At 58.9% G+C, this 92359-nt stretch carries 80 protein-coding genes and 5 pseudogenes; 38 read left to right on the top strand and 47 right to left on the bottom strand.

Going from position 1 to position 92359, the window contains the following annotated elements:
• The 4 genes from K9B37_RS20970 to hmgA all read right to left on the bottom strand — a co-directional run.
• Nucleotides 1-127 (bottom strand): CoA-transferase (locus K9B37_RS20970; RefSeq protein WP_305072164.1); only part of this gene is annotated, 127 nt, incomplete at its 3' end.
• Between the two features lie 82 nt (nucleotides 128-209).
• Nucleotides 210-845, bottom strand: coding sequence for a maleylacetoacetate isomerase (gene maiA, locus K9B37_RS20965; protein WP_224315479.1), 636 nt, complete (start codon nucleotides 843-845; stop codon nucleotides 210-212).
• A 10-nt stretch (nucleotides 846-855) separates the two neighbouring features.
• Nucleotides 856-2163, bottom strand: a complete 1308-nt coding sequence (gene fahA, locus K9B37_RS20960) for a fumarylacetoacetase (RefSeq protein ID WP_224315489.1) — start codon at nucleotides 2161-2163, stop codon at nucleotides 856-858.
• 8 nt (nucleotides 2164-2171) lie between these two features.
• Nucleotides 2172-3530: a homogentisate 1,2-dioxygenase gene (hmgA, locus tag K9B37_RS20955; RefSeq protein ID WP_224315478.1), complete on the bottom strand. Its 1359-nt coding sequence runs from the start codon at nucleotides 3528-3530 to the stop codon at nucleotides 2172-2174.
• Nucleotides 3531-3588: 58 nt separating this feature from the next.
• Between hmgA and K9B37_RS20950 the strand changes: the two genes are divergently transcribed.
• Nucleotides 3589-4023 (top strand): MarR family winged helix-turn-helix transcriptional regulator, encoded by a 435-nt coding sequence (locus K9B37_RS20950; RefSeq protein WP_224315477.1) that lies wholly within the window; start codon nucleotides 3589-3591, stop codon nucleotides 4021-4023.
• Nucleotides 4024-4344: 321 nt separating this feature from the next.
• Here K9B37_RS20950 and K9B37_RS20945 read toward each other — a convergent pair whose 3' ends face one another.
• From K9B37_RS20945 to K9B37_RS20925, 5 genes are all read right to left on the bottom strand, one after another.
• Complete coding sequence (locus K9B37_RS20945; RefSeq protein WP_224315476.1) at nucleotides 4345-5199, bottom strand: IclR family transcriptional regulator; 855 nt, start codon at nucleotides 5197-5199, stop codon at nucleotides 4345-4347.
• A gap of 549 nt (nucleotides 5200-5748) precedes the next feature.
• Complete coding sequence (locus tag K9B37_RS20940; RefSeq protein ID WP_369414385.1) at nucleotides 5749-6990, bottom strand: NADH:flavin oxidoreductase/NADH oxidase; 1242 nt, start codon at nucleotides 6988-6990, stop codon at nucleotides 5749-5751.
• Nucleotides 6991-7324: 334 nt separating this feature from the next.
• Complete coding sequence (locus K9B37_RS20935; RefSeq protein ID WP_224315475.1) at nucleotides 7325-7621, bottom strand: YciI family protein; 297 nt, start codon at nucleotides 7619-7621, stop codon at nucleotides 7325-7327.
• 149 nt (nucleotides 7622-7770) lie between these two features.
• The gene (locus tag K9B37_RS20930; protein WP_224315474.1) at nucleotides 7771-9525 is read right to left on the bottom strand and encodes an FAD-dependent oxidoreductase; all 1755 of its coding nucleotides are present in this window, start codon (nucleotides 9523-9525) and stop codon (nucleotides 7771-7773) included.
• Nucleotides 9526-9530: 5 nt separating this feature from the next.
• A complete protein-coding gene (locus K9B37_RS20925) occupies nucleotides 9531-10304 on the bottom strand; it encodes an SDR family NAD(P)-dependent oxidoreductase (protein WP_224315473.1) in 774 nt (257 codons plus the stop codon).
• Between the two features lie 460 nt (nucleotides 10305-10764).
• Between K9B37_RS20925 and K9B37_RS20920 the strand changes: the two genes are divergently transcribed.
• Nucleotides 10765-11295 (top strand): hypothetical protein, encoded by a 531-nt coding sequence (locus tag K9B37_RS20920; protein ID WP_224315472.1) that lies wholly within the window; start codon nucleotides 10765-10767, stop codon nucleotides 11293-11295.
• A 235-nt stretch (nucleotides 11296-11530) separates the two neighbouring features.
• Here the strand turns inward: K9B37_RS20920 and K9B37_RS20915 are convergent, their stop codons facing one another.
• The 3 genes from K9B37_RS20915 to K9B37_RS20905 all read right to left on the bottom strand — a co-directional run bounded on the left by K9B37_RS20915 (nucleotide 11531) and on the right by K9B37_RS20905 (nucleotide 14075).
• Nucleotides 11531-12250 carry an SDR family NAD(P)-dependent oxidoreductase gene (locus K9B37_RS20915; protein ID WP_224315471.1) on the bottom strand — a complete coding sequence of 240 codons (720 nt, stop codon included), beginning with the start codon at nucleotides 12248-12250 and terminating at the stop codon, nucleotides 11531-11533.
• Between the two features lie 159 nt (nucleotides 12251-12409).
• The gene (locus tag K9B37_RS20910; protein WP_224315470.1) at nucleotides 12410-13183 is read right to left on the bottom strand and encodes an SDR family NAD(P)-dependent oxidoreductase; all 774 of its coding nucleotides are present in this window, start codon (nucleotides 13181-13183) and stop codon (nucleotides 12410-12412) included.
• A 76-nt stretch (nucleotides 13184-13259) separates the two neighbouring features.
• Nucleotides 13260-14075: an SDR family NAD(P)-dependent oxidoreductase gene (locus tag K9B37_RS20905; RefSeq protein WP_224315469.1), complete on the bottom strand. Its 816-nt coding sequence runs from the start codon at nucleotides 14073-14075 to the stop codon at nucleotides 13260-13262.
• 550 nt (nucleotides 14076-14625) lie between these two features.
• Between K9B37_RS20905 and K9B37_RS20900 the strand changes: the two genes are divergently transcribed.
• The 7 genes from K9B37_RS20900 (at nucleotide 14626) to K9B37_RS20870 (ending at nucleotide 21459) form a co-directional block, all read left to right on the top strand.
• Complete coding sequence (locus tag K9B37_RS20900; RefSeq protein WP_224315468.1) at nucleotides 14626-15864, top strand: ABC transporter substrate-binding protein; 1239 nt, start codon at nucleotides 14626-14628, stop codon at nucleotides 15862-15864.
• Between the two features lie 76 nt (nucleotides 15865-15940).
• Nucleotides 15941-16882 (top strand): branched-chain amino acid ABC transporter permease, encoded by a 942-nt coding sequence (locus K9B37_RS20895; RefSeq protein ID WP_224315467.1) that lies wholly within the window; start codon nucleotides 15941-15943, stop codon nucleotides 16880-16882.
• A 3-nt stretch (nucleotides 16883-16885) separates the two neighbouring features.
• Nucleotides 16886-18139 carry a branched-chain amino acid ABC transporter permease gene (locus K9B37_RS20890; protein WP_224315466.1) on the top strand — a complete coding sequence of 418 codons (1254 nt, stop codon included), beginning with the start codon at nucleotides 16886-16888 and terminating at the stop codon, nucleotides 18137-18139.
• On the top strand, nucleotides 18136-18888 hold the full coding sequence (locus tag K9B37_RS20885) for an ABC transporter ATP-binding protein (protein ID WP_224315465.1): 753 nt from the start codon (nucleotides 18136-18138) through the stop codon (nucleotides 18886-18888). The genes K9B37_RS20890 and K9B37_RS20885 overlap by 4 nt, the downstream gene beginning before the upstream one ends.
• Nucleotides 18885-19595: an ABC transporter ATP-binding protein gene (locus tag K9B37_RS20880; protein WP_224315464.1), complete on the top strand. Its 711-nt coding sequence runs from the start codon at nucleotides 18885-18887 to the stop codon at nucleotides 19593-19595. Before K9B37_RS20885 ends, K9B37_RS20880 begins: the two co-directional genes overlap by 4 nt.
• A gap of 258 nt (nucleotides 19596-19853) precedes the next feature.
• The gene (locus K9B37_RS20875; RefSeq protein ID WP_224315463.1) at nucleotides 19854-20540 is read left to right on the top strand and encodes an EthD domain-containing protein; all 687 of its coding nucleotides are present in this window, start codon (nucleotides 19854-19856) and stop codon (nucleotides 20538-20540) included.
• 121 nt (nucleotides 20541-20661) lie between these two features.
• Nucleotides 20662-21459: an IclR family transcriptional regulator gene (locus tag K9B37_RS20870; RefSeq protein ID WP_224315462.1), complete on the top strand. Its 798-nt coding sequence runs from the start codon at nucleotides 20662-20664 to the stop codon at nucleotides 21457-21459.
• Between the two features lie 201 nt (nucleotides 21460-21660).
• On the opposite strand, the gene K9B37_RS20865 is transcribed toward K9B37_RS20870, so the two are convergent.
• The 7 genes from K9B37_RS20865 to K9B37_RS20835 all read right to left on the bottom strand — a co-directional run bounded on the left by K9B37_RS20865 (nucleotide 21661) and on the right by K9B37_RS20835 (nucleotide 29006).
• Entirely contained in the window at nucleotides 21661-22929 is a 1269-nt protein-coding gene (locus tag K9B37_RS20865; RefSeq protein WP_224315461.1) for an extracellular catalytic domain type 1 short-chain-length polyhydroxyalkanoate depolymerase, read from the bottom strand.
• A 105-nt stretch (nucleotides 22930-23034) separates the two neighbouring features.
• On the bottom strand, nucleotides 23035-23454 hold the full coding sequence (locus K9B37_RS20860) for a ribbon-helix-helix domain-containing protein (protein ID WP_224315460.1): 420 nt from the start codon (nucleotides 23452-23454) through the stop codon (nucleotides 23035-23037).
• A 500-nt stretch (nucleotides 23455-23954) separates the two neighbouring features.
• Nucleotides 23955-25202, bottom strand: coding sequence for an ABC transporter substrate-binding protein (locus K9B37_RS20855; protein WP_224315488.1), 1248 nt, complete (start codon nucleotides 25200-25202; stop codon nucleotides 23955-23957).
• Nucleotides 25203-25266: 64 nt separating this feature from the next.
• Nucleotides 25267-26103, bottom strand: a complete 837-nt coding sequence (locus K9B37_RS20850) for a carbohydrate ABC transporter permease (RefSeq protein WP_224315459.1) — start codon at nucleotides 26101-26103, stop codon at nucleotides 25267-25269.
• Complete coding sequence (locus tag K9B37_RS20845) at nucleotides 26100-27035, bottom strand: carbohydrate ABC transporter permease (protein WP_439651772.1); 936 nt, start codon at nucleotides 27033-27035, stop codon at nucleotides 26100-26102. Before K9B37_RS20845 ends, K9B37_RS20850 begins: the two co-directional genes overlap by 4 nt.
• Nucleotides 27028-28182: an ABC transporter ATP-binding protein gene (locus tag K9B37_RS20840; RefSeq protein ID WP_224315458.1), complete on the bottom strand. Its 1155-nt coding sequence runs from the start codon at nucleotides 28180-28182 to the stop codon at nucleotides 27028-27030. Before K9B37_RS20840 ends, K9B37_RS20845 begins: the two co-directional genes overlap by 8 nt.
• Nucleotides 28179-29006: a metallophosphoesterase family protein gene (locus K9B37_RS20835; protein ID WP_224315457.1), complete on the bottom strand. Its 828-nt coding sequence runs from the start codon at nucleotides 29004-29006 to the stop codon at nucleotides 28179-28181. Before K9B37_RS20835 ends, K9B37_RS20840 begins: the two co-directional genes overlap by 4 nt.
• Nucleotides 29007-29514: 508 nt before the next feature.
• Here K9B37_RS20835 and K9B37_RS20830 point away from each other — a divergent pair.
• Nucleotides 29515-30465: a LysR family transcriptional regulator gene (locus K9B37_RS20830; protein WP_224315456.1), complete on the top strand. Its 951-nt coding sequence runs from the start codon at nucleotides 29515-29517 to the stop codon at nucleotides 30463-30465.
• Here the strand turns inward: K9B37_RS20830 and K9B37_RS20825 are convergent.
• The 14 genes and pseudogenes from K9B37_RS20825 to K9B37_RS20760 form a co-directional block, all read right to left on the bottom strand.
• Complete coding sequence (locus K9B37_RS20825) at nucleotides 30414-31814, bottom strand: MmgE/PrpD family protein (protein WP_224315455.1); 1401 nt, start codon at nucleotides 31812-31814, stop codon at nucleotides 30414-30416. The genes K9B37_RS20830 and K9B37_RS20825 overlap by 52 nt on opposite strands.
• Nucleotides 31802-32854 carry a serine hydrolase domain-containing protein gene (locus K9B37_RS20820; protein ID WP_224315454.1) on the bottom strand — a complete coding sequence of 351 codons (1053 nt, stop codon included), beginning with the start codon at nucleotides 32852-32854 and terminating at the stop codon, nucleotides 31802-31804. The genes K9B37_RS20825 and K9B37_RS20820 overlap by 13 nt, the downstream gene beginning before the upstream one ends.
• Nucleotides 32851-33645, bottom strand: a complete 795-nt coding sequence (locus K9B37_RS20815) for an ABC transporter ATP-binding protein (RefSeq protein WP_224315453.1) — start codon at nucleotides 33643-33645, stop codon at nucleotides 32851-32853. The genes K9B37_RS20820 and K9B37_RS20815 overlap by 4 nt, the downstream gene beginning before the upstream one ends.
• Nucleotides 33645-34511, bottom strand: coding sequence for an ABC transporter ATP-binding protein (locus K9B37_RS20810; protein ID WP_224315452.1), 867 nt, complete (start codon nucleotides 34509-34511; stop codon nucleotides 33645-33647). The genes K9B37_RS20815 and K9B37_RS20810 overlap by 1 nt, the downstream gene beginning before the upstream one ends.
• The gene (gene nikC, locus K9B37_RS20805) at nucleotides 34504-35430 is read right to left on the bottom strand and encodes a nickel transporter permease (RefSeq protein ID WP_224315451.1); all 927 of its coding nucleotides are present in this window, start codon (nucleotides 35428-35430) and stop codon (nucleotides 34504-34506) included. Before nikC ends, K9B37_RS20810 begins: the two co-directional genes overlap by 8 nt.
• 9 nt (nucleotides 35431-35439) lie before the next feature.
• Nucleotides 35440-36510: an ABC transporter permease gene (locus tag K9B37_RS20800; protein WP_224315450.1), complete on the bottom strand. Its 1071-nt coding sequence runs from the start codon at nucleotides 36508-36510 to the stop codon at nucleotides 35440-35442.
• A gap of 10 nt (nucleotides 36511-36520) precedes the next feature.
• Nucleotides 36521-38155 (bottom strand): ABC transporter substrate-binding protein, encoded by a 1635-nt coding sequence (locus tag K9B37_RS20795; protein WP_224315449.1) that lies wholly within the window; start codon nucleotides 38153-38155, stop codon nucleotides 36521-36523.
• 76 nt (nucleotides 38156-38231) lie between these two features.
• On the bottom strand, nucleotides 38232-39662 hold the full coding sequence (locus K9B37_RS20790) for a M20 family metallopeptidase (protein ID WP_224315448.1): 1431 nt from the start codon (nucleotides 39660-39662) through the stop codon (nucleotides 38232-38234).
• A 26-nt stretch (nucleotides 39663-39688) separates the two neighbouring features.
• A complete protein-coding gene (locus tag K9B37_RS20785) occupies nucleotides 39689-41509 on the bottom strand; it encodes a S9 family peptidase (RefSeq protein WP_224315447.1) in 1821 nt (606 codons plus the stop codon).
• A gap of 9 nt (nucleotides 41510-41518) precedes the next feature.
• Nucleotides 41519-42469, bottom strand: a complete 951-nt coding sequence (gene pip / locus K9B37_RS20780; protein ID WP_224315446.1) for a prolyl aminopeptidase — start codon at nucleotides 42467-42469, stop codon at nucleotides 41519-41521.
• A gap of 540 nt (nucleotides 42470-43009) precedes the next feature.
• Nucleotides 43010-43228 carry a cold-shock protein gene (locus K9B37_RS24990; RefSeq protein WP_224315486.1) on the bottom strand — a complete coding sequence of 73 codons (219 nt, stop codon included), beginning with the start codon at nucleotides 43226-43228 and terminating at the stop codon, nucleotides 43010-43012.
• A 141-nt stretch (nucleotides 43229-43369) separates the two neighbouring features.
• A pseudogene (locus tag K9B37_RS24985) lies at nucleotides 43370-43690 on the bottom strand (cold-shock protein); the annotation flags it as partial.
• Nucleotides 43691-44372: 682 nt separating this feature from the next.
• Nucleotides 44373-45293: a PfkB family carbohydrate kinase gene (locus tag K9B37_RS20765; protein ID WP_224315445.1), complete on the bottom strand. Its 921-nt coding sequence runs from the start codon at nucleotides 45291-45293 to the stop codon at nucleotides 44373-44375.
• On the bottom strand, nucleotides 45286-46383 hold the full coding sequence (locus K9B37_RS20760) for an ABC transporter ATP-binding protein (protein WP_369414383.1): 1098 nt from the start codon (nucleotides 46381-46383) through the stop codon (nucleotides 45286-45288). The genes K9B37_RS20765 and K9B37_RS20760 overlap by 8 nt, the downstream gene beginning before the upstream one ends.
• Before the next feature lie 122 nt (nucleotides 46384-46505).
• On the opposite strand from K9B37_RS20760, the gene K9B37_RS20755 reads away from it, so the two are divergent.
• Genes K9B37_RS20755 through K9B37_RS20725 form a run of 7 tightly spaced genes read left to right on the top strand, consistent with a single transcriptional unit; the run spans nucleotide 46506 to nucleotide 55260 of the window.
• Nucleotides 46506-47654, top strand: coding sequence for an ROK family protein (locus K9B37_RS20755; RefSeq protein ID WP_224315443.1), 1149 nt, complete (start codon nucleotides 46506-46508; stop codon nucleotides 47652-47654).
• Nucleotides 47655-49010: a hypothetical protein gene (locus K9B37_RS20750; RefSeq protein WP_224315442.1), complete on the top strand. Its 1356-nt coding sequence runs from the start codon at nucleotides 47655-47657 to the stop codon at nucleotides 49008-49010. It begins immediately after the preceding gene.
• On the top strand, nucleotides 49003-50997 hold the full coding sequence (locus K9B37_RS20745) for a TIM-barrel domain-containing protein (RefSeq protein ID WP_224315441.1): 1995 nt from the start codon (nucleotides 49003-49005) through the stop codon (nucleotides 50995-50997). The genes K9B37_RS20750 and K9B37_RS20745 overlap by 8 nt, the downstream gene beginning before the upstream one ends.
• A 39-nt stretch (nucleotides 50998-51036) precedes the next feature.
• The gene (locus K9B37_RS20740; RefSeq protein ID WP_224315440.1) at nucleotides 51037-52266 is read left to right on the top strand and encodes an ABC transporter substrate-binding protein; all 1230 of its coding nucleotides are present in this window, start codon (nucleotides 51037-51039) and stop codon (nucleotides 52264-52266) included.
• Between the two features lies 1 nt (nucleotide 52267).
• On the top strand, nucleotides 52268-53215 hold the full coding sequence (locus K9B37_RS20735; RefSeq protein ID WP_224315439.1) for a carbohydrate ABC transporter permease: 948 nt from the start codon (nucleotides 52268-52270) through the stop codon (nucleotides 53213-53215).
• On the top strand, nucleotides 53215-54111 hold the full coding sequence (locus K9B37_RS20730; RefSeq protein WP_224315438.1) for a carbohydrate ABC transporter permease: 897 nt from the start codon (nucleotides 53215-53217) through the stop codon (nucleotides 54109-54111). Before K9B37_RS20735 ends, K9B37_RS20730 begins: the two co-directional genes overlap by 1 nt.
• Before the next feature lie 18 nt (nucleotides 54112-54129).
• On the top strand, nucleotides 54130-55260 hold the full coding sequence (locus K9B37_RS20725; protein WP_224315437.1) for a mandelate racemase/muconate lactonizing enzyme family protein: 1131 nt from the start codon (nucleotides 54130-54132) through the stop codon (nucleotides 55258-55260).
• An 18-nt stretch (nucleotides 55261-55278) separates the two neighbouring features.
• Here K9B37_RS20725 and K9B37_RS20720 read toward each other — a convergent pair whose 3' ends face one another.
• On the bottom strand, nucleotides 55279-55668 hold the full coding sequence (locus tag K9B37_RS20720; protein WP_224315436.1) for a RidA family protein: 390 nt from the start codon (nucleotides 55666-55668) through the stop codon (nucleotides 55279-55281).
• A 248-nt stretch (nucleotides 55669-55916) separates the two neighbouring features.
• Between K9B37_RS20720 and K9B37_RS20715 the strand changes: the two genes are divergently transcribed.
• From K9B37_RS20715 to K9B37_RS20695, 5 genes are all read left to right on the top strand, one after another.
• Nucleotides 55917-56732, top strand: coding sequence for a creatininase family protein (locus K9B37_RS20715; protein WP_224315435.1), 816 nt, complete (start codon nucleotides 55917-55919; stop codon nucleotides 56730-56732).
• Complete coding sequence (locus K9B37_RS20710) at nucleotides 56732-58153, top strand: FAD-binding oxidoreductase (RefSeq protein WP_224315485.1); 1422 nt, start codon at nucleotides 56732-56734, stop codon at nucleotides 58151-58153. Before K9B37_RS20715 ends, K9B37_RS20710 begins: the two co-directional genes overlap by 1 nt.
• Complete coding sequence (locus K9B37_RS20705; protein WP_224315434.1) at nucleotides 58150-59394, top strand: NAD(P)/FAD-dependent oxidoreductase; 1245 nt, start codon at nucleotides 58150-58152, stop codon at nucleotides 59392-59394. The genes K9B37_RS20710 and K9B37_RS20705 overlap by 4 nt, the downstream gene beginning before the upstream one ends.
• Complete coding sequence (locus K9B37_RS20700) at nucleotides 59395-60621, top strand: amidohydrolase family protein (protein WP_224315433.1); 1227 nt, start codon at nucleotides 59395-59397, stop codon at nucleotides 60619-60621. It abuts the gene before it with no gap.
• A 259-nt stretch (nucleotides 60622-60880) separates the two neighbouring features.
• Complete coding sequence (locus K9B37_RS20695; protein WP_224315432.1) at nucleotides 60881-62332, top strand: NAD-dependent succinate-semialdehyde dehydrogenase; 1452 nt, start codon at nucleotides 60881-60883, stop codon at nucleotides 62330-62332.
• A gap of 226 nt (nucleotides 62333-62558) precedes the next feature.
• Here the strand turns inward: K9B37_RS20695 and K9B37_RS20690 are convergent, their stop codons facing one another.
• The 7 genes from K9B37_RS20690 to K9B37_RS20660 all read right to left on the bottom strand — a co-directional run bounded on the left by K9B37_RS20690 (nucleotide 62559) and on the right by K9B37_RS20660 (nucleotide 69501).
• Entirely contained in the window at nucleotides 62559-63452 is an 894-nt protein-coding gene (locus K9B37_RS20690; protein WP_224315431.1) for an ABC transporter permease, read from the bottom strand.
• Nucleotides 63449-64384 (bottom strand): ABC transporter permease, encoded by a 936-nt coding sequence (locus tag K9B37_RS20685; RefSeq protein ID WP_224315430.1) that lies wholly within the window; start codon nucleotides 64382-64384, stop codon nucleotides 63449-63451. The genes K9B37_RS20690 and K9B37_RS20685 overlap by 4 nt, the downstream gene beginning before the upstream one ends.
• A gap of 3 nt (nucleotides 64385-64387) precedes the next feature.
• Nucleotides 64388-65113: a glycerophosphodiester phosphodiesterase gene (locus K9B37_RS20680; RefSeq protein ID WP_224315429.1), complete on the bottom strand. Its 726-nt coding sequence runs from the start codon at nucleotides 65111-65113 to the stop codon at nucleotides 64388-64390.
• 11 nt (nucleotides 65114-65124) lie between these two features.
• Nucleotides 65125-66111, bottom strand: coding sequence for an ABC transporter ATP-binding protein (locus K9B37_RS20675; RefSeq protein WP_224315484.1), 987 nt, complete (start codon nucleotides 66109-66111; stop codon nucleotides 65125-65127).
• Complete coding sequence (locus K9B37_RS20670) at nucleotides 66111-66944, bottom strand: ATP-binding cassette domain-containing protein (protein WP_224315428.1); 834 nt, start codon at nucleotides 66942-66944, stop codon at nucleotides 66111-66113. Before K9B37_RS20670 ends, K9B37_RS20675 begins: the two co-directional genes overlap by 1 nt.
• Nucleotide 66945: 1 nt before the next feature.
• On the bottom strand, nucleotides 66946-68565 hold the full coding sequence (locus K9B37_RS20665) for an ABC transporter substrate-binding protein (RefSeq protein WP_224315427.1): 1620 nt from the start codon (nucleotides 68563-68565) through the stop codon (nucleotides 66946-66948).
• 81 nt (nucleotides 68566-68646) lie between these two features.
• Complete coding sequence (locus tag K9B37_RS20660) at nucleotides 68647-69501, bottom strand: MurR/RpiR family transcriptional regulator (RefSeq protein ID WP_224315426.1); 855 nt, start codon at nucleotides 69499-69501, stop codon at nucleotides 68647-68649.
• A gap of 117 nt (nucleotides 69502-69618) precedes the next feature.
• Here K9B37_RS20660 and K9B37_RS20655 point away from each other — a divergent pair, with 117 nt between their 5' ends.
• The 6 genes from K9B37_RS20655 (at nucleotide 69619) to K9B37_RS20630 (ending at nucleotide 75400) form a co-directional block, all read left to right on the top strand.
• A complete protein-coding gene (locus K9B37_RS20655) occupies nucleotides 69619-70386 on the top strand; it encodes a glycerophosphodiester phosphodiesterase (RefSeq protein WP_224315425.1) in 768 nt (255 codons plus the stop codon).
• A gap of 532 nt (nucleotides 70387-70918) precedes the next feature.
• Nucleotides 70919-71767: an autotransporter outer membrane beta-barrel domain-containing protein gene (locus K9B37_RS20650; protein ID WP_369414387.1), complete on the top strand. Its 849-nt coding sequence runs from the start codon at nucleotides 70919-70921 to the stop codon at nucleotides 71765-71767.
• Between the two features lie 2 nt (nucleotides 71768-71769).
• The gene (locus tag K9B37_RS20645) at nucleotides 71770-72150 is read left to right on the top strand and encodes an autotransporter outer membrane beta-barrel domain-containing protein (protein ID WP_255616700.1); all 381 of its coding nucleotides are present in this window, start codon (nucleotides 71770-71772) and stop codon (nucleotides 72148-72150) included.
• Nucleotides 72151-73155: 1005 nt separating this feature from the next.
• Entirely contained in the window at nucleotides 73156-73587 is a 432-nt protein-coding gene (locus K9B37_RS20640; protein WP_224315424.1) for a MarR family winged helix-turn-helix transcriptional regulator, read from the top strand.
• 15 nt (nucleotides 73588-73602) lie between these two features.
• Complete coding sequence (locus tag K9B37_RS20635) at nucleotides 73603-74160, top strand: isochorismatase family protein (RefSeq protein ID WP_224315423.1); 558 nt, start codon at nucleotides 73603-73605, stop codon at nucleotides 74158-74160.
• Between the two features lie 34 nt (nucleotides 74161-74194).
• Entirely contained in the window at nucleotides 74195-75400 is a 1206-nt protein-coding gene (locus tag K9B37_RS20630; protein WP_224315422.1) for an MFS transporter, read from the top strand.
• A gap of 1032 nt (nucleotides 75401-76432) precedes the next feature.
• On the opposite strand, the pseudogene K9B37_RS20625 reads toward K9B37_RS20630, so the two are convergent.
• A pseudogene (locus K9B37_RS20625) lies at nucleotides 76433-77030 on the bottom strand (DDE-type integrase/transposase/recombinase); the annotation flags it as partial.
• Between the two features lie 171 nt (nucleotides 77031-77201).
• Here K9B37_RS20625 and K9B37_RS20620 point away from each other — a divergent pair.
• Both K9B37_RS20620 and K9B37_RS20615 read left to right on the top strand, forming a co-directional pair.
• Nucleotides 77202-78272 carry a patatin-like phospholipase family protein gene (locus K9B37_RS20620; RefSeq protein WP_439651771.1) on the top strand — a complete coding sequence of 357 codons (1071 nt, stop codon included), beginning with the start codon at nucleotides 77202-77204 and terminating at the stop codon, nucleotides 78270-78272.
• Nucleotides 78273-78340: 68 nt separating this feature from the next.
• Nucleotides 78341-79387, top strand: coding sequence for an AI-2E family transporter (locus K9B37_RS20615; RefSeq protein WP_224315421.1), 1047 nt, complete (start codon nucleotides 78341-78343; stop codon nucleotides 79385-79387).
• A gap of 92 nt (nucleotides 79388-79479) precedes the next feature.
• Here the strand turns inward: K9B37_RS20615 and K9B37_RS25100 are convergent.
• Nucleotides 79480-79677, bottom strand: a pseudogene (locus tag K9B37_RS25100) (DUF8744 domain-containing protein); the annotation flags it as partial.
• 414 nt (nucleotides 79678-80091) lie between these two features.
• Between K9B37_RS25100 and K9B37_RS20610 the strand changes: the two are divergent.
• The 7 genes and pseudogenes from K9B37_RS20610 to K9B37_RS20580 form a co-directional block, all read left to right on the top strand.
• Nucleotides 80092-80772 carry a c-type cytochrome gene (locus tag K9B37_RS20610; protein ID WP_439651773.1) on the top strand — a complete coding sequence of 227 codons (681 nt, stop codon included), beginning with the start codon at nucleotides 80092-80094 and terminating at the stop codon, nucleotides 80770-80772.
• Between the two features lie 9 nt (nucleotides 80773-80781).
• Nucleotides 80782-82050 carry a cytochrome c gene (locus K9B37_RS20605; protein WP_224315420.1) on the top strand — a complete coding sequence of 423 codons (1269 nt, stop codon included), beginning with the start codon at nucleotides 80782-80784 and terminating at the stop codon, nucleotides 82048-82050.
• Between the two features lie 7 nt (nucleotides 82051-82057).
• Nucleotides 82058-82240 (top strand): hypothetical protein, encoded by a 183-nt coding sequence (locus K9B37_RS20600; protein WP_224315419.1) that lies wholly within the window; start codon nucleotides 82058-82060, stop codon nucleotides 82238-82240.
• A 13-nt stretch (nucleotides 82241-82253) separates the two neighbouring features.
• Complete coding sequence (locus K9B37_RS20595) at nucleotides 82254-82820, top strand: cupredoxin domain-containing protein (protein WP_224315418.1); 567 nt, start codon at nucleotides 82254-82256, stop codon at nucleotides 82818-82820.
• Complete coding sequence (locus tag K9B37_RS20590; RefSeq protein WP_224315417.1) at nucleotides 82810-84435, top strand: b(o/a)3-type cytochrome-c oxidase subunit 1; 1626 nt, start codon at nucleotides 82810-82812, stop codon at nucleotides 84433-84435. The genes K9B37_RS20595 and K9B37_RS20590 overlap by 11 nt, the downstream gene beginning before the upstream one ends.
• Nucleotides 84432-85250 carry a c-type cytochrome gene (locus K9B37_RS20585; protein WP_224315416.1) on the top strand — a complete coding sequence of 273 codons (819 nt, stop codon included), beginning with the start codon at nucleotides 84432-84434 and terminating at the stop codon, nucleotides 85248-85250. Before K9B37_RS20590 ends, K9B37_RS20585 begins: the two co-directional genes overlap by 4 nt.
• 325 nt (nucleotides 85251-85575) lie before the next feature.
• Nucleotides 85576-85749 (top strand): annotated as a pseudogene (locus K9B37_RS20580) (plasmid stabilization protein); the annotation flags it as partial.
• 233 nt (nucleotides 85750-85982) lie between these two features.
• Here the strand turns inward: K9B37_RS20580 and K9B37_RS20575 are convergent.
• The 3 genes from K9B37_RS20575 to repA all read right to left on the bottom strand — a co-directional run bounded on the left by K9B37_RS20575 (nucleotide 85983) and on the right by repA (nucleotide 89789).
• Nucleotides 85983-87125, bottom strand: coding sequence for an RHE_PE00001 family protein (locus tag K9B37_RS20575; protein ID WP_224315415.1), 1143 nt, complete (start codon nucleotides 87123-87125; stop codon nucleotides 85983-85985).
• Nucleotides 87126-87555: 430 nt separating this feature from the next.
• The gene (gene repB / locus K9B37_RS20570) at nucleotides 87556-88575 is read right to left on the bottom strand and encodes a plasmid partitioning protein RepB (protein WP_224315414.1); all 1020 of its coding nucleotides are present in this window, start codon (nucleotides 88573-88575) and stop codon (nucleotides 87556-87558) included.
• Between the two features lie 2 nt (nucleotides 88576-88577).
• Nucleotides 88578-89789: a plasmid partitioning protein RepA gene (repA, locus tag K9B37_RS20565; protein WP_224315413.1), complete on the bottom strand. Its 1212-nt coding sequence runs from the start codon at nucleotides 89787-89789 to the stop codon at nucleotides 88578-88580.
• Between the two features lie 2104 nt (nucleotides 89790-91893).
• Here repA and K9B37_RS24705 point away from each other — a divergent pair.
• Nucleotides 91894-92025 (top strand): hypothetical protein, encoded by a 132-nt coding sequence (locus K9B37_RS24705; RefSeq protein ID WP_255616699.1) that lies wholly within the window; start codon nucleotides 91894-91896, stop codon nucleotides 92023-92025.
• Between the two features lie 216 nt (nucleotides 92026-92241).
• Here K9B37_RS24705 and K9B37_RS20560 read toward each other — a convergent pair.
• A pseudogene (locus tag K9B37_RS20560) lies at nucleotides 92242-92359 on the bottom strand (IS5/IS1182 family transposase); the annotation flags it as partial.

Below are 92359 nucleotides of genomic sequence, written 5' to 3'. Positions count from 1 at the left end.
ATTCCCGGATGGCCTCGATCAGGGCTTCGGGAATGCCGCACAGGCCGAATCCCCCGGCCATGATGGTCATGCCATCCTTCACAAGCCCAGCCAGCGCCAAGCTCGCATCCTTGTAAACCTTATCCATTGCGTTTCCATGCGTGTTGATGGTTGGAAACCAGATGCCTGCCCGCCTTGGAAGCCAACACTGGAGAGGCAATCAGCGAGTTCTATTCAGCGTCCGGCTGCGCCGACGGATGAGCGCTCTTGAAAGCCCGGTGCTCGCCAGCAAGCCGCTCGACCCGGAGTATTCGCGGGAGGTTCTCTAGCGGCACGTTAAACCGGCGCGCCGCATAGAGTTGGGGCACAAGATAAACATCGGCCAAGCTTGGCTCTGGTCCGAAGCAAAACCCCTCGTCCTCGATCAAGCCTTCGACGGCAGCCAATCCTTGCCCGATCCAGGTAGCGATCCAGCCTGAGATCTCCGGCTCCGAGTGCCCGAACGTCTTCCGCAGGTAGTTCAGAGGGCCGACATTGTGCAGAGGATGGATGTCGCAGCCGATGATCGCTGCCGCGGCCCGCACCCTTGCGCGCTGGATCGGATCGGACGGTAGAAGCGCTGGCATCGGGGAGATTTCCTCCAGATACTCAAGAATGGCTGGTGATTGAGTAATGACGCCGCAACCGTCGATCTCAAGGACGGGTACGCGGCCCTGCGGATTTAGAGCCCGAAAGGTTGGCGCATTCTGTTCTCCGCTGTTGCGGACGAGATGAACAAAAGCCCGCTCCACCTCCAGGCCCTTCAGAGCCAGGGCAATGCGCACCCGATAGGAGGAGGTCGACCTCCAGTACGTATGCAACTTCATCAGCGACATCTCAGCGGGCTGGCTGGATCGTGGCCCGGCACTCGCCGAAGCCGATGGGAGCGAAGCCCTCGCGGCGACCACGTGCCCGCAGGATCACTTCATCACCGTCTTCCAGGAAGCGTCGCTGCTCGCTCGATGCGAGGACGACCGGGTTCTTCCCACCCAACGTTGTCTCGAGAATGCTGCCACAGCTCGACTGATCTGGCCCGGAAATCGTGCCCGTACCCAGCAGATCGCCTGGCTGAAGATTGCAGCCGTTGCTGGTGTGGTGTGTGATTATCTGGGCCACGGTCCAGTACATGTGCCGGGCATTGGACATGGACAGCCGATGGGCCGGAAGTCCTTTCTCCCGAAGGCCCGGTGTAAGAAGAAGAACCTCGAGCTCCAGGTTCAATCCGCCCTCGCGCTGATCGGCCTCATCGAGCAGATACGGCAGCGGTGCGGGGTCGCCATCCGGTCGCTTGGGCTGGGGAATGCGGAATGGAGCCAGTGCTTCGGGCGTGACAATCCAAGTCGAGACCGTGCTACCGAAATTCTTGGACAGGAACGGCCCCAGCGGCTGATACTCCCAGGCCTGGATGTCGCGCGCGGACCAGTCGTTGAGCAGGCAGAAGCCTCCCACCTGACCAGCTGCCTCGCCGATGCGGACAGGTTCGCCAAGAGTATTGCCAGGACCAATCCAGACCCCAAGCTCCAGCTCATAATCGAGTCGTTGGCACGGTCCGAAGCTGGGCTCCGTGGCATCTGGCGGCTTGGTCTGCCCACGTGGTCGTCGCATGGGCTCGCCGGAGGGACGAATCGATGATGCCCGGCCATGATAGCCGATCGGCACGTATTTATAATTCGGCAGCAACGGATTATCGGGCCGGAATTGCTTGCCGACGTTGGTGGCATGATGAATGCCGACATAGAAGTCGGTGTAGTCACCGACGTGGGCAGGGAGATACAACGTGCAATCGGCGGCATCGTGCAGGCACGTCTCTACCCTACCCTTCTCTGGGCTCCCCTGAGACAGCAATTCAGACAAGCGTGCGCGCAAAGCCTGCCGCGGACCTGCCCCGAGCGCCAGGAAAGGGTTGAGAACCGGGCCAAGAGCCGCTTCGGCAGCCTTGACGGCCTCACCTGCGAAGAGACCGGCGGCCAGAGCCGCCGGCAGGTCGAGGATCTGGTCCCCAATGGCTACGCCTCCGCGCGGAGAGCCACCGTTGGGGCTAAAGACACCGAGCGGCAGGTTCTGAATTGGGAAGTCAGAGTGACCGTTCGCGGATAGCACCCAGCTCTCCAACTTCGGGTCATGGGTTTGATCGAGTTGAGCCATCATCTCGCCTACCGTTGGTTCGGGTTGAAGTGTTTTTTGATCTTATGTCCGTACGCGCCGTAGTCCTTCTGAAAGGCTTCCGTATTCGCGGCAAATGCTGTGACCTTCTGCGGGAAGCGCGTCTCGAACATGAAGGCCAACGTTCCCTCCAGCTTATGCGGCTTGAGTTCGACATTGCTCGCCCGTTCGAACGCATCCACATCAGGCCCGTGCGGCAGCATGGTGTTGTGCAGCGACATGCCACCCGGTACGAATCCGCCGCCTGTCTTGGCGTCATAGACGCCGTAGATCAGTCCCATGAACTCGCTCATGATGTTCATGTGATACCACGGCGGCCGGAAGGTGTTCTCCGCTACCAGCCAACGGTCTGGGAAGATCACAAAATCGATGTTGGCGGTACCAGGTGTTTCGGAGGGCGAAGTCAAGACCGTGAAAATCGAAGGATCGGCATGATCGTACAGAATCGGCCCGACCGGCGAGTAGTGACGCAAATCATACTTGTAAGGCGCGTAATTGCCGTGCCAAGCTACGACGTCGAGAGGCGAGTGATCGAGGTCAGTGACCCAGAGCGAGCCACCCCACTTCACATACATCTTTGAAGGAGCATCCCTGTCCTCATAAGCCGCGACAGGCGTGAGGAAGTCGCGGGGGTTAGCCAGGCAATTGGCTCCAATCGGCCCGCGCTCCGGCAGCGTGAATGCTCCGCCGTAGTTTTCACAGATGTAGCCGCGGGCGGGTCCATCGGTCAATTCAACCCGGAACTTCACGCCACGCGGGATGACGGCAATTTCACCCGGCTCGATATCGATGATGCCGAACTCGGTCCACAAACGAAGCGCGCCTAGCTGCGCCACGAAGAGCATTTCCCCATCGGCATTGTAGAAGTACTCGTCGCTCATCGAGCGAGTGATGATATAGACATGCGAACCCATGCCCGCCTGCGAACCGGCATCACCTGCGGTCGTGATGGTGCGAATGCCTTCCAGGAAGGAGACCCCCTCTTCTGGCAGCGGAATGGGATCCCAGCGCATGGGCGCAATTGGCATCTCGACTTCCGGCGCCGGAGCTGTGCGCCATAGGCCGATATCGGCTTTCCGAAATTGCCCCCAGTGCGTCACCGTTGGACGGATGCGGTAGAGCCAGGAGCGCTCGTTGGTGGTGCGGGGCGCCGTAAAGGGCGAGCCGGAGAGCTGCTCGGCATAGAGGCCATAGGAGCACTTTTGTGGCGAGTTGCGCCCAATGGGCAGAGCACCGGGAAGGGCTTCGGTCTCGAAGCCGTTGCTGAAGCCGGACATGTAGCCGGGCTGGATGGCGCTCTCAAGCCTCTCAGCAGCGCGGGTGCGCAGAGATGGCGTCTGGACATTCATGAGGGTTACCTCCTAGTTTGTTACGGATGTAACCATCTATTTTGTAACTATCAACGCGATGACCAAACTCCAGCTTGAAGCTTTCCTGCCCTACCGACTGAACCGGATCAGTGCGGCGATCTCACACGAATTCAGGGCCGTCTATGGTCGGCATCACGACCTAACGGTTCCCGAGTGGCGGGTGCTTGCGACACTGGGGCAATTTGAGGAGATGGGCGCGAAAGCCATCGGACATCACTCCTCAATGCACAAGACTAAGGTCAGCCGGGCCGTCCGAGCATTGGAGGAACGGCGCTGGCTCAAGCGCCGCGAGTGTGAGGACGATCGTCGCGAAGAGATTCTGTCTTTAACCGCGCTTGGACGCAAAACTTACACGGATATCGTCCCTCGTGCCGTCGCTTTCGAGCGGCGTATCATGACGGCACTTGGCCCAGAGGCCCCATTCCTACTTCCCATTTTGGACCAGCTCGAGGAGATATTCAGAGTACCCTGAACCCGGAAGGTCCGGTTGCCCCTTCACGTCTTCCTATGATGCAGGGGCCGGCGATAAATATCGATGTCAAGACGAGTCGAGATGACTTTCGGTACAAGGATGTGTCTCGCCCATTGGCGGGAGAGCTGTCTCAGAGTGGCCCGATTATCTACAAGCAGGTCAGACTAAGCCGCCTTACCTTTGACAAAGTCAACACTATACCGAATCCCAGCAGTCAAGCCGGAAATTTAGCGCGTTGCCGTCGCGTTCGAACTCTGCCGAATATGTACGCACATGGCAGGGCAGCTTTGGGTAATGATCGCCTTCTATGAAATGCTGGGTTCACTCGGCTATCTCGAACCGGACACTATGAATCTCTTGCTCCGGTCGATCTTCCAACTCAGCGATGCGCAGAGTGATCACTCGTGTCATCTCTCTGACGATCTTGATCAACCTCTCCTCATCGCGAGCGAGGGGAGACGTGATGGAATAAGCAATCGAAATACTGCCTAGAACTTCTCCGTTCTCGTCGAACACCGGCGCTGCAATACCAGCGACACCCTTATCGAGCTCTTCACGGGAGATATAGTACCCCTCGCGGCGATTCCGCTGAAGGGCCGCATTGAATGACGTCCAATCGGCTCCGATCTTGTTTCGGTCGGTGTCACCTTCGCCTGTTTCAAAGATACGGCGCAACCTGCGTCGATCGAGGTTGGCAAGGATCACGCGGGCCTGTGCACCGCGGAAGAGCGGCATTCTGCGACCGGGTGAGTAGTTCAGTGCAGGCAAATGATTCGGGCGGCTGTAATAGACGTTCACCAAACGGTTGCCGTAGAGACGCCCAAGCAGCATGTGACAGCCAAGATGTGCCGACGATTCCTCCATGAGTTCTCTGGAGGCGGCTATCACTGGATCAAACTTGGAAATGATGTATTCAAGTTCCATAATCTTCGGACCTGGCGCATATCGCCCGGAGGTGCGCGACAGGAGTCCGATCTCATGCAGGTCGTGGACGTAACGGTACGCGCTCGCCTGGCTCACGCCGAGGGCATCTTCGACATCTGCCAATGTAATTGTCGGACGGCTCTCGGAAAATAGGTTCAGGATCTCCGAGACCCTCTTAAGAACCGATGTCTCATTTTTGGACTGCTCTCTGGACATGAGACCTTTACGGCGTTTTACGGCTGAATCGAGCACGTGACACTAGGGGTCCTCGCAATCTCCCATCCGATTCGGAGAGGTGTACCCATCGCGTCGAAGCATGAATTCGCCAGGTCATTGGGCGGCCTTTACGTATACAAAGTGAATTGACGACCGCGAAAGGGCCGATGTCCGGCAAAAAAGCGATGCTCCGCGTCGAAAATCATGCGCTCGTGTCGTATGCTTTTATGATCGATATGCAGCACCACTATACTGTACGCGCCATCCGCCAAGTTTCAAGGAACCAAATCTCAATATTTCTACCATGGCAGCATGTATTTTCAAGGTCGTTGTACGTTCCGAGAAGGTTGTTCACACCGACTGCGTGTCTGAAGGTCATCATTGCTGCAGGATCGGCTGAGGGACCTGGGGGATGAAAAACGCGCATCAGAATGGACGCACGACGGCCTAGGTTCGCCAGCGAACGTGCGCCATGGAGGCTCCGCCCATTTCAAGACTCGCGCTGAGGTGGATCTGAGAAACATCCTTTTGTTGAAAGGCTCAAAACGTTTCACGGTGAGGCGTCGACGGACATTTGCATTTCGATCATGGCTGAGTTTGGGGGCAAGCTGCCTGCCGGAAGCGCGAGCCGACGCTTCGCGCAAACCGCATTGCATCACCTGTGCCGCGATTAGCAACGTGTCTGTGGCCACGGCGTTTTCCGGTTGGAACATTGGCTGCGCCGGACAGGAAAGCCTGTTTCTGGTTACGCGCCCTTGTCCGCATCGACCAATAGGGCATCCAACACGCCCTGCCGCCGTTCGAGCCACCAGCCATACTGTTCCGGCCATGCCTCGAAGCCTGCGGCCGGCAACCCGAGCCGTTGCCGCGCATGCAATGCCCAGAAGGGATTTTGGAGCGCCTCGCGCCGATAGCGATGAGATCAGCCCGGCCATCGACAATGATCGCATTCGCCTGCAAGGCGTCGATGATCAACCCAACAGCCATAGTTGCGATACTCGATCCCTTCCGCACTTGTTCCGCGAAGAAAACCTGGAAGCCGAGCGCGCGCGGAACGCGCTGTAAGGTCGCGGCTCCGCCCAAACCTCCAGACGAGCAGTCGATCAGATCGATGCCTTGGGCCTTCAAGGCATCGGAGAAGACTAGCGAATCTTCCAAAGACCAGCCTCCATCAAGCCCGTCGACGGCCGAGATGCGCACGAAGACTGGCAACTCTCTCGGCCAAACCTCGCGCACTGCGTGCGTGACGAGCAATGGCAATCGCATCCTGTTCTCAAGGCTACCACCAAAGCGGTCCCTCCGTTGATTGGAAAGAGGAGAGAGGAATTGGTGGAGCAGGTAGCCATGGGCGGCATGGACCTCGATGATCTGAAATCCTGCAGCCATAGCGCGAATGGCCGCGTCTCGGAACGATTGGATGAGCCGCTCGATGTCGCTGGCTTGGAGTTCGCACGGCACTGGCCAGCCCGGCGCCATTGCCAGCAGGCTTGCCGAGACTGTTCGCCAAGGGACATCGCCATAGCTGCGATCGGCCTCCGTCAGTGGACCGTTTCCGCGCCAAGGCCGCTGCGAACTGGCATTGCGCCCGGCATGCCCGATCTGGATGGCGGGAATGGAGCCGTGAGCCTTGAGGAAATCCGTGATGCGTCGAAGCGGCTCGATCTGGTCATCGTGCCATAATCCGAGATCCCCCGGCGAAATACGACCATCGCGTTCAACGGCCGTCGCCTCCACGATGATCATTCCAGCTCCGCCAAGGGCGAATTTTGCGAGATGCGCGAAATGCCAATCGTTGGCCTCGCCTTCGATCGCGGAATATTGGCACATCGGTGAGATCGCGATCCGGTTCGGGATCGTCAAGTTTCGGATGGACAGAGGTGAAAATAGGTTCGGCTGCGTCGAAGTAGCTTCTGCGGCCTCGACGTGAGAGGATTCGGTCAAGCCGGAGTGATTTGCGTTGCGTATCATCGCGCTTCCATGCCGGGCTGGCGTTCAGGACAAAAGTCGGGTTTCGACGGGCTGATGTCCCCGCAATGTTACCCGGCCAGCTTCGGTTGGTGCATAGGCTCAGGCTTCCGACATCGCGGCGCGAACAGTTAGGCTCAACGGCGCTGGAGTGGCGCACCCTGGAGCAGGTCCACTGAGATGGGCAGACATCTATCTAGATGTATGCCTTGCCATCATAGAAAGCTTTGCGCCATCGCCTGACCACGGGCTTCCTGTAAAGACCGCCTGTGAAAAACGGATCGGCATTGATGAACGCCTCAACCTCTTCCCGACTGTCCGTATCAAGCACGATCAAGCCGCCAGTGCCCACTTGGCCAGCATCGTCGAGCAATCCACCACTCGCGAGCACGCGGTGCAGGTTTCCTCGCATATAGTCGAGATGCGCTTCGCGCAGCTCAAGGCGCAGCTGCTCAGTCCCGGGCTCATCATCCCACATGATGGCATATGGCATATCAAAAATCTCCCTAACCTTAGATTATCAACCTTGTTCGAACTGCAGCTCTGGCGCAGAATTCGCTGGCAGCGTGGTCAAGAGAAGCCCTCAGCTGAGAAGCGGCTCATGAACTCCGACGGCTGAGGCGTTCAGCTACGGGCCTCTGTTCATTGGTCCAGACGAGTCAGTTCAGAGGCGAGATGCTTCGCCCTGAGAATAGCTCGGTAGGCAAAGACCACGGCGGGCCCGAGTGTAATTCCACCTCCGGGATAGAAGCCCCGCATTGACGAGGCGAGCTCATTTCCGCAGGCGAAGAGACCCGGAATGGGTTCCCCTGACTCGTCAACGACCTGCGCATCACCATTGGTTTTGAGGCCAATTGCCGTTCCTAAGGTAGCGGGAAGAATCGGCAGGGCCACGAAGGGCGCTCGCACGATGGGTGTCAGATTCGGATTGGGGCCAGCCTTAGGATCACCCCATACGCGATTGAATGAGGTCGAACCCTTGCCGAAATCGAGATCCACACCCGTCCGTGCGAAGTCGTTATGGCGCTCCACTGTCTCTGCCAACATCGTCGGGTCGATCCCGATCTTGCGAGCAAGGTCCTGCACGCTATTGCCGATGGTGATGTAACCCCTCCTGACGAAGGGTCGCAAGCTGGGTGTCCACGGCCACGGACGCATCGCTCCAAGACCGTTCTTGCGTACGAAGTTCGCATCGCAGATGAAATAGAACTTAGCGTTCTCGTCCAGGTGGTCTGCCGCCCTCCGCCGGAACAATGCGGATATGATGTCGTGATATGAATTCGATTCATTCACGAAGCGGCGCCCATGCGGGTCGACAGCGATAATGCCTGGACGGCCGCGATCGAGATAGCCGTAAATTACTGGCGCTTCGCGGCCATCTTCTTCCTGCAGGAGTGATGAAGGGGTCCACAGGCATGGGCTGGCAAGTTCGACATCGACCGCGGCACCGACGGACCGCGCCGCCCGATGTCCATCCCCGGTATTGCCTGTGAAAGCCATCGAGTAATTATGCGAGAATGTCGCGCCCAGCTCCTTCCGTAGCGACGGATCGTGGGGGAAACCGCCCGTCGCCAAGACGACGCCTAGACGTGCTCGCACCCTGACGCGCCGCCCCTGGCATTCGACGACTGCGCCTTCGACCCTTCCGCCGTTTCGGATCAGCTCCTTCAGTGGGGCATTGATCCAGATATCGGCTTTATAGCGGCGGAGGCTATAGAGGAGGCGCGCGACCAGCGCATTGCCATTGCTCACCTGCGCGCCGCGGCGATAGCGAAGACGATCCCTCGCATGGCGCATGAGACGACGCATTACGCGCCGGAAACTGGCGAGTGAAGAGAATGGGCGGACAAAGGCCGGGATCTCATCCGGCCCGACCATCATACCACCGCAGACCATCAATCGTGCCATCGGAGGGCGTACCAGGGCGAAATCAGCACCAAGCTCACTACCGTCGTAAGAACGGGCAATGATCGAACGTCCCTTATCTACGCCACCCGGACTATCCGGATGGTAATCAGGTGACTGCGTCAGATCAAAAGCCACGGCCGTTCCGGACTCTAGATCATCAATCGCCGGGCCGGCGCTGTTCAGAAAGCCTTCCACGAGATCGGCGCGATAATAATTGCCGAGTTCGTGGCGCAGATACTCGCGTGCGCGCTCGACGGAATCATCAATACCCGCTTCCCGTGCAAGCCGGTTGCCCGGCACCCACAGTACCCCGCCCGAGGTGGCTGTGGTACCGCCGAGCAATTCGGACTTCTCGCAAAGAAGCACCTTCATGCCGCGCTTGACCGCAAAGAGACTCGCCGCCAAGCCGCCCGCTCCACTTCCGAACACGAGGATATCAGTTTCGACATCCCAATGATCGGTGCCGGCTATTCCGCTGCCGCCCATCATCCGACTCATACCTCTGATGTTGCGATCGGCTCTGGCAGGAACTTGGTGCTCGACCAGCCGCCATCGACCGGCATCACGATTCCAGACACGAAGCTCGAAGCATCGGAGGCCAAGAACGCACAGGCTTCGGCAATCTCTTCCGGCCGCCCTGGGCGTCCCAACGGGCAATCCTCGATCATGGAGCGACGGAACCACGGATTGTTATCGATTCGCTCGCGCACCAAGGGAGTCGCGATCAGACCGGGCGCAATGGCATTCACCCGGATACCGTCCCGACCGTATTCGGCGGCAAGCTGCCGCGTGAGTCCTGCCAGCCCTGCTTTGGTCGCGGCATAAGCCGAAGCCCGTGTAACGCCCAGCACACCGAAGGCCGATGCGATGTTGATGATGGCACCGCCCCGACCTTTCATCACACGGATGGTCGCCCGGGAGAGAGCAAAGGGTGCAGCCAAGTTTACCTGCAGATACCGGTTGAGATCTTCATCGCTCGTGTCGAGAATAGGCCGCGAGTTTCCGATTCCCGCATTGTTGACCAGTACATCGATTGCGCCATGGCCCCCGATTGCTGCAGCAATAACTTGGTCGGCAGCATTCGTCGCGGTCAGATCGATCTGCAACTCCCTGAAACCAGAGGCAGTGGCGATTTCTGCGGGAGCCGACGACTGATCGACACCGAGGACCGTCGCTCCTTCGCGCAAGAATGCCTTTGTGATCGCCAGACCGATGCCGGATGAACTACCCGTCACGATGGTGGATTTGTCTTTCAAGCGTAGTGACATTCATTCCTCTCTATGAATCTGGTTCTGCTGCAAGTCATTCGGCCAATGGAGCCTGCTTGCTCGCTCGAATTCTACGTTGTGTTAATCCCCAGTCGGCGCCAGTATTATTTGGCTGCGGATCGGAGCAGACAACGTCAAACTCGTATATTTCTATTTTCTTTGTTGTCTTGATATCTCGTCGAATATTGTTGTCCCAGCACACCCGAACGTCATTTCGTTGACAACGTCTGAGATGAAATGAACGCGACCGTATTCTCGTTATATGAGAAGAACGATCGCACAACAACGTGCTTCATGCAAGGGATGAGCGGCCGCGACGCGTTACCGCCTGAACTATCTCGCACGACGGAAGCCCTCTTTGACACATAAAGAATTCGTCAAGCGCTGGCGCGAACATTTCAGGCTTGCAAGCTCCCTGAAGGAATGGAGCACGGTGTGAAGATATATCCAGAGCGAGGTGATGGGCGATGAGCTTTCCCGCATCTATGATGGCGTTGCGACAGTTGAGTATCAATCGCTGGAACAGCGGAACTCCAATCGCGCTGCGGCCGAATACCACTGCATTCTTCAAGACGACGAGCGTCGCGTATTCGACGCGCTTGTCCACAATTTCTCATTCATCGGTTCACACGATGTGCTGCAAGGTCCCGGCGTCGGCCCTGCAAAGGTCATACGCTTCCTTAGGCGCTCCCGGGATCTGTCTTCGAAGGAGTTCACGCGTACGTGGCGCGATGAATATGCGCAGAGATTGATCGGCTCGGCCGGAAACATCAGAAGCGTTGCACAAAACCTGCCGATCCCACCTGAAAGGCCTGAAGGATGGGGCCTGAAAGTGGATGGATCCGAGAAAATCTGGTTTGACACCCTCGCTGCCGCCGACGCCTTCCGGCACTCCGAGGCTGCTCGAGAAATCCGCGCTCAATTCGAGCCTCCCCTGTTCACCGTTGTGGCAGAGGTCGTAGTAGACGAGGTCATTCTACACGATACCTGACGCGATGGATGCATCTGCCGGGCAACGACAGGAAGCGATGTCAAGTAGTCGCTTCCTCTCCTGGTTGCCCCATCAATAATGTCCGCATCGCGCAGGCATTTTCCTACACGGCGACTGCTCCCGCTCGATGCACCGATCAGGCGAAACGTTTGTCGCGTCCCAGTGACCAAATCGGTCGTCTCGACCTTTCTATTCCGCGTTCCGTCTGAGCCGCGGTTCGACAGTCAGGATGGAATCACGTCGCGAGCCCGCCCAGCGAGCGCCCGCCATCGACGAGAATAACCTGTCCAGTGATAAATTCTGTCTGCGGCGAAGCAAGAAAGGAGATCATGGCAGCGATATCGTCGGGCCGGCCAAGTCGACCGACCGGCTGAACCGCGGCAAGCTTTGCGCGCTCTTCGTCGCTCCAGGCGGCCAGGATCGGGGTATCGATCACGCCAGGCGCGACCGCATTCACAAGGATTCCACGCGGAGCCAGTTCGAGCGCGAGAGCCCGCGTCAGGCCGACGACAGCGGCCTTCGAAGCCACATAATGGGCGTAGTTCACAGCGCCGAGATAGGCCCGCGATGCGAGATTGACGATCCTACCGCTTGACGTCATGCGCCGGGACGCCGCCCGAGCAAGTACGAACATGCCGACAAGGTTGATATCATACATGCGCCGAAAATCGTCGGTCGTCAGGTCGTCTGTTCTTGTGACCTCGAAGATGCCGGCATTGTTGACGACTGAGTCGATGCGAGGAAGTTCGGCAATGATGGCCTCGCAGGCGGCCTCGTCACGGACGTCGAGGTAACGGCCTTCGGCTGATCCCATATCGTCCCTTGCGATCGCAGCCGCCGCTTCATCGACGGTCTGGCGATCGATATCCGTCATGACAACATGGAATCCGTCAGCAGTCAGGCGCCTGGCGGTTGCCAGACCGATACCGCGTGCTGCACCAGTGACCAAAGCCACTCGCTTGTCTATCTGCTCTACCTTGGCCAAATCCAATTCCAACTCTGGTATCCGTCACGTGTGGAAGTTCATGATGAGCGTACTCAGCGATAGCAGGAGGCCGCGGCCGGCTCGATTGACCTCCACCATATCCTGAGAGGTCTCGCGCTCCGCGTGTCCCTAGAGGCCGAGCCTTCCGCCCGCGACGTCGAACACGGCGCCTGTCGTGAAGCTGCACGCCGGCATGGCGATCCATGCCACCGTCGCAGCAACTTCTTCGGCCTTCCCCAGGCGTTTCATGGGAATGCGCTGGGCCGATTGCTTGATGAAATCAGCCGACATCTGCAGCTGGAGATCAGTGTCGATCAAGGCTGGGGCGACGCAATTGACGGTAATGCCGTCTTCCACCACTTCCTTAGAAAGACCGATAGAGAGGCCGATGACTCCGGCTTTGGAGGCGCCATATGCCGATCCGTCGGTAAGTCCACGAATGCCTGCAACCGACGCGATGTTGATGATGCGGCCCGACTTGCGCTCGCGCATTCCGAGTACGAAGAGTTTGCAGATGCTGAAGACCGACGTTAAGTTCACAGCAATGACCCGATTCCAGGACGCCAGATCATATTGCTCGAGCGGAACGGTTGGCCCTTGGATCCCAGCGTTATTGACGAGGATATCAGGCGTTCCGATCAGCTCCTCTGTCCTCACTTTGGCTTCCTCGAGCGCAGCTTGATTCGTGACGTCGACGCGGATCCCTTCCAAGCGACCTGGGATGGTTTCGAGCGTCGAAACATCCATATCCCACACGATGACGCGGCAGCCGAGAGACAGGAACTCCCGAACAATGGCAGCTCCGATTCCTTTTGCTCCGCCGGTGACGACTGCAGTCTGTCCCTTGAGTGAGTACCGATCGAGCAGCCCATCAGCTCCCAGCTCATCGATAGTTGATGCCATTGTAATCTCCACACATTGAAATTGCCGGAGGCCCACGAAAAATTGGGCAGTTCCGATGGGTGCTGCGGCCCTATTGTTAGTTTGCGTCGTCGTAACCCGGTCGGGGAACGTGAATCATCGACGTGTGGGAGAGCCCTCCGTCGACGACGAGATTATGTCCGTTGATGTAGCCGGCATAATGACTGGCGAGAAACATGACCGAATTCGCCACGTCCTGCGTCGATCCCAGACGACGCAACGGCACCAGCTTGCTGCGCTGCTCCGTGACGCCGGGAACGGCATAGAATTCCCTGTTCAGCGGTGTCGGTGTGAAACCTGGGCTCACGGCATTGATCCGAACGCCCGTCGGCCCCCATTCCAGCGCCAGCTGGCGAGTCAGCATGACGACGGCGGCCTTGCTGACACTATAAGAGCTGCAATATGGGTGCGGCTCGGTCGCGGCAATCGATGCGACATTCACGATCGCGCCTTCACGGCGCTCACGCATGCGCTTCCCGAATCGTTGGGCGCACAGCAGGTACCCTTTCACATTGACGTCGAGTGTCTTGTCCCAGACATCCTCCGATACCGTGTCGAGCTTTCCGAACCGAAGAATGCCGGCGTTGTTGACGAGGACGTCGCAGACGCCGAATCGTTGCTCGACCAGCGCCATACCGTCGTCGATGGATGCTGGGTTCGACACATCGCAAACGACAGACATCGCCGAACCGCCTGCATCACGAATCGCTTCATCCGTCGCGGCACATCCCTCAGGAGAGTGATCGAGAATGGCAATATTCGCTCCGGCGCGAGCGAACGACATTGCGATTGCCTGCCCGATGCCACCGCCGGCGCCGGTGACGACACACACCTTGCCAGAAAAATTCAACCAGGTTTGTCCTGGGTCTTCCATTGGCTCTTTTCCTTCGATTTCGTTGACAAGACTAAACTTCGGCCTGATGGCTCACTTCAATGAACTACGTCTCGCGAGAGCATCGACCGGCGCGACCATCTGGCGCGCTCACGCGATTTCTCGGTGAATACTTTGCTCATTGAAAACTTGAGGTTCACCACGTTGACAAGCCCCCGAATGCATGCGACCGTATTCTCGTTATATAAGAAGATTGATCGCACAAGAATGTGCCTGACACAAGGGAAGAAACCATCGGAATGAAACCCGTACGCAATACTTGAACTGTGTGCTGGCCTGTTTATCCCCTGCTCCACAGTAATGTCGCTTGCAGCGCCTCATGACCCAAGTACGGCCGAACACCGGAAGTGTTAGGTCGCGTCAGGTGTAGCTGTTCAGCGCGAACTGGAGCCAACGCTCCAACTTTTCCATTCGCCTAAGTTGCTCGTTCGGGCCCGCGTCGCAGTCTGCGCATGCGGCCTGTTGGGAGCGTCGTGCCGTTCTTCCAATTTCGGCTCGAAACGTAAGAACCTATTCTAGGGAGGAGTATGTCATGAAGAAGTTCCTGCTTACCACTGCGTTGACGGCAATGGCCGCCTTCGGCAGCAGCGCTGCTCAGGCAGAGCAGCTCAAAGTTGCGATCATCGAGTCCTTCTCTGGTCCAACAGCACAGACCGCAATCCCGTTTGTTGAGGGCATGCGCTATGGTTTTAGCAAGCTTAATGCCCAGGGCGGTTTCAATGGTGAGCCGATTGCCGTCGTTGAATATGACGCTCTTAACCAGCCGGCAGCCGCCTCCGAGAAGCTGAAATCGGCCATTGCTGAAGGTGCGCGGATCGTCTTCACTTCCACGAACTCGGCAGTCGCGGCGCAGCTTTCAGAAGACATTCGGAAATACAACCTGCGCAACAAGGGCAAGGAAATCCTGCTCATGATGGCTGGTTCGGAGGCGTTTGAGCTGGTCGCCGAGAAGTGCAACTTCTGGGCCTTCAAAACGGCCAGTAATCCCTTTATCCGCATCAAGGCGCTCGTGGCCGCGATGAAAGACACCGGCAAACTCGGGAGTAAGGTGTACAGCATCAACCAGAACTACTCCTACGGTGTTGACCATGAGAGGGCTCAGGCGGCCAGTGTAGCGGCCGCGGGTTCGAAGATCGTCGGATCGACCCTGCATGATGTCAGCAAGATCCAAGACTTTTCTCCCTACATCGCGTCGATCAAGGCGTCGGGCGCCGATACGGTTCTGTCGGGGAACTGGGGCAACGACATCATCCTCTTCATGCGAGCACTCGGCGATTCCGGCATCAAGGTTAATGTCGGCAATACCAGCCTTGATACCACAGGAGCCGTCAGCGCCATGGGCGAGGCTGCCCTGGGAGCACTGCTCGTGAAACTCTACAATCTCGAAGCCGGAGGGGAAGCCGGTAAAGCTTTCGCAGAAGACTTCAAATCTGCTATCGGCCATTATCCCTATAATGAAGAGCCGACGGGTGTCTTCAGCACATTGCTCCTCGGAGCGGCTCTGAAGGCCGTTAGCAAGCCGAATGCAAAGGTTGACACCTTGCAGATCGCGCTCGCCCTCGAGGACGCATCATACGAAACTCCGGCCGGTAGCTGGTCGATCCGCAAGGACGACCATCAGGTGATCTTGCCTGTGACCGTCTCCGAAATCTCGAAGGACGCGCGCTACAAGGTCGACGGCACGGACATGGGTTTTAAACTTCTGAAGATTGTGTCGCCGGAAGACAGCGCCGTGCCCGCGGATCCCAAGTGCAAGATGCAACGTCCATAAGATCTCCCGATATCTGACGATCAAACCGGCAGCTCTGACAGACGTCAGAGCTGCCATTCTCACAAGGGTGCTCGGCATGGAATTCATAGTCGTTTCGACGCTCAACGGCTTTGTATACGGCTTGCTGCTGTTCATGGTCTCGGCAGGCTTGACGCTCATTTTCGGCATGATGGGTGTCGTCAATTTCGCCCATGCGTCACTTTACATGCTTGGAGCCTATCTCTCATTTACTATCACGCGAGCAACGAACTTCTGGGTGGGGCTGCTGATCGCTCCGCTAATCGTTGCGACCGTCGGAATTTTCATCGAGCGCTTTATGTTGCGGCGAGTGCATGGTTTCGGCCATTCGCAGCAACTTCTCTTGACTTTCGGCATCGCCTTCGTCGTCGAAGAGGTCGTAAAAGTCTTCTGGGGAAATTTTCCGATTGCCTATCGGCCGCCCGGCTTCCTCAGTGGCGCAGCTTTCACAATCTTTGGTACCAACTTTCCGTCGTACCGCGTGTTTGTCGCCGTTGTTGCGATTCTGCTCTTGGGAATGCTTTATTTGTTACTGCAGAAAACTCGGATCGGCATCATTGTGCGAGCCTCGGTGCAGCGGCCGGCGATGGTATCCGCTCTCGGACACAACGTGCCCCTGATCTTCCTCGGCGTGTTTGGCGTCGGAGCATGGATGGCTGGACTTGCCGGTGCGGTCGGTGGTGCATTGTTGACGACGAGTCCGACGATGGCCGCCGAGATGAGCGTCATCGCCTTCGTCGTGGTCGTCGTCGGCGGCCTGGGTTCGCTTCTCGGCGCATTCATCTCATCGCTTCTCATTGGCCTTCTCACTTCGTTTTCCGTCGGCTTCCAGGTCTCGCTCGCTGATCTCGCAAACGTATTCGGCTTCGGTGACGCGGCGCGCCGGATCGGCGGTCTTTTAACACTGGATGTCGCATCTCTTTCAGCATCTCTGCCCGCTCTGTTGATGCTCATCGTGCTCCTGACACGTCCCGCAGGCCTGATGGGTGATAGGAATTAGACAATGTTGCGTCTGATAACACTTGCATTGGTTGGAGCCGTTCTCATCGCGGCTCCCCTTTTTCTGGAGCCGCATTCGATTGGTGTGCTGACAACGGCGCTGATTGCTGCCCTTTTTGCAATGGCCTTCAACTTGCTGAGCGGCCGCGCGGGAATGTTGTCCTTCGGCCATGCAGCCTACTTCGCCATCGGCGGATTTGCAGTCATTCATACGATGCAGGCGGTCGAAAGCGGCGCGATCTGGCTGCCGACGCCGCTGGTGCCGCTCATGGGCGGTGTCGCGGGGCTAATCGGCGGCCTAGGTGCCGGATTCTTCGCCACCCGCCGAAGCGGCGTATACTTTTCGATGGTGACGCTCGCGCTTGCCGAAATGCTCCACGCACTCGCTCCTAATCTCGGTGGATTCTTCGGTGGCGAGGTGGGCCTGACCTCCATGCGGATGCCCTGGCTGGCTTTTGACTACGGCAGTGAGAACCAAGTTTACTTCACGGTGCTGGCGTGGACTGTTTTCGGCATCGCTCTGCTTTATGCCTACAATCAGACTCTCTTCGGCCGGCTGACCGTAGGTTTGCGCGAAAGTGAACGGCGAATTTCGTTCCTTGGCTACAACGCTCACCACACTAAGATCATCGTCTTCGGTGTGTCTGCGATGTTCTCCGGCATTGCAGGTGGACTGCTCGCCTTCGCCACCGAAAGCATGAATTATTCGATGCTTGGCATGGGCATGTCGGCATCAGTTGTTCTGCACACCTTTGTCGGCGGCTCGACCGTTTTCCTTGGGCCTGCGTTAGGCGCACTCATCTTCGCACTTTTCGGCAGTCTTGTGTCCGACCTAACGAAAAATTGGCTTCTCTATCAGGGGATCCTGTTTGTTCTGATCATGATGTTCATGGGCGATGGCCTCGCAATGCTGTGGATCCGCATCGTGAACGAATGTAGATCCCGGAATTGGGACGCGCTCAGGCAGCGAGTGCTGCTGCTCATTCCGGGGTTGCTTATAACTGTGGGCGCCATCACGATCCTAGAGGTAACTTCAAAGATTCTCGATCAGCAGCAGTATGCAACCAGTGTTGCTCGCATGAATGCTTGGCCGCCGGTATCGGTATTCGGCGTAAGCTGGGATCCGACCTCTGCGCTGACGTGGCTCCTGCCGCTTGTAGCCATACTTGTCGGTATCGGATTTGTATACTTGATCCTCGCGCGAAAAATGCAGCAGCGCACTGGGACAATCATTATGAGCAGGGAGCCGGCGCGATGACTCAAGCAGCGATCGAACTTGCCGGTTTGAAAAAGCGATTCGGCGACAACGAAATCATTCGCGGCGTTGATCTCGCCGTCAGGGAGCACGAGCGACACGCTCTGATCGGCCCCAACGGTGCAGGAAAGTCGACGCTCTTCCATCTGATCTCCGGTCTATACACACCGTCGGCAGGCGATATCCTTCTGAACGGTCGGTCGATAGGCGGACTTCCTCCTCATCTGATTACCCGCAGGGGGCTATCACGATCGTTTCAGATCACGACGATCTTCCCTCGTCTCAGTGTGCAGGAAAACCTTCGGATCGCTGCAATGTCCAAGCATGGACGGCGCTATGCCCTCTTTTCTCTCGCACGGAATGCAAAAGAAGTGAATCGCGACACCGACCAACTGATGGAACTGGTGCGCCTGTCCCACGTGCGGGACAAATTTGCAGGTGATCTTACCTATTCGGAACAGCGTGCTCTTGAGATCGGGATGGCAATGGGGCCCGGCGCGGATGTGATCCTGCTCGATGAGCCAATGGCTGGCATGTCACGCGAAGAAACGCATTATATGATCGATTTGATCCGCAACGTGACTGTCGGGAAGACGCTGCTAGTCGTCGAGCATGATATGGAGGTGGTATTTTCGCTCTGCGATCGGATCTCCGTGCTTGTCTATGGTGAATTGATCGCGACCGGACGGCCAGATGACATTCGATCAAATGCGCGTGTTCAGGAAGCCTATTTGGGAGAGGTTGTAGCATGAGTCTGCTATCCGTTCAAAACCTCCACGCCCACTATGGCAAGAGCCACATCTTGCATGGGGTGAATTTTTCTCTTGAGGCGGGGACCTCGGTCGCGCTGCTTGGCCGCAATGGTTCCGGCCGGTCGACGGCGATGAAGGCGATCATGGGCTTGGTTTCCCCAACGGGTGGTTCGATCAAGTTGAACGGTGCTGAGTTGGCCGGAGTGCCAGCCTACAAAATCAACAGGGCCGGACTCGCGTATGTTCCAGAGGAACGACTGGCTTTCGACCACCTGACCGTGGAAGAGAATCTGACGATAGGCCTTGCCCCTGCACGGCGGAACAGTAAGACTTGGACTATCGAAGACATGTACGCCTATTTCCCACGTTTGAAGGAACGGCGGAATGTTAAGGCAGGATCGATTTCGGGCGGTGAACAACAGATGCTGACGCTCTGCCGGTCTCTCCTCGGTCAGCCCTCAGTCATTCTGATCGATGAGCCGACTGAAGGTCTCGCTCCCAAGATTGTCGAGCATCTGGCGGAGGTCATACGCGACATTGCCCAGCAGGGAGTCGCCTCGATCCTCGTGGAGCAGAAAATGACCATCGCTCTCAAGCTTTGCTCCCGCTGTCTTATCATGGGGCACGGTTCCATTGTCTTCAATGGAACGCCAGATGAACTGCTCTCAACCCCATCGGTTCGCCGGGAGTGGCTGGAGGTAGCGTGACCGTCGTGGTGAGCGGTCGATAGCCAAGTCGCAGCATATCGGCGTTAGGTCCGTCGTCGGCGAATGGACTGGTGACGCGCCGATCGTCGCGGCCCCTCGCCTGTCGGGTCGCCTGCGGGTGCCACAGCGGTATGGAGCCATAGACCGGTTTTGTCTTATTGGCATCGGGCGGAGGTGAGAGAACGGCTTTGATCTCATTCGTTCAGATGCGCCCCCAGTTTCTGAGCTGGTCGAATGACAATACGAAGGTGCATCGAAATGTCGTCCTCGAAATATTTCATATATCTCGCGGGTACGGACCCGAGTTCTCAGGCTGCGTTCCAGGACTCCTATCTACGGGCAGCTCGGAAGGCTGCTGCGGATGCTCCGCATCTAGGTCGACTGGTTGTCAATCTGGTCGGCAAGACACCGGCGGAGACACCGTTTACGCCAGCGACGGACACTATCGACGCCAACGCGGTTCGCTATGACGTGATTGTCGAAGCCACGCCGCCGGCGGAGGTCACCGGCTCGGTGATTGCGTTCCTAGGGTCGTGCCTGCTCGACATCGCGGTAAAGCATGTCTACCGAGTCGAAGAAGTGATCCAGCTGGACAATCAACAGATCGTGCTTGGAGAGCGTTCGCCAGGCATCAAGTATATCGGTCGCCTGGTTTCCCATCCCGATATGCCGGACTCCGCCGCTCGCCGCAGTTGGGACACCCATGTTCCATTGGCGCTCAAGGTGCATACCGGTATGGCCAAGTATGTGCGGAACTGGATCCTTGGGGCGGCAGATGCCCCTCCTGCGTGCGGCATCGCCGAACTGCATTTTCCAACTCTCGAGAACATGATCGAGCGATACTTCGACAGCGAACGCGGCAAATTTGAGATACTTCACGACATCAAGCATTTCATTGCCGACGGCACTCGCTTCCACGTGAGTGAGTATGTTTTAAGGGGGTAAGGCGACGGCGTCAGGTGTCCAAACGGCCGTTGATCAACTGGCTGTGACCGAGGCTTAAATTGAGCTATAACGTGGCAGCCGAGACCCGCTGCCCCTTCAACTTAGGTTCTGATATCTATCAATGCCTTCAAGTAAATCTCAAACAGAAACATCTGTTCTTAAGCGGGTTTCTGATATCTTAAACCTGTTCTCAGAGGATTCGCCAACGATCACCTTAGCTGATGTCGAAGCTGTTTTGAACGTTAGCCAGGCGACAGCCTATCGCTATCTCCACGATCTTCATGAGATCGGGCTCTTGTCTCGGACCTCGGGACGCTACGCTCCCGGTCCAACGACGATGGAACTTGAGTACATCGTATCCAATTTCGATCCGATTCTTCTTGCCGCAAAAGAGCCGATGAAAGAATTGTCGGAGACTTTGGGCCTGCACGTGCTCCTCTGTCGGATGTACAAAGATCGCTTGGTGAATGTCTACTATAGCCGTCCGGAGCATTCACGCGAGATGCCTTTGCGACCAGGGCGGCGGCTGCCACTGTTTCGTGGAGCGCAGGCCCGGGTCGTTCTCGCTGAACTCGATCGTCGCAAGCAGCGCCGCATCTTCGAACGTGCGAAAGCCAATCCCGACCGGGACAAGATCGGTACCGACTGGGCATCCTTCAGCGCTACGCTTCAGAAAAATCGCCGTGATGGATACTATATGTCCTGCGGAGAAATTGACGAGGGCCTCGTCGGCATTGCAGCGCCCGTTTTCGATGAGAATGCCGAGATCATGGGGGCTATCTCACTCTCTTATCCTGTCCAAGAGCCGCCTCCTGCTAGCGAAGAGAGGTTAATCGAGCTTGCTAAGCAGACGGCCAATGAAATCACGCAGCGTGTAGCGCAATTGGCCGGAGCGAACGGGAACGCCACCGCCAGATGATCGGTGGCGGAACTGCAGCTGGGTTCGTTGGTGTGGCCGACTTGTGCCATAGGCGAACTTTCCGACATATCGCACGCTGGAATGCGGTGACCCTTGAAACAGGCGAGCCGGCCGAGACAGGTGTGCTCTAGGCCTATCCGCACAGCAGATCCCAATTATAATCCGTCCGGCTCCGCCGTGGTCTGATGGGCTCTTTGATGCTTACATGGAAGACGGGGTTCTGGGCTTCGGATGCATAAGGAAGAAGCGCATCATCTCACGGCTGGCATCAGGGCCCCGTGGCTCGGTGTAGGAACCATTCAGGCTTCCACCAGACCAGGCATGTCCTGCCCCGTGAAGGACCCAATGCTCGATCATCGGGTGTCCGCTTTCATCGCATTCGACCGTGCGGGTATAGCTGATCCCGCCAGGAGCCCGGCCACGACTGATCGTCGAGCGGAGATCCGTGCCCGACTTCGACTGAGCAATCACCTGGTCCCCATTGATGGGGTTTACGGTCGTGTCGCGATCGCCATGGAACACGATGGCTGGCACGCCCTGCCCGGCTCCGCTACGATGAGATGCTCCACCCTGCCGCATAGCGGCGAATGCCGACGGCATGTCACGGGCCGCCCCGCATGCCAATCCGGAGTGGACGCCTATGGCTGCATAGAGATCGGGGTAAGCCGCGCCCATGATCGCCGCTGCGGCCCCGCCAGCGGAGAGGCCAGCGGCATAGACATGTCCTGGCTCAACAGAGAAGTCGCGCATGATCTGACGCGTGATGCCGGCAATCAGCGCAGGCTCGCCCCGATCCCGCTGCTGATCGCTTGTGTTGAACCAGTTCCAGCACTTGGAGACGTTGGCGGACTGCGCCTGCGCTGGGTAGGCAACGAGAAACGTTTGCTCTTCAGCCAACTCGTTCATCTGCGTTCCAGCAGCAAAGTCATCCGGCGATTGCATGCAGCCGTGCAGCATCACCAAGAGGGGGAGAGGCTGTCCGCTGTAGCCGCTGGGAATGTAAAGTTTGTAGGTACGGCTTCCCACCTCGTTGGCGAAGGTTCTTTCCTCGAACCGAGCTCCCTCTGGCAGTGGGGCCGGAGCACGTACCGGAATGGGTCCGACCCTCCTATCGAGGCCGAGCGTAGAGCCGGATTGTCCGAAACGGTCGAGGAAGCTGCGTAGCGCTTCCGGCATCTGGGGAAGGCCAGAGCCTCCGGCAGGGCCATCAAAGACTTGAGGCGCAAAATGTGAGGTGTCGAATTTCGGCGGGGTCCACACCCCTCCTCCAAAGGAAGGCGGCACCATATCGATGATCCGCGCGGCACGCCCGGATGGTTTCTGGCCTGCATTTCCGCTGGTGCCGTCTGACGACGTTGACGGATGCGTATGTGAGAGATGGCCTTGAAGGATGGCCATGGCTTCTGCGAGCCGGCCTTCGCGGGTGAGGCGGGTTGCCTCAAGCATGTCGATATTTGTGGATGCGTTCATGGGGCAGTCCTGTCGTTGGGGGAATTGGGACAAAGCAGCGCCTGCCCCTTCCTGCGCGGAAGGGTTGAGCAGGCCCTAGACAGTGTGACGGGTGCTACCCGGGGGTCAGCGTATGCGGTCCTTGAGCGCCTCTTTCACCGCGGGACTGGCGTGCAGGGCGCCAAGGACATGGAGAGAGGCGATCGTCTGACGCGCCAGTTCAGGCGTGACATCGTTAGCGATACTGGCAAGGCCGAGAACCTGGATGTGCAGCACTTCGCCGGCCGTCAGCACGGTCTCGAGGTCCTGGCGGCTATAGTGACGCAGACCCAGGTCGAGCTGGTGTCGTGTGACGGACTTCGTGACGGCGTCTTTATGCCGGTCAAGCTGGTTGCGAATGGCCGTGCGAATGAAGTCGGTCCGGTTGGAGTAAAAGCCCTCCTGGACCAGAAGATCAATATGGCCGAGATCGACATAGCCAAGGTTGATCGTGATCTTCTCGCTGTCCGCCGCCTTGGGCCGGAGTTCGTAGACATTGTTCGCCATGCCTGCCATCCAATTGCCATCTATATAGATGGTAAATGGATGGCGTCATGGAAGAGTTCAAGACCCCTATCTGATTTTGCGCGAACTCAACCCGCTTCCTGACCCCTATGTCGCCGGATAACAGCCCTTAAGGGAAGTGTAGGTATTGGCATGGGCTCTGGTTGCCGTCCTGGTTCATTGTCCTTGCTCAATGTCCAAGCGACTAAAGGCTCGCTTCGGGTCACGTGAGAAGTTGCTAAATTGCCGGGAATGTCCGCTGCTCCCACCCGGACCGACATCCGGATGACTCTTGAGAAATGCCCGTTCGCTCCCGTTAGATTCCGTATCCCTAACATCGGGCCGCACTGGCCTTATTGTCAGCGTCCGTCCACCAGATAATGCCGCTGGAGGCTCTCCGAGTGCCAGCCAGGAGCGCCTGATCCGAGGATTTCGGACAATGCGGTTCTTCGCGCACCTGCTCCAAGCAAGGTCAGGTGCGCAATCGAATAATCCAGATCGCTTTATTTGCGAGGAAGCAGACGCTGGACTTCCCGCGCGGCGTCGGCGAGGGTCTCCTCGGGAGTAGCCTTCTGTTCCACCACGCGCGAGAGGTTGTCCACGATCGTCTGGGTGACCTTCACACCATTGGAGCCTGGGAAAGCATACCACGGGATCATCTTCGGCATCTGCTCGAGGCCCGCCTTAAAGAGCGGGTTCTTCTGGTAGAAGTCGCCCAGATATTCCGATGACTTCGCGGCGAGCTCGTTGTTGGGAACGTAGCCGGTACCGGGGACGACAACGGAAGCGCCGTAGGGTCCGGCAGCGAACTTGATGAGTTTCCAAGCCGCTGCCTGCTTGGCGGGATCCTTGGTCAGCATGACGGCAGCATTACCGCCCGTCGGCAGGCGCCCCTTCTCGGGCGAGAGCAGCGGGATCGGAGTCGTCCGTAGATCGAACTTCTCGCCGACATTGGTGATCACGTTGCGCAGCGCGCCGGTGGTCTGGAAAGTGAAGCCGATCTTGCCTGCCACAAAAGCCTGCTCACCGTTGCTCTTGGTGAGGACAGGCATCCCACCCTCCTTCACCATGCGATCAAGGAGCCGCATGGCCGCAAGGCCCTCGGGCCCATCGAAGGCGACCTTCTTCTCGTCCGGCGTCAGCATGGCTCCGCCGGCTCCAAAGAGGAGCGCGCTGAACATCCAGTCATCGCCCTGCCAACGGAAGTCAATGCTCTGGACGCCGTCGCCCAATGTCTTGATTTTGGACGCGATGGTGATCACTTCGTCCCAAGTCTTGGGCGGAACATCAGGGTTTGCGCCGACGCGGCGGAGGAGATCCGCGTTGTAGTACATGATTGGGTTCGAGGTCGCGAAGGCGAGCCCCGCCTGCTGGCCGCCGAACTGAGCAAGCTTCAGGATGTTGTCGCTGAAGCCCTGCTCGGCCATGTTCCCATCCTTCGCGACGAACGGCTTCAGGTCGACGGAGATCCCGCGCTCCGCCACGACCCTGAGGCGATTGAGGCCGACGAAGGTTACGTCTGGCATCTCCGCAGTGCCCGCCTGACGGAGGATTAGTTGCAGCCCGTCCTCGTAGGTAGGCGAAGGACTGACGAAGTTGATTTTGATATCGGAATTCTCCTCCATGAACTTTTTCGAGATCTTGTCCATCACGTCCTTGAAGAAGCCCGGCATCGGGTAGTGAACGTTGAGGGTCGTCTCAGCGAGCGCCCCGCTGGCGACCGAGGCGGCCAACGCTACTCCGGTAAGCATCGTCTTGATCCTGATCACGTCTTTTCTCCTTGTGCGTGGATCGTGATTTCGTGTTGTTGGGGTCTCAGCCCTTCAGCCCAGTAAGGGTAATGCCCTCGATGAAGCGCCGCTGGGCGAGCAGAAACGCGACGAGCAGCGGCATCGTGACGACCACGGTGGCGGCCATCAGGGCGCCATAGTCATCCCCGGCCTCGGCGGCGCGGAAGAAGATCAGGCCGAGCGGCGGGGGCGCCATCGCGGTCTCGGTCACTACGATCTGCGGCCAGAACAGGTCATTCCAGTGCGCCACCACGGAGAAGATCGAGAACGCGGTGATCGCAGGCCAAGCGTTCGGGACGATGACTCGCAGCACGATGCCGAGCTCCGACATACCGTCGAGCCGCGCCGCGTTGATCAGGTCGTCCGGCATCGCCCGGAAGAATTGTAGGAACAGGAAGACGCCGAAGACGGAGATCAGGAATGGGGCTGCCAGCGCGAAATAGGTATTCAGCACCCCTGCCCCGCTCAGCGCCACGTAGATCGGCAGCGCGGTCGCATGGATCGGCACGAGGAGACCGAGCATGATTGCGGCTATTAGTGCGCGGGCACCAGGGAAGCGGAGCTTCGCGAGCGCATAGGCGCATGGCAGCGCAACCAAAATCTGCACGACGAGAATGATGGTGCAGACGATGACCCCATTCATCAGGAGTTGCAGCATCGGCACCCGCGTGAAGGCCTTCGAGAAGTTCTCTACGGCAGCCCACTGGTGGGGGATCAGGGCCAGCGACGAGGAGAAGATCTCCTCGCGCGGCTTCGTGGCGGTGGATAGCATCCACACGTAGGGCGCGAGGAAGACGAGCGCACCAATCGACAGGATCACCAGGCGCAGGGCGCGGGCGGTATTCCAGGCTCGTGTTGTCATGTGTAGTGAACCCGTCGATCGAGGGCGCGGTACTGGAGCATCATGAGGGCCATGAGGATCGCCAGGAACACGACCGTCATCGCGGATGCATAGCCGACGCGCAGGTACACGAACCCTTCTTGGTAGATCGTCCAGAGCAGCACCTCGGAGGCGCGGTTCGGCCCGCCTTGCGTCAGGGTCGAGACAGTCTCGAACACCTTCACCGCGTTGATCACACTGATCGTCACGACGAACAGAGTCGTAGGTCCGAGCATTGGCCAGGTGACAAGCCAGAACCTGTCCCAGGCTGTAGCGGCCCGATCGACTTCCGCCGCTGCGTAAAGCTCTCGTGGGATCGCCGTGAGACCCGCCAGGAACAACACCATGTTGAAGCCGACCGCCTGCCAGACGCCAATGAGGGCGAGGCTCAGGAGGACAGTGTCACTGCCGCCGAGCCAATTAGGTCCGGCAATCCCGATGAAGCGCAGGAGGGCGTTCACGGGTCCAATGGTGGGATGTAACAGGTATTGCCAGACGGTTGCCATGGCCACGAGCAAGGACACCACGGGCAGGAAGTAGATCGTGCGGAACAACGCGCGCCCGCGCACCTCAGCCTCAATTAGGAGCGCTGCGCCCAGTCCTATCAGAACTGACAGCGGGGTCACGATCAGGGTGTAAGTCAGCGTGTTGCCGAGTGAGATCAAGAACGTGCGGTCCCCGAGCAGTTCGATGTAGTTGTCGAAACCGACGAACCGGATGCCGTCGTACCCCAGCTCGAAGTCGGTGAGGCTCAATGTGACCACGGCGATGGTGGGCATTAGGATGAGCAGAGCCAGAAGGGCCACGGCGGGACCGGCTAGGCGCCATCCGGCGAGGGTCTCCGAGCGGCGGGCAGCCGCAGCCGGATCGGATGCTCCTGCTCGGCCGCTCGCGGGAAGCGCGATGCTATCCATTCGCGGCCTTCCTCATGGGCAAAGAAACTGACTGGCGCATGCCTTGCGGCCCGAAGACGAGGACGTCTTCTGAGGCAGCCGCGATCGTGATCGCCTGGCCCTGGCCGAAGCCCGTCGCTGCATCAGGTGCGAGTTTCGCGACCAATGCCCCGCCACTCCCGGCAAGCTCGATGAAGACGAGAGTTTCGGAGCCGAGGAATTCGATGCGCCGGACGGAGGCGCCCAGACCTGCCTGCCCGGGACCACCCAGCTTCAGCGCCTCGGGTCGAATTCCGACTGTCACGGCTGATCCCGGAACCGCCTCGACGCCCTCGGCGAAAAGCCTGCCACCAATGCGCACCCCATGGGCGGCATCCACCTCGCCGGTAAGGAGGTTGATCTGCGGGCTGCCGATGAAGCGGGCAACCTCAATGTGCTGCGGGTTCCGGTAGACTCCCTCGGGCGTGTCGAACTGGAGAAGACGCCCACCCATCATCACTGCTACGCGGTCGGCCATGCTCAGGGCCTCCGCCTGGTCATGGGTAACGTAGAGCGTTGTGACGCCTGCCAGCCGGTGCAGCTCGACGATTTCTGCACGGGTATGGACCCGCAAGTTGGCGTCGAGATTTGAGAGTGGCTCATCCATCAGAAACGCGGCCGGGCTGCGGACCAGAGCCCGCCCGAGGGCGACACGCTGCCGTTGCCCACCCGACATCTGCCCGGGCTTGCGGCCCAGCAGGTGATCGATCTTGAGGCTGCGGGCCGTTTCCAGCACTCGGCTCTGGATGACGGTACGGGTTTTCCGCTGGCCCGGCACGAAGCTTCCGATCCCCGGCAGTCGTTGCCAAACCGTGAGGTCGCGCATCGCCAAGGGAACGGCGATGTTCTGTCCTGCTGTCAGGTGCGGGTACAGGGCGTAGGACTGGAACACCATAGCGATATCCCGTTCGGACGGAGGCATGGCTGTCATATCCCGCTCGCCGAGCCAGACGCTCCCATGATCGGGGTGGTCCAGCCCGGCGGCAATGCGCAGGAGCGTCGTCTTTCCACATCCTGAGGGGCCGACCAGCGCGACGAACTCGCCCGGCTCCGCCTCAATGGTCACGTCGCGCAGGATGTGGCTGTCGCCGTAGGCCTTGGAGATTCCACGAAGAGCCAGCCCGCTCATGACAAAGACGCTTCCGTAGGCGTTGGCGGGTAGACCTCGTTCAGCACGTCGTCGATGACAAACGGCTTCAATGTTGCCAAGGAAATGATGCTGCTCTCGACGGTCGAGCCAAGGGTATGGACAGCGGCGCCCAGAAACACATCACCGACTGGCATGGTCACCATCGGCCCAACAGTGAACCCGGAGGACGGTCCCCACACGCAACGGAAGAGAGCACCGTCGACGATCCGCGCGCGATGCAAATGGCCGCTGGCAACGAGCTCCACCCCATGCTCCGCAAATAGCGTATACAGCTGGCGCCGCGGCTCCGGGAGCATCCCCCAGTACCCGGTCTCCCCCTCCTCTGGATCCTCGACGAAGAGCGGCTTGTGCTTGAACACGAGGACCCGTCGTCCCGCGCGTGTTCGGAGGGTGTCTTCGAGCCACACGAGCTGTTCGTGCTCCTCGGAGTTTCCCGATCCGACGATCAGACTATTCAGCCCGACGAGGCGCCATTCACCGAGATCGTGCACCCAGCGATCTGGACCGATAATGCGGCGCCAACGCGACAGGCGCTCGTCGTCGACGGGTTGTCGTGTTCCCGGCATATCTCCGATGTCGTGGTTGCCCGGTACGCACAGCGTCGGGTAGCGAAGATCACGCAACATCTCGCGGCCGTGGATGAGGTCCTCCTCCATGTCGGCCCCGTCGACGGTGAGGTCGCCCGTATGGACGACCAGATCTGGCCCCATCGCGTTGACCCAGTCCACCAGAGGTTTCCAGTTCTCCTGGAAATGAGGCTTCAAATGGCTGAGATGTGTGTCGGTGATCTGGATGATCTTCACGTTTGCCTGCCTCCGGGCACCATGTCTTAGGCTTGGATGGCGATGGCTTAGGCGCCCTTCATGACGCTCGATCTAACTTTCTATGAAGATTGTGTGTCGCTGGGGGCGTCCTGCCTGATCGCGGTCAACTTGCAAGGGCAATCTGGACCTGGAAACGCCAGCACGTGGAGGAGAAGCAGCGCATCGGTTTCAACCCTATACTGCTTCTGCCGAACCGGACTGAACTTCTTCTCTGGTATGGGCGTGACGTTGGCTCCAAGTAAATTCTCTCAAACACCCGTTCCAATTCCACCCAATCAGGTCAATTTGTACTGGTTTATTGCTGGAAAGAGCGGGGATATATATTCAGTCACGGGCCCGAACATCCCTGGCCTTATTTGAAATGACATTGCAATAAAGGAGGCTAATTTGCGGGCATAAAGGGACTCTGGCATGCTCCTCGTCCGTCGGGGTCGCGAATGGCATCAGACCGGCGGTTTGGCGCCGACATGACGGGAGAATGCAACGCATGGAATTGAAATGGCTCGAGGATTTTCTCAGCCTGGCGCGCTCGTCCAATTTTTCCAGATCTGCCAGTGAACGGAACATCACTCAGTCGGCACTCAGTCGCCGGATTAAGCAGCTTGAGACTTGGCTTGGTGTAGCTCTCGTCGACAGGACGACCTATCCGGTGCGTCTGACACCGGAAGGAGACGAGGTTCTTCCTCGAATCCAGGAGGCAGTGGCTCTCCTTCAAGGGATGCGACGCGATATTCGTGAAATGCGCTCCCAAACGGCAGATGTCCTGACCTTCGCGACCCTTAACACTCTCTCGCTCACTTTCTTTCCCGGCTGGATTGCATCGCTCGAAAGTGCAGGTGATCCGATCCTGACTCGGTTCAGCGATCCTTACCCTTCCTTTCTCGGCAACATATCCACCTTGATGAACGGCGGCTGCGATTTCCTCCTGACGTACGCACACGAGTCCGTGTCCCTCATCAATGAGTTAAGTCGCTTCTCTTACATCGCGGTCGGTACCGAACAAGTTGTTCCTGTAACCGCACCGAATGCCTTGGGGGCGCCACTTCATGCGGTCGGCAAAGGCCATCGGCCAGCGCACTATCTGAGCTATGGAAACTGCTCCTTCTTCGCGCATTTGCTCGCTGACATGTTCGCAAAGAGACCGATCCCATTGATGACCGTCTATGAGAACGGGTTGTCGATGGCTCTTAAAGCCATGGCCCTCTCGGGCCGAGGTGTCGCCTGGATTCCCGAGAGTCTCGTCAGAGCCGAACTCGCATCCGGCGACCTCTTGCGCGCTGGTGATCCCAGCCTTGATCTCCTCGTCGAGATTCGCGTTTATCGTGCTCATAAGCTGCGGCGGCAGGCCGACCAGTTCTGGCAAAGGGCCCTCGACAGCCAAAAGCATCATCCCAAAGCCGCAGTAGAACGAGGCGTATGCACCTCGGGCGCCTCTTGAATGGCACGCCCAAGGAACCGAACATCACTCTCGCGCTCAAGGGATTCCAATCGCTCGAACAGATCGGCGGCATAGGATGTCCCGAGCTCACGGCAGCAGTCAAGGAACTTCGCGACGCGATCTTCGTCTGTAAATTGTTCTGAGATCGCGCCTTTGGCATAGCTGCGCTCGGCATCGAATGTTCGACAGTCTCGCAATTTGAGTGTAAGCCGATGCGGAAGACTGTCGCCCGCTAACTTTTCGGCCTCGGCCGAATATGACCGCATAGTCACGCGCTGAAGAAGACTATCACGTCCATGAGCGGACACGGCCTCAGGAGTGAAATCAGACAATTCCAGCCGCCCTTTGGCAATGGCCCTCGCGACGCAGTATTGCATGGAGAAGCGCGCCTCCATTTCATCAACAGGCTCTGGGTAGGCAAGATTCCGCTGATTGGCGATTCCGACCAGAGTCTCGACAGCCATCACGTCATCTGGCTCGAAACCGACTTCCGTTTTCAGATCGAGGATCATGTCGACGACAAGATGTGTGGAGCCACAGCAGGGATGGCGCTTCGGTATGACACCGATTGTCTCGATGACATGGTCGGTGGTGATAGAGATCTGATCAAGGTCCCACCCCTTCGGATCCGCGCCGCCGAACAGCTCGAGAAAACCTTGCTGCCTCTCCAGTATGTCGAGCCGACCGGTCATTCCCGACAAAGCAAGACTTGCCGCTTCCACAGCGTTCCGGGCGGCCAATCCGGCGTGAAGAGGCTTGATCGGAGTTCCGAACTGCCCTTTGACTCCAGCAGCCATGCTGACTGCTATGCTCAACGCTCGAGAGATACCCTCTGTGTCCAGGCCCATTAACCAGGCCACGCCTGCCGCCGTACCGATACATCCAATAGTGGAAGTTCCATGCCAACCGGCCGTATAATGGGAGGGGCCAACTCCCGCGCCAACGAAGGCCTGTACCTGCAACCCGACGAGATAGGAATCGATGAGGCGATGGCCGTCTGTCCCGGTAGCTTCAGCCACTGCAAGCAGCGCTGGGACAAGAACCGCGGATGCGTGGCTCATGCCAGGCTTGAAATTGTCGTCGAAGTCGAGTGCATGGGCGGCCGTCGCACCCACAAGCGCAGCAACCGCCGCCGTCGACCGCCCGCCAGCAGTAACGCTTGCCTCGCCGCCTGTGCCTATGCTCAAGGCAAAAGCAGACCGCACAGCCTTTGTACTGAAGTCGTCACAACCAGCGACCATACACGCGAAGGTATCGCTCACCGCCTGCTTTGCTCGCGTTCTCGCGAGATCACTAAAATCGTCGCGCTTCGCAATCCAGTGTGCGATTTCCTCGATCACGCTCGACATGGCTGATTCTCAAACTTGAGCTGAGGCGCATTGCGGCAGGCCCTCAGAATGCGCTCGACAAGCGTCCCAAACTGGAAGCGATCTACCTGGCGAAGGGGTATATCCGTGTCCACACGATGTACGACAACAAGATCCAGGTTGGGAACGACGAGGCAGTAATGCCCACCTGCTCCAATGGCACTGAAGCTTCCCTCCGGCAGGATCGTACCCGGAAATGCGACGCCCTGACGTGCGACCCACCACATGAAGCCATAACCACCGCGATCTCCAGCTTCGGAGTGCGGTAAAACGCTCATACGAGTCCACAAATGAGGGATTACCTGTCGATCTGCCCAGCGGCCCTGTCGAAGGAAGAGAAGCCCGAACCGGGCCAGATCCCGCGTCGACATTCGAAACGCATAGGCAGGATGAATCGAGCAAGGATCCTCAGCGAGCCAGCCGTCCTGCATCTCGGCATCGAACCGAAAGTCGTCCATGGCAATGGGACGTGCGACGCACTTCTCGAACCCAGCGTGGACGCTCAGACCACTGAGATTCGTGTAGATCGTTCCAAGTGCGTTGAAATCCCAGTTGTTATAGCACCAGAAGGTCCCCGGTGCATGGGAGTGCCGGGGCTCCTTGATTGAGCGCATCCAAGGCGTTTCGTAGCCGGCCGGATGATAGATTCCAGATCGGGCGGTCAAAAGATCATAAATGGTCGCTGACTTCTCCCGAATACTCAGTCCCTCGCGATCATCAATTCCTAGGGCGTCGAGGGTCAGGGACGGATCAATCGTGCCGCGCTCGACCTCCAGCCCAATGAGTGCACTGAGAAAGCTCTTGCGGATCGAGTGGCATAGAAACTTGCGCGTCAGATCGCCATAAGCGGCCACCACTTGACCGTGCTGGATGATCATCAAAGCATCAGTGGCTTGAATCTCGGCGAGTTCATAGACCGTCTCGAAGTCGCTATGGCGTTGCACGCAGGCGTCTTGGTAATTGCTCCATTTCGGTTCGGGCCAACAGTCGACGGCTTCAGCCTCGATCTTGTGCTCAATCATGATGGGAGCATCTCTTGATCGATGCGGCCTGCACGCGACCCGACACTCGCTGCAAGAAAGTCACGCGTATAGTCTTTCACGGCTCGCATTCCACGAACCTCGTCTGCGGATAATTCCTCAATAATCTTGCCGCAATGCATCATGCCGATGCGCTCGCAGATATGTGCGACGACCGCGAGGTCATGCGTCACCAGGAGGTAGGTGAGGCCCCTTTCACGTCGGAGCTTCTTCAGAAGATTGAGGATCTCAGCTTGAACAGAGACATCGAGTGCGGAGGTCGGCTCGTCGAGCAACAGAACTTGTGGCTCTATGATGAGTGCACGTGCAATTGCAACACGTTGCCGCTGACCGCCCGAAAGTTCATGTGGGTACCGGAAGCGAAAATCCCGACCAAGGCCGACGGCCTCAAGAACGTCCGAAATACGCTCCTCGTGTCGGTCGAGACCATGAATTCTCAGTGGCTCAGCGAGGACCTGATGAACGATCTTCCGCGGGTGGAGCGATGCATAGGGGTCCTGAAACACCATCTGCATCCTGCGAAAAAAGGACTTGTCGCGCCGGTGTGGAACGGTCTGGCTTTGGAAAAAAATTTCCCCATCATAATCGGGATTGAGGCCGACGATAGCTCGCAGAATGGTCGATTTTCCGCAGCCGGATTCCCCGATCAGGCCGTAGGCCTCGCCATGCCTGATGTGAAATGACACATCGTCGACCACACGATTTGTATCGGTGCTCTCGCCGAACGTTACGGAGAGACCTCTGGTTTCGATGATATTATCCGTCGTGACCATTAAACGTTTTCTCTCCGTTCGATCACTTTCTCGTGCAGCCATGCCGGGTCGCGGGAGGGAACTCTGAGTTCCTCGACAGGATGGTCAAGCCGTGGGAGGCTGTTGAGAAGTGCTCGCGTATAGGGATGCTGCGCATTGTGGAGTTCGCGAGCAGGCATGTCTTCCATGATCCGACCTGCATACATGACGAGCACGCGGTCGCAAAAATCTGCGACAAGGTTAAGATCGTGACTGATGAACATAAGCCCGGTTCCACGCCGCGTGACGAGCTCGTCCAGGATTGAAAGCACCTGGCGACGCACGGTAACATCCAGCGCTGAGGTCGGCTCGTCGGCGATGATCAGGTCGGGTTCTGGGATCAGCATCATGGCGATCATAATGCGCTGCCCCATGCCGCCCGATACTTCGTGGGGAAGCTGCATGAAGACGCGCTCGGGATCACGGATGTGCACGGCCTCCAGCATCGCCAACGCACGTCGCTTTGCCTCGGCAATGCTGACGCGGTGATGGAGCCGGTAGGCCTCCATGATCTGATTCCCGATCCTCATCAGCGGGTTAAGCGAGAACTTCGGATCCTGCAGGATCATCGAAATCCGATTCCCTCGAATGGCCCTCATCTTCCGCTCCGGCGCGGCCAGAAGATCGATGCCGTCGAAGTCCATCCGACGCGCGGTAATACGGGCGGAATTCGGCGCGAGCTTCAGAATGGCACGGCCAGTCAGAGACTTGCCGGATCCAGATTCGCCGACAATCCCGACCTTCTCTCGCCCAATGGTAAGCGAGATACCTCGCACCGCATCGATGCTTCGATGAACGCCGGGAAATCGGATCCAGAGATCCCGAATATCAATCAGCGGCTTATCCATGGCGCGGATCCAGGATGTCGCGTAGACCATCACCGAACAGGTTGAAAGCAAGGCTCGCCACAAGAATCGAGCAACCCGGAACCGCTGCGATCCACCAGTTCGTCAACATGAATTCACGTCCCGTTGAAAGCATGGCGCCCCATTCCGGACTTGGCGGTTGGGCTCCCAATCCCAGAAAGCCGAGACCCGCAGCTGTCAGAATGATTGCGGCCATGTTGAGCGTTATGCGGACGATCACTGACGGGATACACATCGGCACGATGTCCGACCAGATGATCTGCCACGATGACGCTCCTTGGAGTCGCGCAGCCGCAACATAATCGGACGTGCGGATGGTGAGGGTTTCAGCGCGAGCAAGTCTAGCGATGGGCGGCCACGAAGCCAGTGAGATTGCGATGACGGAGTTCTCAATACCTGGCCCGAGCGCTGCCACAAAGGCGAGTGCCAAGATAAGACTTGGAAAAGCCAGGAAAACATCGACAATGCGCATGAGAACAATGTCAATCCAACCGCCAAGATAGCCTGCGGCGGTTCCAACGACCAGACCGAGAGGGGCCGCGATCGCGGCCGTCAAAAGCGCGATATAAAGCGTGATACGTGATCCAAAGATAACACGGCTGAAGATATCGCGACCAAGTTCGTCGGTTCCGAAATAGTGGCTAAACGACGGACGCTGGAGGCGCGAGGCAAGATCCTGGGCATAGATGTCGTGGGTGGCGATCAAAGGCGCGAAGAACGCGACCAGCAGAAGGAGAAGGATAATGCCCAGACCGAACAGGGCCGAGATGTTGTAGCGCAGACGCCAGGCTGCTCGCCAAAATTGTTGCGCCTGCGCTTGGGCGCGGGAGGCAGGAACCGGTGCCGCGAGCCACGTTGCCAAGGCACCAGCTTGGGGCGCAGCTGTGAGTGGATCACTCATAATGGCTCCCTATCGGGTTCGAGGATCGAAAATTCGGTAGAGCACGTCGGATAGGAGGTTAATCGTGACGAAGATCGCCCCGATCAGCAGCGTGCACCCAACGACCGCATTCATATCGCCGGCCAGAAGGGCATTGGTGAGGTACCTGCCAAATCCAGGCCAAGCGAAAACCGTTTCGGTCAGAACAGCTCCTTCGAGAAGAAAGGCGTAGGAAAGGGCAACGACAGTCACGACCTGGACGGCCACGTTGCGGAAGGCATGAACCCATACTGTGCGTGCCCAGGACATCCCCTTGACGCGCGCCGTGATGACGTACTCTTGGCCCAACTGTTCAATCATAAAGCTGCGCGTCATGCGGCTGATATAGGCCAGCGCTCCGAATGACAGAATGGACGCTGGTAGGACGATGTGGCTGATGACGTTCCAGAATGCATCCCATTGACCCTGCAGAGTCGTATCGATCAAGAGAAAGCCTGTTCCTGGTTCGATGCTGAATTCGTGGACGAAGTCGATTCGCCCTGGCCCAGCGACCCAGCCGAGACTCGCATAGAATACTGTAAGGCCCATGAGCCCGAGCCAGAAAGTGGGAGTTGAGTACCCGATCAATCCGATCATGCGGACCACATGATCGATCAGGGAGTTGCGGTACATCGCCGACAACACGCCCATCGGAATACCGAGCCCGGTCCCGATGATAACCGCAACCGTTGCGAGTTCGATGGTAGCGGGAAATACGCGTCCGATATCCTCTAGAACCGGCCGACCGGATGTCAGCGCATCACCGAAGTCGAAACTGAACGCGTTCTTGAGGTAAAGACCGTATTGGACGATGAGTGGCTGATCGAGGCCCAGCTTGCGATACATCGTATTGTAGGCGTCCTGGGAGACGTTGTCCCCCAGGATCGCGATCACAGGATCGAGCGGTAGAAGACGCCCGATGAAGAAGGTTAGCGTGACGAGGCCGAGTAGCGTCGCAGCGGCCGACAGCATTGTCCGGCCGACGGTGCGCACCAAGCGCTTCCGGCCACTCTGCCTTTTCTGCACAGGGAGACGGGTGGAGGCGACGGCAGTGCCAGCCATTCGCTCGATCCTACTTGGACGCTAGATCGTAGTATGTGCGGAAACCGTTCCAAGTCCATGCCTTTAGGGACTTGCGCACGCCTGCCACATTGTACATCTGGAACATGAAGGCCTGAGGTCCCTTCTCCATCATGTCACGTTGAAGAGCATGATAGAGTTGCACGCGTTTCGCTGGATCCTTCTCGAAAAGTGCTTCGTCAACCTTTTTGTTTACGTCTTCCGAGAAATATGCGGATCGCCAGCTTGGATACATGGTTTGCTTTGCTTCGATCCGATTGTCCGGGTTGTAGATTTGTCTCGAGGCGTTGCCGTGAGCATCTGGCACGCCGGTCTGCCAACCTTGGATCGTCGTCTGGTACTCACGCCCACGAACGCGGCTAAAAAGTTGCGCATTTGACATGCGCTCGATCTTCAGCTTCACACCAACCTTTGCGGCATTCTCCTGAACGCTTTGCGCTATGGGAGACGCATATGAATGTGTTCCGATGAACAAAGTTGCCTCGAAACCGTCTGCATAACCCGCCTCAGCGAGTAGCTGCTTGGCCTTTGCGAGATCGACCTTGAAAGGTTGGCCTTCCTTTTCGTCCAGAGCTCCCACCGCGCCGATCTGTGCGAAGCTGGCACGCGGCACGCCGATATTGGCCATGACCGTTTTGGCTAGACCATCGTAGTCGATCAGATAGCGCAGTGCGAGCCGGACCTTCTCCTTTGAGAAGATTGGATCCGCATTATTGAGGTTCCAATAAAGCAACTGTGGTTTGAGAACCTTGTCGACGCTAACGCCGGCGTTCTTTTCAAGGTCGTTCAGATCCTCAGGTGTAAGGTCACGCGCGACATCGATATCGCCCTTTTCTAGCAGCAGGCGTTGGGTTCCAGCTTCAGCAACGTGACGGACGAGAACTTGCTTCAGAGCCGGCTTCTTGCCCCAATAATCCTCATTGGCCTGTAGGACGACTGCCTCACCGGCATTCCATTTGGCCAAACGATAGGGACCGACGCACTCAGTGCGCGTCGCGAGGTATTTGTTACCCATATCGCCGTTGACCTCATTCTTCATGATCGTCTGACGATCCATGAGTACGGAGACACGGTTTGCGGCGATAGCTTGGAGAACAAGCGACACTGGATAGGGCTTGTCGAGCTTCATTACCAGTGTCGTATCGTCCGGTGCGGTGAACATCTGGTCGACATTGTCCTTAGTGAACCCATATTCGGTGAGCGTTGCCGCATTTCCTAGGCCGAGTTTCACAACGCGCTGCAAGGACCATGCGAGGTCACCAGCTGTGGCCTTGTTGCCAGATGGAAACTTCATTCCGTTTTGAAGATGAAAAGTGATTTGCTTTCCGTCCTCGGAAACGTCCCAACTCTTGGCAAGGCGTGGCACAACCTTGGTCTCGTCGGTTGTGTCGAAGTCAACGAGGGGGTCGCATGTGTTCTGAATGATTTCATTCGTGACGACTTCGCCGATCTGGGCGGGGTCGAATGTACTAATCGCGTCAATATTCCAGGCCATGACGAGTGCGGTGGGCGGGGTCGCAGCGGAAGTCGCAAGGGTAGATGCACCAAGTATAAGGGCTATGGTACTCGCGCGTGTAGCGACGCGATGCGAGCGGTTATAGGCAGCATTTCGGCCGAGGATCGACATCGGAGTTCTCTCTGTTTTGTTGTGATGGAGCCGGCGGCCTGCTGATCCGTCGACTCGTTGCGCAATTGTTGTAGTTCTATGCTGCTTCTGCCGGTCGCGGCTGAAGCGGAGGGTTCACGTCGGGCGGAATAGGGCAGATATAGGGAGTGCGATCGGTGCGCTCTTTGTGGTCACGCTTTGCACGTGCGAGGAGGGTTTCGTCGGACAGAGCGTCTATCGCGGTCCCGGCCATGACCTTCGCTGCATGGATCAGTCCCTTGTGCGCGGCTGGCATCTTTCCTTGAGCAGTGATCTGCCAGGAATGGCCCGGCGTTCCAATGGCATGGGTCGCGACACGAGCCTGCACTGTCGGTACTGCCCAGCTCACATCGCCGAGGTCTGTCGATCCGATCATCGGAACGCCCTCGCTGTCCCGTGGCACGATAAAGTCGCAAAGAGGAGCGTCTGCTCTGGGTGACACTCCGACACGAAGATAGTCGTTCTCGATATCTTCTTTGCTCAGCGTGGCCTGAATCTTGGTTGCGAAAGCACGATCGGCTGCGTCGAAGGGGACAGGACCTAAACGATTCAGGTTCGCTTGCATGGCCTCCTCGAGAGGCGTGTTACCGAGTAGGTTGGAGACTGCACTCATGATGCTGGTCTCGAGCTTTGTCTCGGTCATCAAGGCCGCGCCCTCCGCGACTTTCTTGACCCTTTCGTTCAAGGCAAGCATTCCCGCAAGGTCGCGAGAGCGAATGGCGTATCTCACCTTGGCGGTTGCCTGAACGACATTGGGCGCGATGCCGCCGGCATCGAGCAACGCATAGTGAATGCGGCTATCCGATGGGACGTGCTCACGCAGATAGTTGGCGCCTACATTCATCAGCTCCACGGCATCGAGTGCGCTTCGGCCAAGGTGGGGAGCAGCAGCTGCATGCGATGCACGCCCTGTGAACTTGAAATCCATCCGTGTGTTGGCGAGCGATAGGGCCTCGTCGACACGGGTGAACGAAGCGGGATGCCACGAGATGGCAATATCGACGTCGTCGAAGGCACCAGCGCGCACCATGAAGGCCTTTGCCGCGCCACCTTCTTCAGCCGGGCAGCCATAATAGCGAACCCGACCCAGTCTGCCCGTTTCCACGAGCCAATCCTTGATCGCCGTTGCGGCGAGCAACGCGGCTGAACCCAACATGTTGTGACCACAGCCATGCCCGTGGCCGTTTCCCGGAAGCGGTCGAGGTTCGGCAACGCCGGCCTCCTGGCTGAGCCCCGGCAGCGCATCATACTCGCCGAGGATGGCGATCACGGGCCCACCCGAACCAGCTTCTCCCATCACCGCCGTTGGAATGTCGGCGAGGTTTTCGGTAATATGGAAGCCCTCGGACTTCAGAACCTTCGTATGCTCCGCGACGGAGCAGTATTCCGTGTAAGCAATCTCAGGCATTCCCCAAATGCGATCGCTGAGAGCTTCAAACGTCGCTTTTTTCGAATCCACGAGTTGCCAAATTCGGGCGGAATTCGTCACGTGACTCTCCTAATGAAAGGTCCGATTCAGAGATAGCGCTCCAGAAACCGCGCGAGGGCGCCGAAGACTGTGCGGCGGTTTTCGATGCGGGCGAAACCGTGTCCCTCATGGGGGATGCGATAATATTCGACCGTCCGCCCAAGGCCCCGCAGGCACGAATAGACCATTTCGCTTTCGCCGGGCGGAACGCGCGGATCGTCCAACCCCTGCGCAATCATCAGCGGAACCCTCACACGATCGATACGGTGGATGGGCGAGAACCGCTCAAGCGCATCCTTCAAGGTGTCAGGATCGCCGTATTCTGCTGCACGGAGGGCGCGTCGCCAGGGGCCTGTCGTTTCGAGAAGAGTCAGAAAGTTCGCGATACCGTAGAATTCGACGCCGAGTTTCCAAAGCTCCGGATATTCGGTAAGGGCGGATAGAACCATGAACCCGCCATAGGAGCGTCCGAAGAGAGCGATACGACTCTCATCGACGTCTTCGCGAGCTCCGATTGCTGTACCGACGGCCTTGAGGTCAGCTACGCTGTCCATGCGCAACTCGCGGTCGTCGAGATGCTGATAGGTCCGACCATAACCGGTGCTTCCACGAACGTTGGGCGCTACCACCATCACGCCCTGTGCAAGCAGGAACTGGATATCCGCTCTGAAGGTCGGCGTCCATTGAGCCTCAGGGCCGCCATGGACAATAATGACGACCGGGTAGCCTGCCGACGGAGGCGAAACTGTCGGCTCATAAACAAGAAAGGGGATGTCGTGTTCATCAAAGCTCTTCGTGCGCTCCACGCGCGGCTCGATGAACGCGCTAAGATCGATGCCTGCCTTCGACGACTGTGTGATCTGCTCAAAGGTGCCAGCCTCCAGGCCTACACGCCACAGATCCGATGGCGTCGCTGCCCCTTCCAGAGCACACAGAAGGGCTTGACCATCGGGGGTCCAGAGGACGGAGGCAATGACACCTGGAGGATGCCCGTTCAGGGTACGCTGTGTTCCGGCAGCCCGGTCGTAGATCACGACCTGGCTCCAGCCTTCCTGATTGAAAACGCAGGCAATCCGTGATTGATCCGGCGAGAGCGCAATGGCCTCGATATCCTGCGCCTCGGGAGTGACGAGGAACGTGAGCGACTTGTCAGAGAACTGACAGAAGGCCACTCCTTGAAACTCGCGACCTCGGTCGGTGATAACCAGGAATCCGCTTTCGTCCTTCAGCATTTTGGGCGTGAGGTAGCGAGCACGACTCTTGGATGTCAGGATCGGCAAGGTTTCTCCGGTCTGCAAGTCGAGCCGGTAGAGTTCCTGATCATTCATCGCGCGGCGGGAGTCGCGCACGAGCAGGGAGGTTCCATTCGGGAAGAAAGCCACCGCTTCGCGGAAGCCCTCACCTTGAAGCACGCAGCGTGACTTGCGAGTTGCCACGTCCATGACATGAATATCCATGTCGGTCTTGCTGCGCGCGTTCGATGCGAAGGCAATATGCTTGCCATTCGGCGCCCAGCAGCCCCACACATGGACGGTATTAGGATCGTCGGTCAGTTGGATTGGGACACCCGACGACTCGGGAATATACCAGAGCTGGTGGCGCTCATCCCCTCCGCAATCCATGGTGAACAGAAGATCGCGACTCTTGGGACTGAAGGCGATGGAACTGATAGGCTCGCCGGTCCGGCTCAGACGCCAGGGTGCTCCACCTGCTGCCGGCTTTAGCCAGATTTGGTTGAAACCGCTTTCGTCACTAAGATAGGCAATGAGTGCGCCGTCGAACGAAATTGCAGGGGACTTCGCGTTGCGGATCTCAAGATAGGCTTCGATATCGGCGGCGATAATTCGATGTTTTAGGCGCTCCAGCATTTCAACCCCTCATGCGGTCGCTTCGATAAAGGTCAGGAACAGCCGATCGGCTGCCTCGCGAAGTACTTCTGCCATCGGGCCGTGCGTGGATTGGTGGTTGGCTTCTGTCACGATCGTGAAACGCGCTTCGGGCCAGGCCCTGTGAAGTGCCCAGGCGGAGGCCATCGGGGTGACGGTGTCGTAACGAGCCTGGACGATCTCACACGGCAGATGACGGATGCGGTCGATATTCTTGAGCAATTGGCCCGGTTCGAGGAACGCGCCATTGACGCAGTAATGCGTGAAGATGCGAGAAACCGCGAGTGCGGCAGCAGGTTCGACGAGCTTGCGGACATGGCCCTCATCCGGCCGGAAGGTCTGCGTGGTTGCGGAGAACGTCCGCAATGCAATCGCAGCCTCGATGCAGCGATCTGGATCTTCGGAGGTGAGGCGCCGATAATAAGCCGAAAGCAGGTCGTGTCGCTCATCCTCAGGGATGAAGGACGAGAAAATCTCCCAGCGATCCGGAAAGATCATTCGACTTCCATTGAACCACCACTCTATGTCAGCGGCATCAGCCAAGAATATCCCATGGAGACGAAAGCCCAGGCACCGGTCCGGATGGGCCTCGCCATAGGCGAGCGCGAGGCAGCTTCCCCATGAACCGCCGGCAACGAACCAGCGCTCGATGCCAAGGGCATCGCGGATGCGCTCGAGATCCGATATCAAGGCAGACGTCGTATTCTCCTTGAGCTCTGCATGAGGCGTCGAGCGTCCGGCTCCGCGCTGATCGAACGATATGATGCGGAATTTTGCCGGATCGAACGTCAGAAGCTGTGCCGGCGATGTCCCGGCACCGGGTCCACCATGCAGGAACACGATCGGTACCCCCTGGGGATTGCCCTGTTCCTCGACGAAGAGTTCATGCAGTTCGCTGACACGAAGGCGACGCTGCGAGGCTCTCGAAACGGACTTCTGCACGTGGCCATCCCCAAGCATGTTTTCCGGGTCGCTCGGCGTCGGCCTTGAACGGTTACTTCCGTTCTCATCCTAAAGCGCCATGCAAAGGAAAACGTCTTGGCTTTGTCTCACAAAGTCTAATGCAAAATCGTTCTGAGATATACCGATCTGGAATAGTTTGTGATTGCAGGGTCAACACAAGGGCTAATCTGATATTACCTAAATCTAGGACCTATTATAATCCAGCGTAGGAGAACTAAACTATGCAGCATGGCGAGGCCCTGTCGCAGCTTTGAAACTCGCTCCGCCTGATGAGCTGCTACAGGAGGGATGAGAGGGACCGGAAGTGACGATGAGCGCAACGAGCTGCCTGGAGATCGATCTGCGGCAGGTACCGCCCGATGTGACGGCGAGATACATTATGGCCCGTGGTGCAGCTGCAGCCTCTGACTCTGACATGTCGGCTTGGCACAAGCCGTGATATCTCCGGCTTGCGCTGAATATTGCGATATATAGTTGCTATTTGGGCTAAGGTATCTACTTCTCAAGCGGGGCTTGCCGCTATGCGGGCTCGATCGCGCCAACCTCCCGCCCCTTACGGCCGTCCACAACGGAAACGAGAACGGGCTGGCCCTCCGCCAAGCTCTTGAGGCCGGCACGCTCAACGGTCGAGATGTGAAGGAAAAGATCCTTGCTCTCGCCTTCAATCGAGACGAAGCCATATCCCTTCGCTGAATTATACCACTTCACGGTTCCGGCGATTGTCGGGGAGCCGCTCACGGATCGAGCCACGGTCTCCTGAGTCCTTTGCTGCGATGCACCCTGCTCTGGACTATCGTTAGACTGTTCCGGTCTGGCCGGAGACGCGCGCCGTGGTAGTTCGGGTGTGGCCGTGCTGGCATCTACGCCAAGGACCTCGCTAACCTGCAGGCCTTTCTGCCCGGGCCCAACTTTCACCCTCAGAGTCGTGCCAGGCTCTAAAGCTATGTGGCCAGCAGCCTCGACTTGACGGATATGCAGGAAGGCTTCGCCCGAGCCATCGGTTAACGCGACGAAGCCGAAGCCTTTCTCGGGATTGAACCATTTGACCCGAGCCTCCGCCTCCCCCCCGGGCGCCGAGTCAGATCTCGGCTGGCGCGTTGGTCGCCCATATGATGGTTGAGGCGCATAGTCACCCCAGGAATCTATAGGTTGTGCGCCGAACTGACGTCGGCGATCACGATGATCGTTACCTCGGCCCATGAAGAGCGCCTTCTACAAATTTCAAAGGAATATGCGTAACGCGCTCGATATTACACCGCAAGCAGGGATTGCTGTTCGCGAACAGTACGGCTTCTCATATTGGATCTCCTCAAAGAGGTCTCTATCAAACATACCGATAGTGATGCCGCTCCTCGTGAGAAGCAGAATTCTGCGACTCTCTCCGCATTACCGGGGTAGACCTCCTAAACTTGGGGCTGTCTGGCAGCGATGAGGCGCACTGGGGCAGAGTCTTTGCCAGCGAGGTGGCAGGTGCCGTGCAGATATTCGCTCTGGCGCTCTCCAGCCTGAAGTGACTGCTCTTGGGTCATGCCGTGAACAATCCTTCGGCCGGGTGCGTACTCACCGAACTGGGCTTTACGCCTGCCAAGCATCGGCGGCGAAACCAGCCGCGGCAGCAAGAGGTCTGGCAACAGACCTACATATATGAGCCCGCGGATCAGGCATGCTCTGTTCTTTCATCTTGAGCGCTGCGCCCCTTCCGGCCCGATTCTATCGACTTAGAGGCATTGGCTCATGCGCTCGAAACGAATGGGCGGAACCACCTCCTGCCTCGGCTAGCGATCACACAGCACATCCCGGTTTCCGACGAAAGGCTCACCGTGGTCGCCGACACCAAACCATGGGTTCTCGATCATACCCCAGATCACGCGTCTGATCGGGATCACGTCTGTGCGAATGAGTGGTCGAAACGATAAAGGTCGTTCGCCGATGGCAGCCCGGCTCGCCCTCCGGGGACAGTGCACTTTAACGCTGCCACCGCGTTGGCGAAATCGATGGCGCGCTCAAGTGGCCAGCGGCGCGCGAGGGCGAGTGCTAGGGCGCCATGGAAGGCGTCTCCCGCGCCGACCGTGTCGACTACCTTCACCGCCGGTGGGCGCCGGTTGCAGAGAGTGCCGTCGCGGCGGAGCCAGTAGAATCCCGCCTCCCCATCCGTAACGCCGACGAGGACATGGGTGGGCCGCGCCGCGGCTTTGAGGCCCGCACCGATCTCCTCCGTGCCGGCAAACTGCGCAAGGCCAGGCCGCGAGAATACCACATGGTCGGCGGCCTCGATCAAGGGGGCGACGGCGTCCCGGCCGTGACGAGAAATGTCGGCGTCAAGAACGGCCGGGATGCCATCCTGCCGCGCACGCTCGAGACATCTCAAAGCCCCTTGGGGCCAGGATAAGTCACATAGAAGTGCGTCGCCGAGGTGCGGTGGGGCGAGCCAGTCGGCCGTCGTCGGTAGGGCCGGGTCTGCGTAGGCGACGATGAGGCGATCACCCGCATCGTCGACGAGAATCACGGAACTCGGCGAGTGAAAGCCAGGAAATGAGCGGTACCATGACGTGTCGACCCCCTCCCCTGCCAGCTCCGCTCGCAGAGCCACACCGACGGCATCGTCCCCCGAGCGACCAGCGAAGGCCACGCGGCCGCCAAGACGTGCGATGGCGACGCTCGCTGTGGCGGCCGGACCGCCACCGATCGTCCGCCGGTGCTTGGCATAGAGTTTGACCGGCTGAGTCGGGATAGCGTCGACGCGCAGGATCGTGTCCTCGATCGCAAGGCCAACGCAGAAGACTTCGCCCTGCGCCTCAGCCAAGGCGGCCACCCTTCTCGGGATGGAACAGGTGCAGCGCCGCTACGTCCATTTCGAAACGCCGTCCCTTGTCGCCAGTGTGGACCCCGCCCGGCTTGACCCGAGCCATGACTTCGTGATCACCGAGACGGACGACTGCGATGGAATCCGCCCCATGTTCCTCGACCAGGATCACGTCCGATAGGAAGGTAGCCTCGTCCTCCCCGCCTCCATCGGCGAGGGCAATGTGTTCGGCGCGAAGCCCGACTTCGATCTGCGCGATCGCTGCGCTGCGCAAGACAGCGGCCCGGTCCGACGGAAGCCGGATCTCCTGCCCGCGCCCAAACCCAAGGAATGCGGCCTCGCCTTCGTAACGCACGTCCGCCTTTGAAAGGCTCATGGGAGGCGAACCTATGAAGGTCCCGACGAAGCTGTTGACCGGGCGCTGATAGATCTCGATGGGGGTTCCAATCTGCTGCACCTCGCCGAGCTTCAGGACGACAATGCGGTCCGCCATCGTCATTGCTTCGATCTGGTCGTGCGTCACGTAAATGCTGGTGGTGCGCAGCGCCGCCTGAAGCTTGCGGATCTCCATCCGCATTCCGACACGCAGCTTCGCATCGAGGTTCGACAACGGCTCGTCGAAGAGGAACACCTTAGGGTCCCGGATCAGAGCCCGACCGAGGGCGACCCGCTGGCGCTGGCCACCGGACAGGGCGCGGGGCTTGCGATGCAGCAGCGCGTCAAGTTCGAGCATGGCGGCGACCTCATTCACCTTTGCCTCGATCTCGCTTGCCGCCATGTCGCGCATCTTCAGGGCAAAGCCGAGATTCTCCGCCACCGTCATGTGCGGATAGAGCGCGTAGTCCTGGAAGACCATTGCCATGTCGCGGTCTCGCGGCGCCACCGCGTTGAGGTTGCGCCCGTCCAGCAGAATTTCGCCGTCCGAAATGTCCTCGAGACCGGCGATCATCCGCAGCAACGTGCTCTTGCCGCAACCGGAGGGCCCGACAAGCACGACGAATTCACCATCGGCAACGTCGAGATCGACGGCCTTGACCGCCTGCACAGCCCCGAAGCGTTTCTCCACCGCTCGCAGTGTCAGTTCCGCCACGCGATCCCTCCCCATTGACATTTGTTTGATTGTAAGCACGATAATTACACAGTGTAAACATTGCTGGGTGCGGGATGTCGGGACGCTTTGTACCGAGGAGCAGGCGGGAGACGCGGGCGAGCGTGCTCGAGAGCCTGCTGCGCACCGGCGGTGCATTTCGGCCTGTACTGGCTCGGGAAACGAAGCTGACGGAAGCCAGCATCTCCCGCATTCTGTCAGAGCTCCGCAAGGAGCGTGTCGTTGAAGAGGTTCGTCGCTCTGCCCCCTATGTCGGCGGCCCGACGGCACTCATTACACTAAGTAAGAATGTTGCCGTGGCCGGGATCGAGCTGTCCAACAACCGCCTCTCGGTCGGGGTGGGGGATCTGACCGGCACCCTCGACTATGTCGACAGAATGCCCGTCTCCGGTCAGCTCGGCCAGGACGAGTTCGAGCACCTCTTTCAGGAAAGCGTTGCGGCCATGCAGGAATGGACCGACCAGCGCGGTCTCATCCTCAGTCAGGCCGCCGTCGCCATTCCCGGATATGGGCGCGGCGCTGCCGGGAATCCGATCTTTCCCTGGGACATGCCCCGCCTGACCCGCTTCATCGACGAGATCTTCGGCGATGTTCCGGTCGCGGTGACCAACGCGGTCGTGGCGCAGGCGGCGTTCCATCGTTATTCGCGTACTGGCATCTATCCGGTCGCGAGCGACCATCTCTTTCTCTTCGTCGGCCATGGAGTCGCCGGCGTTATCGTCGACGAGACGACCCCGGTCGATGCTTTCTCCGCCTTCGAACTCGGGCACATGGTCATTGAACGCGGTGGTCTCGCTTGCCGCTGCGGACACCGGGGCTGCGTCGAGGCCTACACGTCCTTAAGAGCAATCTCCAAGATTATCGGAGTCCCGGACAGCGACATCCTTAGCAAGGGCGACAGCTTTATCGATATGCTCGATCTCGGCGCTGGGATGCGCGAGGCGTTGCGGGAACGGCTGCTCCTCCTCGGGCTTGGTCTTGGAAATGCGCTCAACCTCCATCCTCTGTCGTCCGTGGTGATCAGTGGATGGCCATCCCTGATGCCGTCCGAAGACCGCCTCGCCATCCTCGACGGCCTGAACGAGAGCCTTCTCGGCGGCTACGACGCCAGCCGGCTCGCTTTGTCCTTCATCGCGCCCTCCATCGGCAACGATCCGCGGGCGGCGCTCTACTACGCAGCCTATTGTTTCGTTCGCAGCGGCGGGCTCGACCCGAGAACGGACCCACAGACCGCTCTCGAGGAGATTGCCTGAATGCTGACGCGAAACCGGACCGTGATCGACCGCAGCGACAGACGGGTCGGTGTTCTCTTCGTCGCCTCGCCGCTCTTCTCAGAGGCCGCAGCCCGTGATCTCCTGGTACGGACGGAAGCTTTTGCAACCGAGGGAGACTTGGCAGGCCGGCTGACGATCGCCGGCACCCTTGCATATGACAGGGCGAGTTGCGCCAAGGCGCTCGATGGCCTCGATCTCGACCATCTCGATGGGCTCGTGATCCAGCTCGCCACGTTCTGTACGGCGGATCTGCTCCACGCGCTTCTCGACACGCTCAAGGGTCGCTCGCTCCCCCTCGCTCTCTGGGCTCTCGAGGAAACGGATGCGATCGTCACGAACTCCCTGTGCGGTGCGCAGCTATGGGCTTCCACCCTCACCCGCTTCGGGCATCGCTTCTCCTTCATCCTCGGCAATCCCGAAGATCCGGCCGTGGCTCAGGAGGTCGCCGCCTTCGCCGCCGCCGCCAGGGCCCACCGAGCGATCACAGGTGCGAGAATCGCCCTCGTCGGCGCCCACGCCGACTGGTTCACGAACCTGGCAGTCGATCCGTGGGCTGTGCGCCGGGCTCTCGGGATTACCATCGAACAGACCACGCTTGTGCGTTTCATCGAAGGATGCGTTGCCGATCCTGCGGCGGAAGACGCTGCCGCGGCGCGCTGGAGCGAGGCCCGTTTCGACGCGGGCGACGCTAAGGAGAGCCAGCGGATCCTCGGCGCCACCTTCGCCCGACTGAAAGCCGGTCTCGACCGGATCTCCGCGGACGCCGTGGCCCTGCGCGATTGGCCGGAGCTTCTTTATGGCGCCGATTTCAAGGGCACCTGGGCCGCGCTTGGAGAGCTTGCCGAGCGCGAAACGCCCGTCGCGCCGGAGGGCGACGTGATGGGCGCTGTCACAGCGCTCGCGGTGCGGGCCTTCGATCCCACCTCTCTTCCGTTCCTGACGGACATCTCAGGCCTCGACCGAGCGAATAACCGCCTCGTTCTCTGGCATTACGGCGTCAGCCCGCGTCTCGCTAACGGGCCTCGCTCCCTCGATGCCGCGCTCAAACAAGAAAGCTTCCCGCTGCAGGCAGGAGCGATGACCCTCTTACGACTTTCCTTGCGTGCCGACGGCGCTCTGCGTCTCTTCGTTTCAGAGGGCGAAATCCTCACGGAGCATTCGGCGGCGAACCGGGCCGCGGGCTTCTTCAGGCCCGCACAAGTCTCCGCCGAGGCCCTCATGCGCCATTTTATCGATGCCGGCTACGAGCATCACGTGACTGCAATCTATGGCCGCTGGGCGAGTGCCGCGGCTCATCTCGGTCGGCAACTTGGAGTGACGGTGGACCATGCCTGATACGCTTGCCTCCGCACCGCTCGTATCTCCGCAGAATGCCGCGCACCGGCCTGCCCTCGTCGGCTGGCGCTCACCCGGCGGATCGTGGACCACGATGCCGTTCGACGAAAACAGTCCGGAGGTCTCCATCGAGCGTCACGAGGACGGCAATCGGATCACGATCGCTGTCCACCGCCCTGGCGCTGCCGCTGTCGAAGTCGCCTTTCCCGTTCCCACGCGGTTCCAAGCCTTCGGTGGTGGCGAGCGTTTCGAGACTCTGGATCTCAAAGGCCAATCGGTTCGCTACTACCTTGAGAATTTCGGGCTCGGGAACGGCACCTATCTGCCAAGTCCGTGGATCGCAACGACGCTCGGCTACGCCCTGCTCCTGACTGACGAGGCGCCAGCCGTATTCCATGTCGCTGCGCCTTTCGATCCCAACATGCTCAGGGTCCAGGTTGAAGGTGATCGCCTCGTAGTCGAAATTCACCGCGGCACCCTACCGGAACTCTACGACGCCCTGATCCGCCGCATTGGGCCGCCGCTCATGCCGGATGACGACTTCTTCGGTCTCTGGAAAGCTGGCGACTGGCGAATCGAGAACGCCGCGACCGTCGCTGCGGATCGCGTCGGCCATGCGGATCTCGGCCTCCCCCTCGCCGTGAAGCTGATCGACGCCTACTGGGCGAGCGAAGTCCATTCCTTCACCTTCGATGCCAAGAAATATCCTGATGCCTGGGGCATGGTCGCCGACATGGCCGATGAAGGGACAGGCATCTATTTGTGGCTCTGTCCGTGGGTGGTCGTTGGTACGCGCTCGTTCGAAGAAGCGAAGGCGAACGGCTATGTCATCGTCGACGGCGCCGGGAATCTTATCACCCGGCGTCCCGGAGCCAATCCCAACGTGGTGGCGGCGCTGATCGATTTCTCCTACGCACCAGCCCGCGAGTGGTGGTCGGGTCATCTGCGCATTCTCCTCAAGAGCGGGATCAGGGGATTCAAGGTCGATTTCGGCGAGCAACTTCCGGAACACGCAGTGCTGCGTTCCGGTGAGACTGGCGGGCGCGCCCACAACGCCTTCGTGCGCCATTACCTTGAGGCGACGATCGAAGCTTTCGACGGTACGGTTCCCGCGATCATCAGCCGCTCGGGCTCGCCGCGGGTGCGGGCGCCGATCTGGAGCGGGGATCAGACCTCGGACTTCTGCCCTAAGACCGGACTGCCGTCGGCGATCCGCGCGGCGCAGAGCGCCGCCCTGTCCGGCTGGTCTTTCGTCGGCAGCGATCTCGGCGGTTATTTCGGCACGCCGACGACACAGGTCTTCGCACGCTGGGCGCAATTCTCTTGCTTCACACCCCTGATGATGCTGCATGGGCTCGGCTGCCGCGAGCCGTGGGACATGGGACCGGATGCGCTCGCCGTCTACGGCAGCTACGCCAAGCTTCACCTCGCATTGTTGCCGGTCTTCCAGCACTATGGCCGCATCGCATCTCAAGGCGGCTTGCCGCTGCTGCGCATGATGCCCCTCGCCTTTCCGGAGATCGATTGGAGTACGATTAACGACTGGGATCAACAGTACATGCTGGGTGATGACCTTCTCGTCGCGCCTGTGGCGTTCTACGGCAATACCCGCGCAGTCTACGTGCCGCCGGGCGAATGGTATGACGTACTCGCCAAGACATGGGTGACTGGCCCAACGTGGCGCGTTCACGACGTGCCGCTCGATGCGGTTCCGATCTTCGTACGGCATGGGGCAGCGTTTCTGCTTGCGCTCGATAGTCGAAAGAAGAGTGCCGCGAAGCTCGTCTTCAGCCGGCCCGCCGGCCCGCTGACGGATACGAAAGATGCGGATTGGGACATCGCTGTCGTCGGCTGCGTAGGAACGGGACAGAGCACTGCGGCGCCGGCGCACATCGCGACTAAGGACATGGAGACCTGGTTCGGCACGGACATTGCCTGGTCCGCGCCGACCCGGAACGGAGCGGAGGACATGCCGCTCGACGCCTAGCAACGATGATCTAAGAACCGATAAGGACCGGAGGAAACAATGAAGATGCGCCGAATGCGCGGCCTGATCGCCGCGACCCTGTTGGCTGGACTGAGTGCACCTGCTCTTGCCGACAACATCGTCATGTGGGTCAACGGCCCGCTCGCCTCCAGTCCGGACGCGCCGATCTATGCGGAGCTGAAAGCGTTCGAAGCGGCGACGGGTCACACGGTCGAGGTCCAGGCCGTGCCGCACATGGAGATGGAGCGTAATCTCTTCGTGGCATTGTCGAGCGGCGCCGGCCCGGACGTGATGGCGCTCGACATCGCCTGGGTGGCAGGCCTCGCCGATGCCGGACTTCTGGCCGATATTACGGCGCAGACCGCGCCGATCGCGGCGGAGTACCAGCCTGGCCCGCTCGCCAGCGGACGTTATGACCAGAAGCAATATGCTCTGCCCCTCTACACCAACAACGTGGCTCTCTTCGTCAACGATCGCATGCTGGCGGAGGCGGGAATCAAGAAGGCACCGAGCAACTGGGCCGAGTTCCGCGACGCCGCCGTCGCAATGACGAATAAGGACAAGCAGACCTATGGGGTCAGCTTCGGCGGCAACCGGATGGGCGCCTTCCAGCTCTACAGCTTCATCTGGCAGAACGGCGGCGAGATCGTCGACGAGGCTGGCAAGGTCCGGGTCGGCGAGCCCGCGGCGGAAGAGGCGGTGGACTTCCTCGCCAAACTCTACACCCAATCTCGCGCGATGCCCGATTCCGTCCTTACAGCCGGCAATTGGGACGAGGTGCATGCGCCCTTCATCCAGGAACGGGCCGGTATGGTCGTCACCGGCGACTGGGCGCTTGCGGCATTCACCAAGGGCAATCCGAATCTGAAGTTTTCCGTCCATCCTTTGCCAGCCGGGGTGAAGTCGGCCACCGTGATCGGCGGCTACGATCTCGCGATCAAGGCCGGCAGCAAGGTCGAAAAACCGGCGTTCGAGCTGCTGCGCTGGCTCACTGGCTCGCGCAGTATCGCTCTCATGCAAAAGTACGAGCGGCTCTCGGCAACCGCGGCAGCGACGTCCCCGGAAGCGATCGCAGCACTGCCGAAGCAGCTTCAGCCGTTCATGGCGCAGGCCTCGTCGGGGCGGGCGCGTCCCGTCGTCGCCCAATGGACGCAGATTCATTCGGACGTATTCGCCAATGTGTGGGACGCGGTGATCCGCGGCAAACCTGCCAAGGACGCGATGGCCGAGGCCAATACCGCGATTACCGGCCTTCTGGAGAAGAAGTAAGATGACCATCGCGCGCGCCCCGCGTCCCTTGCGCCTGAGACCAACCTGGTCGTCTGTGTTCGAGACGGGGCTTGGCGCGCGCGTCTATCCCTATCTCATGGTCTTCCCGGCCGTGCTGCTGGTGCTCGGTGTCGTTGTCTATCCCGTGCTATCGGGCATCAGCTGGTCCTTCTACGACGTCACCTTGAGAAAGCTCAACAGTGGTAGCTTCACCTTCGTCGGCTTTAAAAATTTTGAGCGTGTCTTCGCCGATCCGGTCTTCGTCCGTGCCTCGATCAACACGCTGGTGTGGGTGATCCTGAACGTGGTCGCCCAGCTTGGCCTTGGCCTCGCTCTTGCCCTGCTCCTACATCGGCCGGTTCGCGGCATTGGTTTTTTCAGGTCGGGAATCCTCGTGCCGTGGGTAGTTCCGAGCGTCGTCGCAGTATTGACTTGGCGCTGGATGTACGATCCGAGCGTCGGAATCGTAAACGAGATGCTCGTTCGCCTCGGCATCATCGATTCCTATCGCCCATGGCTCGGCGACACCGCGACCTCGCTCTACGCTGTTACGGTAGAGAGTATCTGGAAGGGAACGCCCTTTGTCATGCTCCTCCTTCTTGCAGCGCTGCAACTCGTGCCGCGCTCCATCCTGGAAGCAGCGTCCATGGACGGTGCCTCGGGCTGGCGAAAGCTCTGGTATGTGATCCTGCCGCAGATCCGTGTCTCGTTCGCCATCGCCGCCGTCCTGACCTTCATCCTGACGGTGAACAACTTTAACGCCATCTGGCTGATGACCGAGGGCGGACCGCTTAACTCGTCGGAGATTTTGTTCACGCTCGCCTACAAGTACGGGTTCCAGCGATTTGATCTCGGCCTTGCTTCGGCGGTAGCGACGATGCTCTTCGTCGGCCTCGTTATTGCCACGACTCTCTATCTCAAGCTCATGCAGGCGCGGGAGGCCGACTGATGAGTCTATCCGTAGCCTCTTCCACGACGGCGGCAGCAACGAAGGTTTCGGCGCAGCGCAAGGTCCGGCCGAAACTGGCGCTGAAGCGCGTCCTTCTCTACGTATCTCTGTGGGTCGCCTTTGTATGGTCGGTTTTTCCATTCTACTGGATGATCGCTACCTCCCTCAGAGCCAAGGCAGATATTTTCCGACGCCCGCCGAGCATCGTTCCACAAGGGATCACCCTGCAAAACTACGTTGATCTCCTGGTCAGTGCGCATTTCTGGCGCTTCGCCATGAACAGCCTGATCCTAACGCTCAGCGTGACGCTCATCAGCGTGTTCATCTCTGTGACAGCGGGCTATGCGATGGCGCGGCATCGATTCAAAGGTTCGGTCATGCTGCCGTTGTTCATGCTCTACGGCCAGATGTTCCCACCCGTGCTGCTGCTGATTCCGTTCTATGTCCAGCTGCGCTATCTCGGCTGGCTCGATAGCCTCTACGGCCTCATTCCAGTCTACCTCAGCTACATGTTGCCGTTGTGCGTGTGGCTCATGCGCGGCTTCTTCTCGCAGGTGCCGCATTCCCTCGAAGATGCGGCGCGTATGGATGGCTGCACGCGCTGGCAGGCGTTCTGGAAGGTGATCCTGCCTATGGCTCAGCCGGGTATAGTCGCCGTGGCAACCTGGGTCATGATCCACAGCTGGAACGAGTTCCTCTATGCGAGCACCTTCATTCTCAGTGAGAAGAACCGGACCCTGCCGCTCGGTCTCAGCAAGCTGATCGGGCAATACACCACCGATTGGGGCGTCCTGATGGCTGGTGGCGTCGTGACGGCAGCGCCGATCGTTCTCGTGTTCTTCTTCCTTCAGAAACATCTCGTTGCCGGCGTTGGTGGCGGTGCAGTGAAGGGCTAAGGTCCTCCGGAGAAAGCCATGACTAAGATCAAGCGGGTCGAAGCCTTCGCCCTCTCATGCCCGACGCCGGGAGGCGCCGTCTTCGCCGTCGGACGCTCGGCCAAGCGCGACATGGTGCTTGTCCGCATCGAGACCGACGATGGAATCGTCGGCTATGGCGAGGCTCATCATGCGCAGACGCCGAGTACGATCGCCGCCTTCATCAATGACGCGCTCGGCCCATCACTGATCGGCATGGACGCTCATGAGACAGAGGTGATCTGGGATCGGTCCTATCGACGTTTCATTGCAACGCACGGGCCCGGCGCCGCTGCAGTGATCGGCTTGAGCGGGGTCGACATCGCCCTATGGGACATCAAGGGCAAGGATCTGGGGCAGCCTGTCTATCGCCTCCTCGGCGGTAGAAGACAGAAGATCCGCGCCTATGCCGGCGGTATCAGCCTCGGCTTCCAACCAGCTGACGATCTCAAGCGAGAGGTCGAGACGATGGTGAAGCAGGGCTACGATTTCCTGAAGCTGCGCGTCGGCGATACTATCGCAGCGGATCTTGAGAGGGTACGCGCTGTCCGTGAGGCGTTCGGGCCGCAGATCACTCTCGCCGCCGATGCCGGAACCCGCTATCGCACTGCCGACATTGCCAGCATCGCCGAGATCTGCGAGGCGGGACGACTTGCCTGGCTTGAGGAGCCCTTCACGCCGGACAATCTGCCCGGATACCGTCGACTGAAGGAAGTGACCGCGACGCCGCTCGCCGCTGGCGAAAACCACTTCACACGCCACGAGCTTCGTACCCTCGTAAGCGAGGAAATCATCCAGTTCGTCCAGGCGGATTGCTGTAAGACGGGTGGGATCACGGAGCTTGTGAAGATCGCTTCACTTGCCGATTCCTGGCATCTCGCGTTCGCTCCGCATACGAGCGCCTCGGTGCTGAGCACCGCGGCGTCGCTGCACGTCCTCTCAGTTGCACCGAATGCCTTCATCTACGAGGCGGATGTCTCTGCGATCAATGCCTTCCGCGACGATCTCGGAACCCCAATCCTTGTCGAGAACGGTTACATCACAGCGCCTGAGGGCCCTGGTCTCGGCGTCGCGGTCAATGAAGGGCTGATCACGAAATACCCCTTTATTCCCGGTGCTTCCTATCAATGAGAAGCCCCGATGGCGGCCCTAATCTGGCGCAGCGGCCACCACCTCGACTTCGACCACGAATTCCGGACGCGCGAAGCCGGTGACGATCATGAGAGTGGAAGCCGGCCCAGGCGAGGCAAACAGCGCGTTGCGTACGTCCATATAGGGCGCAAGGTGCTCACGTGCTGCAACGAAGGCATTGATGCGGACGATATCGGACAGAGTCATTCCCGCCTCCGCGAGAACCGCTGCGATGTTTGCGAAACAGAGGCGCGCTTGCGCTGCACATCCCTCCGGCACCGCCCTATCTGGAGCAACGCCGAGCTGTCCGGACAGAAACATCAGGCGTGTTCCTGCCGGGACGAGAGCGGCATGGCTGTAGGTGGAAAAGGGCGGCGCGATCGCCGCAGAATTGATGAAGTCCGTCATCGTACCGTCTCCTGGACGCCAACGGCGCGCACCTTGCTTTGCGTGCTTGACACCGGGCGGCATTTCGCAGAACCTTTCTATACCCCATGGCACAGGGCTGCCAAGAAACGAGCCGCAACTCAGTTTGATCGCAACGCGATCTTCAGGAGAAGCGTGATGCTCATGGGGATTTTCAGAACATCGTCGAATTTACCGATGGCCGGACAGGCTCCGTACCATGTGTGTTCTTTGCCCGGAGGTTTTACTTTATGACCCACCGCGCTGCCCGCTGGGCCGACCTCACACGCCTCGACTTCGCTACCATCGATAGCGAGCGCGCGATTGCCATTCTTCCCGTTGGCGCGACAGAGCAGCACGGGCCGCACCTGCCGGTCAGCGTCGATTTCGATCTTGCGGAGGCCGTCGCCTTGGGCAGCCTGCCCTACGTTGCAGCGGACATGACCGTCATTGTTCTGCCCACCCTCGCCTACGGCAAGAGCAACGAGCACGGTGCGGTTCTCGGTACGCTCTCCCTCTCGGCGCAGACATTGATCCAGATCATCATGGATATCGGTCGCAGCCTGTCTAGGACCTGTATCCGTCGTCTTGTTCTTCTCAATGCACATGGCGGAAACGCTGCGGTCCTGGAGATTGTCGCAAGAGACATGAAGGTCGAGTGCGCCATGCAGGTGGCGGCCTGTCATTGGTACGCCTTCAACGAGGCCAACCGGCTGACAGGGGAGACGGAGCAGGCCTACGGCATCCACGCGGGCAAGGTCGAGACAAGTGCCATGCTCGCGCTCAAACCCGATCTCGTCGCTCTCGACCGAGCCGAAAATTTCGCGAACGCGGCCGAGGAATGGCAGCGTACTTATCGTCACCTTGGACTCGCTGCAGGTCGCGGCCGGCCGGCCTGGGTCATTAGCGATCTCAACGAAAAGGGCGCCTGCGGCGATGCCTCCGCAGCAAACGCAGCCCTTGGGAAGACATTGCTCGAAACGGCGGCCCATAACTTCGCTGCTTTTCTGAAGGAATTCGCGCATTTTTGCGAGGCCGCCGACGCGAAAGACAAGAGGGAGACGTGATGTCAATTTCCGGAAAGAGCAGCATCGATTGGCCGGCGTTTCGCGCGTCACTCGGGGAGATGGAAACGCACGACGTCCCATCCATCGTGAAAAAGCGCTCGCGCGATTTCTTTTGGTACAGCCCGATCCTCAGTCGGCAGCTCGCCGGCCAGTTCGGCGATCTCGTGGCGATGCCGAAATCGCCCGAAGAGCTTGAGCGCTGCGTCAAGGCCGCCGTCGAGGCGCGTGTGCCGACGGTGCTCCGCGGCGGCGGCACCGGTAATTACGGCCAGGCCGTTCCACTCGCCGGAGGGCTGATCCTCGACATGACAGGTTTCAACCGAATCCTCTCTATCGACGACGGAACGGTGCATGTCGAAGCGGGCTGCAAGATCGGCGCGGTGAACGCGGCACTGCGGGGACAAGGCCGCGAGCTTCCGATCTTTCCCTCGACCGAGGCCATCGCTACCATCGGCGGCTTCATCGCGGGCGGCTCCGGCGGCATCGGCTCGATCCGCCACGGGATGCTGCGCGATGGTGGCAATATCGATGCGATCGGCGTTCTCTCCATGGAGGAGGAACCTCGTCGGCATGTGTTTCGCGGCGATGATATCCGGGCGATCCATCATGCATGGGGCATTAACGGCATCATCACTGATCTTGTCCTTAAGACAGTACCGTCGCCGCACTGGATCAATGTAATTGCTTCGTTCCCTTCCTATCGGCAAGCTTTCGAGGCCGGAATTGCCGTAGGCTCCGATCGATCACTTGATCTGAAACTCCTCACCTCCATCGACGGACGTATCGCTGCATCGATCAAGGCTCTCGGCACGCTCGGTGAAGACGGCCGGGACCTTCTCCTCGTGCGCGTCGCCGAGCCAGGTTTATCAGTTGTGCAGGAACATGTTCGTCAGGCAGGCGGCCAGATCGACCTGGCGGTGAATGATGGCGTCCTGCACAAGGCCAGCCTCCCACACCTCAGCGAATTCTCCTACAATCACACGACTCTTCAGGTCCTGAAGCAGGACCGGAGTGTCACCTACCTTCAGGTTACATTCCGGGCGCCGCTGGACAGCGGCAAGATCGATCCCTTGCGCTCAGTTTTTGGCGACGAGGTGTTGATGCACCACGAATTCGCCCTCCTCAACGGTCAGCTCGTCGCATTCGATCTTCCGGTTGTCCGTTACACCACGGATGATAGACTGTTTGAACTCATGAGCATCTATGATGCTCATGGCTGTCCCACCTCGAATCCGCATGTGCCATACGTCGAAGGTGGATCCATGAAGCCGGACTACAGGCATCTTGCGTGGAAGAAACGCCTCGATCCCCATGGGCTCCTCAATGTCGGGAAGTCTCGGCTATGGGACGAGGTCAAGCATCTGCCGGCGGACGAAATCGAGAAATTGCCGCAGCATCAGCCAGTCGCGAGGGCCTCGTGACGAGGGGGACAGTCATTGTCGGATCCGGTCATGCCGGATCGCTGGCAGCTGTGACCCTACGCCGGATGGGATACGACGATCCTATTACATTGATCGGGAACGAGAACGTCGTTCCTTACCACCGTCCGCCCCTGTCCAAGGGATTTCTCAAGAGGGATAATACGGATCCAACGCCCCTGCGTGCGGAAAGCGCCTATACGACTGCAGGTATCACGTGCCTCCGCGGTGTCGAAGCCGCAGCGCTTGATCTTGATGCGAAGACTGTCCGGCTTGCCGACGGAGCTTCAATTTCATTCGACAAGGCAGTCCTTGCTACCGGCGCAGTTCCGCGGCGTCCTGCCGTCAAGGGTCTCGAGCACGACGGCGTCTACACTCTTCGCTCGGCGTCCGACGCCCGCGCAGTCCGGAAGGCGTTGCAGACGGCCCGGAATGCTATCGTCGTCGGAGGGGGATTCATAGGGTTTGAGACGGCGGCGACAATAACAGCCTCAGGCTGTCCGGTAACGGTTGTCGAGATTGGCTCCCGTGTGTTGACTCGGGGGACGTCTCTAACAATCGCCGCGCACGCTCAGGCTCATCTCGAAAGGAACGGCGTTCAGTTCTACCTCGGCACTGGAATCACAGCGGTTATCGATCGACCGGGTGGTGGCACGACAATCGTGACAAGCGCAGGCGAAATGCTCCATGCCGATCTCGTGGTGCTCGGCACGGGAGTGGTCCCGGATTGCAGGCTCGCGGCGGCGGCGGGCCTCGCCTGCGATGATGGCATCCTCGTCGACGCGACTTTGCGCACGTCACATCCCGATGTCTTCGCTATCGGCGATTGCGCGCGATTCGATCATTGGCTGACGGGAGGGACCGTTCGGTTGGAATCTGTGCAGAACGCTACCGATCAGGCGCGTCACGCGGCCCGCGCGATCATCGGCAGCCAGGAGCCCTATCGTGCCGTGCCGTGGTTCTGGTCCGATATCGGCGACCTGAAGCTCCAAATGGTGGGCCTCCTGGGCACTGCTGATCGGCAGGTGCTGTCGGGCTCGATGAGCGAAGGCAACTTCTCAGTTTATCATTTTTCCGGGCCGAGATTGGTCGCCGTCGATTCCGTGAACCGGCCCAGCGATCACATGGCTGCGCGCAAGCTCATTTCTGCCGGATATTCCCCAACCGTCGAGGAGATCATTACAGGGCAACTGCCCAATCTTTTGCGCGCCGGCGATGGCGTACGCATTCCAGCGGAGGCTTAGATGTCCTTCGATGGCACTATCTCCGGCGTCAAGGTGCCGTGCGATTTGCTCTCAGACGCGCAGCGGTTTGGCGGACGGCGCGACGGGGATTGCCTAGCCGGCGACCTCATAATTCGGAACGGCCGTGTCGCCGGACTAGTGCCATCGCCAGTTGCCGCTGATCACATCGTGACGATGAAGCTCGCCGAAGCGCATTGCCATCTCGACAAATGCCACACTGCCGACCGCCTTACACCCGGAGATTCGCTGCTTCAAGCCATCGCTGCACAGGAGGCGGACAAAGATCGCTGGACCGCGGATGATCTGCGGACACGTGGGGAGCGGGGTCTCAAGGAGCTTGCAGCAACCGGGTGTAATTTCGTACGAACCCATGTGGATTGCCGCCTCGACCCGACGCGCCCGGAGGCAATGCCGCTTGCCTGGGAGGTGTTAGGTGAACTGGCGCAGGAATGGCGATCGCGACTCGTGCTTCAGCGAGCGGCCTTGTTCCCCATCGAGAGCTTCGCGGACCCGACGGCAACCGCGAGACTCGCAGTCCGGATCGCGCGGGACGGCGGTGCGCTAGGCGCCTTCGTCCTCGACCAGTCGAAACGACGCGAGGGCATTCAGGCCATGGTGCGCGCAGCGACGGAAGCGGGAATTCCTCTCGATTTCCATGTCGATGAAGGCTTCGGCGCCGGCCGCGATGGGCTAGCGATCATCGCTGAGACCGTTCGTGAGCACCGGTTCTCCTTGCCGGTTTTGTGCGGTCACGCGTCGAGCATGATCGATCTTGAGGGCGATGCTCTCACGCGTCGCCTCGACCTCGTCTCCGAAGCTGGCCTCACGCTCGTCTCGCTGCCAACGAGCAATCTCTATCTCCAAGACCGGAACGGGGGGACGCCGAACCGACGAGGGCTTTCCCGTGTCAAGGAGGCACTTGCTTACGGCATTCCCGTTGCATTCGGAAGTGATAACGTTCGCGATGCCTTCGTTCCGTTCGGCACACACGATCCCATTCGTGCGCTGTTCGTCGGCGCCTTGGCTGCACATCTCGATCCGCCTTTTGGCCGCTGGCTCGCGTGCGTGACGCGGTTCGCTCGCCTGGGAACATGTGGCGCGAGCGTGTCCATCGAGAACTGTCAGATAGACGACCTTTTACTCTGGCCCGTTGCCTCCACGAGTGAATTGGTGAGCGCCGCAACACGTCCCATTCCGATCGCGGAAATCTTGCAACCAGTGCTTTAGAGGGGCAGGCAGACCGCTCTCTTCAGAGCCGAAGATGGTATTAAGATGCAATCTATGCTCAGGATTTACGACAAAATCATTGCGCGAGCACGCCTCGCGCAGGGGCCGCACGATCTTTACCGCGATCTCCAGTACCCTCGATGCCTCGGTTGAGATGACCATCTCAACCGTTCGCGTGCCAGCCTGACAGATTCGACAACGGACTGGCGATAGCCGAGTTCGGTGTTTCCACCTGATTGCAGCATATAGGACAACGATCATGGCCGATACGACAAGCCCCTATCCCAATACTGAGCTTTTCATTGATGGCGAGTGGCGCTCCGGCACTGACGGAAGAGTGATCGACGTCGTCAATCCTGCAACCGAAGAAGTCATCGGCACAGTTGCCCATGCCACAAAGCCTGACCTTGATGCCGCGCTCGCGGCTGCAGAGAGGGGAGCCAGCGCTTGGAGTGCCATGTCGGCTTATGATCGCGCGAAGCTCATGCGCCACGCTGCCGATCTGCTGCGCTCACGTGCTCAGGACATTGCGCAGATAATGACCCTGGAACAGGGTAAACCCATCGTCGAGGCAAAGATGGAGACCCTTGCCGGCGCTGACATCATTGACTGGTTTGCCGAAGAAGCGCGGCGCACCTATGGACAGATCATTCCGGCGCGTGCGCCTGGCGTGACGCAGATGACCTTGAAGCTTCCGGTCGGACCGGTCGCGGCATTCACTCCTTGGAACTTCCCAATCAATCAGATCGTACGCAAACTGTCTGCAGCTCTTGCTGCGGGCTGCTCCATCATCGTCAAGGCGCCAGAGGAAACGCCAGCCTCGCCAGCGGAGCTGATCCGCGCCTTCGTAGATGCTGGCGTGCCAGCCGGCGTGGTCAATCTTGTCTACGGAGTACCTTCCGAAATATCGGAGTATCTCATCCCTCATCCGGTCATTCGCAAGATTTCCTTCACAGGCTCGACACCGGTCGGCAAGCACATCGCAGCATTGGCTGGGCAGCATATGAAGCTTTCCACCATGGAACTCGGTGGTCATGCGCCCGCGATCGTCTTTGCCGACGCGGATATCGAGAAGGCTGTGAAGGTGCTAGTCGCCTCGAAGTTCCGCAATGCGGGGCAAGTCTGCGTATCCCCTACCCGCTTTCTCGTTGAGGAAAGTGTCTACGAGCGCGTGGTCGATTCGTTCGTGACGGCAACGAGGGAAATCCGGGTGGGCAATGGGTGGGACGAGGGCGTTCAGATGGGTCCGCTCGCTAACCCACGACGCATCCCTGCGCTTGAGGGCCTTATCTCGGACGCTGTCCAGCGTGGATCCGAACTCAAGGTCGGAGGTCGGCGAATTGGGAACAAGGGCTATTTCTTCGAGCCCACAGTGCTTTGCAACGTACCGATCGAGGCACGCATTATGAATGAAGAGCCGTTCGGTCCCGTGGCAGCATTCCGCTCGTTCCGGACTCTGGACGAGGTGATCACAGAAGCCAATCGTCTTCCATTTGGTCTTGCCAGCTATGCGTTCACCAGCTCGAGCGAGAAGGCTCATCAGCTCGGTCTACGTATCCAGGCAGGCATGACCACCATCAACCACAATGGGCTCGCCCTGCCGGAGGTCCCATTCGGGGGGATCAAGGAATCCGGATATGGTACTGAAGGCGGATCCGAGGCTATTGGCGCCTATATGACGACGAAGTTCGTCACTCGTATGGATGGCTGAAGAGTGTAGGCATGGAACTATGGTGCGTGATGCTCACAAACCATGGAACATGCCTCTGATGAACGGCGTTGATGTGCCTTGCTAATCAAGGCACATCAAAGGGCTATATTGGGGGATTGGGATGTGGTGAGTTGGCATGGCCCTCGTTACATGACAAGGCGGCGAGACTTCTGAAACAAGAAGCTTGCGATAGTTCCGTTTATGATGAAGGCTTAATGCGTTGCGCTTACTGATTGCGCAAGGTTGGATCGAACCTGTCTCTCAGCCAATCGCCTATGATCGAGATCGACATGGTGGTGAGAAAGATCAATGAACCCGGCAGAATGGCGACCCACCAAGCGGTGGTGATATAGGCGCGGCCCGCTCCGAGCATCTGACCGAGGCTCGTAAGTGGCGGACGGATGCCGAGGCCGAGGAAGCTCAAAGACGTCTCGAGAAGAATCACTTGCGGAAAATTCAGCGTAAACTGCACGATGAGCACGCTGAGGATGTTCGGCAGGATATGGCGCCAATAGATATGACGCGGTGGCGCGCCAAGGGCCGTCATCGCCGTCGCGTAGCCCTGGCCGTTGGCTGAGAGCACGACTCCGCGCGTCAATCGCGCAAAGACCTCCCAGCCATAGATGCCCATGATCGCGGTGAACAGAAGCACGCTGCCGCCGAACGCGGCGATGAGCGCAAGGGCAATCAGCATGAAGGGTAGCGAGGCCTGAACATCGGCAAGCATCATGATTCCCTCCTCCACTGTGCCGCGATAATGGGCGGCAATGAAGCCGAGGAGCGTACCGAGGGTCGCACCCATTAGGGTCCCGGCGAGCGCAATCACGATGCTGAAGCGCGTGGCATAGAGAAGACGGCTGAATACGTCGCGGCCAAGCTCGTCGGTTCCCAGGATATGTCGCAAATCCCCCTCAAGGAAGACAGGCGATGCAAGGCGAAGCCGCAGAGACTGCGCGCGATAGTCGTACGGGGCAATCACATCTGCGAGGATTGCCACGAGGAAAATGAACGCCATAAAGACGAGGGCTGCAACGACAAGGGCCGGAAACCGCGCTTCGGCCGTGACCAGACTGCGCTCCTTCTTTCGCCAGCGGGCGACGGTGGTGATCCAGGGCTTCATGCCCGCGCCCCTTCCGATGTGCGCATGCGCGGGTCGACAATTGTATAGATGAAATCGACGGCGAGGTTTGTGAGCATCATGGTGATCGCCACCATGATCAGGATGGCCTGCACGAGAGCGAAATCACGGGAGGTGACCGCTCCGACGAGAAGGCGACCGATGCCGGGCCAGGCGAAGACGCTTTCGACGACGATCGATCCGGCGACGAGGTCGCCGAGCTTGAGACCGACGATGGTGAGGATAGGAATAGCTGCATTTGGCAATGCGTGCCAGAAGACGCGTCGGGCCTGCGGTGCACCTTTGGCCCTCGCAGCGGTCATATATTGCTTGTTCATGACTTCAAGCATGGCTGAACGCGTGAAGCGGGCGAAGGTACCGGCGAAATGAGTTCCGAGCGTGATCGCCGGCAAGATGAGGTGCCAGCCCGTGTCTGCGCCGGCGCTTGGTAGCACACGCAAGTGCAGGGCGAATAGCAGCATCAGGAGAATGCCGAGAAAGAAATTCGGCATGCTGAACCCGAACACGGCGAAACTCATGACGAAACGGTCCACCGGCCGGTTACGGTTGAGCGCGGCGACAATGCCGAGCACGACTCCGCCCGTCAGACCGCCGATAAAGGAGACGAGACCGAGCCGCAAGGTGTTGGGCAATGCCTCAGCGATCAGAGTCGTGGCGGGTTTCTGGTCGGACATGGACAGACCGAAATCACCAAGGGCAATGCTGTGGAGATAGGAAACATATTGCTCCCACAGCGGTCGGTCGAGGCCGAACTTTTCGCGGTAATGAGCCACGACCGCCGCTGGCGCCTGGTCACCGACAAGAGCCTCGATGGGATCACCCGACATATGAAGCGCGGCAAAGGTGAAGGTGACGACCAGCCAGATGGTCAACACGGACCGGATGATCTTCTTCGCGAAGTAGGAAGCCTGCATCGTTCATCCCTTGTCCGAAACGGTCGCTAAATGAAGCGACTGTCGCGCCAGAAACGGGTCGTTCATGAGAATGGCCTCCGCACCGGACGCGGCGACCGTCGCCAGCCCACCCTCATCGGTGTCGCCGACCTCTTGATTCGTCCCACGCCCACCCGTCGTAACCCAGAAGGGCCGATCCCAAGGCAAAGATTTATGCACGCCCGCCGCAAGGTCGCCCTCCCAGACGCGAAAGGCACGAGCACCGGCCACTTGGAACGCAGCCGCATCTTCGTAGCGCGGTAGAAAGGCGAGAACCGGCACCGACGGCGCGAGTATGGACAGACGCTCGCATTGCGTCACTGCCCGCACACCGACCCAAATGTCCTTCGCTCCGGAGGCTCTCACTACGCGAACAATCGCATCGATGACGGCGGTATCGGTTGTCTTGACATCCACCAGGATCGGAATCCTCGCCCCGCATTCGGCGATCACATCCTCAAGTGTCGCGAGACGCTCTCCATCGATAAGGCGAATGCCGCGAAGATCCTGGGCACAGGTCGCGGCAATTTCGATGTTCTGCCCGGCGATGCGCGTGAGGTTGGCATCGTGCGTGCAGAATATGATGCCGTCGGCGCTCAGGCGCGCATCGGCCTCTATCATGTCGCATCCGACGTCGATCGCGGCATGATATGCGCTCAGCGTGTTCTCTGTGTATCGCGCCGAATAGCCACGGTGGGCGATGATCTTCATCCCCTTCCCCTTCATGAAGCAAATTCTTCGGCAAAATGGCAGCGCACTTGGTGCGCCCCGCCGATTTCCCGCAGAACTGGCGCCTCGCGGGCACAGCTTTCACGTGCCATATGGCAGCGGGTATGGAAGTGGCATCCGGACGGCGGCGCGGCCGGACTGGGGGGATCACCTTGCAGCGTTGTGCGTTTGCTGCGATGGTTCGGAGCCATGTCCGGAATCGCCGCAATCAGCGCTCGGGTATAGGGATGAAGCGGCTGCCGATAGACATCATCGGTATCGCCAACCTCGACGATTTGGCCGAGATACATCACTGCCACCCGATGCGACAGCTTCTTCACGATCCGCAAGTCGTGCGAGATGAAAACGTAGGCCATCCCGCGTCGCTCCTGAAGGTCCTGCAGGAGAGCCGTTACGCGTGCCTGGACGGAAAGGTCGAGAGCCGATACGGGTTCGTCGCAGACGACTAGGTCCGGATCGAGCCCGAGGGCACGAGCAATGACCGCGCGCTGTGCCTGGCCACCGCTGATCTGATGCGGATACCGATCCGCCATTGCCGGCTGCAGAGAGACCGCATCAAGAAGTTCTTCAACCTTGGCATCCCTCTCATTCGGAATGCCGATGTCGTGCAGATCGAGCGGCTCGCGGATCTGGCGCCGGATCGTCATGCGGGGATCAAGCGCGGACAGGGGATTTTGAAAGATCATCTGCATCTTTCGCCGACGGATCCGCCACTCCTCCGCCGACAATGTCGTCAATTCTTCGCCCGCGAAATTGATCGATCCAGCGGTGGGGCGATCCAGCCCAACGATCATGCGGCCGGTCGTCGTCTTGCCGCATCCGCTCTCGCCGACAACGCCAAAGGTCTCGCCCGGGCGAACGAAGAAGGAGACATCCTCTACGGCTTTAATCGTCCTTCCGGCGCGCAGCCAGGACGATGAACCACCATAATACCGCTTCAGATTCGAGACCTGCAGTAAGGGCTCCCGGTTCACTGCCATCACGATACGTCCCTCCAGCGGTAGGCAGGTGAAGGGGTATCGAGCCGAGCGACTGCGTCGAGCAAGCTCTTAGTATAGTCCGACGCCGGCGTATTGAACACCTGAGTGAGTGGTCCAGCCTCCACAACGCGTCCATGACGCATGACGACGACATCGTCGGCCATCTCGGCAACGACTCCGAGATCGTGGGTAATGAAGAGAAGCGACATTCCTAACTCGGATTTGAGATGATTCAAAAGCTCGAGAATCTGTGCCTGGATCGTGACATCAAGCGCGGTGGTCGGTTCATCGGCGATGAGAAGCTGCGGGCGGCAGGCAAGTGCAATCGCGATCATGACACGCTGAGCCATGCCACCGGAGAACTGGTGAACATATGCTTTGAGACGCTGTTCGGGGTCGGGAATTCTGACCAGGCGCAATAGCTCGATGGAGCGGACATGGCGGTCGGACCGGTTCAACTGAGTATGAAGCAGCAAGGCTTCATCCAGAAGGCGCCCGACGGTATGCACCGGATTTAAGGATCCGAGCGGATCCTGGAAGACCATGCCGATGCCGCGCCCTCGAATCGCCTCCAGCTCCGTCTCACTCATCGCGCCAAGGTCGTGCCCTTCGAAGAGGATACGTCCACCGGTCTGCGCACCGTTCCCTGCCAGGAGCCCGAGAATCGCCTGACAGGTAACGCTTTTGCCGCTGCCGCTTTCGCCGACAATGCAGAGTGTCTTTCGATGCCCGATAGAGAAGCTGACATCGTGAACGGTGTCAGCAAATCCAGCTGCGGTCCGAAATCCGACGCAAAGCCCCTCGACGCTCAGAATAGGGTTCTGTTCGGTCAAGTTACTTCCGATCAATGGAGAAGTTCGAAGGCCGGAAGTCCATGTAGTATTGCGAGTATGGCTCCCAGCGAATGTTTTTCTTCGTCACATAGGCTGTCACCGGATTGTACAGCATGGTCATCGGCATATCGTCTTCGAAGATATCGAGCATCTTAGCGAAGGCATTGCGCCGCTCGGTCTCATCGGCTGAGACGTAGAGCACCTTGCTTAGAGCATTGAACTCGTCGCTTGACTTGTAGAGTTTATGGCCGACCTGCGTTTCGCTGTCAGGGCCCCACAGCACCAGAAGAGCACCCGTCGGATCGGGAATGCGATATGTATTGGACCAGGGGAAGATCTGCACGCCGGGCTTGCGGACCTCCTTGAAGCTCTCGACGAAGTCGATGCGGATGTTAACACCGAGTTCTCGCCACATCTCCTGAATGATTTGCGCTGCCTCCACGTTGTAGAGATAGTAGTTCGGGATCAGCCGGTAGCTGATCTCCTGGCCCTTGTAACTGCTTTCGGCCAATAGCTTCTTGGCTTTTGCCATGTCATGGGCGTAGCCAGCTCGATCCTTGATGTACATGTTTCCAAAGCTGGGAAGCTGGTGGCCATTCGGCGTATATGTCTTGCCTTTCCAGAGGGCGTCGATGAGCGCCTTACGATCGATCGCCAAACTGAGTGCGTGGCGGAGTTTCTTGTCGGCGAGAACGGGATCGTTGGGGTTGAAGGCTAGGATGTGGCTGTTCTCTAACGGAACGGTCTTCAGGACCAGATCCTTGTATTTCGCGATGCTGTCCCACTGGTCCGGTGGGATCTCGACCGAGATGTCGAAATCGCCGGCGACGAGCCCGGCAACGCGGGCGGCCACCTCAGGAACGGACTTGAAGGTGAGCGCTGCGGCTGCCGGTTTTCCTTCATAATATTGATCGAACGCCATCAGCTTGATGCGGTCGTTCTTCTGGTAGTCTACAAATTTGTAGGGTCCGGTTCCCACGGGATTCCAGCGCAGGTTCTTGGCGGCCTCATCCATCCAGACCTTGTGATCAACCCCCGGCTTCTTGAAGGCGTTCCAGGCCTCGTCGCAGATCACGAACGCAGTATAGCTCGACAGGCGATGCTGCATTACTGCGTCGTGCTCGCTGGTGGTGAAGCGGACAGTATAGTCGTCGAGCTTTTCCACCTTCTCGAGCGTGCCGAAATAGACACGCCCTTCGGGATAGTAGGATTCCGGACCCCAGAGGCGTTCGGCCGAGAATGTGGCCAGAACGTCGTCAGCATTGAAAGGCTTCCCGTCGTGGCAGACGACACCCTTGCGGAGCTTGACGTCGAAAGTCTTAGGCGTGGTCCATGACCAACTTTCAGCCAGGCCGGAAACAAGATTGGCACCGCCATCGGCGGTTGGATGAGAGAAGTCGCGACGGATCAAGGTGTCGAAGATGGAATAGTAGATTCGGACGTCGACATTGCCTGTCTGTGCAACCGGATCGAGGCTGCGGGCGAGCTCATTGACGGCAATCGTGATAGAAGGTCGATCGTCGGCAAGAGCCGTGTGACTGACACAGCCGAAAGCCACACTCAAAGCCAAGGCGGTGAGAAGGCTTCGCACTGGCTTCTTGCTGCTAAAGTCGCTGTACATTGTTCTCTCCCATAGTTTCCACCCGTTTAGTCGGGTTATGTTTCTCTGTTGTGACGATGCTTTGATGTATTTGAAGGATTCCTATTTTCGCCCGGCGCGCCTTATGTGAACACCGAGTCCGCGTCTTACATTCTCCAGTTCGGCCAATGTCTCCAGCGAGCGGCCGCCATCGCTTAACGACAATCCGAGAACGAGCGCATTGCAGATCGCCATGGGGACAGTCAAAGACTGTGTCTCTCCCGTATGCCCACGCAGGGCCGAGAGACAGATATCTATTTTAAAGGGAGGTGGCCGCAGATCCGTGATCAGAATCGTGGTGGCTGAAAGCGACTGAGCATGTCGAACAAGGCTTTTCAAGCTGTCGCCCACGTAACGGAAGGCGATGATGATTACGGCATCCTTCGCCTTCAGGCCGAGCAATTCGTCGGCGGCTTTCCAGTCGAAATGCGCGAGGGATGAGGCGCGATATCCCGACCGGACGAGACGCCGCGCGAAGAGCTCGGCCAGCGAGCTGGCATGGCTCTCGCCGCCGATGATAATCCGTCCCGCTGTCCGCAGCGCCTCCACCGCCCGATCAAGATCCGCCTGCGGGATTTGATGCGGCAGGGCACTGAGCGTTTCGATTTCTCCGTCGACGATGGATTGGAGGATCGAGCGCCCGGCAACGCGGCCGAGCCGTTTCCGCATGCGGGCCGAGGAATCCAGATTGGAGATCATCGCGTTCTGAAGCGACTCGCGCAGATCCCGATAGGAGTCGAATCCAAGCTTGCGGGCTAGGCGACCGGCGGTCGCCTCATGAACACCGGCTCGCTGAGCGACCTCGCGGGCCGGCAGTAGACCGCCGGCATCCCGGGCCTCCAGAAGGACAGCTACGAGCCGACGATCGGAATCCGTCAGGGCCTCGTCGTGGCGCTCGATCAGCTCGATCAGACCCATGTCACTCCTCATTGCCTAGTCCGTGGGAGACTAGACGAGAGAACCGGATTGTTGCAAGAGATATTGCGATGATAGTGAATTGCAAGTTTACTTGCCAAACAATCCCGAGGACTCCCGATGCCCCCCTCCTCCACGAAGATCGCTTCCCACCGTGGCGGTGCCGAGCTATGGCCTGAAAACAGCCGTCTGGCGTTCCGAAACTCGATGAAGCTGCCGGTCGATTTCATTGAGTTCGATCTTCACCGGTCTCGGGACGGAGTCCTCCTGGTCCATCACGATCCAATTCTCGGCCGTACCAGCGAAGGAGAGGGCGTCATCGCGGAGATGCCGTGGGATCGGCTGAAAGTGTGTCGTCTGAGGAGAACGGACGGCGAAGGCTTGCCTACATTCGCAGAGGTCCTCGACATCGTGACCACCCGTCGGATGGGTTTGCGTATCGAACTCAAGGACATGGTCGATGGGAACCGCTATGAAGACATGGAAGCGCAGACGGTCGCTGCTCTCGAAGAGCGAGGGCTTCTCGATCGGGTGACCTTTACCTCCTTCAACCTGGATACTCTTAGAGTGCTCGCTTCCTTGCGGAGGAATTTGCCGCTGATCTGGTTGATTAAGACAGATACCTATGAGGCTGAGGCAGGAGGATTGACATCGTACTGTGAGCGCGCTCTCGCCGCAGGGGTATCGGAACTTTCACTCCGCATCGAGCAAATGGTGGATGGTGATGTGGACTTCTGTAGGGCGCGTGGCCTGAGTTTTGGCGTCTTTGCCGCTCACACAACGGAGGCAATCATGCGAGCTTTCAAGCAGAGTGTCGCTGCATTCACGACCGACAGGCCGGACCTCGCCATCGATGTCAGAGATCAGTATGCTAAAATCGCCGGTTAGAACGGTTGTGCTACGGACCACGCAGAGCGATACGAAAGGGACAATCGATCGACAATGCGTTCATGCGCCCGGCAAATCAAACTGCTTTGCAAGTGGTGGCTGGGGAACTTCCAAGTGCTGTTCACCGGCATGAGTTCAAGCATCGAACGAACTCTTTGTTTAGTAGCGCAATGGTCCTGCACAATGCGGTTGTTGAAATCCGGCCTTTGACCAGAACGACCCGGCCACAACCGGAAGCGATGTCACCTTCGATGGTGGCACGTTTGCTCCGACGACAGCCGCAACTCTCAGCCAGTCGATCACCGTTACAGCGGCGGGCGGAACTATCGACACCACCAATGGCAATACAGTGATTTCCGGTTAGGTCGATGGAACGGGCGCGCTACCAAGACTGGAGGCGGCACACTCTATCTTACCGAGACGAGCACTCTCTCAGGCGGAGTGGCTGTAGATCAGGCCGCCTTGTCGTTAATGGCTCTGTCGCAAACTCTACGGTTACCATTGGGAGCGGTGGTATGCTTGGGGTTCTGGAATAGTCGGCGGAATTCTGGCTCAGAACGGATCAATCATTGCGCCGGGAAACTCTATCGGTACGCTTAATGTTGCCGGGAATGTAACTCTCGCAACCTCCTCGATTTATCAGGTCGCGGCCAACGCCAACGGCAGCTCCGATCTCGTCAAAGCGTCAGGTACAGCTATCATCAATGGCGCCTCGGTTCAGGTGATCGCGGCGCAGGGCGATTATCGCCCGCGAACCGCCTACACCATCCTGACGGCCACTGGTGGTGTGACGGGACGCTTCGGAGACATCTTCACGAATCTCGCTTTCCTGATGCCGGAGCTGACCTATGGCACCAACGCCGTCACTCTGACGCTAGTGCGAAACGACACCACTTTCTCGGGCATTGCAGCAACGCAAAGCCAAGCAAGTATTGGCGGAGCAGTTGATCGTGCCATCCGATGCGGAAACCCGATCTACAATGCTTTGATTGGAGCCACAGCTGCTGAGGCGCGAACAGGCCTCGGTTCACTCTCGGGTGAAATCCACGCGAGGGCGGTCACAGCGATGCTTGAGGATTCCCGTCTCGTTCGGAATGCCGCTCTGAGCCGGTTGCGCCAAGGCCCGAGTTCGACGAGCGGTCAAGGGCCCGTCATGACGGGAGCCTATACTGCCGATCAGCCAGCGCGTGCTCCATCTGTCGCGCCCATCGCCGTTGTGAATACTCTCCCCAACGCTTTTGGGGTCAAGGCCTCGGCTCCTGGGAACAAGCTGAGGGTGATGGGAACGCAGCTTCCCTCAAGCGTCCGACGGGCAGGTTCACCCTCGGTGCCGACACGACGTTCGGCGCGATCTATGGTGGTGCCGGATGGAGTGGTCTGAATTTGCGTCTTGGTGCATCTTATGCCGCTCACGACATCGACATCACACGGACAGTGACCATTCGAGGCTTTGCCGACAAGACAAGTACTTCCTATGACGGCTGGACTGCGCAGGCCTTCGGCGAGTTCGGTTACCAGTTGAATCTGGGATCCGTTACGATCGAACCGGTAGTCAACGTATCGATTCGGCGCTCGCATACGGATGGCTTTGTCGAGAATGGTGGTGCGTCGGCTCTAGCTGGCTATGCCCAGGACTACAATCTCGGCACCACGACCTTGGGAGTGCGGGCGGAGGCTCGCCTGAGCGCGGATGTGCCGCCGATCTGTGTGGTCTTATGGGTTGGAGGCACTTTTATGGAGATATGGTGCTGCAGGCATTGCTAGCTTTTGCCAGCGGGGCAGCGGCCTTCCAGATGGCTGGCGTTCCGGTGGATCGTGATGCTCTGGTGGCAGAGGCCGGGCGCGACCGGCAGGCAACTCAAAGCATCAGCTTGGGCGTTAATTGCCAGGGCCAGATTGGAACGCGAGCGCAGGACCATGCCTTGAAGGGAAGCTTCACTTGGAAGTTCTAGAGCGCCGCGGCGCCCTAGAAGAGACACGAGAAATGAGCACAGGAACTGTTGCAACTCTTCAGTGACTCATTTCGACATGCGCCTCCGGCAAACTCCGGAGGCGCATGATGTTTATCGCACAATCGCTCTTTACTGACTTGAATCTGGACATTGGGCGAATCCGCTGCGTGTCGGCGCGACGGTCCCACGCGAGCTGCCCCGCAGTCATCATCTCTCCCAGAGTTCGCAGGCTGAGGTCATAAGGCAGGAATCGCCGGACGCTCATTAGGGTCCCTGAGCAATCGACCTGGCGGTATTTGAATGTTTTGAACATCCGGGACGAAGCAAACGCATGGGCCGAGCTGAATGGACTGCGACGGAGCGAAAGCACGTCCGAGTTTAAGAATGCAGAGCAGACCGTCTTATCCGGGTCGCTCTCAGCGAAGAGTTTCTCGACACTACGGGAGCTGAAGGCGAACGGCAGGTACGACCAGACCGCATGCCGGATAATCTCGGATGGAACTTGGAAGCAAGCATAGGAGATCGGCTGCATACCCGCCGCTTGATGAGCGAGCAAGACAGGCGCCACCTCACTACCCTACAGATCGTTATACTCTCCGGATCATGGCGGAAACTGAAGTCGACCCGGCTCGGACAAAGCAGCGACTTGTCGCATAGAGCCATCAAGAGCTGCATCGGACGAATGCGTGGCGTTCAATCCGTCGCTAGCACCGCAGTAGGTCGCAATGCCGGACCATCGCCTACGTGGGGGCAATTATGAATGTAAACTTCGTAGTTTATCTTTACAGATTGTCTTCGTATCTGCTATAAGATCGATATGGCGAACGACATTGATATTGCTTCCCTTGCAGCAGAGCTTCGCGCCCTGATCAGCCGATTGAAGCGCCGCCTGCGTGAGCAGGGCAGCGTCGGGGATCTGACTCCTTCGCAGATCGCTGCACTCCGACGGTTGGACCGAGACGGGCCGGCCACGGTATCAAACCTGGCGCGCGCTGAAGGTGTGCGCCCGCAGTCGATGGGCGTGACTGTCGCCGCGCTGGAGGCGGCAGGGCTGGTGGCGGGTGCGCCAGATCCGAACGACGGCCGCCAGACCCTGATCTCCACCACCCCGCTTTGCGTGGAAAAACTGGCGCGGGGGCGCGCAGCGCGCCAGGACTGGCTGGCACGCCAGATCGTGAATCTGAGTTCTGAGGAGCAGGCGCAACTAGCCGCAGCTGCCGACATTCTGCGCCGCATTTCCGAAAGCTGAAATAGGTGGCTTCCCATGCCCGTTACGCAATTGGACCCGAAATCCACCCTGATCGTCGTCGATCTGCAAAAGGGCATCGTTAGTCTGTCGCTGACACACCCAGTCGCGGACGCGATCGCGCAGACGCGCAAGCTGCTCGACGCCTTCCGCGCTGCGAAGCAGACCGACGTGTTGGTCAATGTAGCTGGCGTTGCGCCGGGCCGCACCGAAACGCTGCGCCCAACCTTCAACTTCCCTGCCGGTTGGACCGACCTGATTCCGGAATTGAACGCCCAGCCCGACGATGTTCTGATTACCAAGCATACCTGGGGCGCGTTCACGAAGATCGGCCTTGAGGAAACGCTGCGTGAGCGTGGTGTCACGCAGGTGGTGATTACCGGCATCGCCACTAGCTCGGGTGTCGAGGCAACGGCGCGCCAGGCCTATGAGGTTGGTTTCAACGTCGCCCTGGCCACGGACGCCATGATCGACAGGCGAAAAGAAGCGCATGATTACAGCATCGCCAATGTCTTTCCGCGCCTAGGCGAAATCGGTACGACGGACGAGATCGTCGCGCTTCTGTCAGGCCGCTGAGATGCGTGGCACGCCCACCAGACAAAGCGCAGGCATGTTCCGTTCTCTGCGCCTTTTCAACTATCGCGTCTGGGCCGCCGGGGCGCTGGTGTCGAACATCGGGACCTGGGTACAGCGCACGGCGCAGGACTGGCTGGTCCTGACCGAACTGACCCATCACGACGCCTCAGCCGTCGGCCTCGTCATGGCTCTGCAATATGGCCCACAATTCCTGTTGTTGCCGTGGACGGGCATGGCCGCTGACCGACTCAACCAGCGTCGCCTTCTGATGGTTACGCAAGGCGTGATGGGCGTGCTGGCGCTGGCACTCGGCGTTCTCACCGTGTCTGGCGAGGCGAGGTTGTGGCACGTCTGCATTTTCGCCTTTTTGCTCGGTTGCGTGGCGGCCTTCGATGCGCCGGTGCGTCAGACCTTTGTCAGCGAGTTGGTTGGACATGACGACCTGCCTAATGCCGTGGCTCTGAATTCGACTTCGTTTAACGCCGCACGCATGATCGGTCCGGCGACGGCGGGCCTAGCCATTGCCGCCATAGGCTCAGGCTGGGCTTTCGTGTTCAATGGATTGTCGTTTTTCGCCGTGCTGGCCTCGCTCTGCTTCCTGCGCAGCGGGGAGCTGCGGCCCAATCCACGGGCGGCCCGGGTGCGCGGCGGTTTCGTTGAAGGATTGCGCTATGTGGGCGGCCGGCCCGATCTGAAAGCTATATTGCTGATCCTGTTCCTGGTTGGCACCTTCGGGCTGAACTTCCCGATCTTCATCTCCACGATGGCGGTTGGCGCCTTCCACAGCAACGCCGCGGGCTACGGCATCCTATCGGCGGCAATGGCGGTCGGGACAATGGGTGGCGCGCTGCTCAACGCACGGCGCGCTAGGCCGGAATTCACGTCGTTGCTGGTTGGAACTCTCCTGTTCGGGGTCGGGTGTACGCTGGCCGCGATGGCGCCCTCTCCACTCACCTTCGCCGCCGCGCTGGTCCTGACAGGCGCTGCCGCTCTCACCGTCACCAATACCAGTAACAGTCTGGTCCAGATCTCCACCGATCCTGTTCTGCGCGGACGCATGATGGCGCTGCGCGTCGGTGTTGCGCTCGGCGGCACACCGATCGGCGCACCTCTTGTCGGATGGGTCGCCGACCATTACGGCCCGCGCGCGGCCCTGTGCGTCGGCGCGGCCTCGGGCTTTGTTGCCGCGATTGTGGCAGCCATTGCGTTGCGCCGCCGCGTGCATCAACGAATAGCCTAGAACTTTGATGGCCGCGCCGTCAGGCTCGCACAGCCCGCTGCGCTTAATCATGTCGGTAATGGCAATTTGCTTGCTACGGCGATCGATGATGATTCTGGGCTTGTTAAGGCCATTGAAAGGGAATTGATCGGCGATCCTAGTACAACAATGCACCGCCTTTGAGGAGACCGACATTAGCGTGCGATCCGTCAGCCCGTACAGTTCGGGCCTACCATATCCACGCGTCGCGTCTCAGGGATCGTTATTCCGGCAATTCCGGTTGAGCACGGAGAATGCCAAGTGGCTACTCTCACGGGTGTACATCGCGTCGATGATGAGATTGTCCGAGGATGCGGGAGGCCGAACGCGAGTTCCTGATTTGTTCTAGCTTGGCGTATGATCAGGAATAGATCTTACGCTGACCTCGCCCTCGGTTTGATCTAGATCAACTCTGAAGCCATTGTGGCATGGTTTAATTAGCACTGTCAGGTGCAAGGCATGCATCAGATCAAAGCCTTCGGGTGGCGGCGCGTTGGCAGCTACTTTTATCGCAATGACAGGTCTATCCACGCGGTGTCTGGGATAAGGCATAGTTGATGATGAGCCGCCTCCATTCCTGATGTATGCCGGCATCCCGCCAGCCCTGCGTTAAGTTAGCGTGTCTGTTCGGTTCACTTCTTTGCAAGGTTTATGAGGAGGCTCTTATGAAAGCACTGTTGGGACTGATGTCGGCAGCCGCTTTGCTGGTTATGCTCGGAGGAACGGCCTCGGCACAGACAGCTCCCTCGAATAGGGCTTGCAAGCGGGGGGAGCAAATGGTTGGCGGTGTGTGCAAGCCGACAACGAGGTCCGGAAGTCCACTCCACGGGCAATATAAGAGTTCGCCCCACAGCACTGGCGGGACTCATCGCTAGATATTGAAACAGGGCCGGCCGCTGGGGCGAGCGACCGGCCCTGTTGCAAATCTTGATTGAAGTCGGGATGTAGGCAGCGAACTTCGCGCCGCGTTACGCAGCGAGCACTTTGAACTAATCCGTGCGAGAGATGTGGAGTTCAGACGTACTTCGTCTGTCTCCTATGCATCAGATATACCATCTTGATCCCACCCAGCACCGACCGAACAGGCGTCACCCTCGACTTGAACGCGAGCATCTTTTGAGTTCGACACTTGATACAAGTTGTTCTGCCCCAATCCGGTTGTTCAAGTAACGGGTCTGGCGGCCACATATTGGCTTAAGTTCTCGCCTTGACGTTTCCCCCTGTTGACCGGTCATATTGCAGGACAGAATTGCCTCACGATTAATTTGGCTGCCGTCGCTCACAATCCGCTCGGGCCAACCGTGCCGCTCGAGAGCCTTGCGAAGAAACCGTTGGGCTGGGGCGAGGTTTTGGCGCTTGCTGAACGAGAGTTCAACGGCCTCATCATTGCTGTCGATTGAACAATAGAGATACTGTCACTGACCGTGCATTTTGATGTACGCTTCATCTACGTGCCATTTGCTGGTGACTAATCACTTGCGTCAGTTGAGTTACACCAACAAATGCGGAGCATAGTCGACGGCTCAGTAATGGGCAATGGCATGATGACAGAGATACTGCACTCCGTCATCATTTCCTCGGGAGTTCTTAGGCCTAGATTATAGGCTAGGTATCATGGGACGCACAGGGGGACCCCTAGCGATCAAAATGACGGCCTTTGAGTATCGTACACCCCGGAATTGGCCGGAGGTGTAGGCCGAACTCAGTTACAAAGCGGTTTGGGATGAAGCCCTCATGAAGTCGTCATGATGAGGGCATGTTAACCAATTGGGATGGGATTGACGTGACCAAAGCCCCCTCGACCATTCGCTCGTCGGCACATTCGGGCAGCTCTGATAAGCGTGCGCGCCTGACCATCGACCTTGCGCTTCAGGGTGGTGGGGCGCATGGGGCCTTCACCTGGGGCGTCCTGAGCCGGATCCTCGAAGAGGACTGGCTTGAGATCGAGGCGATCTCGGGAACCTCGGCGGGGGCCATGAACGCAGCGGTTCTCGCCGCCGGATATGCCAGAGGCGGCCGTGACGGCGCGCGCAAGGCGCTCGATCTATTCTGGCGAAAGGTCGCGGATGCAGCGCGTTTCAGTCCATTTCAGCGCAGCCCGCTCGACATCCTACTCGGTCGCTGGACACTTGATCACTCGCCACTGTTCGTGACCATGGACTTGATGTCGAGGGTGGTGTCTCCCTATAGCCTGAACCCGATCGGCACGAATCCACTTACCGATATCCTCACCGACGTCATCGAATTCAACAGCCTAGCGAGCAGCCCGGTCAAGCTCTTCATCACCGCCACAAATGTGCGCACCGGCCGCGGACGCGTCTTTCGCAATGCCGAGATTACGCCCGATGTGCTGCTCGCCTCTGCCTGTCTACCGACGCTGTTCCAGGCCGTCGAGATCGGGGGCGAGATCTACTGGGACGGTGGCTATTCCGGCAATCCGACAATGACACCGCTGATCAAAGAGAGCGACGCGCTCGACACTGTTCTAGTCCAGATTAACCCGGTGGAACGACCAGGAACCCCGCGAACAGCGCGCGACATCCTCAATCGACTCAACGAGGTCTCGTTCAACGCTGTACTCCTTAAGGAATTGCGAATGATGGCGTTGCTGCGCCGGACGGCCAATCTCAAGACTGGCGAGGGTATGCGCTGGGCTCGCATGCGTGTTCACAGAATCACCAGCGAGGCCATGTCCGACCTGGGCTATTCCTCCAAACTGAATGCTGAATGGGAGTTCCTGACCATGCTCCACGACGAGGGAAGACGATCCGCCGAAGCCTTTTACCAATCACATAAGGACGATATTGGCAAAAGATCGACGCTCGACCTCGACGAGCTGACAGAAGGTATATGACCGATGCAAACCGGAGCCGCAATCCGCATTCAGCCCGGCTCTTTCCGATCGCTTCACCAGGATTGCAGATGACCGACGGAAAAATCCATCAGAGCGCACAGATTGTGATCGCCACCATCCTGGCCTTTGCTGCGTTGTCGGTCGCAAGTTCGGTCTTCGCACCAGTTTCCTTCGCGCTTTTCATCATCGCGCTCGTCTGGCCACTGCAGAAGGTTCTTCAGACTTTTCTACCGCGGCTCGTAGCGCTCGCGGTCAGCGTCGTCATCATGGTTGTCACCTTCTTTGCCTTCGGCTCGCTGATTGTATGGGCCTTCGGGCGCGTTGGTCGTTGGATCATCAGCGACGCGGCCCGCTTTCAGTATTTCTATGATCAGATCATCCTCTGGCTTGAGGGCCATGGCATAGCAGTGGCAGGCGTCTGGTCGGAGAATTTCAACATCAGCTGGGTACTGCGCACCGCGCAAAGGATCACTGGCCGGCTAAACAGCACCATGAGCTTTTGGTTGATCGTACTCGTTTATGTGATCCTCGGCCTGCTCGAGGTCGACGACTTTGGCCGCAAACTGCGCCGTATGCGCAATCAGGAGCGCGGCCAAATACTGCTTCAAGGGAGCGTGGAAACCGCAATCAAGATCCGCCGCTACATGCTGATCAGGACCTGCATGAGCGTCATTACTGGCCTGCTGGTCTGGGGTTTCGCCAAACTCGTCGGGCTACAGCTCGCGGAGGAATGGGGCTTTATTGCCTTCTTGCTGAACTACATCCCGTTTCTCGGTCCCTTGGTCGCCACCGTTTTTCCAACGCTGTTCGCGATGACGCAGTTCGATTCCTGGCAGACGGTGATCGCGGTTTTCGCCTGCCTCAACCTTATTCAGTTCATCGTCGGCAGCTATATCGAGCCACGGGTCTCTGGCAGCGCGCTCGCGATTTCTCCGGCGATCGTACTATTCTCGGTCTTCTTCTGGAGCTATCTGTGGGGCGTCTTCGGAGCGTTCATCGGCGTGCCTATCACCATCGCGTTCCTGTCCTTTTGTGCCCAACATCCTTCGAGCCTCTGGCTCGCAGAACTGCTCGGTTCGCCACCTATGGCGAACGGCGTGGTGGTCAAGACATAAACGTTTCTGCTGCTGCAACCACGTATGCGCCGGCGCCTAGGGCAACCGGTGCTTCGGTGACAAGGGACAGAGTCCCCAGGCCTAGTGAAGACAGGAGTAATGTAACTCAATCCACGGCCGAGCGCGACAGCACATTCTAGACCGATCAGAGTTCCGAACAGACCCGAAATCATAAGGGGACCGTAGACGGCGGCCAGAGAAGATCCATATGGGAGTGTCCACCCGAGCCGCCAAAGCGCTCCGCAGACTCCGCTCAAGAGGGCGTCCACGCCGAGTGCGAGGAGGAACATCCGAAGACCTATTCGACGCTTCGGTGGGGCAAATGCGACTGCACCTTCCATTGCCCTAACCCAAGACGGTTCTTCGAACATGCTGCTGATCGTGTACGGTTTTCGCCGCAGCAGTCTCGCAGCGACCACCAAGTCATGTCAGATCAGGTCTCATTACTCTGACCCTGCGCAAACCAGCTACGAATCTTAGAAACGTTAGGTTCTATGGATACTTGCCCGCAGTCATACGACCCTCGTGGCGAGGGTGGGAGCATGTTACGCGCGCAATAGCTGCATCGGGGAACTGCGACAGGGGTTGTCGAGAGACTGATGAACCCTACGATTCCTTGGGCTTGAACCGGAAGATCACAGGAGATCGTCAGGTTGCCGCACCGTTTCTCCCTTCTCGGCTTGTTCGCTTCCACCGCCTTGGGCCTGCTGGTCTTTACCACCGCATTCTCCAAGCCGACTCTCGCACAGACGCAGGATCAGGCCCCTGACACCCCGGCAGCCCGGGTCCTTGCCTGTGCGCCCTGTCATGGAGCGCAGGGCCAGGGCACCAGCGATCCTTACTTTCCGCGGCTCGCGGGCAAACCGGCAGGATATCTCTTCAATCAGCTGATCGCCTTCCGCGACGGGCGGCGCAGATACCCACCAATGAACTACCTGCTCGAGTTCCAGCCGGACGACTCCCTCAAGCACATGGCCGAGTACTTTGCCGAGCAGAGGCCACCCCTCCCCGAGCAGGGCGTCCCGACCGTCAGCAAAGAGGTGCTGGCCCACGGTGAAACCTTGGTAACACAGGGAGCTGCCGACCGTGGCATCCCCGCATGCTCGAGCTGCCACGGTGTCCACTTCACCGGCATGGATCCCGGCATTCCAGGACTGCTGGGGCTGCGGGCGAAGTACATCAGCGCGCAGCTCGGGGCGTGGCGCTACGGCACGAGAACGGCCAACGCGCCGGACTGCATGCAGCTTGTGGCAGGTCACCTCACCGAGGAGGACGTCAACGCCATCGCGGCCTACCTTTCCTCCCGACCAGCACCCCAGGATCCATCGCCCGCGAAGAAAGGCAGCTACGCTCTGCCCTTCGCCTGTGGAAGCCAGCCAAACTGAGGTGCGATCATGTGGACGCGCGATACACTGACCACCCTCGCTCTCGCAGTCGTTGCAATCCTCGCCCCGATTGGAAGCGTGGCTCAAGCGCAGGATAAGGGCAAGCCCAGCAAGGCCGACATTATCGCCAAGGGCGAGTACTTGGCTCGGGCCGGGGACTGCATTGCATGTCATACGGCGCCGGAGGGTAAATTGTTCGCCGGTGGGCGGGCTATGCCCACGCCCTTCGGCACGCTCTACACCTCGAACATCACGCCTGATCCAGACACCGGAATCGGCAAATGGACCGCCGACGACTTCCACAAGATGATGCACACGGGGCGCTCGCCCGATGGTGGCCTTCTGTATCCAGCTATGCCGTTCGGCTCCTACACGAAAGTTACACGCGAGGACAATGATGCGATCTTCGCCTACCTGACGAGCATTCCTCCGGTCAAACAGCCCAATCGACCGCACGATCTGCGCTTCCCTTACAACAACCGCTCTCTGATCTTAGGCTGGCGCACGCTCTTTTTCCGGGAGGGTGAGTTCAGACCGGACGCGAACCAGTCGGCCGAATGGAACCGCGGTGCGTATCTCGTCGAGGGCTTGGGCCATTGTGGCATGTGCCACACACCCATCAATGCCCTGGGCGGCAGCTCGGAGTCCGAGGCCTTTCAGGGCGGTCTGATTCCGATGCAAAACTGGTACGCGCCCTCGCTTACCTCGAACAAGGAAGCGGGTCTTGGCGACTGGAGCCTCAAGGATATCGCCGATTTGCTGCGCACCGGCATATCGAACCGGGGTACCGTTTACGGCCCCATGGCCGAGGTCGTCTACAACAGCCTCCAGTACCTCACGGACGAGGATATTCGGGCGATGGCCGTCTATCTCAAGAGTATCGGCCAGGGCAGTCCGCCTGAACCACCGAGTTCTGCCGTCCCGACGACAGAAAGCAGCTTGCTGCTCAGCCTCGGCAAGACCGTCTACGACAATCAGTGCGCAAGCTGTCACGGCGCCCAGGGACAGGGGAAGCCGCCTCATTACCCTCCCCTTGCGGGCAACCAGTCCATCCAGATGGCATCAGCGGTCAACCCGATTCGTATGGTGCTGAACGGCGGTTACCCGCCGGGCACCTTCGGTAATCCCCTGCCGCATGGCATGCCACCGTTCGCGCAGTCACTATCCGATAATGAGGTCGCGGCGGTGGTTACATACATTCGTGCGGCATGGGGCAACCGCGGAACTCCGGTGACCGCAGCTCAGGCCAACGAACTTCGCTCCGCTCCGCTCAATTGAGGGTATCATGATCAACTCCGATCCTTCCCCAATCCAGGCCACGCAGGCGGATGGCGATGCCGCCCACGCGGCCGCGCGCACGGGGCCCAAGGGCGCCGCCGTGGTGGCTGGGATTGCCACCGCCATCGTCGTCGCCATTTGGTTTGCCTTCTATTTCTTTGTCTTCATCCCGCGTGGGATAGCCCAATGAGGTGTGTCGTCCGATGACATCCTCCCCCCACATTCATGACGATGGCGCAGCCGTCGCGGCCCGCGCCGAGCGGCGGTGGGCCACACTGTCGATCGTGATCATTGTCGTAATCGCAGGCGTTGCTGCGTTTGCAGGGATCCATCAAGCGACTATGCCGCAGGTCCGGGTCGAGACGGCAGACCCGACTACCCTCCACATCGGTGGAGAATTCGTCGAGACCAATCTCGGCAGTGCCGCGGAGCCCGATGGCACCGTGACGGTCCGCGCGATTGGGCAGCGCTACTCCTTCACGCCGCAATGCATACTAGTCCCAACAGATACGCCCATCACCCTGCGCGCGACGAGTTCGGATGTCGTGCACGGCCTGCTGATCCAGGGCACAAATGTCAATACCATGCTGGTGCCGGGCTATGTCTCAGTCCTGACCGCACGCTTCGAGAAGCCGGGTGAGCACCTCATGCCGTGCCAGGAGTTCTGCAGCATTGGCCACGAAGGCATGTGGGCCAGGGTCAAGGTGATCGACAAAGCCGCCTTCATGAACATGACATCCAACCGCCGGAGATTGGATTGTGTTGAATAGCCGACGCCTCATCCTCGCGCATTTTTGGCTTGCATTCGGAGTGTTCGGGCTCGCATTGCTGCTGGGCGCTTGGCAGATGTTTGTCCGCAGTCCTCTGCAGGCCTGGATCAGCAACCCGGAGTGGTACTACCGCTCACTGACCGCGCACGGCACCGTGATGGGCTATGTGTTTCCCACGCTAGTGGCCATGGGATTCGGCTATGCGATCAGCGAAGCCGCTCTGAAGCAGGCACTGATCGGTCGCCGCTGGGCCTGGGCCGGGTTCTGGCTGATTGCCGTGGGTGCGGTCACAGCCATGGTCCCAGTGTCGATGGGATTGGCCTCAGTCTTGTACACGTTTTATCCGCCGCTGATCGGCAACCCCTTCTACTACATTGGCGTCGTGCTGGTCGTGGTCGGGTCGTGGATCTGGGTGGCATTGATGTCGATCAATCTCCATGTCTGGAAACGCGATCATCCCGGCGAACCTGTCCCATTGGCTATGTTCGCGAACGTTGCGGGCTCCTACCTCTGGGCATGGACCGCGGTCGGGGCCGCGCTGGAACTCCTGTTCCAGATCATTCCTGTTGCCCTGGGGCTCAGGTCGACCATTGACGCGGGACTGGCGCGAGTCTTCTTCTCCTGGACATTGCACGCGATCGTCTACTTCTGGCTGATTCCCACCTATATCGCCTACTATACGATCTTCCCGCGCGCGATCGGAGGCAAACTCTATAGCGACCCGATGGGGCGGCTCGCATTCATCCTGTTCTTGGTGGTCTCGATGCCGATTGGCATCCACCACGCCTTTGCGGACCCGCAGGTGGGTGCTGGATTCAAGTTTATCCACTCGGCATTCACGGCTCTGGTCGCGCTACCGACATTGCTTACAATCTTCACGATCTGCGCAACCGCCGAGGTGGCGGCTCGCATGCGAGGCGGACGGGGGCCATTCGGATGGATCAAAGCGCTGCCATGGAGCAATCCGATCATGCTGGCGACGGCCCTCTCCTTCGTCATGCTGGGCTTCGGCGGCGCTGGCGGTCTCATCAACATGAGTTATCAGTTGAACACGACGATCCACAACACGCAGTGGATCACCGGACACTTCCACCTGATCTTCGGTGGTGCGATCGTGATCATGTACTTCGCCATCACCTACGACCTCTGGCCTCACCTGACGGGCCGCGCTCTAACCAGCGTCAGACTCATGCGTGCCCAACTCTGGCTGTGGTTCATCGGCATGATCGTGACCACCTTCCCTTGGCACTGGGTCGGCATCCTCGGCATGCCACGTCGCATGGCGTTCTTCGACTACAGTAGCCCCGCGCTCGCAGCGGATGCGATGTCGGTGACGATGTCGGCCTTTGGTGGGTTTATTCTGGTCGCATCTAGCATCCTCTTCTTCGCGGTGCTGATTCAGAACCGGCGAGCCCCGCAGGCAGAGCCTGGCGAATACCGCTTCGCCACGGCCATCCATCCGCCGATCACTCTTCCGGCCGTACTGAATGGTCACGCACTCTGGATCGCCCTGATGGTCGGCCTGACCGTGACCAATTACGGCTTCCCGATCATGCAGCTTCTGGTCACGCCGGAGACGTCGGTGCCCGCCGTCTATGTCGGAGCGGAGAAATGAGCGCGGAATCCGTCTTCTCGCTGAGGAACCGCTGGTTCATCACGGCCGTAGGAATCACTGCCGGCCTGTTCCTACTCACGGCGGTGGTCGGTTTGATTGTGCTACCTTACGCCCAGCGCGATGTAACCTTCACAAGCATCTGGGACGCGATCTGTAGCGCTGCAGGTGTGCCGCAGGTGCGATCGAGCGCCGCTCCCGTGCAGCCAGACTTCAAGGTCTCCACGGTTGTAGTAACAGCGTCGATGTTGGGCCAGCCGAGCCAAGAATCCATCGGCAGGGGTGCAACGCTCGCGCAACAATGTGCGATTTGCCATGGTCCCGTCGGAGTCAGCCGCGCCGATTCCCCTAATCTCGCAGGCCAGTACGCCTCCGCAATCTACAAGCAGCTCAAGGATTTCACGTCGGGTGCGCGGGTGAACGCGATCATGACGCCATTTGCCGTGTCGCTCAGTGAGCAGGACATGGTCGACCTTTCGGCCTACTACGCCTACCTACCTCGTCTTCCCGCCTATCATCCTGAACAAGGTAAGCCAGCGCCGCGGATCGTCGTGAACGGGGCGCCGATGCGCAACATTGCCGCCTGCGGATCCTGTCACGGTGCCCTCGACAACAAAGCTGGAAGCCCCTGGCTGGAAGGACAATCGGCTGCCTATATCAGGACGCAGCTTCAGGCTTTCGCATCAGGCGCCCGACGCAACGACATCAGTCAGCAGATGCGCAACATCGCGCGTCAGATGACACCGGAAGAGATCGACGAAGTAGCGCAATATTATGCATCTCAGCCGCCGCAGTCGCGACGAGCGAGCAGCGAATAAACGAGATGGACCCGGCCAAAGCGAAGTGAACGATACATTTTGCGCAGCCTGCTTGCGACCAAGTATCGCCAAGCAAGGCCTGAGGTCGAACGGTGTCAGCCGCTGTGAGAGCATATTTCGAATATAGATCGTCGATGACGGGGCGTAGCCTCGCCTAATGTTAAGCATGCATGACTGCACCGGTGCCGCACAGCCAACCCACCAAGGAACGAAGCAATTTCTCTACCGTTATTTAGAATTGACGCTAGCAGGCTCCCGGCAGCATCGGGATTTTGACCCGCGTTTGTCTGACGAGGGCTAATGCGACAAGTAACAGGAGAGAATGATGCCGCGCGGCGATAAATCATCCTATACCGACAAGCAAAAACGCCAAGCCGAGCACATTGAGGAGGGCTATGAGCACCGTGGCGTCAGCGACAAAGAAGCTGAGCGGCGCGCATGGGCAACCGTGAACAAGCAGACAGGCGGCGGCCGCAAGGGTGGCTCTGGACACGAAAAGTAGAACTTTGGGTGCTATCAGCCGCCCCAAATGTATAGGAATATCCGGTATCCCTCGGCTGGGTGAGGTGAGCAGGAAGAAGGACACACTCATGTGTCCTATCTTGGACGGTGTCACAGGCTGCAAACGCATTGCCTAGTGAGAAAAGGCTCTTCTTGCCTCATCAGAAAAATCAGAGCTGATACGCGTGCTGATGATCCATCGGCTGCGATAAAGTTTGCAATCTGGAAGCTTTAGACGATGCCCCAGGCGCGGTATCGTCGACGGCCAGTCAGCTCGCGCGGCAAGGCACCGCCGAGCTGCACCAACATCAGATCAACAGCCTTCGGGGTGACCTGCAAAAGCTTGGCCGCCAGCGCGACCGTCACCAGCGGGCGTGACAGAAAGAGGCTGACCACATCCGGCAACTTGGAATGGCTGCGACAGGTGCGGGTGACTCGGTTCATCAGATCACGCGCCAGACTCAGGCGCTCCAGGTCCTTCTGTCCGTGCGTCAGAGCTTCGCTGACGATCTGACAAAAGCCCTCGATCTTCTGGGCGGGCGTCTCACGACCGGTGGGGCGGTACTTCGCAGTCTTGTAGCCGGAGGCCAGCGGTAAGAGGCGCGAGGTCACGCCCCGCGTCCGCAGGATCGCTCCGGCCAGGATCAGTCCGAGCCATGGCTGCCTCTGGTGCAGGTGCAGGTTCGTCCACGCGTCCCACGCCAACGCCGCTGCGGCGAGCGCCGGCCAGTGGCGAGTGCGATGAACGACATCGAGCCAGAGGTCTTCTTTTGTCATCTCGTCTTCATCCTCGTCGTAGACAAGAGTGGACCGGGACTTCGCAAGTGGGATCTCGCCGGCCAGCACCTGCGAGGTGCGATCAAGCAAGGCATCGATGTCGGCAAAATGACCGAGCCAAGGATCCTCGTCGTCGTAGAGGGCTGCGTCTGAGGCGGAGGCCGACACTCGCTTCGCCGCCGCGTTTCGTGGTGCCGCAGCATCGTTTTGCACGCTTGCGATACCTCGCAGAGCTGTGATGCCATCGATCGATAGTGGCCACGGCGGCTTGCGCACCATCACTGTGCGCCGGGCGCGCAGAGCCGCTGCCGCGCGGGTGAGTTCGTGGGTGGGGCTGCGGACATCCATGCCAGCGTCATGCAGAACGATATCGCCAAGATCGACGAGCTGACCATCGAGCATGAGAGCCCGAGCTGCCTCGGTCATGTCGCATCGGGATTGCCAGCCATCGGTCAGTCCCGATGCCTCCAGGCCAGCATCAAAGGTCCGGATATCGAGCACAAGGCTCTCGAGGCGGCCGACCAGGTTCTCCCAGGGGAGCTGCGGGAGCTGGATCGGCGCCAATGCCTGATCATCGGAGATCGAAAATGTCCGCATGTTTTTCGCCCCATGGCCGCGCCGTGCAGGATTTCCGCTCCGGATTGTACAGCTATCTCCGGAGGATATCATTGAGATATAGCTAAGGTGCTGGAAAATGGCAGAAAAGACAATCTAAAACGAAGCCAACTCAGGCAAAGCTACGCTGTTCGCAGCGCTCTTCTTGGATCCTTAATGCCGCCGTCATCGCACTTTGAGGTCCCCTCCCCTCTTGGGACGCACCGGATGCCCGTGCCAGAGGCCTTTGGAAGCTGGTTTCGATCCGCTTGGTGGCATTTACAGAGAAATTGCGGTCACCACTTGAGCTAGATGCACCCGCCCAAGTTGATGGGGCAGCTCGGAACGAGCCCCAGGCAGTGTCATCAGACGGTGGCTTAAAGCTCACGTTAACCAAGGGCTTCAGACGGCCACCGTGGTTCCGTTGGAGAGTTCACTTCAATCCCTGTTGGCGGAATTCCTCATAAAGAGATTGCATTTTGCTGAGCAGGAATTGCCCAAACTGCGGCGCAGCTTTTTCGTCGATAATGAGCGAGAACTTCTTGTCCGCTTGCGTATATTTGGCGACGCGAATTCCGGCAGACGAAACCCAATAATCGACGGGTTGGCGCCCAGCCCCGTCCTTCGATGTAAGGAGTTTGAAGACGGCCTCGAAACGCTCGTCGCTGGTGAGAGATGCGGCACCAGAGCTAACGAGAAATTTGCGAACCTTTTCGCCTTTATCTTTGGTGAGGAGATCGCAGACCTCCTGCCACCGCCTCTGCCCTACGGAGGGTGCATGCCCGATTGCATCGATAATGTCGGCGGAGATCCGTGTTGCGACAGAGATCATTTTAGACAAAGCTGCTTTGTCGACGCAGAGCGCTTGCATGATCGTTTCACGGCCGAACCGAGCTTCTTCCAAGCGCGCAGCGAAACGAGCCTTTTCGATAAATGTTAAATTTGTGCGCTCGTTGTTCTCCTGACCTTGGGCGATAACGAGTTGCTCATCCGTCAACTCACGCACAACGGCACGTACCTTGATCCTGGCCTCCGTTACGGCAAGGAGACGTCGATGCCCGTAGGCCACTTGGTAGCGGCCTGGTCGTTCAGGATGAGGCCGGACAAGGATCGGGACTTGTTGGCCGCTGACTTTGATGGACTCAACAAGCCTCTGGTGATCTTCGGGCGCGTGGGCCATCCGGTCCCGCACGAATGACCTGTCAATATCAGCTGGATCCAACTCCACGATCGCTTGCCCTTCAGCAAGTTTCTTTTCAATTTCTTCGGCTCTCTGAGCCTTTTCGTTGATGGCGCCAAGCGACTCCGTGATGGCGCCAAGCGGGCTGGATATTCTTGGCGGCTTACGCTCGCGGTTCATCAGAGGACGTGTAGCCTCAAGCGGGAGGGCCACTTCGTCGGCGGACTGAGCCATGCTGGTTGCGATGTTCTCAAAAATGTTCTTCCGCGCCATCGTTATGCCCTCCCCCAGGCCTTATGGACCAGGTCCTCGATCTCACTGTTCACGGCGTTAAGCGATTCAAGAGCGCGGTCGTACGTACCCTTGTTGAATTGCGATCGATCTACTTCATACAGCGTCTGCTTAGTGAGGCCGGCGTCGGAAATCGCAGTGCTCTTGAGCATGGGCGTGTTGAGGACGCGCCTACCAAAAATCGACCGCATGAAGCCGACCATTTGGTTCTGCGGCCCATCGCTCGGCTCAAAGCGGGTGATGAGATAGGCCATCCAGTCGTAGCTCGTCTTTCCTCCGGCGTCCGATACGACCTTCAGGAGGTCGCCGGTCATCCGGAGAAATTGGGACATCGACATGACGTCCATCATCTGGGGATGAACCGTAATGAGGACGGATGTGGCAGAGCAGAGGGCAGATAGGGTTAAGAAGCCAAGCTGCGGTGGACAGTCGATGACCACCATATCGTACTCATCGGCGATCGTCTCGAGCGCCTCACCGATCCGTGAGAAAAACAGGCCACCGTTCCGGGAACGGGTCGCGAGTGCTTTTGGCGTCTCGTGCTCAAACTCCATCAGCTCGAGCTGACCCGGAATAATGTGGAGACCAGGCAGATAGGATGCCCGCACGATCTCTGCGATGTCGCGTCGGTGCTCATCGTACCGAATCGCGCCGTAGAGGGTTTCATTTTCGCCGACATCGAGTTCCGGCTGGTGCCCAAACATGGCACTCATACTCGCCTGGGGATCGAGGTCGATCGCAAGCACGCGATGCCCTTTCAATGCAAGATACTGCGCCAAATGCGTAGCAGTCGTCGTCTTGGCGCTACCGCCCTTAAAGTTCATCACCGAGATGATCTGGAGCTTCTCGTCGCCTGAACGATGAGGGATGTAGCTGCGATTCCCCTTTGCTCCTTCATCAAGGAATTTGCGGAGTGCATTCATCTCTTCGAGAGAGAACGTGCGGCGGCCGTTGGGGCCTGGTTCGGGCAGCGGTGCTTTTCCAGTCGTCGCAAGTTGCCGGATATAGCCTTCGTGGATTCCGAGGAATTTCGCTGCCTCCGCTGAGGAGAAACGCCGAAGCTGCTTTTGTGCTGTCGGAGGAAAAATCCGGAGTTGGTGTGCCTGAAGCTTCGTCGCAAGTTCTTCGGCATCGCGTTCAATAAGGAGACGAAGATCATTTGCTTCGGCCTGAGGGCGCTGTTCTTGGACCTGCATCGTGTGCGTCTCGCTGATGATATACGCGCTGACGTAATTTATTCGAGGAAATAAGCGCTGATATCAATACAGACTGGTTCGGTTAATTCGGAGTTAACGTAGGTGTTGCGCGTTTGCCACAGTGCCGCGCTGGGCAATAGCGTGTTGCGGCAAAGCCTTGTGGGCATGGGCGGCAGCTCACAAGTTGTGCGCGCACAACAAATATCACTGATGCCGGGGCTCCGCGGTCGCGCCACTATCTGACGGCAAGGGAGTTGTGCGCGCACAACTTGCTCGTGCCAGACCCCGCATCTTCCGGAAAATGAAACATTGGCAAAAGATCTTCGCTTATAAGGGTGGCGAGATTGGTGACTCATGGAATCGCGACTTTGGGTCGTTGCAAGCCTGAGTCCCTGGCAATCCAGATGCACGTATTCCTGCGCGCCGGAAAGTCGATTTCGCGCGAGGAGGGTCGCTAATTTGGACGTGAGACGCCCTCTTCCTCGGCCGCCTCCGAGGTCTCTGGTTTGGGTTTATGTACATCGGATTAGGTTCTGCTTGTCCGGCTAAGAACCTCTGAGCTTGTTCCCTGTCATAGTAGCTATCTGTGTCCTCCGTCTCGTCAGGTCGACCGGCAGCCCGCTTGAATATCACGGTCCTCTATGCCCGATCTTGCTCTTGTTGTCTCCGCTGCCCGCGAGGAATTCATGTCCGGGAACCACGACGCCTTCTGAGGCCCATATATACGAGAGGCCTTCTATCAAGCCCCCTCCCCTTGCGCTTTTTCAAGGCCCAGGCTCGCAACGTTTTGGAAAGGCCACGCCAGATGCGATCATGAGAAAGCCATTTGTGGCAACGACGATCAGTCATGGCGTCCTGTTCCGTAGCTGAAATACTTCTCCCATGCCCGAGCCCGCCGCGTCGTTGGCAGTTGTCGAAGTCGTGGTCGTAAATCGGGAGTCGGTGTCCGGATGCTTGTGATCGTCGCGGTTGCCCGTGCTCCCGTCCGATGCCTACGATCTCTCGGATGACGATGCGTCGGCTGTGTGGCCGCCGCCCATGATGTGGGAGGTAAGCACCTCCTCGGCCCTCCAAGATACAACTTAGCATCTCGTCCATGAGCGCAGAGGATCCTAGCTTCATTGCTGACAAGCGCCTGTTCAAGTGCTTGCTCAAGACAACAGCCGCCTTGAACTTTCTTATCGCCGCTTCGGATGGCGACGGACGCGCGGGACAACATTAGGTGCGATCGGGGAGGAAGCTGTCGAAACTCGTCTCTGTCACGATAGAGGTCGGCGCCTCGATTGTTCCCCTCCATTCTTGCCCTTTCGGATGGGAAAGACCCATATGGCTTGCCGCAGGCAAGAGCAGGTTATCAGTGGCGGATTGGCCCGTCAGATTCTTGTCGAGATGATGTTCCAGTCGTGCGGGTGCCGGCGGAGGTCGCTAGCAACCCCAGGCGCCATGACATTATATCCAGTCCTTGCTCAGCCATATGTTGATGGCCACCAATGCATCGCAAAATTGAGCAAACCTTCCGCTTGCCGTTATTGCCGAAATCGATAGCTATCGCGGCCTCCGAGTAGGTCGGTAGACGATCAGATAGTGCAAGCCGGATTGGCCAAATATACTACCGAGACATTTCTCTTTCGAAAGGGTCCCATACAGGCGGCCCGATCCAGGCACGGATAATGGCAGAGACAGACGCTTACTTGCATTGAAATGGATGATGGTCTGGAGGTGATGCGCTTTAACAGCGGATCCTGGGCCGACCCGCTACCCACCGAGAGTTCATTGAGGTCGGGCAGCGCCTGCTAAAGCGGTGCTGAGGGCAGGGCGTTGCGACATAGGCGGCACGCCGTTCTCCGTCGCGCCCTCCAGGTGTTGAGCTTGCCAAACGCTGTTGCAGAGACGGCCCCCAATAATATTAGATCTCTCAAAGGGACTGAGAAAATCAGGGGAGGCCAGCAGGTATCGTTGCGCATCCAGAAGCGGCGACCCTGCGATATTCGCCCTGCTTGAACAACTTCGACCCTCGGTAAGACCGTAAACTGATGACACGCGTACTTCGATCAGGAGCTGATCAGCCCCAAAACTCGCGCTCCACAAGGACCTGGGCGTTCGCGTGAGCGTCGAGATTGCGGAGAACGGCGAGCTAGCGGAATACACGCGCATGGGTCGGGAGGGCAAAGTGAGGCGCCTTCTCGATCTGCGGCAAACCGGTACGAAGCCTACGTCACGCCCACTCGTGACGTGACAACGCAACCTGGATCCTCGTTCTGAAGCGGCGTCAGCCACCAGCGATGCCGCTTTTTCATGTCCGTGCACCCCGTACACGTCATTATACAGATCGCCGTGCGCCATAACGCGGATCCCCGTGGCCGATTCCGGATCACGTCCGGGCACAGGTGACGGCAGCGGATGTCCACCCAGCCTTCCTTCTCTCCTTCCGCTATAGCCGCACTTAGAGCTCCTAACAAAACCGTCTGCATTGGTTGAAGCAGATGAGAGCCCATCCAAGCGTGGTGAAGGCGAGATGGATGTCCTCGCGACGCTCATAGCGGATGGAGAGACGGCGGAAGCGGTTGAGC

The organism is Microvirga puerhi (assembly GCF_020089865.1).
Taxonomy (GTDB): Bacteria; Pseudomonadota; Alphaproteobacteria; order Rhizobiales; family Beijerinckiaceae; genus Microvirga; species Microvirga puerhi.
This window is presented reverse-complemented; position numbering and strand designations above follow the sequence as displayed.

Coding starts and splice junctions, on each gene's coding strand:
- maiA (WP_224315479.1), bottom strand. CDS start 845: ATGAAGTTGCATACGTACTGGAGGTCGACCTCCTCCTATCGGGTGCGC.
- fahA (WP_224315489.1), bottom strand. CDS start 2,163: ATGGCTCAACTCGATCAAACCCATGACCCGAAGTTGGAGAGCTGGGTG.
- hmgA (WP_224315478.1), bottom strand. CDS start 3,530: ATGAATGTCCAGACGCCATCTCTGCGCACCCGCGCTGCTGAGAGGCTT.
- K9B37_RS20950 (WP_224315477.1), top strand. CDS start 3,589: ATGACCAAACTCCAGCTTGAAGCTTTCCTGCCCTACCGACTGAACCGG.
- K9B37_RS20940 (WP_369414385.1), bottom strand. CDS start 6,990: ATGTGCCAATATTCCGCGATCGAAGGCGAGGCCAACGATTGGCATTTC.
- K9B37_RS20935 (WP_224315475.1), bottom strand. CDS start 7,621: ATGCCATATGCCATCATGTGGGATGATGAGCCCGGGACTGAGCAGCTG.
- K9B37_RS20930 (WP_224315474.1), bottom strand. CDS start 9,525: ATGATGGGCGGCAGCGGAATAGCCGGCACCGATCATTGGGATGTCGAA.
- K9B37_RS20925 (WP_224315473.1), bottom strand. CDS start 10,304: ATGTCACTACGCTTGAAAGACAAATCCACCATCGTGACGGGTAGTTCA.
- K9B37_RS20920 (WP_224315472.1), top strand. CDS start 10,765: ATGGGCGATGAGCTTTCCCGCATCTATGATGGCGTTGCGACAGTTGAG.
- K9B37_RS20910 (WP_224315470.1), bottom strand. CDS start 13,183: ATGGCATCAACTATCGATGAGCTGGGAGCTGATGGGCTGCTCGATCGG.
- K9B37_RS20905 (WP_224315469.1), bottom strand. CDS start 14,075: ATGGAAGACCCAGGACAAACCTGGTTGAATTTTTCTGGCAAGGTGTGT.
- K9B37_RS20900 (WP_224315468.1), top strand. CDS start 14,626: ATGAAGAAGTTCCTGCTTACCACTGCGTTGACGGCAATGGCCGCCTTC.
- K9B37_RS20895 (WP_224315467.1), top strand. CDS start 15,941: ATGGAATTCATAGTCGTTTCGACGCTCAACGGCTTTGTATACGGCTTG.
- K9B37_RS20890 (WP_224315466.1), top strand. CDS start 16,886: ATGTTGCGTCTGATAACACTTGCATTGGTTGGAGCCGTTCTCATCGCG.
- K9B37_RS20885 (WP_224315465.1), top strand. CDS start 18,136: ATGACTCAAGCAGCGATCGAACTTGCCGGTTTGAAAAAGCGATTCGGC.
- K9B37_RS20880 (WP_224315464.1), top strand. CDS start 18,885: ATGAGTCTGCTATCCGTTCAAAACCTCCACGCCCACTATGGCAAGAGC.
- K9B37_RS20875 (WP_224315463.1), top strand. CDS start 19,854: ATGTCGTCCTCGAAATATTTCATATATCTCGCGGGTACGGACCCGAGT.
- K9B37_RS20870 (WP_224315462.1), top strand. CDS start 20,662: ATGCCTTCAAGTAAATCTCAAACAGAAACATCTGTTCTTAAGCGGGTT.
- K9B37_RS20865 (WP_224315461.1), bottom strand. CDS start 22,929: ATGAACGCATCCACAAATATCGACATGCTTGAGGCAACCCGCCTCACC.
- K9B37_RS20860 (WP_224315460.1), bottom strand. CDS start 23,454: ATGGCGAACAATGTCTACGAACTCCGGCCCAAGGCGGCGGACAGCGAG.
- K9B37_RS20855 (WP_224315488.1), bottom strand. CDS start 25,202: ATGCTTACCGGAGTAGCGTTGGCCGCCTCGGTCGCCAGCGGGGCGCTC.
- K9B37_RS20850 (WP_224315459.1), bottom strand. CDS start 26,103: ATGACAACACGAGCCTGGAATACCGCCCGCGCCCTGCGCCTGGTGATC.
- K9B37_RS20845 (WP_439651772.1), bottom strand. CDS start 27,035: ATGGATAGCATCGCGCTTCCCGCGAGCGGCCGAGCAGGAGCATCCGAT.
- K9B37_RS20840 (WP_224315458.1), bottom strand. CDS start 28,182: ATGAGCGGGCTGGCTCTTCGTGGAATCTCCAAGGCCTACGGCGACAGC.
- K9B37_RS20830 (WP_224315456.1), top strand. CDS start 29,515: ATGGAATTGAAATGGCTCGAGGATTTTCTCAGCCTGGCGCGCTCGTCC.
- K9B37_RS20825 (WP_224315455.1), bottom strand. CDS start 31,814: ATGTCGAGCGTGATCGAGGAAATCGCACACTGGATTGCGAAGCGCGAC.
- K9B37_RS20820 (WP_224315454.1), bottom strand. CDS start 32,854: ATGATTGAGCACAAGATCGAGGCTGAAGCCGTCGACTGTTGGCCCGAA.
- K9B37_RS20815 (WP_224315453.1), bottom strand. CDS start 33,645: ATGGTCACGACGGATAATATCATCGAAACCAGAGGTCTCTCCGTAACG.
- K9B37_RS20810 (WP_224315452.1), bottom strand. CDS start 34,511: ATGGATAAGCCGCTGATTGATATTCGGGATCTCTGGATCCGATTTCCC.
- nikC (WP_224315451.1), bottom strand. CDS start 35,430: ATGAGTGATCCACTCACAGCTGCGCCCCAAGCTGGTGCCTTGGCAACG.
- K9B37_RS20800 (WP_224315450.1), bottom strand. CDS start 36,510: ATGGCTGGCACTGCCGTCGCCTCCACCCGTCTCCCTGTGCAGAAAAGG.
- K9B37_RS20795 (WP_224315449.1), bottom strand. CDS start 38,155: ATGTCGATCCTCGGCCGAAATGCTGCCTATAACCGCTCGCATCGCGTC.
- K9B37_RS20785 (WP_224315447.1), bottom strand. CDS start 41,509: ATGCTGGAGCGCCTAAAACATCGAATTATCGCCGCCGATATCGAAGCC.
- K9B37_RS20750 (WP_224315442.1), top strand. CDS start 47,655: ATGCTGACGCGAAACCGGACCGTGATCGACCGCAGCGACAGACGGGTC.
- K9B37_RS20745 (WP_224315441.1), top strand. CDS start 49,003: ATGCCTGATACGCTTGCCTCCGCACCGCTCGTATCTCCGCAGAATGCC.
- K9B37_RS20740 (WP_224315440.1), top strand. CDS start 51,037: ATGAAGATGCGCCGAATGCGCGGCCTGATCGCCGCGACCCTGTTGGCT.
- K9B37_RS20735 (WP_224315439.1), top strand. CDS start 52,268: ATGACCATCGCGCGCGCCCCGCGTCCCTTGCGCCTGAGACCAACCTGG.
- K9B37_RS20730 (WP_224315438.1), top strand. CDS start 53,215: ATGAGTCTATCCGTAGCCTCTTCCACGACGGCGGCAGCAACGAAGGTT.
- K9B37_RS20725 (WP_224315437.1), top strand. CDS start 54,130: ATGACTAAGATCAAGCGGGTCGAAGCCTTCGCCCTCTCATGCCCGACG.
- K9B37_RS20720 (WP_224315436.1), bottom strand. CDS start 55,668: ATGACGGACTTCATCAATTCTGCGGCGATCGCGCCGCCCTTTTCCACC.
- K9B37_RS20715 (WP_224315435.1), top strand. CDS start 55,917: ATGACCCACCGCGCTGCCCGCTGGGCCGACCTCACACGCCTCGACTTC.
- K9B37_RS20710 (WP_224315485.1), top strand. CDS start 56,732: ATGTCAATTTCCGGAAAGAGCAGCATCGATTGGCCGGCGTTTCGCGCG.
- K9B37_RS20700 (WP_224315433.1), top strand. CDS start 59,395: ATGTCCTTCGATGGCACTATCTCCGGCGTCAAGGTGCCGTGCGATTTG.
- K9B37_RS20695 (WP_224315432.1), top strand. CDS start 60,881: ATGGCCGATACGACAAGCCCCTATCCCAATACTGAGCTTTTCATTGAT.
- K9B37_RS20690 (WP_224315431.1), bottom strand. CDS start 63,452: ATGAAGCCCTGGATCACCACCGTCGCCCGCTGGCGAAAGAAGGAGCGC.
- K9B37_RS20685 (WP_224315430.1), bottom strand. CDS start 64,384: ATGCAGGCTTCCTACTTCGCGAAGAAGATCATCCGGTCCGTGTTGACC.
- K9B37_RS20680 (WP_224315429.1), bottom strand. CDS start 65,113: ATGAAGATCATCGCCCACCGTGGCTATTCGGCGCGATACACAGAGAAC.
- K9B37_RS20675 (WP_224315484.1), bottom strand. CDS start 66,111: ATGGCAGTGAACCGGGAGCCCTTACTGCAGGTCTCGAATCTGAAGCGG.
- K9B37_RS20665 (WP_224315427.1), bottom strand. CDS start 68,565: ATGTACAGCGACTTTAGCAGCAAGAAGCCAGTGCGAAGCCTTCTCACC.
- K9B37_RS20660 (WP_224315426.1), bottom strand. CDS start 69,501: ATGGGTCTGATCGAGCTGATCGAGCGCCACGACGAGGCCCTGACGGAT.
- K9B37_RS20655 (WP_224315425.1), top strand. CDS start 69,619: ATGCCCCCCTCCTCCACGAAGATCGCTTCCCACCGTGGCGGTGCCGAG.
- K9B37_RS20640 (WP_224315424.1), top strand. CDS start 73,156: ATGGCGAACGACATTGATATTGCTTCCCTTGCAGCAGAGCTTCGCGCC.
- K9B37_RS20635 (WP_224315423.1), top strand. CDS start 73,603: ATGCCCGTTACGCAATTGGACCCGAAATCCACCCTGATCGTCGTCGAT.
- K9B37_RS20630 (WP_224315422.1), top strand. CDS start 74,195: ATGTTCCGTTCTCTGCGCCTTTTCAACTATCGCGTCTGGGCCGCCGGG.
- K9B37_RS20615 (WP_224315421.1), top strand. CDS start 78,341: ATGACCGACGGAAAAATCCATCAGAGCGCACAGATTGTGATCGCCACC.
- K9B37_RS20605 (WP_224315420.1), top strand. CDS start 80,782: ATGTGGACGCGCGATACACTGACCACCCTCGCTCTCGCAGTCGTTGCA.
- K9B37_RS20600 (WP_224315419.1), top strand. CDS start 82,058: ATGATCAACTCCGATCCTTCCCCAATCCAGGCCACGCAGGCGGATGGC.
- K9B37_RS20595 (WP_224315418.1), top strand. CDS start 82,254: ATGACATCCTCCCCCCACATTCATGACGATGGCGCAGCCGTCGCGGCC.
- K9B37_RS20585 (WP_224315416.1), top strand. CDS start 84,432: ATGAGCGCGGAATCCGTCTTCTCGCTGAGGAACCGCTGGTTCATCACG.
- K9B37_RS20575 (WP_224315415.1), bottom strand. CDS start 87,125: ATGCGGACATTTTCGATCTCCGATGATCAGGCATTGGCGCCGATCCAG.
- repB (WP_224315414.1), bottom strand. CDS start 88,575: ATGGCGCGGAAGAACATTTTTGAGAACATCGCAACCAGCATGGCTCAG.
- repA (WP_224315413.1), bottom strand. CDS start 89,789: ATGCAGGTCCAAGAACAGCGCCCTCAGGCCGAAGCAAATGATCTTCGT.